This window comes from Streptomyces sp. NPDC006997 (assembly GCF_040635175.1).
Lineage (GTDB): Bacteria > Actinomycetota > Actinomycetes > Streptomycetales > Streptomycetaceae > Streptomyces.
Genome location: NZ_JBEYHH010000002.1, coordinates 250,806 through 339,473 on the forward strand (window position 1 = coordinate 250,806; position 88,668 = coordinate 339,473).

The following is an 88,668-nucleotide window of genomic DNA, read 5'->3' on the forward strand; positions in this document are numbered from 1 at the left end:
CGTGGTGCCGGGGCGGATGTGCTCGTCGGCGGCGGAGACGAAGATGTGCAGCAGCTCGGTGGCGCCGATGCCGTTGATGATCCGCAGCCCGGTGCGTTCGTGCCAGGCGTGCCAGGTGGCGGCGGGCAGGTTCTCGCCCGCCGAGACGCAGCGGCGCAGGGACGTCACGTCCTGGCCGTCGAGCGTGCCGAGCATCGCCCGGTACGCGGTCGGCGCGGTGAACAGCACGGAGACCCGGTGCGCCGCGATCGCGGGCAACAGCCGGTCGGGACCGGCCTGTTCGAGCAGCAGCGCGCTGGCCCCGGCGCGCAGCGGGAAGACGACGAGCCCGCCGAGCCCGAAGGTGAACCCGAGCGGCGGGCTGCCCGCGAACACGTCGTCGGCGCGGGGCCCGAGGACGTGCCGGGAGAAGGTGTCGGCGATCGCGAGGACGTCCCGGTGGAAGTGCACGCACCCCTTGGGTCGGCCGGTGGTGCCGGAGGTGAAGGCGATCAGCGCGACGTCGTCGGCGGCGGTGTCGACGGCCTCGTACGGCGTGGGCCGCGCCGGGCGGTTGAGCGGGTCGTCGGGCCCGTCACCGCCGTAGGTGGCGATCCGCAGGTCCGGCACCTCCGCCGTGACGAGGTCGTCGGCGGAGCGGATGTCGCACAGCGCGTACCGCACCCGGGCGATCTCGCACATCGTGCGCAGCTCGGCGGGGCGCTGCCGGGCCAGCACGGTCACCGCGACCGCGCCCGCCTTCAGCACGGCCAGCCAGCACGCCGCCAGCCACGGGGTGGTCGGGCCGCGCAGCAGCACCCGGTTCCCGGGTACGACGCCCAGCTCGGCGGTGAGCAGATGGGCGAGCCGGTCGACGCGGTCGCGCAGGTCGCCGTAGCTCCAGGTCTCCCCGGCGGGCGTGTGGAAGGCGGGGCGGTCGGCGGGGGCGCCGTCGAGCAGCTCGGCGGCGCAGTTCAGCCGCTCCGGGTAGCGCAGTTCCGGCAGGTCGAAGTGGAGGCGGGGCCACTGGTCGGGGGGCGGGAGGTGGTCGCGCGCGAAGGTGTCGACGTGGGCGGAGCGGATGGGACCGGCCATGGCGGTGCGCCCCCTCGGGTGGGCGGCGTGGGGTCAACTGGAGCGTAGCGCGTTGGTGACGACAGTCAACGGAGCGCGATACGGTCGGGGGAGGCACCCTGAGGAGGACCGGCGATGCCCGCATTCTCGCTCGACCCCGACCGGCTCCGCTGGCGTGCCGAACTGCGCGCCCTCGCCGACCGCCGGCTGCGCCCCCTCGCCGACCAGGGCGCACCGGGCCGCGTCAACCGCCCGCTCCTCACCGAACTCGGCCGACGGGGACTGCTCGCCCGCCTCTTCACCTCCGGCGCGCTCGACCTCTGCCTGATGCGCGAGTCCCTCGCCGCCGTCTGCACCGAGGCGGAGACCGCCCTCGCCCTCCAGGGCCTGGGCGCCCACCCGGTGCACGCCCACGGCACCGACGCCCAGCGCGCCCGCTGGCTCCCCCCGGTCTCCGACGGCACGGCGGTGGCGGCCTTCGCCCTCACCGAGCCGGACGCGGGCTCGGACGCGGCGGCACTCGCCCTGCGGGCGGTACCGGACGGCGCCTCCGGCTGGCGGCTCACCGGGGACAAGTGCTGGATCTCCAACGCCCCCGAGGCCGACGTCTACACCGTCTTCGCCCGGACGGGACCCGACGCCGGGTCACGCGGGGTGACGGCGTTCCTCGTCCCCGCCGACCGCCCCGGACTCACCGGCTCCGCCGTCGACATGCTCTCCCCGCACCCGATCGGCACCCTGCGCTTCGACGCCGTACCGGTCACCACGGCGGACGTCCTCGGCGAACCCGGCCGCGGCTTCCGGGTGGCGATGGGCACCCTCAACCTCTTCCGCCCCAGCGTCGGCGCCTTCGCCGTGGGTATGGCGCAGGCCGCCCTCGACGCCACCGTCGCCCACACCGCCCACCGCGGGGCGTTCGGCGGCACGCTCAGCGACCTCCAGACGGTGGCCCACCAGGTCGCCGAGATGGCGCTGCGCACCGAGGCGGCCCGCCTGATGGTCTACGCGGCGGCGACGGCGTACGACGAGGGCGCCGCGGACGTCCCGCGCCGCGCCGCCATGGCGAAACTCCTCGCCACCGAGACGGCCCAGTACGTCGTCGACACCGCCGTCCAACTCCACGGCGCCCGCGCCCTGCGCCGCGGCCACCTCCTCGAACACCTCTACCGCGAGGTCCGCGCCCCACGGATCTACGAGGGCGCGAGCGAGGTCCAACGGGACATCATCGCCCGCCACCTGTACACCACCGCGGCGGAGGACACGTGACCACGGAACGCGTCAACCCCCCCACCCTCTCCCCACCCACCGGCTTCTCCCACGCCGTCGTCGCCACCGGCACCCGCGTCGCCTTCCTGGCGGGCCAGACGGCACTCGACGAGGACGGCCACGTGGTGGGCACGACCCTCCCGGAGCAGTTCCGCCGCGCCCTCACCAACCTCCTCACCGCCCTGCACGCCACCGGCGGCACGGCCGCCGACCTGGCCCGCGTCACCGTCTACACCACCGACCTCGCCGCCTACCGCGCCCACGCCGCCGACCTCGGCCGCGTCTGGCGGGAGCTGGCGGGCCGGGACTACCCGGCGATGGCGGTCGTGGAGGTCGTACGCCTGTGGGACACGGCGGCGCTTGTCGAACTGGACGGCTTCGCGGTGCTGCCGTAGCCCGGGACGACCCGGGACTCGCCACCGAAGGGGTGACGGTCACGGCCCCCGGCACGGGCGGGGGGTACCAGTGGAAGCCCCTCTCCCACTCCCCAGGAGGACCCCCGATGCCCGTACGCGCTGCCCGCGCCGTACCCGCCGTGCTCGGCACGGCCGCCGCCGCGCTCCTGCTCGCGGCCCCCGTCTCCGCCGACCCGCTCGAAACGGTCACCGTCGACCCGGCCGCCCGCGTCACCGCCGACGGCACCGTCACCCTCACCGGCACCTACCGCTGCACCGCCGGCACCGGCCCCGTCTTCGTCAGCTCCTCCGTCAGCCAGGGCACCGACGAGGTCCGCTACGGCATCAACGGCAGCCACGCCGTCTGCGACGGCACCCTGCGCCGCTGGACCAGCACCGGCAAGCCCTCGAACAAGACCTTCCAGCCGGGCACCGCCCAGGTCGAGGCCACCGTGCTGGAACTGACCACGGACACGGGCCTGCCCCTGCCCCGCATCCACGCCCGCCAGCAGCAGGACGTGACGCTGTCCCCGAACTGATCCACCGGAAAAACGCCGTACCCCGGTGCCGGGAAGTGCCGAACTCCCTACGCTGTCTGCACAGTTCGGGGCGTACCGGCCACGGGGGGCGGAATGGATCGCAGGGCGCTGAAGCGGGTCGCGCGGCGGGTGGCCCGCACACGACGTACCGGGGACACCGGTCCCGTCCTGGAGCCGGAGGCGTTGGCGGAGGCCCGTAAGGTCTGGGACTCCCTGGACGAGGAGGGGCCCCAAGGGTGGGACGAGAAGGCCCTCCGGGCGCTGCACACGCTCGGCTGGCTGCACTGGTACCGGTACGGGGCGCTGCCCGAGGGTGCGGACCAGGAGGACTTGGCGGCGGTCGCGCGGGCGTTCGTGCCCTGCTACGCGCACGGGGTCGACGATCTGCCGGACGTCCTGGTGCCGCACCTCGCCGCGGCGGCGGCGTCCGACGCGGTGGAGTCGCTGAACACCGCCGTGAACAGCGCCGAGGGCGTGAGCCCGGCCCTGGTGTCCTGGTGGCGTCGCGTCGTCACCGATCTCGGGTCCGACCACGAGGACCGGCCCCTCCATCTGTTCCACCTCGGTCTCGCGCTGCGAGAACGCGCCGCGCGGTCCCCGGACCCGGAGATCCTGCGCCAGGCCGTGGAGACCCTGGAGGAAGCCGTCGCCGCGGTGCCCGGAGCACACCCGGCCCGGCCGGGGGCGCTGGTCAACCTGGGGCTGTGCCTGTGGCTGCGCCACGACCGCACCCGGACCCGGGCGGACCTGGACCGTGCCGTCGACGTGCTGGGCGAGGCCGTCGAGCGGGTGCCGGACGACGACCCGGAACGGCCGACCTACCTCCGCTTGCGGGGCACCGCCCTCAACAGCCGTTATGCCGAGGACGGCCGGGCCCAGGACCTCGACGGCGCGGTGGACGCGCTGGAGGAGGCCGTACGGGGCGCCGCCTCCGAGGACCCTCAACTGCCGCTGCTGCTGGACGAACTGGGCACGCTGCTGCGGAGCCGCCTCGACGACCGTGGTGACCTGGGCAGCGGACGCAGGGCCGTCGAGGTCCTCGACCGCGCGGTGCGCCTCACCCCGGCCGACGACCCCGGCCGTGTCGGACGGCTCTCCGACTACGCCGTGGCGGTGCGCATGGTGGCCACGACCACCGGTGATCCGGTCGACGTGCACCGCACCGTGGAGGCCATCACCGCGGCGGTGCGGGCCACTCCGGCCGACGACCCCGAACGCGCCTGGCGCCTGTCCGGCCTGGCCGCCGCGCTCTGCGACCGCGCCGAGACCACCGGCTCCAGGGAGGACATGGGGGCCGCTGTCCGGGTGGCCCGGGAGGCGGAGCGGCTCGCCGGTGACGGGCACCCCGACCGTCTCCACGTCCTCGGCAACCTGAGCGCCGTCCTCCAGGCGGCGGCCACCCGCACCGACCAGACGCCGGAGCTGGACGAAGCCCTCGACGCGATACGCCGGGCCGCGTCGAGCGTGGACCCCGACGACCCCCTCGGCGTCCTGGTCCACCACAACCTCTCCGGCGCGCTGACCCACCGGTACCTGGCGCTCGGTGATCCGGCGCTGCTGGAGGAAGCCGTCACGCTCGCCCGCCGGGTGCTCCAGATGGCCCCCGGCGAGCCGCCGGACCGGGCGAGCCGGCTCTCCGGCCTCGGTACGGCACTGCTCGCCCTCCACAACGTCACCGACCGGCGCTCGCTCCTCGACGAGGCCGTCGACCGTCTGCGGGACGTCGTCGCCGCCACCCCGGAGGGGCACTTCCTACGCCCCCAGCGGCTGTCCAACCTGGCCACGGCGCTGTTCACCCGCTACTCCCGGGGTGGCCGTCCCCGCGACGGGGACGACGCGGTGGACAACGGGCGTGAGGCGGTGCGCACCGCGCCGCCCGGTCATGTGCTCCTGGGGCAGTTCCTGTCCAACCTCGGGGCGGCGCTCCAGGCGCGGTACACCAGGACCGGATCCCGCCACGACCTCAACGAGGCCGTCGGCACCCTGCGCGACGCGGTGACGAAGACCCCGGCTGGCCACCTGTACCGGGGACGGCATCTGTCCAACCTCAGTGCCGCGCTGCTGAACCGGTACGGTGCCACCGGCTCCGGCAGCGACCTCGACGACGCGGTGGCCGCGCTGCGCGAGGCCGCGAGGGTCATGCCGGACGGCCACCTCGAACGTGCCCTCTGCCTCTCCAACCTGACCTACGGCCTGCAGGAGTTGTCGGAGAGGTCGGACTCCCCCGACGACCTGGACGAGGCGATCACGGCCGCACGCACGGCGCTGCGCATCCTCCCGGACGGCCACCCCAGCCGGGTGACCTGCCTGTCCGGACTCGGTACGGCGCTGGGGCGGCGGTTCGACCGGGCCGCAGCCAGGGAGGACAGCGAAGAGGCCGTCGCCGTACTCAGTGAGGCCGTCCGTATCGCCCCCGAGGACCACCAGCACCGTGCCAAGGGCCTCAGCAACCTGGGAGAGGCGCTACACACCCGCTTCGGCGCGTTCGGTGACCCGGAGGACCTGAGCGAGTCCCTCATCCGGTACGGCGAAGCTCTGGCGGCCTGCCCGGAAAACGATCCCGGACGCGCCGTGCTGTACTCCAACCTGGCCCTCGCGCTCGGCGACCACGCGGCCCGCACTGACGATCCCGCCGACCGGGACGCCGTGACCCACGCCTGGCTCAGCGCCTGGAACGCGCCCATGGCGGCGGCGTCGGTCCGGCTGCGGGCCGCCCGCTCACTGATCGCACACCTCTCGGACAGCGACCCCGAACAGGCTGCGGACATCGCCGAGGCAGCCGTACTGCTGTTGCCCGAGGTCGCCCCCCGACAGCTGGGACGCGGCGACCGGCAGCGCGCCGTCGGCGAGTTCGAGGGCCTGACCGGCGCCGCCGCCACCCTCGTCCTCGCCAGTGGCCGGGGCACCGACGAGGAGCGGTCGCTCCGCGCCCTCAGGCTGCTGGAGACGGGACGTTCGGTTCTCCTGAGCCAGGGGCTGGACGCCCGCAGCGATCTCAGCGAACTGCGGTCCGAACACCCTCGGCTGGCCGAGCGGTACGTCGAACTGCGCGAGCTGCTCGACCACCCGGCGCCAGCCCACCCACCGGTCATGATGACCGGACTGGGGACCGGGTCCGACGGCCTCGCCGTACCCGACCGCACCCCACTCGCGGAAGAGTTCACGGCGCTCACCGCCCGCATCCGGGCCCAACGGGGTTTCCAGCGGTTCGGCCTGCCGCCCAGCCCTGAGGAGCTGCTTGACACCGCACGGACCGACCCGGTGGTAGTCATCAACCTCAGCTTCCAGCGCTGCGACGCCCTTGTCCTCACCCGCGACGGCATCACCCGCGTCGACCTGCCCGAACTCGTCGGGGAGACCCTGGTCGACCAGGTCATCACGTTCCGTGACGCGCTGGCCGACGGCTGGTACGACCCGGTCCCGGCCCGGCGACGGCAGGCCCAGCGGGCCATGAACGGGGTCCTGGAATGGCTCTGGGACGCCGTGACCGGACCGGTACTCGAAGCCCTCGGACACGACCGCGAACCCGGACCGGACGCACCCTGGCCGCGCGTGTGGTGGGCCCCCGGCGGCTTCCTCAGCCTCCTGCCGCTGCACGCGGCCGGGCACCACACCGACGCGGGCCCCGCCCGACGCACTGTGATGGACCGCGTCGTCTCCTCATACACACCCACGGTGCGCGCCCTGCGCCACGCACGGGAACAGGAGGAACGGGCGGCCAGCCGGCCGCCCCGATCCCACCGTGGTCTCGTCGTCGCCATGCCCACCACCCCCGGACTGCCCGACAGCCGGCTGGACCACGCCGACCAGGAGGCCGAGACGGCCCGCGCCCTGCTGCCGGGCGTGACCCTGCTGCGGGAGGAACCCGAGGTGGGCACCGAAGCCCTGGCGCTGCCCACCAAGGCCAACGTCCTCGCCCGGCTCACCGACTGCGCGTTCGCCCACTTCGTCTGCCACGGACACACCCACCCCAAGGACCCGTCCCGGAGCATGTTGCTCCTCCACGACCACGAAGCCGACCCCTTCACCGTCGGAGGTCTCGCCTCCGTCGCCCTCGACGGCGCCCAACTCGCCTACCTGTCCGCGTGCGGCACGGCCGGGGCCGACGTCACCGACGCCATCGACGAGGCCATCCACCTGACGTCCGCGTTCCAACTCGCCGGATTCCCGCATGTCATCGGCACCTTGTGGGAGATCGACGACCAGATAGCCGTCACCGTCGCCCGTACCTTCTACGAGGGCCTGCGCACGGACGACGGCGCGCTCGACCCCGCCCGAGCCGCAACGGCCCTCCACCACGCGGTGCGCGCCGTGCGCGACGGAACCGACATGCCCGGGGACTACGACCGCACCCGCGCCCCGTTCCTGTGGGCGGCCTACCTGCACGCCGGAGCCTGAACCGGAGCGCACCGGAGTGAACCGGAGGGAAACATGACCACCGAGCCAGAGACCGACCCCGCGACCGACGACGAACGGGTGGCCGTGGGGACGGCCGCCGTCTGTGCCGACCCGGACGCCATCCGCGAGGCCCTGCTCGACACGTTCGCCGACGCCGGACCACTCGACGACGCGCTCCGGGCGATCGGCGCGCGGGACGCCACGGCAGCGGCCGCACTCGACGTGCTGCACGCGGCCCTCCAGGCCACCGGAGACCCGCGCGGCCTGTTCGGCAGGCTCCGCGCGGGCAGGCCGGACGCCGTCGGCCCGCTGGGCATACCGTCGACCGGATCGGCGGGCGCGGCGTACTACTGCCCCGACGACCGCTGCGCCCGCACCTGGCTGCCAGGCCTCGGCGACATACCGCGCTGCACCCTCACCGGCGCGCTCCTGCGCCGCAAGCCCCACTAACCGGCATGATCTCCGGTTTCCTCTCCGAACTCGGCAAGAAGTTCGCCGAGCGCTGGTTCACCCTGCTGGTGCTGCCGGGCGCGCTGTACCTGGCGGTCGCGACGGCGGCCCGCACACTCGGACACTGCCACGCCCTGGACGTGCCGTACCTGGCACGGCGTATCACTGACTGGGCGGCCAGTCCGGACGCCGACACGGTAGGTGGCCAGGTGGTGCTGCTGGCCGGTGTGCTGGGCGGCTCCGCCACGGCCGGGATCCTCGCGCAGGCCCTGGGCGCCACGGTGGAGCGGACGGCCCTGGCGGCGGGCTGGCGCGACCTGCGCTGCACCTGGCTGCGCGAACGCGTGGCGGGGCGGGTCGATGCCCGACGCGCTCGCTGGACGACGGCGGCCCGCGCATGGCACCGCCAGCAAGCCGCCCTGATCACCGCCCGATCACTGCGGCGCCCTGTCGACAACACCGCTGTCCTGGCCGCGCGCCGCACGATGGACGCCATCGCCCTGGAGTCCCCGGACCGGCCCACCTGGTGCGGGGACAGGCTCAACGCCGTCGCGGTACGTTTGCGCCGCGACCTCGGCTTCGACCTGGCCGTCTGCTGGCCCGGCCTGTGGCTGACCCTCCCGGACACCGACCGCGACGCGTTGACCGAGGCCCGCCGTGCCGTGGAGCGCGCCACGGCGCTCGCGGCCTGGGCGGTGCTCTACACCCCTCTCGTGGTGTGGTGGTGGCCCGCCCTCCCCCTGGGTCTCACCCTCGCCCTCCTCTCCCGCCGCCGCACCCGCGCCGCGACCGACGCCTACGCCCAACTCACCGAAGCCGTCAGCCGCCTCCACCTGCGCGCCCTGGGTGACCACCTCGGCCTGGACCCCACCGTCCCCGCCCACGAACTCGGCCCTCTGATCACCGCCCGCCTGGAACCCTCCGGGCCACCCCGCCCGTGACCCTTTTCCGCCCTTGCGGCTGCGCGCGTTCACCTCGGCCACCCGCGCCTGAAGCAGTTCGGCCGCCGTGAGCGCCTCGACGCGGCGGCATCAGGGGGGCGGAGCTGGACCAGCAGGTCACGGCGCGAATGGGACGGCGGGAAGTGCTGGAGGGGGAGGACGCGCCGCCGTTCCGGACGATCCTGTCCGGCCGGACGCGGCGGGCGGGGTCAGGGCGGGTGGTCAGGGTCGCCTCGCCGTAGACGACCGTGGCCGAGCCGGACGGCTGGCCCGTTGCCGTCGGGTCCGAATGGACGGCCCGGACGTCTCTGCCCCCGGCCGTGGTGAGCGTGCTCAGCGCCGCCACCGCCGCCGGGTCGCGGTCCACCCCGGTGTACGCGGCCGGGGAGCGGGCCAGCGTCAGGCGGGCCGTGGCGCCCTGGCCAGCGGCGAGTTCCAGGACGCGGTCGCCTGGGCCGAGGGCCAGCGCGTCCAGCAGCCAGCGGGTCAGCTCCACGCCGCCGGGCCGCAGGACGTGCTTGCCGAGGCGGGCCAGCAGCCAGTGGCCGGGCATGAGCGCGGTGTCCGGATCGTCGGCCGGAAGGATCAGGGAGCCGGTCACAGCAGGCCACTCCAGTAGTCCCAGAAACGGGTGCCGACCAGGACCACGATCACGCCGTACCAGCCGGACAGGATCAGCCAGTGGTTCTCCCGTACCGTCCTGCCGACACGGCCCCTGAAGTTGTGCAGGGTCACGTACCAGAACAGGGCGATCGTGACCACCCACACCACCGCGCAGTACGGGCACAGGCGGTTGAGGGAGTACAGCGACTGCCAGATCAGCCAGTGCACGAAGACCACCGCCGCCAGCGCCCCGGCGTTCAGCGCCAGCCACAGCGCCCGGTGCAGCCGGGATCCCGTCACCACCGCCACGCCCAGCGCGACGACCACGGCGAACGCCGCCAGGCCCAGCAGCATGTTGGGGAAGCCGAGCAGGTTGCCCTGCGGGCTCTCCATCGCCGTACCGCAGCCGATCACCGGGTTGATGTCGCAGGACGGGCGGTAGGCGGGGTCCCGCAGGACGCGCCAGTCGTCGATCGTGAGGCGGAGGGACGCCAGCCAGCCGACCAGGCCCGTCACCGTCATCAGCCAGCCGGTGCGCCGCCCCGGCCCGGCGGCGGCGCCCAGCGTCCTCATGCGGCGCGGCCGTGCTGCCGTGCTCGGTCCCTCGTGGTGCTGGGGGTGCTCGCCCGGCGCCGGTAGACGACGTACGGGCGGGCCAGGTAGCCGACCGGCGCGCTCCACACGTGCACGAGCCGGGTGAACGGCCAGGCCGCGAAGAGCAGGCACGCGGTCAGCGCGTGCAGCTGGAACAGCAGCGGCGCGCCCGCCATGGCCTCCGGCTCCGGCTGGAGCGTGAACAGGCCCCGGAACCAGACGGAGACGGTGGAGCGGTAGTCGTAGCCGCCGCCGAACACGTTGTGCGCGGCGGTCGCGGTGATGCCGAGCAGTACCGTCGCCGAGAGGAGGGGGAAGAGGAGCTTGTCGCTGCGGTCGGTGCCGAGGCGGATGCGGGGGGTCAGCAGGCGGCGGGCGCAGAGCATCCCGAGCCCGGCCACCATCGCGACCCCGGCGACCGAGCCCGCCCACACCGCCGTGGTGTGGTAGGCGTGCTCGGTGATGCCGACCGCCTCGGTCCAGGACGCCGGGACGGCGAGGCCCACCACGTGACCGGCGATCACCATGAACGCGCCGACGTGGAACAGCGGGCTGCCGTAGCGCAGCCAGCGGTGTTCGAGGAGCTGGGTGGTGCGGGAGGTCCAGCCGAACTGGTCCTGGCGGTAGCGCCACACGTGCCCGACCGCGAACACGGCGAGGCAGATGTAGGGCACCGCGACCCACAGCAGCAGGTCGGCGCCGCTCGCGGCGGAGAGGGTGGCGGTTTCTGCGGCGCTCATCGAGGGCCTTCCAGAGATGACGGGGGCGACGGGAGGGTCAGAGGCGGCATCAGCGTCGGCGGGGCCTGGTCCGGCGGCACGAACGCGTCCGGCGGCGCGAACTCGCCCGACCCGTACGGGTCCATGCCGACGTCCTCGTTCGGCGGACCCTGCGCGGCCAGCTCGGCGACCGCCGCCAGGTCGGCCTCGGTGGGCGGGGGCAGCAGGGTGATCAGCGCGCCGATGACGTGCCGGTACGGGGAGTCCGTGTCCGTCAGCGCCCGGTGGATCAGTTCGATGCCGCGCCGGTGCTGGCGCAGCGGCGCCTCACCGGCGCGCGGTCCGGCCAGCGCGGCGTACTCCAGCACCACCGGCAGGTGGTCGGGGAGTTCGCCGCCGTCGGTGTCCCAGCCGGTGGCGCGGTAGCGCTGGGCCAGGGTGAGCAGGGCCATGCCGCGGCGGCGGGTGTCGCCGTGCAGGTAGTACGTCAGGTAGAGGCTGCTCTTGCGGCGCAGGTCGAACATCTCGACGTAGTGCCGCTCCAGCGCGTCCGGCTCCTCCTCGGCGAACCAGCGCAGGAACTGTGCGAGTTCCGTCGCGGCCTGAGACGGCGGCAGCGCCTCGACCGTCGCCGTCAGCACCGGGCGGGCCGCGGCCAGCGCGTCGTCGGGGTACTGGAGCAGCAGCGACATCAGCCGCAGCTGGAGGGCGCGGGTCTCCTCCTGCTCGGGGGTGAGCGGTTTGGCGTCCCGGTGCGGGCGGCGCAGGGCCGCCTTCACGCGGGTGCGGACGATGCCGGGCACGGTGGTCGGCAGCGGGCTCATGAGGTCTCTCCGGTGGAGGCGCGGCGCAGGGTCGGGATGCCGAGCATCACGCGGCGGCCGTCGGTGGGCTGCGGGTCGCCGGAGGTCTCCACGGGGCAGCGGTCCTCCATCGCGGACAGCGCCGCCGCGTCCTCCTTGTGCGCGGCCGGGACGACGTACCGGTCCTCGTACTTGGCGACGGCGAGCAGCCGGTGCAGGTCCTCCGCCTCCCGGGCGGTCATCCCGACCGCCTTGACGACGGTCTCGTCGCCGGGCTCACCGAGGGTGCGTTCGCGCATGTACGAGCGGAGCGCGGTCAGCTTCATCAGCACGCCGCCCACGACGTCCGTGTCCCCGGCGGTGAACAGCTCCGCCAGGTACTCCAGCGGGATGCGCAGCCGGGTGACGGCGGCGAAGACGTGGTCCGGGTCGTCCTGGTTGCCGCCCGCGCTGGTCACCGCGTCCAGGACGGGGGAGAGCGGCGGCACGTACCAGACCATCGGCAGGGTGCGGTACTCCGGGTGCAGCGGCAGCGCCACCTTGTACTGGGACACCAGGGCGTAGACGGGGGAGCGGCGGGCGGCGTCCAGCCAGTCCTCCGGGATGCCGGACTCGCGGGCCGCGGCGATCACGGCGGGGTCGTGCGGGTCGAGGAAGACGTCGCGCTGGGCGTCCAGCAGGTCCTTCTCGTCCGGCGTCGCCGCCGCCTCGCCCACCCGGTCGGCGTCGTAGAGGAGCAGTCCGAGGTAGCGCAGCCGTCCCACGCAGGTCTCCGAGCAGACCGTGGGCTGTCCGGCCTCGATGCGCGGGAAGCAGAACGTGCACTTCTCCGCCTTGCCGGTGGCGTGGTTGACGTACACCTTCTTGTACGGGCACGCCGTCACGCACATCCGCCAGCCGCGGCACTTGTCCTGGTCGACCAGGACGATGCCGTCCTCGACCCGCTTGTACATCGCGCCGGACGGGCAGGCGGAGACGCAGGCCGGGTTGAGGCAGTGCTCGCAGAGCCGGGGGAGGTGGAACAGGAAGGTCTGCTCGAACTCGAACTTGACCTTCTGGGCCCACTCACCGCTCAGGTTGGGGTCGCCGCCCGCGTTCTCGGGCGCGCCGCCCAGGCCGTCCTCCCAGTTGGCGCCCCAGGTGATGGCGGTGGGCTTGCCGGTGAGGACGGAGCGGGGGCGGGCGACGGGGACGTCCTTGCCCGCGGGGGCGCTGACGAGGTTGTCGTAGTCGTAGGTGACCGGCTCGTAGTAGTCCTCCAGGGAGGGCAGGTCCGGGTTGGAGAACAGCGACAGCAGGCGCCGTACCCGGCCGCCGGAGCGCAGGACCAGGCGGCCCTTCCTGTCCAGCGTCCAGCCGCCCTTCCACTGCTCCTGGTCCTCGTAGCGGCGCGGGTAGCCCACGCCGGGCTTGGTCTCGACGTTGTTGAACCAGGCGTACTCGACGCCGGTGCGGTTGGTCCACGTCTGCTTGCAGGTGACCGAGCAGGTGTGGCAGCCGATGCACTTGTCGAGGTTCATGACCATCGCGATTTGCGCCATCACGCGCATGTCAGTACTCCACGTCCTGCGAGCGGCGGCGGATGACCGTGACCTCGTCTCGCTGGTTTCCGGTCGGGCCGTAGTAGTTGAAGGCGTAGGTGAACTGGGCGTAGCCGCCCGCCAGGTGCGTGGGTTTGAGCAGCAGCCTGGTCAGCGAGTTGTGGATGCCGCCGCGCCTGCCGGTGACCTCGGTCTTCGGCACGTTCACGTTGCGGTCCTGGGCGTGGTACATGTACACCGTGCCCTCGGGCATCCGGTGCGTGACCACCGCCCGCGCCGCGACGACGCCGTTGCGGTTGTACGCCTCGATCCACTCGTTGTCCCTGACGCCCACCTTCTCGGCGTCGGCGACGGACATCCAGATGGTGGGGCCGCCCCGGGACAGGTCGAGCATGTACTTGTTGTCCTGGTAGTTCGAGTGGATGGACCACTTCGAGTGCGGGGTCAGGTAGCGGACGGTGACCTCCGCCCGGTCCCGGTCGTGGAACTGCTCGTCGCCGTAGTGGCGGGGCGTGTTGAGCGGCGGCCGGTAGACGGGGAGCTGCTCGCCCAGCTCGTTGATCCAGTCGTGCTGCACGTAGAAGTGCTGGCGGCCGGTGAGCGTGTGCCAGGGCTTGAGGTGCTCGACGTTGATGACGAACGGCGAGTAGCGGCGGCCCCCGGTCTCCGAGCCCGACCACTCGTACGACGTCATGACGGCCCGGGGCTGGGTGCGGGTGTCGGCGAAGGTGATCCGCTCGGCCTCCCGCTCGGAGGCGAGTTCCACCAGGCCCTCGCTGCCGGTCTGCCGCTCCAGCTCCCGGAAGCCCTCGGTGGCCAGTCGGCCGTTGGTGGTGCCGGAGAGGGCGAGGATCGCCTCGCACATGTGGGTGGCGGTCGCCAGCGACGGGCGTCCGGCGGCGATGCCGTCGCGGACCGTGCCGTTGCGGTGGCGCAGCTCCTCGATCTCCTGGTCCGGGTGGACCGTGACGCCCTTGGTGGTCGTGCCGAGCTTGTCGAGCAGCGGGCCGACCGCGCGGATCTTCTGGGCCACGGCGGCGAAGTCCCGCTCGATGACGACGAGCTTCGGCATGGTCTTGCCCGGGACGGGCTCGCACTCGCCGGTCTTCCAGTCCCGTACGACGCCGCCCGGCTGGGCGAGTTCGTCCGGGGTGTCGTGCAGCAGCGGCACGGCGAGGACGTCGGTGCGGGTGCCGAGGTGGTCGGCGGCCAGCTCGCTGAACCGGTCGGCGATGGTGAGGAAGGTGTCGTAGTCGGTGCGGGCCTGCCAGGGCGGCGCGATGGCCGGGGTGAAGGCGTGCACGAAGGGGTGCATGTCCGTGGACGACAGGTCGTCCTTCTCGTACCAGGTGGCCGCCGGGAGGACCACGTCGGACATCAGGCTGGTCGACGTCATCCGGAAGTCCATGGTGACCAGCAGGTCGAGCTTGCCGTCGGGCGCCTCGTCCCGCCACACCACGTCCTGCGGACGCCCCTCGGGCGGGGTCTCCGCGGAGCGGACGGCGGCGTCGGTGCCGAGCAGGTGGCGCAGGAAGTACTCGTTGCCCTTGCCGGAGGAGCCGAGCAGGTTGGCCCGCCACACGGTGAGCACGCGCGGGAAGTTGGCCGGGTCGTCGGGGTCCTCGGCCGCGAACCTCAGGTTGCCCGACTTCAGCTCGTCGACGATGTGCTCGGGGACGCTCTTGCCCCGCTCGGCCGCCTCGTCGGTGAGGTCGAGCGGGTTGCGGTTGAAGCCCGGGTGGCCCGGGGTCCAGCCGAGGCGGACCGCCTGCGCCAGCACGTCGGCGGTGGCCTTGCCGGCGAACCGGCCCTCGCCCAGCGGCGACGCCAGCTCGTCCGGCCCGAACGCCTCGTACCGCCACTGGTCGGTGTTGAGGTACCAGTACGAGGTGCCCGCCATGTGCCGGGTCGGGCGCTGCCAGTCGAAGGCGAACGCCAGGTGCTGGAGGCCGGTGATCGGGCGGATCTTCTCCTGCCCGACGTAGTGCGCCCAGCCGCCGCCGTTGACGCCCTGGCAGCCGGTCATCGTCACCAGCGCGAGGAACGCGCGGTAGATGGTGTCCGAGTGGAACCAGTGGTTGGTGCCCGCGCCGAGCGCGATCATCGACCGGCCGTTGGTCCGCTCCGCGTTGCGCGCGAACTCCCGCCCGATCCGCGCCGCCTGCTCGGCGGGCACGGAGGTGACGGTCTCCTGCCAGGCCGGGGTGTACGGCTGCGAGGCGTCGTCGTACGACGTCGGCCACACGCCGGGCAACCCCGGCCGGGCGACGCCGTACTGCGCCAGCATCAGGTCGAAGACGGTGGTGACGAGGCGCCCGCCGATCCGGCGGACGGGCACCCCGCGCACCATCGTGGAGCCGCCCTCGGTCGCGCCCTCGTCGAAGCGCGGCAGGGTGACCTCGACGGTCTCCTCGGCGCGCTCCAGCAGGCTCAGCTCCGGGACGGTGTCGCCGAGTCCAAGGTTCCAGCGGCCCTGCTCGGCCTCTCCCCACCGGAAGCCGAGGGAGCCGTTGGGCACCACGGGGTCGCCCGTAACCGCGTCCACCAGGACGGTCTTGAACTCGGCGTGCTCCTCTTCACGGCCCAGGTCGGCCGCGGTCAGGAACCCGTCGGGGACGTGGCTCTCGCCGCGCTCCTTCAGGGCGACCAGGAACGGCGCGTCGGTGAACTTGCGCAGGTAGTCCTGGAAGTACGGCACCTCGCGGTCGACCAGGAACTCCCTGAGGATCACATGGCCCATCGCCATCGCCAGCGCGCCGTCGGTGCCCGGGTGCGGGGCCATCCACTCGTCGGCGTGCTTGACGTTGTCGGCGTAGTCGGGGCTGACCGCGACGATCTTGGTGCCGTTGTAGCGGGTCTCGGTGAGGAAGTGCGCGTCCGGCGTACGGGTCACGGGGATGTTCGAGCCCCACATGATCAGGTAACCGGCGTTCCACCAGTCCGCCGCCTCCGGCACGTCCGTCTGGTCGCCGAAGACCTGCGGCGAGGCGATCGGCAGGTCCGCGTACCAGTCGTAGAACGACAGCAGGGTGCCGCCGATCAGCGACATGAACCGGGCGCCCGAGGCGAACGACGCCATCGACATCGCGGGGATCGGGGAGAACCCGGCGACCCGGTCGGGGCCGTACTCCTTCACCGTGTGCACATGGGCCGCGGCGACCAGCTCGGACACCTCGTCCCAGTCGGCGCGCACCAGGCCGCCCTTGCCGCGGGCCCGCTTGTACGCCCGCGCCTTCGCCGGGTCACCGGTGATCTCGGCCCACGCCGCCACCGGGTCGCCCAGCCTGCGGCGGGCCTCCCGCCACAGCTTCAGCAGGGCGCCGCGCACATACGGGTAGCGGACCCGGCTGGGGGAGTACGTGTACCAGGAGAACGACGCCCCGCGGGGGCAGCCGCGCGGCTCGTACTCGGGACAGTCCGAGCCGATCGACGGGTAGTCGGTGGCCTGGTGCTCCCAGGTGATGATCCCGTCCTTGACGTACACCATCCACGAGCAGGAGCCGGTGCAGTTCACGCCGTGCGTGGAGCGCACCACCTTGTCGTGGGCCCATCGGTCGCGGTAGAAACCCTCCCACTTCCCGTCGTTCTCACCGAAGACCGCGCGTCCGTCGGCCGAGGTCTCGCGGCGCGTCAGCAGCCGCCGGGCCGCCAGCGGCCAGTCCTGGGTGGCGCCCGACTGCCTGGGTCGTGCGTTCTGGTCGTTCTCCATGAGGGAAGACGGTAGGTTCCGGGGGCGTTCCCGAACTGGGGCCGAAGGTCCCTGGTCGGGCGACCTACCGGCCCGATCACGGGCCCGGAGAAGGGGCCCTCCGGGCCTTTGCGGGTGAGGGTGCTCACACGGGTCACGCGAACAGGTCGGTGCTGAGGTAGCGCTCGCCCGTGTCCGGCAGGACGACGACGACCAGGGCCCCCGCGTGCCGGGGGTCGCGGGCGACGGCCGCGGCGGCGTGCAGGGCGGCGCCGCCGGAGACCCCGGCGAGGATGCCCTCGCGGCGGGCCAGTTGACGGGCCGCCGTCTGGGCCTCCGTCAGGGACACCCGTCTGACCGCGTCGTACACGGAGGTGTCCAGGACGTCCGGGACGAAACCGGCGCCGAGGCCCTGGACGCGGTGCGGGCCCGGGTCGCCGCCGGACAGCACGGCCGACTCCGCCGGTTCCACGGCCACGACGGTGACCTCCGGCTTCTTCTCCTTCAGGACCTGTCCGACGCCGGTGACCGTGCCGCCGGTGCCGACCCCGGCCACCAGGACGTCGACCGCGCCCTCGGTGTCCTGCCAGATCTCCTGCGCGGTGGTGCGGCGGTGGGCGTCCGGGTTGGCCGGGTTGCGGAACTGCTGCGGCATGAACCAGCCGTTGGCCTCGGCCATCTCGGCGGCCCGCTCGACGGCGCCCCGCATCCCGGCCGAGGCCGGGGTGAGGACCAGGTCCGCCCCGTACGCCCGCAGCAGCGCCCGGCGCTCCACGCTCATGCTCTCCGGCATCGTGAACATCACCGGGTGGCCCAGGGCGGCGGCCACCATGGCGAGCCCGATGCCGGTGTTGCCGCTGGTCGGCTCGACGATCCGCTGACCGGGGCGGAGGGCGCCGCTGTCCCGGGCGTCCTCGATCATCGCCAGGGCGATGCGGTCCTTGACGCTGCCGCCGGGGTTCGCCGACTCCAGCTTGGCCACCAGCCGCGCCGGGAGTCCCTCACCGAAGCGGCGCAGCTCCACCAGGGGGGTACGGCCGATCAACGCGGTCACGGAGGGGTGTATCGAGGTCATGGTCTGTCCTTCTGCGGAGGGGGTGCGGGGGTTGCTTCGGTTGGTGGGTGGCCAGCGGGGAGCGGACCGTGGAGTGCGCCGGGACGTCCCGCAGGACCAGGGAGTGGGCGCCGACGAGCGTGTCGTGGCCGATGTGCACGGGGCCGAGGACCGTGGCGCCGACGCCGAGCACCACCCGGTCGCCGACGCTGGGGTGGCGGCGCGCGGTGGGCGTGTCCGTCCACCAGCCGGTGCCGCCGAGGGTGACCCGGTGGTACAGCATCACGTCGTCGCCGACGACGGCCGTCTCGCCGATCACCACGCCCATGCCGTGGTCGATGAAGCACCGGCGGCCGATCACCGCCCCCGGGTGGATCTCGACGCCGGTCAGCGACCGGACCGACTGCGACAGCAGCCGGGGCAGGAACGGCAGGCCGAGCCGGTGCAGCCGGTGCGCGACCCGGTGCGACCAGATGGCCCACAGCCCCGGGTACAGCAGCACCTCGACACGCCGGGCGCCCCGCAGCGCCGGGTCCTTGGCACAGGCGGTACGGAGATCTTCGAGGAACATACGCGTCCTTCTGCGGGCACAGCTGCGGGCAGTCGTACCGCCGGCGCGGCACGGGCGGGCGCGGGGCGCACCAGGCAGCACCGGGGCACGCGACCCACCGTCAGGAAGAAGAAGAGGGCGTCACACACGCCGCCCTGGGGCGTGTGGCGAACACGCCCTAGCGGACGCGACATCGCGGCAGCGCCCACCCGCCGCCGCGGCGGAGCGGTCGCCGCGCGCGCGGACCGGGAAGAAGGGGCAGGCCGCCGTAGTCCATGGGTCGCGACGCTAGGCAGCGGCCCCACCCGCCCGCTTGGGCCGACCAGCCCCACCCGCCGCGCCGTTGGACCCTGTCCGGGCCCGGACGCGGGGGACCGGTGGGCGTGGACGCGGGGACCGTCCGGCCCACGTCCCCGCCACCGCCGTACGACAAGACTGTTCCCGACCGGCCGGGAGCTGACGCCACGACCGCCGCACGGCCGCCGGGCCCCGTCTTCTCTGCCCGGGGTCGCGGCCCGCGGGGCGCGCCCCCGGCACGGTCACCGTCCGGCCCCCCGACTGACACGGCCGGACACCCGTCCGCCACGCCCCACCCCGGCGCCTGGCCCGCCCCGGCCACAGCCGCCGGTTCCCTCCGGGGCGTGGCGGACAAGATCCCACGCGCGGCATCCCCCGTGCCGGACCCCGCGCACGGCCTCCCCCCGCACCCACCCCTTCACCCCGGCCGGTCCGCACCGGCCGTGACCCACTGGAGACGACCTCGATGAGCGCACTGACCCTCGCGTCGGCCCCCGAGGACGCCACGGCCCTGGAGGCCGCCGAGGCGCACCACGCGCGCCTGGCCGGGGAACTGGCCGGACGCGTCGCGCTGCTGCTCACCGCCATGGGCCGGGACCACGCCGCCGCCGAGCGGCTGCACGCCGGGCTCGTCGCCTTCTGCGACCGTGAGCTGCTGCCGCACGCGGCGGCCAAGGAGGCCGTGCTCTACCCGGTCGCCCGGCGCCTGCCCGACACCCGGCTGCTCATCGAGGGCCTGGTCGGCGAGGACCGCTGTCTGAGCGCGCTCGTCGAGGCGCTCCGGAACACCGGCGACCTCGCCCTCGCCGCCGCCGAGGCCCGCGCGCTCCAGGTCCTCTTCGAGGAACACCTGGCCAAGGAGAACGGCCTGGTCCTGCCGCTGCTCGCGGCGGCCCCGGACGTCCCGCTGCCCGCCCTGCTCGCGGACGTCCACGCACGTACCGCTCCACCCGGCGCCCCCACGGACGCCACCCCCCGCACGAAAGCCGAGGACATGACCGACGACCCCACCAACCAGGACGGCTGCGGCTGCGGAGGCTGCGGCTGCGGCGCGCGGGAGACCGGCGACCCCGAACTCGACGTACGGACCGTTCCGCACGCCGTCCGCCACGCCACCGTCTTCAGCACGCTGGACGCCCTCCCCGTGGACGCCGCCCTGGTGCTGGTCGCCTCCCACGACCCGCTGCCGCTGCTCGCGCAGCTGGAGGAGCGCCGCCCCGGCGTGTTCCTGACCGAGTACCTGGAGCGCGGCCCCGAGTCCTGGCGGCTGCGCTTCACCCACCGGGCCGCCCTCGGCGTCGTCGAGGTGACGTCGTGAGCGCCACCCGGAGCCGGAACGGCGCGCTGGCCACCCTGGTCGGCGCGGGACTGCTCGCGGCGGGGCCGGTGATGCTCTGGCGCGCCGCCGGCGGACGCCGGGAGATCCGCGGCGAACTCGCCGCCCAGAAGATCGCGTTCCCGACCCGCGGACTGCCCGCCCACCTGACCCGGCACGCGGGCGCGGCCGTGCGGACCGGCCCGCAGGCACACGCCTACGCCGAGCTGATCAAGGACCATGTCGCCAAGGCGACCGGCGGACGCACCTACGCCGAGGTGACCGAGGAACTCCACGCCACCGGCGGCGACGACGAGAAGCTGACCCAGCTGCGGCAGACCGCGTTCATGGGCGAGACGCTGCGCGCCTCCCTGCTCTCCGCCTACCAGGCGTGGGAGATCACCACCCTGGTCGCGGGCCTGGGCGCCGCGTTCACCGGGGTCGGCGCGGTGACCCTGGCCACCGCGCGGGCCCTGCGCGGGCCCCGCGCCTGACCCGCCCCCCACGAGGCGGCCGACGAGGGACCTTCGGCCCCTCGCCAAGGGCTCATCGGCCGCCGCGCCGGGCCCCTCCGATGCCGGAGGCTGATCCACGACCGACCCGGAGGAGCCTTTCCGTGTACGACCGCAACCCGCGCCCCAGCGGCTGTCTGCCCCGGCACTCCCCGCGACGGGCGCCGTACCGGCTCCGGGCCGGTCACCGTCCGGCCGCCCACCTCGTCTGCCCGGCCTCCCGGGCGGCCGGACGCACCCACCACACCCACGTCACGCGGTGGCACCGGTGAACGCCGTCCGGGCCATCCGCCGCCAGCACCAGGACGTCGCCGAGAAGCCGTTCATCGTCATCTGGGAGTCCACCCGGGCCTGCCCGCTGGCCTGTCTGCACTGCCGCGCCGAGGCCGTCCCCGACCGGGACCCGCGCGAGCTGGACACCGCCGCCGCGAAGGACCTGCTCCACCAGGTCGCCGCGTTCGGACACCCCGCCCCCCTCTTCGTCATCACCGGCGGCGACCCCTTCCAACGCCCCGACCTCCTCGAACTCATCGCGTACGGCGGTCAGGCGGGCGTCCGCGTCGCCGTCTCGCCGTCCGGCACGCCCACCCTCACCGCCGAGCGCCTGCGCGAGGTGCACGAGGCGGGCGCCGTCGGCCTCTCCCTCAGCCTCGACGGCTCCACCGCCGAACTCCACGACGGCTTCCGCGGCGTGCCCGGCGTCTACCGCTGGACCCTCGACGCCTGGGACGCCGCCCGCGCCCTCGGCATGAAGGTGCAGATCAACACCACCGTCAACCGGCGCAACCTGCACGACCTGCCCGACGTGGTCCGCCTGGTCCACGAGCACGGCGCGATGCTGTGGAGCGCCTTCTTCCTGGTGCCCACCGGCCGCGGCCGACAACTCGGGGTGCTCACCGCGGAAGAGGCCGAGGACGTCCTCAACTTCGTCTACGACGTCGGCCTGACCGTCCCCGCCAAGACCACCGAGGGACACCACTTCCGCCGCGTCGCCCTCCAGCGCAAGATCCTCGCCGACCTCGGCGAGGACCACGTGAGCGCGCTCGAACTCGGGCCGTTGTACCGGGAGTTGCGGTGGCGCGCCGCCGACCTCGGCCTCGACAGCGGCGGCCGACGCGCCCGCAGGCCCCCGCTGGACGTCAACGCCGGACGCGGCTTCGTCTTCGTCTCGCACACCGGCACCGTCCACCCCAGCGGCTTCCTCCCGCTCGGCGCGGGCAACGTGCGCCGCACCCCGCTGCCGGAGATCTACCGCACCTCCGAGCTGTTCACCGGGCTGCGCGACGCCGACCGGCTGGGCGGCAAGTGCGGGGCCTGCGAGTTCCGCCGGGTCTGCGGCGGCTCCCGGTCCCGCGCCTACGGCGTCACGGGCGACCCGTACGCCGAGGAGCCCTGGTGCGGCTACCGCCCCGGGAGCTTCCCCCACCAGCGGGAGCTGGCGGCCCTCCTGGCCGCGGGCCCACCGCCGCCCCAAGGAGCCACGTGACCGGCAAGCCCCTCGACCTCGCGCCACCGCCCGCCCGCCCCGGCGGGTTCCGGCCGGCCGGCGTGAAGACCCGTCACCTGCGCGCCCACGTCCTCGTCGTGGGCTGGCTGGCGCTGGCCCTGGTGGCCGCCCTCGCCCAGCCGCGGCTGCCCCTCGCCCGCTGGCTGGCGATCCACCTGTTCCTGCTCGGCGCCGCCACCACCGCCATCGTCATCTGGAGCGAGCACTTCGCCACCGCGCTGCTGCACGCCGCGTACCCCGACGCACGCTGGAGCACCGCCCGGCTGGCCGCCGTCAACACCGCCGTCGCCGGACTGCTCACCGGCGTCTGGGCCGACCTGCCGGTGCTCACCGGCGCCGCCTGCGCCCTGCTCGTCGCCGCCGTCACCGCCCACCTGGTGGTGCTGGCCCGGATGGGCCGCGGCGCGCTCGGCGGACGGCTCGCCCCCGTCGTCGGCTTCTACCGCGCCGCCACCGCGGCCCTGCTCGGCGGGGCGGTACTGGGCTGGCTGCTGGCCTCCGGGCACGCCGGAACCGGCGCGTACGCCGGGCTGCGGCTCGCCCACGTCCACCTCACCCTGCTCGGCTGGATCGGCCTGCCCGTGCTGGGCACCCTGTTCATGCTCTGGCCGACCGCGCTGGGCGTCCGGATGGCCGACCGCACCCCGAGGGTCGTCCGGCGCGTGCTGGTCCTCACCGGCACCGGTCTCCTCGTCGCCGTCGTCGCGCTGGCGGGCGGCTGGCGCTGGGCGGCGGTGGCCGGGATCGCCGGGTACGCCGCCGGACTGGCCGTCGCCGTCGACCTGCTCGCCCGTACGGTACGCGGCCGCGAGCCCGTCTCCGTGGCGGCGGTCTGGACGCTGGCCGCGTCCGTCGGCTGGCTCTGCGTGGGCGTCGCCGTGGACGCGGCCGTCCTGGCCGCGCGGCCGCTCGCCGAGGCGCAGGACGGCGTGGCGGACCTGGTGCCGGTGCTGCTCGTCGGCTTCGTCGCCCAGGTGCTCATCGGGGCGCTGACGCATCTGCTGCCCGTCGTGCTCGGCGCGGGACCGCAGGACCGCGGCGCGCTGCGGGCGGTCCTGGAACGGGGCTGGCCGCTGCGGCTGACGGCGCTCAACGCGGGCGTCGCCCTGCTGGCGCTGCCCGGCCCGTCCGGCTCGACGGGCCTGGTCCTGGCGGCGCTCGCGGGCGGCGCGTTCGCCGTCCTCACCGCCACGGTCCTGGTCCGCGCGGTACGCGGCGCGGGCACCGCGGTGTCCACGCGGCTGCCGGTACTGCTGGGCACGGCGGCCGGGGCGGTGCTGACCGTCCTCGCGGTCGTGGTCGCCAACAGCGGCGGCGCCGGCGGCCCCTCGTCCGTCGCCGCGGGCGCGCACGGCGGCACCACCGCCACCCGCACCGTCGATGTCACCCTGGCCGACATGCGCGTACGGCCCAGTCGTATCGAGGTCACCGAAGGCACCGCCCTGCGCCTGAAGGTCACCAACGACGACGCCCAGCGCCACGACCTCAAGGTCGAGGACGGCCCCGCCACCCCGCTGCTCTCCCGCGGCCAGTCCCGCACCCTCGACCTCGGCCCCGTCACCGCCGACCGCCAGGCCTGGTGCACGGTGCCGGGCCACCGCGCGGCCGGGATGACCCTGGACATCGTGGTGAAGGACGCCGGCACCGCGGCGCACACCGACGGCCACGCCGACGGGCACGCCGCCCTGGCCGACAGCGGCACCGGCCTCGACCTCGGCGCCGACTTCACCGGCGGCTGGCGGGCCCGCGACGCGGCACTCGCCCCCGCGCCCGGCGGCACCGTCCACCAGGTCACCCTGCGCGCCGCGCACACTGACGTCGAGGTGGCACCCGGCGTCACCCAGCAGATGTGGACCTTCGGCGGCACCGCACCCGGCCCCACCCTGCGCGGCAGGGTCGGCGACGTCTTCGAGGTGACGCTCGTCAACGCCGACCAGGGCATGGGCCACGGCATCGACTTCCACGCCGGGTCCCTCGCCCCCGACGCGCCCATGCGCACCCTCCAGCCCGGCGAGAGCCTCGTCTACCGGTTCCGCGCCGAACGGGCGGGCGCCTGGCTCTACCACTGCTCCACCGCGCCGATGCTCCAGCACATCGGCAACGGCATGTACGGCGCCGTGATCATCGACCCGCCCGGCCTGGCCGAGGTCGACCACGAGTACGTCCTCGTCTCCTCCGAGCTGTACCTGGGCACCCCCGGCTCCCCCGCCCAGGTGGAGAAGATGCGCGAGGGCACGCCGGACGCGTGGGCGTTCAACGGCGTCGCCGCGCAGTACGCCAAGCAGCCGCTGAAGGTGGGGGCGGGGGAGCGGGCCCGCTTCTGGGTGGTGTCCGCCGGACCCTCCGACGGCATCGCCTTCCACGTCGTCGGCACCGTCTTCGACACCGTCTACAAGGAGGGCGCCTACCTCCTCAAGCCCGACCAGCCCGGCGGCTCGCAGGTCCTCGACCTGGCCCCGGCGCAGGGCGGCTTCGTGGAGACGACGTTCCCCGAGGCGGGCCACTACTCCTTCGTCGACCACGACATGCGCCACGCCGGGTCCGGCGCGCACGGCGTCGTGGAGGTGAGCCGGTGATGGACACCGTCACCTGGTGGTCGGTGGTGCGCTTCCTGCACGTCGCCGGGGCCGCCCTGTGGGTCGGCGGGCAGCTCGCGCTGTCCCTGGTGGTCCTGCCGCTGGCCCGCAGGATCCTCGCCCCCGACGCGAAGGACCGCTTCACCGCCGAGGCGGGCCGCCGGTTCGGCCTGCTGACCGGCGCGCTGTTCCTGCCCGTACAGCTCGGCACCGGCTGGGCCATGGCCGTCCACAAGGGCGTCACCTGGTCCTCCCTCGCCGACCCCGGCTACGGCCGCGCCCTCGCCACCAAACTCGCCCTGTTCGTCCTGGTCATGCTCGCCGCGGCCGGACACGGCCTCGCCCACGCCAAGGGCCGCCCCGCCCTGGCCAAGTCGCTGGCCGTGGCGTCCCTGGTGGGCTCCCTGGGCGTCGTACTCCTGGCCACGGCGCTGCCCGCGACGTGAGGCGAGCCCTTGGGACCCCGGGCCGGGGCCGGACGGCCCTCGCACCGGACGGTGCCCGCGGCGGACGCTTGACGTCGAAGGACACAGCTAGGGAGTCACCATGCAGCAGACCCGGGAGATAGACGCCACCGTGCTGGAGACGCTGCTCGCCGCGGCCGTGGCGGCGCCGTCGATCCACAACACCCAGCCGTGGCGGTTCGGCATGGAACCGGACACCAGGACCGTCACGGTGCGCGTCGACCGACGGCGGGCGCTGCCGCTGATCGACCCCGACCGGCGTGCCCAGTACCTGTCCGTGGGCGCCGCGGTCTTCAACCTCCGGGTCGCCGTGGCCCACCTCGGCTGGGAGCCGGTGGTCCGGCTGCTGCCCGACCACCGCGACCCCGACCTGCTGGCGACCGTGCAGCTCGCCACCGCCGTGGAGGGCCCGCCGGACTACACGGCGCTGTACCCGGCCATCGCCCGGCGGCACACCAGCAGGCTGCCGTTCACCGGCCGCCCGGTGCCCGAGCCCGTCGTGATGGACATGGCCGCCGCCGCCCGGGCCGAGGGCGCCCGGCTCTACTTCCCCGACATCAGCGGCACCCGCAGGCTGCTGCGGCTCACCGCGGCGGCGGAGGCCCGCAACCGCACCCTCCCCGAGCGCGCCGCCGAGGCCCGCACCTGGATCACGCCCCCCGACCCCGACCAGCACTACGGCATCCCGGTCACCGCCCTCGGCCCCCAGGACCGGGCGGGACGGATGCCGATGCGGGACTTCACCGGCCCGCTGCGCACACTGCGGCTACCCGCGCTGCCCTTCGAGCGGCACGTCCAGCTGGGCCTGCTGTGGACCCCGAGGGACCGGGCCGAGGACTGGCTGCGGGCCGGGCAGGGGCTGGAGCGGGTCCTGCTGACGGCGACCGCGCACGGCGTGCGCACCTCGATGCTGCACCAGGCGATGGAGTGGTCCGACCTGCGGGCCGGAGCCCGCCTCCCGCAGCGCCGCTGCGCCCCCCACGGCATCATCCGCTTCGGCTACGGCCCCGAGGGCGCCCCCACCCCACGCGCCGAACCCCAGCCCGAGGTGCCGGACGCGACGCCCCCGGTGCTCCCCGGGTGAGAAACGCCGGACGGGGGGCGGCGGTACCCGCACCGCCCCCCGTCCGTCCCCCCTCGGATGTCGGCTCAGTCCCCCTCGGCCGCGGTGATCTCCCGCCCCGTGACCAGCCCCGGCTCCACGCGGAGGAAGACGCCGTTCCGGTCGGCCACCCAGGAGCGCGGCCCGGTGCGGGTCAGGCGTTCGTGTTCCGCGGGGTCCGTGACCAGGTCGGCACGGCCGGTGACGACCACGCTCCAGCCGCTCTGCGTCTCGGCGTCGAAGTCGTCGACCTCGAAGGCCACCACGACGCCGTCCACGGCCCGCACCAGGTCGGAGCCCGGCGCGGTGCGCAGCACCACGGAGCCGTCGGTGTCCAGGGAGAAGTTGACGGGGAGCACCGCGGGCAGTGCCTGCCTGGTGTAGACGATGCGACCCACCGGGGCCTTGGCCAGCAGGCGCAGACACTCCTGCTGGTCGAGGGCGCGGAAGCGGTTGTTGCCGAACATCCGTCAACCATCCCTGGTGGGACCGGCCCGGTGTTAGGGCCCAACGGCCCTGATCCGGCCGCCGAGGGTCGTGATACCGCGCCCACGGCTCGACGTTTCGGCGATGGCCCGCCGGGTGACGCGGAGCCCGGGAGGAAGCCGACCCGGGCACGGTCCCGGGAAACCCGGGACCGCCGGGCCCGCCGATGAGGACCGTTAGGCCCACCCGGGCAGACCACCGCGGCGCCGATATTTGCGGAAGGCCGCCGGTGAGCACACCGCCGCCGGGCGGCCCGCGGCCCCGGCACCCGTACTCGGGGACGTCCACTGCGAACAGGAAGGAACGGACGGATGCTCCAGCCGTCTGTAAAGCAGAGCGAGGCACCGGCAGGAGCCGTGTCCCGGCAGGCCTGGCTGATGCTGACACTGGCCACGGTCGGTTTCGCCATCAACTTCTGGGCGTGGGCGCTGCTCAGCCCGCTCGGCCCGCGCTTCAAGGAGTCCCTCGACCTCTCCTCGTTCGAGCAGTCCCTCCTGGTGGCGGTGCCCGTGATCGTCGGCTCGCTCGGCCGGATCCCGGTCGGCGCGCTGACCGACCGGTTCGGCGGCCGGGTGATGTTCCCGATCGTCTCCGCGGTCACCATCGTCCCCGTCCTCTTCATCGGCCTCGCCGGTCACGAGTCGCTGGCCGCGCTGCTGGTCGGCGGCTTCTTCCTCGGCATCAGCGGCACCTCCTTCGCCGTGGGCGTGCCCGTGGTCAGCGCCTGGTTCCCGCCCGAGCGGCGCGGTCTGGCGATCGGCGTCTTCGGCGTCGGCATGGGCGGCACCGCCATCAGCGCCCTGACCACGGTGAAGCTGGTCGACGCGCACGGGATGCGCACCCCCTTCCTGATCACGGCCGCCGTCCTCGCGGTCTTCGCGGTGGTCTCCGCGCTGCTGCTGCGGGACGCGCCCGACCGCACCGTGCCCACCGAGCCGCTGGCCCACCGCCTCGCCGCCACCCTGCGCCTCGGCGTGACCTGGCAGGCGTCCGCGCTGTACGCGGTCGCGTTCGGCGGCTACGTCGCCTTCTCCGTCTACCTGCCCACCTACCTCAAGACCGGCTACGGCCTGGAGCAGGCGGACGCCGCCAACCGCATGGCCGGGTTCGTGCTGCTGGCGGTCGCCATGCGGCCGGTCGGCGGCTGGCTGTCGGACCGCATGGGCGCGGTCCGGGTGCTCGGCGGCTCGCTGGCCGTGGTGGTCGCCGGGGCCCTCGTCCAGTCCCTGACCCCGTCCCTCGCCCCGGTCGGCACGATCGCCTTCCTCGCCATGGCCGCCGCGCTCGGCGCGGCCAGCGGCGCCGTGTTCGCGCTGGTCGCCCTGCTCGCCCCGGCGAACAAGGTCGGCTCGGTCACCGGTGTCGTCGGCGCCGCGGGCGGCCTGGGCGGCTTCGTGCCGCCGCTGGTGATGGGCGCCCTGTACGGCGCGCTCAGCAGCTACGCGATCGGTCTGCTGCTGCTCGCCGCGGTCGCGGCGGCGGCGCTCGCCTTCACCGGCACCGGGGTGCGGCAGGCCGTCGCCCGGCGCCAGGTGCCCGTTCCGTCCCACTGAGACCCGGGGGAGAGCACACCATGTGCGAGTACTGCGGCTGCCAGTCCCTGACCACGATCGACGAACTCACCCAGGAGCACGACACGGTCGTCCGGCTCATCGCCCAGGTGCGTGACGCCCACCGGGACGGTCACGTCACGCGCATGGCGGAGCTGGCCCGGCGCATCACCGCGGTACTGGTGCCGCACACCCAGGTGGAGGAGGGCGGACTGTTCCCGGCGATGGCCGGCGAGTTCCCCGAGCAGATCGCCGCCCTGGAGGCCGAGCACCGCCGGATCGAGGCGGTGCTGGCCGAGGCGGAGGGACCGTTCCTCGCCGACCCGACCTGGCCGGTACGGCTGATCGACACCCTCGACCTGCTGCGCGAGCACATCCTCAAGGAGCAGGACGGCGTCTTCCCCGCCGCCCTGGCGTTCCTGGAGCCCGAGCAGTGGGAGGAGGTGGAGGCGGTCCGCGCCCGCGTGGGCAGCGCCGTACCCCAGCCCTCCCCCTGATCCGCCCTCCGCCCTCCGCTCCCGCACCACCGTCCGCCCGGCGCGTCCTCCGCGCCGGGCGGACGCGTCTGCCGTGCGCACCCCCGGCGGACGGGGTACGGATGGGGTGACCCGGGTGTCGAGAGGTCCCGATGGGGTAGCAGCACCCGAAGTGGGCATCCGACAGGGTCGTGCAGGCCAGGGAAGGGGCGGCGTCGTGGCCACCGAGACCGGACCGGCGTCAGGCGGACGACGAGCGGGCATGGACGGCGACCTCGCGGACGCCCTGGTCCGCTCCCGCCGCTTCTTCGGCAGGGCCGAGGTCTCCGACGACCTGCGCACCCTGCGTAAGAGCGGCGGACGGCAGGCCGACGACTTCTACCGGGACCGCTGGTCGCACGACAAGGTGGTCCGCTCCACGCACGGCGTGAACTGCACCGGCTCCTGCTCCTGGAAGGTGTACGTCAAGGACGGCATCATCACCTGGGAGGCGCAGCAGACCGACTACCCCTCCGTCGGCCCGGACCGCCCCGAGTACGAGCCGCGCGGCTGCCCGCGCGGTGCGGCGTTCTCCTGGTACACGTACTCCCCGACCCGGGTCCGCTACCCGTACGTGCGCGGCGAGCTGCTGCGCATGTACCGCGAGGCGAGGCAGCGCCTCGGCGACCCGGTGGCGGCCTGGGCGGACATCGTCTCCGACCCGGAGCGCTCCCGCCGCTACAAGGCGGTGCGCGGCAAGGGCGGCCTGGTCCGGGCGAGCTGGGAGGAGGCCGTCGAACTGGTCGCCGCCGCCCATGTGCACACCATCAGGGAGTACGGCCCGGACCGGCTGGCGGGCTTCTCCCCGATCCCGGCGATGTCGATGGTGTCGCACGCCGCGGGCGCCCGCTTCTACTCCCTGCTCGGCGGCGTGATGCTGTCGTTCTACGACTGGTACGCGGACCTGCCGGTCGCCTCCCCGCAGGTGTTCGGCGACCAGACCGACGTACCGGAGTCGGGCGACTGGTGGGACGCGGGCTACCTGATCATGTGGGGTTCCAACCTGCCGGTGACCCGCACCCCCGACGCGCACTGGATGGCGGAGGCCCGCTACCGGGGCCAGAAGGTGATCGCGGTCAGCCCCGACTACGCGGACAACGTGAAGTTCGCCGACGAGTGGCTGCCCGCGCAGCCCGGCACCGACGGGGCGCTGGCGATGGCGATGGGGCACGTCATCCTCAGGGAGTTCTTCGTCGACCGGACCACCCCGTACTTCACCGGCTACGTCAAACGCTTCACCGACCTGCCCTTCCTCGTCACCCTCGACGAACGCGAGCCGGGCACCTACACGCCGGGCAAGTTCCTCACCGCCGCAGACCTGGGCGGGCAGCAGGAGCACGCCGAGTTCCGGACCGTCCTGCTGGACGCGGCCACCGGCGCGCCCGTCGTCCCCAACGGCACGCTCGGGGACCGCTTCTCCGACGCCGGCGCCGGGAAGTGGAACCTCGACCTCGGCGACACCGACCCGCTGCTGTCCGCCGAGGGCGCCGCCGAGGCGCCGGTCACCGTGGAACTGCCGCGCTTCGACGCCCCGGACGGAGCGGCGGACCGCGTCACGCGCGGGGTGCCGGTGCGCCGGGTCGGCGGACGTCTGGTGACCACCGTCTACGACCTCCTGCTCGCCCAGTACGGCGTCGCCCGCCCGGGACTCCCCGGCCGCTGGCCCGCCTCGTACGACGACGCCTCCGAGCCCTGCACCCCGGCCTGGCAGGAGACCGTCACCGGCGTCCCGGCGGCGAAGGCGGCGCGGATCGCGCGGGAGTTCGCCGCCAACGCCGAGGAGTCCCGCGGCCGTTCGATGATCATCATGGGCGCGGGCACCAACCACTGGTTCCACTCCGACACCATCTACCGCGCCTTCCTCACCCTCACCACCCTCACCGGCTGCCAGGGCGTCAACGGCGGCGGCTGGGCGCACTACGTCGGCCAGGAGAAGGTCCGCCCCCTCACCGGCTACTCCGCGATCGCGACCGCCGCCGACTGGAACCGCCCGGCCCGGCAGATGATCCAGACGGCCTACTGGTACCTGCACAGCGACCAGTTCCGCTACGACCCGTTCTCCGCCGACACCCTCGCCGCCCGGCCCGGTGCCGACGGCGGCGGCCCCTTCGCCGGGAAGACCACCGCCGACGTCATCGCCCAGTCGGCCCGCCTCGGCTGGATGCCGTCGTACCCGACCTTCGACCGCAACCCGCTCGACCTCGCCGCCGAGGCGGAGGCGGCCGGGCGCCCGGTCGGCGAGCACGTGGTGGAGGAGCTGAAGGCGAAGCGGCTCCGGTTCGCCTGCGAGGACCCCGACGCCCCGGAGAACTTCCCGCGCGTGCTCACCGTGTGGCGGGCCAACCTGCTGGGCTCCTCCGCCAAGGGCAACGAGTACTTCCTCAGGCACCTGCTCGGCACCGACTCCAACCTGCGCGCCACCGAGGCGCCCCCCGACGCCCGCCCCCGGGACGTGGTCTGGCGGGACGAGGCACCGGTCGGCAAGCTCGACCTGCTGCTCACCCTCGACTTCCGGATGACCAGTACCACCGTCTACTCCGACGTCGTCCTCCCGGCCGCCACCTGGTACGAGAAGCACGACCTGTCCTCCACCGACATGCACCCCTACGTGCACGCCTTCAACCCGGCGATCTCCCCGCCCTGGCAGACCCGCACCGACTTCGACGCCTTCCACACCCTCGCCGCCGAGTTCAGCCGCCAGGCCGCCGACCACCTCGGCATCCGCACCGACGTGGTCGCCGCCCCGCTGCTGCACGACACCCCCGACGAACTCGCCACGCCGCACGGCAGGGTCCGCGATTGGCAGGCGGGCGAGTGCGAGCCCGTGCCCGGCCGCACCCTGCCGAAGCTGGTCACCGTGGAGCGCGACTACGCCGCCGTCGCCGAGAAGATGGCCGCCCTCGGCCCCCTCCTGGACACCCTCGGCGCCACCACCAAGGGCGTCACCTTCAAGCTCGACCGCGAGCTGGAGTACCTGCGCCACAAGAACGGCACCACCCGCGGCAGGGTCAACGCCGGGCGCCCGTCGATCGCCCGGGACACCCAGGTCTGCGAGGCGATCCTCGCCCTGTCCGGCACCACCAACGGCCACCTCGCCACCCAGGGCTTCCACACCCTGGAGGCCCGCACCGGCACCGCGCTGGCCGACCTCGCCGCCGAACACGAGGGCAAGCGGATCACCTTCGCGGACACCCAGGCCGCGCCCGTCCCGGTCATCACCTCACCCGAGTGGTCCGGCTCGGAGACCGGCGGACGCCGGTACTCCCCGTTCACCGTCAACGTCGAGCGCGACAAGCCCTGGCACACCCTCACCGGCCGCCAGCACTTCTACCTCGACCACGACTGGATGGCCGCCCTCGGCGAACAGCTCCCCGTCTACCGTCCCCCGCTGCACATGGACGCCCTCTTCGGCGAACCGCGCGTCGGCGACACCGGCGAGCTGGGGGTCACCGTGCGCTACCTGACCCCGCACAACAAGTGGTCCATCCACTCCGAGTACCAGGACAACCTGTTCATGCTCTCGCTGTCCCGGGGCGGGCCCACGATCTGGATGTCCACCCAGGACGCCGCGAAGATCGGCGTCCACGACAACGACTGGATCGAGGCCGTCAACCGCAACGGCGTCGTCGCCGCCCGCGCCGTCGTCTCGCACCGGATGCCCGAGGGCACCGTCTACATGCACCACGCCCAGGACCGCCTCATCGACGTCCCCCGCACCGAGACCACCGGCAGGCGCGGCGGCATCCACAACTCCCTCACCCGGCTCCTCATCAAACCGAGCCACCTCATCGGCGGCTACGCGCAGTTGTCGTACGCCTTCAACTACCTGGGCCCGACCGGCAACCAGCGCGACGAGGTCACCGTCATCCGCCGCCGTACCAACCAGGACGTGGAGTACTGACATGCCCCGTGGCAAGGCCACTATCGGACGCGTCATGGCCCAGATGGCGATGGTGATGAACCTCGACAAGTGCATCGGCTGCCACACCTGCTCGGTCACCTGCAAGCAGGCGTGGACCAACCGCACCGGCGTCGAGTACGTCTGGTTCAACAACGTCGAGACCCGCCCCGGCCAGGGCTACCCCCGCCGCTACGAGGACCAGGACCAGTGGAAGGGCGGCTGGGAGCTGAACAAGAGCGGCCGTCTCACCCTGAAGGCGGGCGGCCGGTTCAAGAAGCTCGTCCAGATCTTCTCCAACCCCGAACTGCCGCCCCTGGACGCCTACTACGAGCCCTGGACCTACGACTACGAGACCCTCACCAACGCCCCGCTCCAGGACCACACCCCGGTCGCCCGTCCCAAGTCCCTCATCTCCGGCAAGGACCTGAAGATCTCCTGGTCGGCGAACTGGGACGACGACCTCGGCGGCTCCGCGGACCACGGCGACAAGGACGTCCTGCTCCGACACGTCTCGGAGAAGATCAAGTTCGAGTTCGAGCAGACCTTCATGTTCTACCTGCCGCGCATCTGCGAACACTGCCTCAACCCGTCCTGCGCGGCCTCCTGCCCCTCCGGCGCCATCTACAAGCGCGAGGAGGACGGCATCGTCCTCGTCGACCAGGACCGCTGCCGGGGCTGGCGGATGTGCGTCACCGGATGCCCGTACAAGAAGGTGTACTTCAACCACCGCACCGGCAAGGCCGAGAAGTGCACCTTCTGCTTCCCGCGCGTCGAGGTCGGCCTGCCCACCGTCTGCTCCGAGACCTGCGTCGGCCGCCTGCGCTACATCGGCCTCGTCCTCTACGACGCCGACCGCGTCCTGGAGGCCGCCACCACCCCCGACGACACCGACCTGTACGAGGCCCAGCGGCGCGTCTTCCTCGACCCGCACGCCCCCGACGTCATCGAGGCCGCCGAACGCTCCGGCATCCCCCGCGACTGGGTCGAGGCCGCCCAGCGCTCCCCGGTCCACGCCCTCATCAACACCTTCAAGGTGGCGCTGCCGCTGCACCCGGAGTACCGCACCCTGCCCATGGTCTGGTACATCCCGCCGCTCTCCCCGGTCGTCGACGCCGTCCGCGACACCGGGTACGACGCCGAGGACCACGGCAACCTGTTCGCCGCCGTCGACGCGCTGCGCATCCCCGTCGACTACCTCGCCCAGCTCTTCACCGCGGGCGACCCGGTCCCCGTCGACACGGTGCTGCGGCGCCTGGCCGCCATGCGCTCCTACCTGCGCGACATCAACCTCGGCCGGGAACCCGACGACACCATCCCCGAGGCCGTCGGCATGACCGGCGAACAGCTCTACGACATGTACCGGCTGCTGGCCCTGGCCAAGTACGACGAGCGGTACGTCATCCCGCCCGCCCACGCCGAACAGGCGCACAGGCTGGAGGAACTGGCCACCGAGTGCAGCCTCGACTACGAGGGCGGCCCCGGCATGGGCGGCTCCGGACCCTTCGGCGAGGCGTCCGGCGGCGCCGCGCCCATCGCGGTGGAGAACTTCCGCGCCCTGCGCGACCGGCAGACCTCCGAGACCCCCGCCGCGCCGGTCGACAAGGAGACCCGGGTCAACCTCCTCAACTGGGACGGCAAGGGCTCACCGCCGGGGCTGTTCCCGCCCGGCTCGGACGAGGGGAAGTCCTCGTGAAGTGGCGGAAGAGCCCGGGCGGACCACGGAGCTGGCACCCCCACGCCTGGCAGACGCAGTCCCTGTTGCTCGCCTACCCCGACGCCGACCACCCCGCCCGCCTCGCGCTGGCCCGCCGGGTCGCGGACACCCTGCCCGACCCGGTCGCCGAGCCGCTGCGCGCCTTCCTCACGGACGCCGGGCGCACCCCGGCCGACGACCTGGCCGCCGCCTACGTCGCCACCTTCGACCACCGCAAGCGCTGCTGCCCGTACCTGACCTACTACGGCCACGGCGACACCCGGAAACGCGGCCTCGCCCTGCTCCGGCTGAAGCAGACCTACGCCGCCGCGGGCTGGCGGCTGGCCGACGACGAACTCCCCGACCACCTGGCCGTCGTCCTGGAGTTCGCCGCCGCCGAACCGGCCACCGGGCACCGGCTCCTCACCGAGCACCGCGCGGGCCTGGAGCTGCTGCGCCTCGCGCTCGTGGAGGACGGCTCCCGCTGGGCCGCCGTCCTGACCTCGGTGGCCGCGACGCTGCCCGCCCTCAAGGGCGACGAGCGGGCGGCCGTGGCCCGGCTCGCGGCCGAGGGCCCACCGGAGGAGGAGGTGGGCCTGGCCCCGTACCCGCCCGCGGCGTCGTCGCCGTCGTCCTCCTCCTCGTCCGCCCCGCTGTTCCTGCCCGACCCCGTCTTCCCGGGAGGCCCTCGATGACCCCACCGACCCTGACGACGGCGGCCGAGACCGGGACCGGCGGTGTCCTGCTGTGGGTGGTGCTGCCGTACGTCTCCCTCGCGGTCTTCGTCCTCGGGCACGTCTGGCGCTACCGCTACGACAAGTTCGGCTGGACCACCCGCTCCTCCCAGCTGTACGAGAACCGGCTGCTGCGCGTCGGCAGCCCGCTGTTCCACTTCGGCATCCTCGTGGTGCTCGTCGGCCACGTCGTCGGCCTGGTCATCCCCAAGGGCTGGACGGAGGCGGTCGGGGTCGGCGAGGACGCGTACCACGTCGTCGCCGTCGCCCTCGGCACGGTCGCGGGCGTCTGCACGCTGGGCGGCGCCGCCATCCTCGTCTACCGGCGCCGCACCGTCGGCCCGGTGTTCTCCGCGACCACCCGCAACGACAAGGCGATGTACCTCTCGCTGGTGGTGACCATCTGCCTGGGGCTGGCCGCGACCGTCGCCGCCAACCTCGTCGGCGGCGGCTACGACTACCGCGAGACCATCTCGCTCTGGTTCCGCTCCGTCTTCGCCTTCCAGCCCGAGCCGGACCGTATGACCGGCGCGCCCGTCCTGTTCCAGCTGCATGCCGTCAGCGCCCTGCTGCTGTTCGCGTTCTGGCCGTTCACCCGGCTCGTGCACATGCTCACCGCGCCCGTCGGCTATCTGACCAGGCCGTACATCGTCTACCGCAGCCGTGACACCCAGCTCGGGGCGCGGGCTCCGCGCCGGGGCTGGGAGCGCGTGGGGTAAGCCCTCCGAAGCGGGGCCCGTGCGGGGGGCCTCCCTGACCGCTTGGATACCCCGGGGGGTACTCTGCTACCGTCGAAGGTATACCCCATGGGGTAAGTCTTCATCGGAAGGGAGCGTTCGTGTTCTTCGTCGACACGATCGAGGTGTCCGGCCTCGGCAACCGCAGCTATCTCGCCGGGGGCGCGCGCACGGCCGTCGCCGTCGACCCGCCCCGCGACATCGACCAGGTGCTGGCGGCGGCCACCCGCCGCGGGGTGCGGATCACCCACGTCGTCGAGACCCACGTCCACAACGACTACGTCACCGGCGGCCTGGACCTCGCCCGGATCACCGGCGCCGCGTACCTGGTCCCCGCGGGGGCCCGGGTCTCCTTCACCCGCACCCCCGTGCACGACGGCGACCGCGCGGACGTGGACACCGCGCTCACGCTGCGCGCCCTGGCCACCCCCGGCCACACCCCGCACCACACCTCCTACGTCCTGGAGGAGGACGGCACGGCGGTCGCCGTCTTCACCGGCGGGTCGCTGCTGATCGGCACCGTCGGCCGCCCCGACCTGGTCGAGCCCCGGCTCACCGAGGACCTCGCGCGGGCCCAGCACGCCTCCGCGCACCGGCTCGCCGCCGAGCTGCCGGAGGAGACGGCGGTCCTGCCCACGCACGGCTTCGGCAGCTTCTGCTCCGCGGGCCAGGCCGAGGGCGACGCCACCACCATCGGCAAGGAGAAGACGTCCAACGACGCCCTCACCCGCGACGTGGACACCTTCGTCGCCGACCTGCTCGCCGCCCTCGACGACATCCCCGCCTACTACGCCCACATGGGCCCCGCCAACGCCGCGGGCCCCACGCCCGTCGACCTCACCCCGCCCGCCGTCGCGGACGCCGACGAGATCGCCGCCCGGCTGGCGGCGGGGGAGTGGGTGGTCGACCTGCGCAACCGCGTCGCGTTCGCCGAGGGCCACGTCGCGGGCTCCCTCAACTTCGAGGCGGAGGGCCAGCTGGCCACCTACCTCGCCTGGCTGATCCCGTGGGGCAAGCCGGTCACGCTGCTCGCGGAGTCCCCCGGGCAGCTGGCCGCCGCGCAGCGCGAGCTGGCCCGGGTGGGCATCGACCGCCCCGCCGCCGCGGCCACCGGTGCCCCCACCGGCTGGCTGCGGGAGGGCGAGACCCCGGCCGCCTTCCGCCGCGCGACCTTCACCGACCTGGCCGCCGCGCGGGACGTGGTCGTCCTCGACGTCCGCCGCGCCTCCGAACGCGCCGCCGGTCATGTCCCGGGCTCGCTGCACATCCCCCTGCACACGCTGCGCGACCGCCTCGGCGAGATACCCGCCGGTGAGGTGTGGGTGCACTGCGCGGGCGGGATGCGGGCGGCGATCGCCGCCTCACTGCTGGACGCCGCCGGACGGGACGTCGTCGCCGTGGACGACTCCTTCGACGCGGCGGAGCGGGCGGGGCTGACGGCATGAGGTTCCCGACCCCCGACCCCGGGACCGGCCGGGTGACCGCACGCGAGGCGGCCCGGCTGGCGACGACCACCGACGCCGTACTCCTGGACGTCCGCGAACTCCCCGAGTGGCGGGCGGGCCACGCCCCCGAAGCCACCCACCTCCCCCTCTCCGCCCTGGCCGCGGGCGCGGCCCTGCCCGCCCCGGCGCAGGCCCGCCCGCTGCTGGTGATCTGCCGCACCGGCCGCCGCTCCCAGCGGGCGGCGGAGATCCTCACCGCCCGGGGCGCGCACGCCGTCGACGTGATCGGCGGCATGGTGGACTGGGCCGCCGCCGGGCTGCCGGTGGTGGACGCGCACGGAGGGAACGGCGCCGTCGCGTGAGTGTCCTGCTCCTCGCCCTGACCGCCGGCGCCGTGATCGGTCTCGCGCTCGGCGCGCTCGGGGGCGGAGGCAGTGTGCTGGCCGTCCCCGCCCTGATCTACCTGCTCGGCTTCACGCCGGTCGAGGCCACCACCGCGAGCCTGGTCATCGTCACCCTCACCTCCGTCACCGCGCTCGCCGGGCACGCCCGCGACGGCCACGTCCGCTGGCGTACGGGGCTGCTGTTCGCGGCGGCCGGGATCGTCCCGGCGATGCTGGGCGGCGCGCTGGCGGCGCGGCTCCCGGGCGCGCTGCTGACGGCGGGGTTCGCGCTGCTCGCGGGAACGGCGGCGGTCCGTATGCTGCGCACCGCCCCGGCCACCCCGGCACGGGTCCGCCCGGTCCGGGCGGCGACCGCGGGCGCGGGCCTCGGCGGCGTCACCGGCCTGCTCGGCGTCGGCGGCGGCTTCCTCGCCGTACCCGCGCTGGTCGGGGTGCTCGGCCTGCGGATGCGGGCGGCGGTGGGCACCAGCCTGCTGGTGATCACCGTCAACTCGCTCGCCGCCCTGTCCACCCGCGCGGGCACGCTGACCGGCCTGGACTGGGCGGTCGTCGCGCCCTTCACCGGCGCCGCGATCCTCGCCGCCTGGGACGGCCGACGCCTGGCGACGAAGGTCTCCGGCCCGGCGCTGCAACGCACGTTCGCGGTGACGTTGTTGGCGGTGGCGGCGTTCATGCTCCTGGAGGCGGCGCTGTGAGCGGGACCCGAGGAGGGCGCCTCACGCCAGCGACAGGAACAGCTTCTCCAGCCGGGCGCGCATCGCCTCGGTGTCCTCACCGGTCTTCCGCCCGGACTCGATGTCCGCCACGCACTGCTGGAGCCCGGTGGCGATGATCGCGAACCCGGCCCGGTCGAGGGCGCGCGAGGCGGCGGCGAGCTGTGTGACGACGTCCTCGCAGTCCCGTCCCTCCTCGATCATCCGGATCACACCGGAGATCTGCCCCTGTGCGCGGCGCAGCCGGTTCAGTACGGCCTTCAGCTCCGCACCCGCAAGCTCAAGCTCCACGATCACTCCTCCACGGATACCCCGAGGGGTACTGTACGTCCCCTTTGGGACGGAGGTCGACCATGAAAGGTACAAGCATGACCACCACCCCCGCCCACCTGCCCCCCGCCGAGGCGAGCACGCGCCTGCACGAGTTCACCGTGCTCGACGTCCGCACCCCCGCCGAGTACGCCGCGGGCCACCTTCCCGGCGCCCTGAACATCCCCCTGGACCACCTCCGCTCCGCCCTCCCGGAGATCCGGCAGGCGGCGGAGCACGGCGAGATCCTGGTCGTCTGCGCCTCCGGCACGCGCGCGCGGAACGCCTGCGAACTGCTGGCCGACGAGGGCATCCGCACCGCCACCCTCCAGGGCGGCACCGGCGCGTGGACGGCCGACGGTCACGCCCTGCACCACCCGGCGGCCTGCGACACCCGCGCCACCTGGACCATGGAACGCCAGGTCCGCTTCACGGCGGGCTCGCTGGTCCTGCTGGGCCTGGTCCTCGCCGTCCTGCTGCACCCCGCCTTCGCGCTCCTCTCGGCGGGCGTCGCGGGCGGCCTGGTCTTCTCGGCGCTCACCAACACCTGCGGCATGGCGGTCCTCCTCGGCAAGTTGCCCCACAACCGCCCCCGCGGGGCCGACCTGGACGCGGTCCGGACGGCCCTGCGCACCCGCCGCTAGGCCTGGCTAGCCCAGCTCGATGTCGACGCCGGGTGCCCGCCTGAGGGTGGTGTGCACCGTGCAGTGGGAGGCGACGGCCAGCAGCGCGTCCCGTCGTTCCGCCGGGAACCCGGGCGGCGGTACGACAACGACCCGCAGCGACTCGACCCGCGCGGGCCGGTCGCCCATCACGAACTCCGTCCGCACCTGGAGACCGTCCCGCGACAGCCCGTGCCGGTGCAGGAAGCGCCCCGCGTAGAAGGCGACACAGGCCCCGAGCGAGGCGGCGAACAGCTCGACGGGCGTGGGCGCGGTGTCCGCCCCGCCCGCGGAGCGGGGCTGGTCCACCAGCACCCGGTGGCCGCGCACGTCGACGGCGTACGCGTCGCCCTCCACGTGGACGACGTCGAGGCGGTGGAGGTCGGTGTCGTGTGGCACGGTGCGTCTCTTCCCTGGTCGTGGCTGCTGCTACCCGCCAGTCGACCGCACCCGGGACGCGGGCCGAAGAGTCCCGGGGGTCAAGGAAAGGGACCATCGGCCTCTATACCCCCCCGGGTATAGAGGCCGATGGTCGGGCGAGGCACGGTCCTCTCAGCCCTCCCCCGGGGCGAGGACCCCGCCTCAGGGGAGGAGGAACGGGCGGTTCAGATGGGCGGTGGCCAGCACGTGGCCGTCGGCGCGGGCCTCGGTGAGCAGGGCCTGCCGGGTCCGCCGGGCCGTGTCCTGGTCGTCCTCCAGCCGGTAGGCGACCTCCGGGGCGGCCAACTGGACGGCGTGCACCAGCACATCGCCGGTGATCATGACGCGCCGGTGGCCGCCGTCGACGAGCACCGACTGGTGCCCGGCGGTGTGACCGGGCGTCGGTACGGCGGTCAGCGCCCCGCACCCCGGACCGCCCCCGCGCACCACGGTCCGTCCGTCGATCTGGTGCAGCAGCCCGGCCCGGCGCAGCGGCAGCACCACATGGCGCAGGGCGGAGTCCTCGGGGCCCAGGGCGGCGGTCTCCGACCGCTGGACCACGTGGCGGGCGTTCGGGAACAGCGGCGTACCGGCGCCGTCGACCGTCCAGCCGTAGTGGTCCCCGTGCAGATGGGTCAGGACGACGGTGTCGACGTCGTCCCGGTCGATGCCCGCCAGCCGGAGCACCGTCGGCAGGCGGCCCGGCACCGGCGCCCAGTCCGACGCGGGACTGCCGACCGGGCCGATACCGGTGTCGACGAGGGTGACCCGGCCACCGGGTCCCCGGACCGCGTAGCAGCGGAAGTCCAGCTCCCAGGCGCCGGACGGGCCGAACGCCGCCGGGTCGAGCCGCTCGGCCCGCGCCCAGTCCGCGGCGGTCGCGTCCGGAAAGGCGTCCTGCCGTGAGAGGGGGAAGGTCCCGTGGGCGTCCAGCAGGGCCATGACCTCGTAACGGCCCGCGTGATGCCGGACGATGCGGGCGGCGGTGCCGGGCCCGGCCGTCGCGGGGGTGGTGCCGCCCACCGCCCAGGCCGCGACCGTGGCCACGGCGCCCCCCAGCAGTCGGCGGCGGCTGGCGAGCGGCGTCGCGGGAGCCCCGGGCGGGGCGGAGTGACGGGTCATGGTCTCCCCCGTGTGGTCGTGGTGGACGACGACCATCCTGCGGGCGCCCGGCACACCGGGGCTTGCACATCCGTGTCCGGTTCGGACCTGACCGGGCAAGGGGCCCGCGCCCTACGATCGGCGCGTGTCCGGTGACAGACGGGTGTACCTGCGGGAGGACGACGTCCACCTCGTCGACGTGCGCTGCGGCAGCACGGGACCCGGCTGGACACCGCCGCGGCCCGCCCCCGTCTTCGGCCTGGTCCTGCTCCAGGGCGGGGTGCTGCGCGGCCGGGTCGACGGCGTCGAACACGTGCTGGACTCCGCCAGCGTGTACGTGGAACGGCTCGGCGCCGAGCAGCAGTTCGCGCACCCCCTGGGACCCGACGCGTTCACCGAGATCGTCCTGTCCGCGCCCCGGGTCGCGGACCTGCTCGGCGGGGACCTCGCCGTCCCCGAGGGACTGGTCATGGTGACGCCGGAGCTGTCGCTCGCCCACCGGATGCTGCTCGCCCGCGCCCGCCAGGGCGCCGAACCCTTCGAACTCGCCGAGGCCACCGCCCGGTTGGCGGCCCTGGTCTTCGCCCGGCTGGCCCCGGACCGGGCCGACTCCGGCCGCCCCGCCTCCGCCGCCGCGCGCAGGCGGCTGGCCGACGACGCGCGTGCCGCGCTGGCCGCCGAACCGACGATCGGGCTCACGGCGCTGAGCCGGGCCGTGGGCGCGTCCCCGCACCACCTGAGCCGGGTCTTCTCGGCCGTCACCGGGACGACGCTCACCGCCCACCGTGACCGGCTCCGGCTGGCCCGGGTGCTGGACCGCCTCAGCGGCGGCGAACGCGACCTCGCCGGTCTGGCCCGCGAACTCGGCTACACCGACCAGCCCCACATGACCCGCGCCGTCCGCACCACGACGGGCCTGCCCCCCGGCCGCCTCCGCGCCCTCCTCACCTCACCGGAGACGGCCCTCTGACGCCCGACGGGTACGCCGCGGGCCCCGAGACCGCGGTCCCCCGGAGGGCGGACGGTCCCGGGACCCGGACCCCGGACGGCTACCGGAGGTAGGGACCGGCGGCGCCGATCTGGCCGGGCCCGTCGAGGACGTACACCCGGAGGTTGCCCTTGCCCGGCGCGGCCACCGGGAGCGTGCCGTCGGTGACGGTGCGGGTGTCGCCGGTGACGGCGTCGCGGTAGGTGCCGTTCGGGACGCCGGTGAAGGTGGCGCCGCCCGAGACGGTGACGAGGGCGAAGCTGTCCGTGGAGCCGCTGGTGTAGCGGCGCTTGAAGGCCATGTCGCCGCTGATGCCGTCGGTGGAGTACTGGCCCATCTGGAGGGCGGGGACGGCACGCCGGATCTGGTTCAGCCGCTGGACGTGCTTGACCAGCGGCTGCGCCAGCGTCGTGGCGACGGCGCCGCTCGCGGAGTCGACCCGGGAGAAGTCGGAGGACTTCACCTCACCGGCGAGGTGGTCGCCGTAGTAGGCGCGACCGGTGGTGGCGAGGGGGCAGGTCGGCCCGCAGTCGATCTTCATGCCCTTCTGGAACTCGATCTCCGATCCGTAGTAGAGCGTGGGGATGCCCCGGAAGGTCCACATCAGGGACATGTTCTCGGCCCAGGCGTCGGTGCCGCCGGTGTAGCGCTCGCTGCTCTTGTTGGGGCCGTAGTCGTGGCTGTCGACGTAGACGACGTTGTACGTGGCGTCGTTGTAGCTGTCGTCGGAGTCCCTGCCGTTGTGGAAGGCGTTGCTGGCGTCACCGAAGTTCATGTGCATCCGCATGTCGATGACGTTCATGCCGGAGAAGCGGCTGTGGTCGGGGGCGTGGTAGTCGTTGCCGACGAGGAAGGCGTTGGTGGAGGTGGGCTGGTTGCCGGTGCCCTGCTGCTGCTCGTACTCGTACATCTCCAGGGCGGCGCGCTCGTCGTCGGCGCTGTACTCCCTGCGCTCCTTCCAGGTGTAGAACTGCGCGGAGTGGTTGACCGAGCCGCGGTTCCACTTGTCGTTGACGAAGGCGGCGACCTCCCCGAAGACGAAGAAGTTCCGCGCGGCCTCGGCGCCGTGCTGCTGGGCGACGCGTTCCTGGATGGCGGGGAGGAAGCGGCGGTTCCAGGTGGTGCGGGGGATGTGGACGGCGGTGTCGACGCGGAAGCCGTCCACGCCCATGTCGATGTACTTGTCGTACGCGCCGATCAGGTAGTTCTGCACCTGCGCGTTCTCGGTGTTGAAGTCGGCGAGGTCCTCGTGCAGCCAGCAGGAGCGGGAGTCCTCGCCCTCCCAGTTGCCGATCCAGCAGTTGTGGTAGAGGGCCTTGGGGAACATGCCGGAGGTGGGGCTGGGCCACTGGCAGTTGTAGAGGGTGTAGCCCTCGGGGCTCTTGCCGCCGGTCGGCTGGCCCCAGTTCACGCAGGTGTTGCCGGAGGGTTCGGCGGTGGACCAGAGGTCGCCGTTGTAGTACGACTTGCCGCTCCTGGGGTCGACGGTGAGGCCGTCGTACTCGAAGCCGGGCTGCCGCTCGTCGTAGTACCAGCTCCACTGGGAGTCGCGGACGCCGTACACGGTGGGGGTGAACAGGCCCTTCGCGCCCCAGCGGGAGGAGTGGTTGTAGACGACGTCCTGGTAGATCTTCATGCCCTTGGCGTGGGCGGCGTTGATCAGGTCCTGGTACGAGGCGCCCGCGGACTCCAGGCGGGGGTCGACCTTGTAGAAGTCGTAGCCGTGGTAGCCGTGGTAGTCGTAGTCGGAGCGGTTGAGGACGACCGGGGTGACCCACACGGCGGAGAAGCCGAGGCCCTTGATGTAGTCGAGCTTGTTGACCAGGCCCTTGAAGTCGCCCCGGAACATGGGGTCGTTGTTGGCCGCGTTGCCGGACTTCTCGTGCTGGCTGCCGCCGCGGTTGTTGCTGGCGTCGCCGTCCTCGAAGCGGGCGGTGAGGACGAAGTAGATGGGGTCCTTGCGGGGGTCGGTGCCCAGCGGGCTGCCCGCGGCCGGGGTGGGCGGCCTGGTGCCGGTGGTGGCCTGGGCGGTGGCGGAGGCGGGGGAGACGTTGCCCGCGGCGTCCAGGGCGCGGACGGTGTACGTGTAGGCGGTCTCCTCCTCCAGGTCCGCGTCGGAGAGGACGGTGGAGGTGACGGTGGTGACCGTCCCGCCCTTGGTGCCGCCGGCGCGGGTGACCTGGTACGCCGTCACGCCCCTGTCGTCGGTGGACGGCTCCCAGGTCAGCACCACGGAGGTGCCGTCGGCCGTGGCGGTGACCCGGGTGGGGGCGGTGGGCGCCTGGGTGTCGGGGGTCTCCTGGGCGCACGGGTCGGCGGCGTCCCGGGTGACCGCGTTCTCGGCGACGGTGGTGACACCGGTGGGGAGGGTGTAGTCGGCGCCCTTGTTGTTGTCCCAGACACCGTTGCCGTTGTTGAAGGCGGCCCTGAGGGAGGTGGCCGCGCCGAGGTCGATGTCCGCCTTCCACCAGCCGGTGCAGGCGGCCTGCATCCCGACGCCGGGGACGGCGGTCCAGGCACCGCCCGCGGGCTGGTAGTGGATGTTGGCGGTGGTCCAGCCGAGGGTCTGGGTGGAGTAGTAGACGGTGGCCGTGTTGCCGTCGCCGGGGTCGGGATCCCCGGCCCCGGCGCAGGGGTCGGAGTGGGCGACGACGCCGTCCTTGACGGTGATGGCGCCGGTGCCGAGGGCGTAGTTCCCGCCGGCGTTGTTGTCCCAGGTGCCGGAGCCGTTGTTGAAGGTGGCCTGGAGCCCGGTGGCGTTGCCGAGGGTGACGGTCTTCTTCACCCAGTCGGTACAGGCGGCTTCCATGGCGACGCCGGGGACGGCGGTCCAGGCGCCGCCGTCGGGGGCGTAGTGCAGGTTGTAGCGGTCCCAGTTCTTGGTCTTGGTGTAGTAGAAGACGGTCGCGGTGTTGTCGCCGGTGGCGGTGGCGGTGGCGGTGGCGGTGGTGGTGGCGGAGGCGGCGGTGGGAAGCGGGGCGGGTCCGGAAACCGACCCCAGGACGGCGCCGACGGCCACGGCGACGGCGAACGAACGCCGTCCGGGCAGCCGCGTGCGGGTGCGTCTCATGCGTGTCTCCAGGGGAGTGGGGGCGCTGCGTGAAAGGTCTGACGGCAACTTGCAGAAAACCCTTACGGCAGCGCGAAGTTACTCGCGCGTGACGGCGGCGTAAAGGGGTCTCGCGGCACCTGTCTCCGGAGGAAGTGTGTACGGGCATAGGCAGTTGACGCAGGTTGGGGGCTCGCCTTAGGGTCGCGCCCGCGATGGCTCTTGCTGCAAGAGGTTGCGAAGTGCCGTGATGCGGGCTTGGCTTGAGGCGTCCAGCCCTGGTCGTCCCCACGGGGCGGCGATGCCGTGCGAAGGGATCTCGCGGGCCCGTGGGGCGGCGCGGGTGACGCTGTCGCTGAGGAAGCCGAGGAAGCGGGCGATGTTCTCCGGGCGGACGGCGGACGGCGGACGGCGGCCGGGGCGTCGGCGCCGAGGACGGCGACGCTCCGGCGTGCGGTGGCGACGAGTTGGCCGTTGGCGGGGGCGCTGGCGATGGTCGCCCGGTAGAACCGCTCGCTGTCGACGACGGAGCGGTCCCGGCGCCGCTCGTCACGCTCCCGGCGGACGAGGCCCTGGCTCCCCGGGGCGGGCGCGCCCGCGGCGGGAAGTCGCAGCGCTCGGCGGACTACTCCTTCGAGGCCCCCGTCCGGGACGTCGACCCCGTCCACGGCGCGCTGCTGAATCAGGACTTCCGCGCCGTCGCCGCGTCGCTGCGCGAGGCCCTGGCCGTCGACGGAGGGAGCTGAGGAGCCCGGCCGGACGGCGCCGGTCGTTCAGCGGCCCGTCCGGTCGGCCGAGGCCCGGTTGGGAACCTCGTCGGTCTCCCCCCGTCCCGGTTCTGTCACTCGTCCGGTGAGGGGGAGGTCAGTCCCGGCTCGGCGGTGGCTTCGTCGTCGACGCGGGTGGGGATCTGGGAGTGCACCTGGAGGGCGATCTCACCCGCCCGCTCGAAGCGCAGGGTGATCCACACGTAGTCCCCGCCCCGGATCTGCTGCTTCAGGCCCTTGAGTAGCAGGTGCGTGCGCCCCTTCTCCAGCTCCACCAGCTCGCCGGGCGGCAGTGGGACCGGGTCTTCGGCCGCGCCGTCCGAGCTGACGATGGCGACGGACTCGGCGACGGTCGTCTCGGCGCCGAGCAGCCGGTCGGCGCGTTGTCCCTGGTTGAACAGCCAGAGGTAGAAGGGGACGTCGGCCCCTCGCTGCCACGGGTCGTCAGGGGGTTCGGCGAGGTGCGCGTAGCGGATCAGAACCGGGCCGATACGGGCGTTCGCGCCCGGTGGGTTGTGCGTGAGCTTGTCGTCACCGGCGCATCCCGCCGTACCCAGGGCGGCGAGACACACCACCGTCAGGAAGGCGATGGCCCTCCGTCGTACCCCCGTCGTCCTCGCGAACATCTCCGTACCGCCTTTCCTGTGGACTCGGCGGTGCAAGAACCGCCGCTGTCAGCCATGCCACGCGCACCGCGGCCGGCGTCACCGTGGGAGCCAGATGGCGGACTCGCCAGGAGGCGCGCGGGACGGGGAACGCGATGGCGTTACCCGGTACGTCGACACACGTCCGCCCCTTCCGACGCGGTCACGTCAGGGCCGTCCGCCATGGCGAGCGCCGCCGCTGGCCCGCGCCCGGCGACGAGTGCCCGCGCAGGGCCTCGGCTACCCGGTCACCGGCGCGGGCCCGGCCGCACTCGGAGGCGTACGCCGCCCAGAAGGGGAACCCGGCGGAGCGGGGGCACCCGAACCGTCGCGAGTGCGAGGTGGTGTCATGGAGCACCGAAGGGACGAGAAGGCGATCCTCGCTTCCATCGAGGAACGCCTGGCCTGGGAGGATCCCGCCCTGGCCGCCCGGCTGGACCTCCTCAGCAGGCAGGTCGCGGCCGCGGCGGAGCCGTACGGGCCCCCCGCGCACGCTCCGGCCGACGGCGCCGTGGAGCGGGAGGGGAGCACCGATCCCGGCCCCGAAGAGGCCGTCGACTTCCGGTGGTCTCTGAAAGTGGCCGTCGTGCTGACGCTGGTGGCCGTGGCCGGACTGCTCCTCGCGTCCGTCATCCTGACCCCCGACAGCGGTGAACGCCAGCCACCCCGGTCCCTGGCGTCGGTGTCACGCTCCTCGGTCGGTGCGGGAGAGAAGGCCACGGGCGACGGGGCCGTCCCCGAGCGGATGGCCGCCCCTGTGATCCGCCTCCCGGGGGCCTCGTAAGCCGGGAACGTCGTGAGCCGGGGACCTCGTGCGCCTGGGGCCTGCCCGCCCCACGGCGACCCTGAACCGGCCCCAGTATCCGGCTTCGGCGGTCCGCCATTCGGCCGCGTGACCGCGTCGCACGACCCGGTTGGCTCGGGCCAGAAGGGATAGTCGGGACCCATGACCGGTCTGGCGTGTCGCCGTCTTCGGTGTGGCCGACGAGGAGGCGACGGTGCACGTGGTGGACGCCCGGACGGGTGGCACCATCGAACGCCAGCAGACCTGACATCGCCTGTGCCCGGGCGGGGCGCCGGACGCGCCCCGCCCGTCGGAGAGCGCCGGAGCAGCCCGGTTCGCCCCCGCGGGCTCGGAAGCCCGCCCGTCCCCCGGGTGCCCCCCGCCCGGTCGCGCCCCGCGCGGCGGCCCGTGAGGCTGGGGAAGGACACCGTCACCGACAGCCGGGAGCCAGGTCGCCGTGGGCAAGTCGTCGTGTGGGCCCTGGCCCTGTTACCGGCCGCTGGACTGGCCCCCGCCACCGCGGGCGCCCCTGTCGCCCTCGCCGTGCCGGGCGACATCACCGCCTCCGAGCGTCCGCGGGGCGGGGGAATGATCACCATGACGGCGGCCGGTGAGGACGGCGCGTCCGGCAGGCGCTGCGGGGCGGCGCCCACGGCGGCGAGACGATCCTCCCGGCGACCACCTGGCGGACCGGGCGCACGGGGCGGTGGACACCGGGTCCGTCGCCCTCCCCGCCGCTCGCGGCGGGGAAACGGCGCTGGTTGCCCCGGCGGAAACGGGTACCCGCCGCGCGGTGAGCGCCAGTGACCCCACGACCCTGGCGACGACGGCCGACCAGCCGGAACTGCGAAGGAACCCCCACGTATGAGCGAGTCGAACCCCCTCAAGCGGATGACGGACAAGGTCACCGACACCTTGCGGAACGACCCCGGGCCGGAGGACGGCGTCCCCGGCAAGCCGGGCCCCGAGTCCCCCACCGTCGCGGAACCCACCGAGCCCCGTGAACCGCTGCCGCCGAAACCCGACCAGAGCGGCCCGGCCACCATGTCACCGACCGGCCGGCCGACCGGCGCCGACCAGGCGGACGTGGCCCAGGGCGGCGCCTACCTGACGACCGCGCAGGGCGCGCGGCTGTACGACACCGACCACTCGCTGAAGGCCGGTCCGCGCGGGCCCGTCCTGCTCCAGGACCACCATCTGCGCGAGAAGGTCATGCACTTCGACCACGAGCGCATCCCGGAGCGTGTGGTCCACGCCCGGGGCGCGGGCGCGCACGGCGTCTTCCAGGGCTACGGCACCGCCGCCTCGGTGACGAAGGCGGCCTTCCTCGCCAAGGACGAGGAGACGCCGGTGTTCGTCCGGTTCTCCACGGTGGTGGGCTCCCGCGGTTCCTCGGACACGGTGCGCGACACCCGCGGTTTCGCGACGAAGTTCTACACCACCGAGGGCGTCTTCGACCTGGTCGGCAACAACATCCCGGTCTTCTTCATCCAGGACGCCATCAAGTTCCCGGACGTCATCCACGCGGCGAAGCCGCACCCGGACCGGGAGATCCCGCAGGCGCAGAGCGCCCACGACACCTTCTGGGACTTCGTCTCCCTGCACACCGAGGCCACCCACCACACCATCTTCTTCATGGGCGACCGGGGCATCCCGCGCTCGTACCGGATGATGGAGGGCTTCGGCGTCCACACCTTCCGGCTGGTCAACGCCGCCGGTGAGACGACGCTGGTGAAGTTCCACTGGAAGCCCAAGCTGGGCGTGCACTCCCTGGTGTGGGACGAGGCGCTGCTCATCAACGGCGTCGACCCGGACTTCCACCGGCGGGACCTCGCCGACGCCATCGAGGCGGGCGCGTACCCGCAGTGGGAACTGGGCATCCAGACGTTCCCCGACACCCCGGACCAGACCTTCGAGGGCATCGACCTGCTGGACCCGACGAACATCGTGCCCGAGGAACTGGCGCCGGTGCAGCCGGTCGGGCTGCTGACCCTCAACCGCAACCCGTCGAACTACTTCGCCGAGACCGAGCAGGTCGCCTTCCACGTCGGCCACCTGGTGCCCGGCATCGACGTCACCGACGACCCGCTGCTCGCGGGCCGCCTCTTCTCGTACCTGGACACCCAGATCACCCGGCTGGGCGGCCCCAACTTCCCCCAGCTGCCGATCAACCGCCCGCACGCGCCCGTCAACGACATGCAGCGCGACGGGGCGCACCAGACGGCCGTCCACCGCGGCGTCGCCCCGTACCGGCCCAACTCCCTGGACGGCGGCTGTCCGTTCACCGCGGGCGCGGACACCGGGGCGTTCGTCGAGGCGCCGGTGCGGGTGCCGGAGGGCAGGAAGGTGCGCGAGGCCCCGGAGTCGTTCGCGGACCACTTCAGCCAGCCGCGCCGGTTCTGGCTCAGCATGAGCCCGGTGGAACGGGAGCACATCGTCGGCGCGTACGTCTTCGAGCTGGGCAAGTGCTACGAGCAGGCCATCAGGGAGCGCACGCTCCAGGTCCTCGCCAACATCGACCCCGACCTGTGCCAGCAGGTCGCCGACGGTCTCGGGCTCCCGGCGCCCGGGCCGACCGTGCCGCTCGCGGACGTCGCGCCCAGCCCGGCGCTGTCGCAGGTCGGCAAGGTCTGGCCCACCGAGGGCCGGATGATCGGCGTCGTCACCGGCGGGGACGACCTGGCGGGCGTCGGCGCCGTACGGGACGCCGTCCTCACCGCGGGCATGGTCCCGCTGGTCGTCGCACCGCGGGGCGGCACGCTCGGCGACGGCGCGCTCACCGCGCAGCGCACCTTCGTCACCGCGCGCTCCGTGGAGTTCGACGCCGTCCTGCTGGCCGGGACGCCCGCCGTGGGCGCCGACGCGTACACCGCCCGGGACGCCAAGTCCGACCCCGTGCCCACCGGGCAGGCGGTCACCGACCCCCGGGTGGTCCTGCTGCTCCAGGAGGCGTTCCGGCACGGCAAGGCCATCGGTGTCTGGGCGGGCGGCGAAGCCGCCCTGACGGCGGCCGGAGTACCCGCCGACGCGCCCGGCGTGGTCGTCGCCGACTCCGGTACGGCCGCCCTGGAGCAGGTCACCCGACTGCTCGGCCAGCACCGCGTGTGGGAGAGGTTCGGCACCCGGGTCTGACGACGGCGTCACCCCGTCGAGCGGGACGGCCACCGGCCCCCGGGCGCCCAGCGCCCGGGGGCCGGTGAGGCGAGAGCCTCGGACCACGCACCGCCCGCCGGCCGACGCCGGGCAGGACGGCCGCCGGGGCCCGGCCGGAGCGCATCCTGTCCCCTCTCGGCCACGTCCGGTCTCGGACGACACGGTCATCACCTGGTCCGCCGCCGGGAGCGGGCGTTGACCTCGGCGAGGAGGGCGCTCAGCAACTCGTCCTGACTCAGTGCCCGGACGTTTTGCGGGTCGGCGTCCCACTCACGTCCGCCGCCCAGCGGCCGGACCTGGAGGTACGGGCCTTGGCGGCCCATGACCCGGCCGACCCGGTCGCGGACGGTGTCGCGTACGGCCGCTCCGACCGCGGGGACCTCGCTCGGGCCGCCGCCCCGGTCGTCGTCCTCCCTCACGTGCTGACCCCTCGCAGGATCACATCCGCGAGCAGGAGGGCCACGGGCGCCGAGCACACCCCGAGGTGGACGAGCGCGTACCGGGCGTCGTCCTCGCGGTCGTCCGCCCACGGGGTGCGGACGTCCATCGCCGGGAGCTGGATGCCTGCCCGGCTGAGCGCGGAGGCGAGGGCGTCACGCGCGTCGAGGGCCTCCCGGACCTTCGGAGCGGTGGGTGGCGGACAGTCCGCGACGGCTGGGTGGTCGATCGCCGTCGCGGGGCGCGGGTGTCGCGGTGTGGGGGTCATCGTCGTCCTCGTCGGTCCGGTCCTACGGTTTCCAGGACCCGGCTGCGCTGGGTGAACTACGCTGCGTAGTCCGGGCGTTACGAGAATGCGTCGGGATCCGAGCGGCCAGGCCGTGGACGGGGGCGTGCTTCCCCGTGTCCCGGAGGTCGTGCCACACCTTCCACACCGTCCACGCGAGCCTTCGGAGGGGAGCCAGCCGTATGCCGCAACGACGCGTCATCACCGGCCGCAGCCAGGAACCACGTCAGCGCTTCGCCGAGGAACTGCGCACCCTGCGGGCGGGCAGCGGGACGAGCCTGCGGCAGCTCGGGGAGCGGCTGGGCTGGGACTGGTCCCTGTTCGGCAAGATGGAGAAGGGCGAGACGCTGGGCAGCCCGGAGGTCGTCCAGGCCCTCGACACGCACTACGGCACGCCGGGCTTGTTGCTCGCGCTGTGGGAGCTGGCGGCCGGGGACCACACGCAGTTCCGCGAGCGGTACCGGCGGTACATGGCGCTGGAGGCGGAGGCGGTGAGTCTGTGGCATTTCGCGGTCAGCGTCCTGCCGGGGCTGTTGCAGACGCCGGGGTACGCGCGGGAGGTGCTGGCGGCCGGTGGGCTGAAGGGGAAGGAACTGGAACAGCAGGTCAAGGCGCGGATGGGGCGCCGGGAGCTGCTGGAGGGAGAGGACGCCCCGCCGTTCCGGACGATCCTGTCGGAGGCCGTATTGCGGACGCCGTTGCGGGACGCGGGGGAGTGGCGGAAGCAGTTGGAGTATGTGGTGGAACTGGCCGAGCGGGCGAACGTGACCATGCAAGTACTTCCGCTGACTACTGGTATGCATGGCTTGGACAGCACCGCACTGATGTTCCTACGGCTCCCGGGCGCAGCTACCGTGGCGTACACGGAGAACGCTCACCGCGGCGAACTCATCGAAGATGACGCGGCAGTTGAGCGACTACAGCGTGCGTACGATGCGATGCGCGACCTGGCGTTGTCCCCGGCCGAGTCGCAGAAGTTCGTCCTGGCCATCTTGGAGGAAGTACCGTGCGAGGCATCGACCTGAGCGCCGCCAACTGGCGCAGGAGTTCCTACAGCAACTCGGACGGTGGCGAGTGCGTCGAGATCGCCGACGACTTCGCCGGTGTCGTCCCCGTTCGGGACAGCAAGGTGTTGCACGGTCCGGCACTCGTTTTCCCGGCAGGCGGGTGGTCCTCCTTCGTCGCGGCCGTCAAGGGCGGTCGTCTGGGCGGCTGACACGGGACGTCGACGGCCCTCGCGGTGATCGTTTCCGCGAGGGCCGCACCGGCAGGGAGCCGACAGCCTCTCGGCCTCCGCTCAGGAGCCCCTGACACGTCCCACACCTGCCCGAGTAGTCCTGGTGCGCAGATGCCGGGCGTCGTCAGGCGACCAGGCTGCCGCACTGGTCAATCCGGCGCAGACGCCACCGCCACAACCGACGGCGCTCAGCCGACGAGACCGGCGGACAGATCACGGAAGCACACTGGAGTACAGCGAGCAACGGACAAGACGTCGAGGGGCGCCGCCGATACTTCGGTGGCGCCCCTCGACGCTCTTGTGTGGTTACCGCAGCAGCGTCCGGAGGTACGCGTTGTGCGCCCGTAGCAGCCGGACCGCGCGGTCTGTGCCGTCGGTCATAAACGGCAGGACCGCCAGGGCGGGGACGGTGGCGATGAGGGCCACGAGCAGGGCTGGGGCGAGCAGAGCGACTAGCGGCACGCGCCGAAGCGGGCCGATCAGCAGCGGAAGAAGTGTCATGCCTCCAGCACAGCCCAGCCGACCGCCGTCGGCGTCATGCCACGAACGAGCCCGTACCGAACCGAACTGCGCCGAACGCCGCCGAACGGCACTGCTATGCCAGGCTCTTCCCTATCCTGGTGGGCACGCGCCAGGAGGTGACGGGTGGCCGACCACGACGTCGTGCACGGCACCGCCGCTGCGCCGGAGGACGACTTCGGGCGGCGGCTGGCTGTGTTCGCCGCCGACCTGAAGGCGCTGCGGATCGAGCGCGGCAACCTGCCACTGCGGGAGATCGCCCGGCGCGCCCCCCGGCACCGGCCCCTGTCGGCCGCGGCGGTCAGCGAGACGCTGAACGGCAAGCGGCTGCCGCGCTTGGACTTCCTGATGGCACTGGTGCGGACGCTGCTCGCCCACGACCATGAGGGCCGCCCGCATCCGCTCGGCCGCGACGACCCGCGCCTGGAGGACTGGCGCACGCGCTGGCGCGACCTGGAGCTGCTGCGCACGACGCAGCCGCCTGCGGCCCGTCGCCCCGCCGCCTCGAAACCGGACCCCGATCCGCCGGTCCCGGCGCCTGCCGTTGCCGCCACCTCGCCCCCTCCTGCCGCTGTCCCAGCCCTTGCCGCCGCTCGCGCATCCGCAGCCGACGCATCCGCAGCTCGCCTCCTCTTCGGCGAACAGAGCCGCGGCGCACGCTCCTTGGCGTTCTCGCCCGACGGGAAACTCCTCGCCACCGTGAACGACGACCCGCTGGTGCGGCTATGGCACGCGGCCACCGGCAAGCCCGCAGGCGCTCCTCTCACCGGGCACAGGGACGGGGTCAGGTGCGTGGCGTTCTCCCCCGACGGCCGGCTGCTGGCGACGGCAGGCCGCGACCGGGCCGTGCGGCTGTGGGACCCGTGCACCGGTACGCCCGTCGGCGAGCCATTCGCGGAGAACGGCACACTCTGGACTCTCGCCTTCTCTCCCGACGGGAGCCTGCTGGCCACCGGGGGCCGTGACCGGACTGTACAGCTGTGGGACCCGGTGGCCCGGAAGCCGGTCGGTGCCCCGCTCGCAGGGCACACGGGCGGCGTCGAAGCCGTGGTGTTCTCGCCGGACGGACGCCTGCTCGCCTCCGGAGGCGCCGGTGCCACAGTACGGCTGTGGCGCGCGGACGGCGGCGAGCCGGAGGGCGAACCGCTGATCGGGCACAGCAGCGAGATCCGGGCACTGGCGTTCTCACCCGACAGCCGTCTCCTAGCCTCCGGAGACTGGCACGGGACGGTCCGCCTCTGGGACCCGTGCGCCGGTGAGCCCGTCGGCGATCCACTCACCGGTCACCGCAACGCGGTCCGGGGACTGTCGTTCTCGCCCGACGGACGGCTGCTGGTCTCGGTCAGCATGGACCGCACCGTCCGCTTGTGGGACCCGGTCTCCCATGGCCCACTCGGCCCACCTCTCACCCGCCACGCCTGTTCCTTCCGCACCGTCGGCTTCTCCCCCGACGGCCGCCTTCTCGCCGCCGGAGGGGACGACAAGCCGGTGGGCCTGTGGGCGACTTCGGATCTCACCAAGAACCCGGCCAGGGGCAGTTGACCACCCTGTCCCCGGTATCCGCGGAACAGCTATCGGTGCCCCGGCCGCCGTTCAGGTTGACGGCCACTCAGTAACACCAGATGGCTCGTCAGGTGCTCGCGATTCTTGCCCGCACGCAGAAAGCGCCCTCCGCCTGGACCGAGGTGGCTGAGCCGGCCGTGCGCACGGTCCGCCTCGTGGCGGTCATCCGGTGGTCAGGTCGAACGACTCCCAGAGGCCGATCGCGGTGCGGTTGGCTGTCAGAGGGGCGGCTCCGCCGTTCTCCGCGCAGACATACCGACTGTTGGCCTGGGCTCGCAGGCTGACGGTGCCGTCGGTGTTGTTCACGCGCTGGAAGGTCTCCCAGAGGCCGATCGCGGTGCGGTTGGCGATGAGTGGGTCGGCTCCGGCGTTCTCCGCGCAGACGTACTGGCCGTTCGCGTGGGACCGCAGTGCGAGTGCGCCGTTCCCGAGGTCGATCAGATCGAAGCGCTCCCCGGCGCCGATCGTCGTGCGGTTGGCGGTCAGCGCGGACGAACCGCTGGTTCCGGCGCTCACGTACTGGTTGTTGGCCCGGGCACGGAGACTGACGACCGGGACGGGACGAGGAGACAGCTGGTACGTGGTGCCCGCGGCGGCGTCGAAGGAGATCAGGGTGGGCTCCACCCGCTGCACGGACACCGCTTGGCCACCCGCCGACACATCGACCGGGACAGTGGTGCGGACCCGGACGGTGCCGGTGTGCCGGGGGCGCAGGGTGGCCTGGGCGATCACCCCGTCGGCCCAGGTGATGCCGACGGTGTGGCCTCCTCTGGCCACCAGACCGGTGACCTGGCCGCCGGGGAGTTCGGGGGGCAGCGCGGGCAGCAGCTGGACTTCGCCGGCGTGGGATTGCAGCAGCCATTCGGCGATGCCCGCGGTGGCGCCGAAGTTGCCGTCGATCTGGAAAGGGGGGTGCAGACAGAACAGGTTGGGAGCGGTGCGGTCCGGTGTCAGCTGGTCGCGCAGCAGTTTGTACGAGCGGCGGCCGTCCTCCAGCCGGGCCCAGAAGTTGATCTTCCACGCGAGGGACCAGCCGGTGCCGGCGTCGCCGCGCCGTTCCAGGGTGGTGCGGGCCGCCTGAGCCAGGGACGGGGTGCCGCGGACCGTGATCTGGTTGCTGGGGTGCAGGCCGTACAGGTGCGAGACGTGCCGGTGGGTCTGTTCGGGGGCGCCGGCGTCCCAGTCGGCCTGCCACTCCTGGATCTGCCCTTGGGCACCGACCTTGATGGGTGCCAGTCGGCCGCGCAGTGCCAGCACCCGGCTGCGGAAGTCCGCGTCGGTGCCCAGCAGCGTCGAGGCGTCGGCGACCGCCTGGAAGAGATCGCGCAGGATCTGCATGTCCATGGTGGGGCCGGCGCAGACCGAGACACCCCCGTGATGGGAGTTCTCCGGGGAGTTGGACGGGCAGGTGACCATGTAGCCGGTGCCCGGATCCTGGACGAGGGTGTCGTGGAAGAACTGCGCGGCTCCCTTGAGGACCGGGTAGCGTCGACGCAGTGCGTCCAGGTCGCCGGTGAAGCGGTAGTGCTCCCAGATGTGCAGCGCCATCCAGGCGCCACCGGTCTGCCACATGCCCCACAGCGCGCCGTCCACCGGTGCGGTGCCACGCCATCCGTCGGTGTTGTGGTGGGTGACCCAGCCACCGGCGCCGTACTGAAGCCGGGCGGTTCGCGCTCCGGCGACGGACAGGTCGTCCAGCATCCGCAGGACCGGTTCCGTCATCTCGGCGAGGTTGGTCGGGCCGGCAGGCCAGTAGTTCATCTCGGTGTTGATGTTGACGGTGTACTTCGAGCTCCACGGCGGGCGGAGCGCGTCATTCCAGATGCCTTGGAGGTTGGCCGGCTGGCTGCCGGGCCGGGAGGAGGAGATCAGCAGGTACCGGCCGAACTGGAAGAAGAGCGTGATCAGTTGCGGGTCGTTGCCCGTCCCGAAGCCGGAGACCCGCTGGTCGGTGGGCAGGTCGGCCGCCGAGGAGGTGCCCAGATCCAGACCGGTCCGGCCGAAGTACTGCTGGTGGTCGGCCACATGGCGGGACCGCAGCTGGTCGTAGGGCTGGGCGGCCGCGGCGGCCAGGGGGGTGAGCGCACGGCTGTTCTGGTCGGCGTTCAGGTCCGTGTAGGAGTTGTGGTTGGTGCCGATCGAGATCAGCAGGGTCACGGCGTCGGCGTTGCTGACGTTCAGGGTGCCGTTCGAGCTGCTGACCGAGCCGCCGGTGGCGCGCACGGTCGCCAGCGCGCGGAACCGTATCCGGCCGGTGAGCCCGCTCACGCTCTCGCCGGAGCCGTCCAGCGCGATGGTCCGCGGGTCGGGCGAGTTACGGGAACTGGACTGAGGGCTGTCGAAGGTCGCCGAGAACGAGACGCGCCCGGTGGTGTCGGCGGTCAGCCGGACCACGATCACCTGGTCGGCTCCGCTGGCGAAGACCTCCCTGGTGTGGGTGACGCCGTCGCGGGTGTAGCGGGTGAGGGCGACGGCGGTGGTCAGGTCGAGCTCGCGGTGGTAGCCGGTGGCCGTCCCGCCGGAGGGGAAGGTCAGCCGCAGACTGCCCACCGTCTGGTACGGCATCTGGCCCAGCGGCGTGCCCATGAAGGTGCTGTCGATCAGCGACTGGGCGCCGGACCAGTCGCCCGCGAACACCCGGCGTCTGATCTCCGGCAGGTTGGCCAGGCCGCTGGAGTTCGCCGGGTCGTAGGGGCCACCGCCCCAGACCGTGTCCTCGTTGAGTTGAAGCTGTTCGCTCTGCACACCGCCGAAGACCATGGCGCCGAGCCTGCCGTTGCCGATCGGCAGCGCCCGGAGCCATTCGCTCGCCGCGCTCGTGTACCACAGGCGCAGCGGGCCCGCGGCCAGGGGCCGGTCGGCCTCGGCCGAGGCGTCGGCGGGAGAGGCAGCGTGCGCGGTCGTGGCGGAGCCGGCGCCGGTGAGGGCACCAGCGGCCACGCCCGCGGCGGAGAGGGCCAGGAAATGTCTGCGATTCGTGTCAGGAGTCATGAGGTGCCCCTGGGTCGGGACGCCGCGGAACGGCGCCGGGAAGAGGGGGGTGACCGGGTCGCCCGAGTTCCGGTCGGCTGCCGTGGACGGGCCGTCGGGGAAGAGGAGTCCGCGAAGCGCCGGTCAGCCGTTGGTGAGGTCGAACGACTCGGAGGGGCCGATCGTGGTGCGGTTGGCGATGAGCGGGGCGTTGGCGGCGCTGACGTACTGGTTGTTGGCCTGTGCGCGCAGGCTGGTGGTGCCGTCGGGGTTGTTCACGCGCTGGAAGGTCTCCCAGGGTCCGATGGCGGTGCGGTTGGCGATGAGCGCGCTGGCGCCGGCGTTCTCGGCGCAGACGTAGCGGCCGTTGACGCGGGCGCGTAGTGCGACGGCGCCTGCGCCGAGGTCGAGCAGGTCGAATCGTTCCCAGTCGCCGATGGCGGTGCGGTTGGCGACGAGTGGGTCGGCTCCGGCGTTCTCCGCGCAGACATACTGGTTGTTGGCCCGGGAGCGGAGGCTGACCACAGGTGTCGGGTTGGTGGTGGCCTGGGCGGCCAGTTCGAAGCGTGCGACGCGTACGGTGCCGCCGAGGGCCTGGGTGGCGTGGTTGAAGAGGGCGAAGCGGTAGCCCATGAAGAACTGCCAGTCGTTCTTGAGGGTGAAGCCGGGGCCGAGGCGGGTGTAGTTGGCGCCGTCGGTGCTGTAGGAGAAGAGGGCCTGGCGGCCGGCACCTGGGCGGATGTCTGCGGTGGCGCGCAGCCAGACGCGGCCGCCGGAGACGGTGGTGCCGGCGACTTCGGTACCGGTGTTCGTGGTGTTCCAGTTGTTGTCCATGGTGATGTTGTTGACCATCACCACTCTGGTGGTGCCGTTGTCGCGTTTGATGCCGATCCAGGCGGAGGAGTCGCGCAGGAGGGCGAGTCCGGTGCGGTCGCCGTCCCGCATCGCGGAGTAGTCGAGTGTGACGGTGGCGGTGGAGGTGGGGCCCTGGATCCGGTGGGTGAGGGTGTTGCGGGCCGAGTAGAGGTCGCTGGTGACGGTGGCGGTCCGCAGGGTGAGTCCGTTGTCGACGGTGTACTTGGTGGTGTCCGGGTTGTGGTTCCACTCCCACTTCGGTGTGAGGGTGGTGCCGTCGAAGGTGTCGACGCCGGTGAGGGGTTCGACCTGGCGGGGTGGTGGAGGGAGGCTTGGAGCGGCGTAGGTGGTGCCCCAGGCGCCGTTGACGAGCTGCAGTTGCGGCCAGCCGTCCGAGGTCCAGGTGATGGGGGCGAGGACCGGGACGCGGCCGCCGGGGTAGGCGTCGACGAAGGCCATGTAGTACCACTGGCCGTTCTGGGTCTGTACGAGACCGCCCTGGTGGGGGACGCCGCCGCCGGCGATGGGCCCGGGGAGGTCGAGGAGGAGTTGCCGCAGCGTGTAGGGGCCGAAGGGGCCTGAGGTGGATCTGAGGATGTACTGGCCGTTGGCGGGGCGGGTGAGGAAGATGTAGTAGTTCCCGTTGATCTTGTAGAAGCGGGAGCCCTCCAGGGTTCCGATGCTGGACGGCGTGCTGAAGACCTGCTGCGCGCGGACCTGGGTGCGCGCGTCCGCGGAGAGCTGGGCGACGCTGATCTGGGTGTTGCCGTAGGCCACGTACATGGTGTTGTCGGTGTCGACGAGGAGCCCGGCGTCGTAGTAGGTGGGCAGGGTGGTGTGCCGGGTCCAGGGCCCTTCGACGGCGGAGGCGGTGTAGACGTACGTCTGGGCGAAGTCGATCTGGCCCAGCCAGTAGAAGGTGCTGTTGCCGGGGCGGTAGGCGAGGGACGACGCCCAGACGCCGCGGACGTAGCCGCGCCCGCCGTTGAGGTCGTACTTGGTGCCGAAGTCGAGGCGGGGCAGGGAGTGGCCGGCGAACTCCCAGTTGACCAGGTCGTAGGAGCGCAGGATCGGTGCTCCGGGGGAGTAGTGCATGGTGGAGGCGGAGTAGTAGTAGGTGTCGCCGACGCGGATGATGTCGATGTCCGCGAAGTCCTGCCAGACGACGGGGTTGGTGATCTGCGTCGCGGCGGGCTCGACGGACGGCGCGGCCGCGCCGGTGGACGCGGTGGCGGCGCGGGCTGCCGTGGGGTGGACCAGAGGTGTCGCGGCTGCCGCGGCGAGGCCGGCCGCGGAAGCGAGCACCCTTCTGCGGCTGTGAGGATGGTGGGGCCAGGACATGGGCGGGTGTCTCCTTCGGTTGGCTGGACGGAACACCGGCGGGCTGAGGCGGTGGCGTGGCTCGGGCGGGGCCCGCGGTCCTCACGCGAGCCCGGCTTCCGCCGTGGTGGCGTCGTGGGGAAGGCGGTCGTCGTCCGTGGCCGGTCAGCCGTTGGTGAGGTCGAACGACTCGGAGGGGCCGATCGTGGTGCGGTTGGCGATGAGCGGGGCGTTGGCGGCGCTGACGTACTGGTTGTTGGCCTGTGCGCGCAGGCTGGTGGTGCCGTCGGGGTTGTTCACGCGCTGGAAGGTCTCCCAGGGTCCGATGGCGGTGCGGTTGGCGATGAGCGCGCTGGCGCCGGCGTTCTCGGCGCAGACGTAGCGGCCGTTGACGCGCGCGCGTAGTGCGACGGCGCCTGCGCCGAGGTCGAGCAGGTCGAATCGTTCCCAGTCGCCGATGGCGGTGCGGTTGGCGACGAGTGGGTCGGCTCCGGCGTTCTCCGCGCAGACGTACTGGTTGTTGGCCCGGGAGCGGAGGCTGACGATCTGCCCGGCGGGGAGGGGGGTGAGGACCGCTTCCCAGGTGGTGGTGCTGGTGTTGGAGGTGGCGTCGGCGGGGAGGCGGTCGCGGGCGGCGGTGTCGGCGTAGAGACTCCAGCGCATCCAGTCCACGTAGGTGGCGACGGTCTGGGTGTGGTTGTAGCCGCTCCATATGTACTGGTCGTGGCCGGTGCCGCGGTGGGTGAGGAACGCCTTGGGCGCGGGCAGTTCCCCGTAGGCCTGGCGCGCGGAGGAGTACTGGCAGACGGGGTCCTGATCGCCGTGGACGAACAGGACGTTGGCCGTGACCGTGGTGCTGGGGTTGCCCATGTCGACACAGGCGAAGGGCACGGCGGCGGCTATCCGGCTGTCCGGCCAGGCGGTCAGCAGCCCGTGGGTGGTCATGCCGCCCAGCGAGTGCCCCGCGACGCCGACGCCGGTGGTGGTGTCGAGGTGCCCGGCGAGCGGGTCGCCGGCCGTGGTGTTGAGGGCGAGGGTGTTGGTGATGACCTGGGAGACGTCCATGGACTGGTTTCCGTTGTAGACGTCCTGGATGTTGCCCGAGGTGCCGCTGGAGGTGGTGGGGAAGACGGGGGCGGGGACGACGAATCCGGCCTCGGCCAGGGGCCGGACCAGCGGTGCGTAGCTCTCCGGGTTGCCGCCGAGGCCGTGGCTGAACTCGCAGATGGGGAAGACGCCGTCCGCGACGGGGGCGTTGACGACGGGATTGCCGCCCGGGGTGCCGGTGGCGGGGTAGAAGATCCGGGTGGTCAGCCGACGGCTGCCGCGGCTCCACGCGTACTCCCTCACCCCGATGGCGAAGCGCTGGGTCGGCGCGGCTGCGGGGGCGAGCGGGGATGCCGTTGCCGCGGTGGTGCCGTACGCATGGACGGCGGCCACGGCTCCGGCCGCGCCCAGTCCCAGGAAGGTACGCCTCTTCATGGCCATGTTGTGCTCCTTGTCGGATGGTGCGGGTGGACAGGGGAGTTCCGGGGCGGGGGGTCTGCCAGGAGGCGAGCGGGCCCGCGGGCCCGCGGGGTTGACGCCCCCCGTCGGCGGGAATGCGCCGGCTTCCACCAACGGAGAGCGGAGCCGCCCGGCCGATCGCGTCTGCTCTCACCAGCGGGCAGCCGTATCGGGCGACCGGTTCCCGCAGGGAGAGCGGGTGGTGGCGAGGCCGGGACGGCGGGGGAGCCGGGCGTGGTCGCCGCCGTCCGGGTTCCAGACCCTGGTGGAGGAGCTGGACACTTCAGGGGCCGACGGTCATGGTCCGGTCGGTGGAGCCGGTGTACGCCGGACTCCGTGCGCCGGCGGCGCCGACGAGGCGGAGAGCGCCATGACGCGCCCCGTTGGCCGCGTGCGCGGTCCGGGCGGCGGTGACGTCGTGTGACGGCCTGTGATGCTACCCATGGGATTCCTCTTCTGTGTTCGCGCTGGCGCTGAAGTGCGGAAGGCGGCGATCAGTGGAGGTGTACGGGCGGGCGACGCGTGCTGGTGGACCACGGTCCGGAGCCCAGCCGTGACGGGGGCGGCTCTTGACCGACGCTGTAACCGATGTGAGCAATCGTCTCTTGGGACGTCCCACCGGCCCGCCTGACGACTGTTCGAAATATCGTTCAATGTTCGCCGACCTGAACGGAGAGTAGGTTGGGGCTGACGGGGTGTCAATCGCGGGATGTGGCGCCTTACGGCCACGTTCTGCGCGGCTCTGAGGCGACGTTCGACTGGGTCGCTCCGGAGTGGAGCGTGAGGAGCTACGAAATACCAACGAAACCCGAAGCGGGAGCCGACGGTTCGGGAGGTAGCTACCGGTTTATCGGGCCTCCCGCAGGGTGCCACTTCCGAAACTCAACGAAATCGACCTTCCCGCTCGCTGTCCGAAACTGTTTCCACGCCACAGGTGGCAGGGTCGGGGCTGTTCGGCCAGTCGCGGATATGCGGGATGGCCTGATCGACGATGGCGCGTGGGGCGCCGGAGGACTCGACTGAGGTGCTGCCACCGTTCAGCGATCCGCCTTCCGTTCACCGTTCCGGCGAACGGAATTCACTGTTCCTCCCCAACCGGCTCCTACTTTGACGGGGCCACAGCAAGATCATGCTGGTTTTCGCGGGACGGGGGGTCCGGAATGGTGCGTCGTGCGCGCGGTCGCCGCAGGGCGGGCAGGACATCGGCGACGGTCGTGATCGGCGCGTTGATCGGAGTGACGGCGGCGCTGCTGCCGTCCGTCGCGCCCGCGGCCGAGACGGCGGGGCCGTCGGCGAGACGGGCGGCCACGGCGGCCCGCACGTCCGGGGAACCAGCCGTCGCGGACACCGAGGCGGAGGCGTTCGCGCGGGCCGGGCGCCTGGGCCGGAACGTCGAGGTGCTGTCCCTGCGCGGCGAGTCCAGCGAGGTGTACGCCACCCCCGAGGGCACCCTGGAGGCCCGCGAGTACCTGCGTCCGGTGCACACGCGTGTCGACGGCCGGTGGAAGACCGTCGACACCGGGCTCGCCCCGGTGGGCTCTGGCCCGGACAAGGGCATGGTCGCCCCCGGGGCCGCCGCGGTCGGGCTGGCCTTCTCCGGCGGCGGCGACGGCCCGCTGGTGCGGATGGAGCGCGCCGGACGCGCCCTCGAACTGTCGTGGTCCGGCGACGTACCGGCGCCGCTGCTGGACGGGGACACCGCCACGTATCCCGACATCCTCCCGGACGTGGACCTGCGGCTCGCGGCGCGGCCCGAGGGCTTCACCCAGCTCCTCGTCGTGAAGTCGGCGCGGGCCGCCGCGAGCGAGGAACTGGACGAACTCAGGCTGCGGTTGGGCACGGAGGGCCTGACGACCCGGGAGACGACGAGCGGCGGTCTGGAAGCCGTCGACGAGGGTGCGGGCGGCGTCGTCTTCGAGGCGCCCCGCCCCGTGATGTGGGACTCCAGCACCCGGGAGCCGGAGAAGTCCGCCACCCCCACACAGGCCCTCAGCCCGGCCCCCACCACCCAGGCGCGTAACGCCGCCCTCACCTCGGCCGATCCGCAGGCGGGCGCCGGTGCCGCGGAGTCCGGACGCCTCGCGCCCGTGGACGTCGAGGTGACGTCCGGCGGCGGCGAACTCGTCCTCACCCCGGACCAGGAACTGCTCAGCGGCACCGGAACCGTCTACCCGGTCTACATCGACCCGCAGTGGTACACGCCCCGCGCCTCCGCCTGGACCATGGCCTCCCGGTACTGGGCGAGTTCCCCGCAGTGGAAGTTCAACGGCGACCCGGACGCGGGCCTCGGCTACTGCGGCTGGAACTACTGCAACCCGTACGACGTGAAGCGGCTGTTCTACCAGTTCCCGACCACCAAGTTCGCGGGCCGCAGCATCCTGTCCGCCGAGTTCGTGGTCCGGGAGACCCACGCCGCGTCCTGCCAGGCACGTGAGGTGCAGATCTGGCGCACCAAGGGCATCTCCTCCGCCACCACCTGGAACAGCCAGAACGCCTCCGGCTTCTGGGCCGACCACCTCCAGACCCGCAGCTTCGCCTACGGCTACGACGGCTGCGCCTCGGCCGACGCGGAGTTCAACGTGAGGTCGGCCGTGGCGCAGGCCGCCGCGAACAAGTGGTCCAGCGTCACGTTCGGTCTGCGTGCCACCAGCGAGGACGATCGCTACACCTGGAAGCGGTTCTCCGACGCGGGCTATCTGCGGGTCCAGTACAACCGCCCCCCGCCGAAGATCAGTACCGCCAAGCTCACCATGGACCCCGGCGGCTCCTGCGCGCCCGGCTCCACACCCGCACGGGTGCGGTCCCGCGCGACCGTGCGCGCCAGCGATGTCACCGACCCCGACAACGACCGCATCCAGGTGCAGTTCCGAGCGCTGTGGGACAGCGGTGACGGCTGGAAGCAGCACTGGATCTCGGCCAAGAGCACGGACAAGGCTTCCGGCTCCGACTTCGCCCTGCAACTGCCCACCACCGTCCCGCAGAACAAGGTGGTCGGCTGGCAGGCCCGTGCCTGGGACGGCGGACAGTGGTCGCCGTGGAGCGTGGAGAACGCGCACAGCTGCCACTTCGTCTACGACACCTCCGTGCCCGCCGGTCCGGCGATCAGCTCCGCGCAGTACCCCCGCTCCAACGAAGCCGACCCCAACGATCCCTGGTGGGACGGTGTCGGCCGGTACGGCACGTTCACCGTCGACTCCGCCTCCACGGACGTCACCAAGTACTGGCTGGGCCTCAACGGCCCGCCCACCAGCGGTCGTACGCTGACCACCTCCGGTGGCGCCGCCATGTCGACGAAGATCATGGCGACGAGGACCGGCGTCAACTTCGTCACCGCCAAGGCGTTCGACGCCGCCGGGAACGCCTCGGAGACCCGCACGTACTACTTCCGGGTCCGCGCCGGGCAGCCGGACCGGCTGTCCTGGCAGCTCGACGAGGACCCGGGCGCCGCCCAGGCCGTTGGCGCGGGTGGCGCCTGGCCCGCGTCCGTCAGCGGCGCGAAGCCGGGCGTGGAAGGGGTCTCCGGCAACGGTGTCGCCTTCGACGGTGTCGACGACTACGCCGCCACCGACTCGCCGGTGCTCAACACCGGCAAGAGCTTCTCGGTGTCGCTGTGGGCGAAGCTGCCCAGTGAGCACCCCTCCACCCCGCAGGCCGCGCTCAGCCAGTCGGGCGCGGAGCTGAGCGGGTTCGAGATCTACTACTCCACCGCCCTGGGCGGCTGGGCCTTCCTGCGGCACTCCGAGGACACCGCCACCGGCGCCACGGTGACCCGGGCGATCCAGCCCGCCTGCCCGGCCGGTGACACCGCGTGCGTGGCGGCCCGGCACGACCGCTGGACCCACCTCGTCGGCGTCTTCGACAACCCCGGCCAGGTACTCAGGCTGTATGTGGACGGCAACCTCGTCGCCACCACGCCCTTCACCGGTCCCTGGGACGCGCGGGGCCGCACCATCCTCGGTGCCGCCTCCCACTACGGCGCCATGGACGACCACTTCACGGGCTCCCTCGACGACGTGCGGCTCTTCGACTACCAGCTCACCGGCGGACAGGTGGCCCAGCTCCACGAGCGGCAGCCGGTGGACACCGGCCGCCCCGCGAAGCTGGTGTTCCCGCTCGACGAGACCGCGGACTCCGGCACGCTGACCGGCCGCGGCCAGCGGGTCACCGCCCAGCTGAAGAACGGCACCACGGCCGGGGCCCCCGGCGTCCGGGGCCGCGCGCTCACCTTCGACGGCGTCGACGACTACGCCACCTCCGGCCGCCCGGTCCTGGACACCTACCAGAGCTTCACGGTGTCCGCCTGGGCGAAGCTGCCCGAGGACAAGGACGTCCGCGCGATGACGGTCGTCTCGCAGAGCGGCGGCATGGTGCCGGGCTTCGAGCTGTACCACTCCTCCGCGCTCGGCGGCTGGGTGTTCCTGCGCAAGCAGAGCGACTCGACCGAGGCGGGCGTGGTCCGCGCCGTCCAGACCGCCTGCCCGGAGAACATCCACTGCGCGGCGGCCCGCCTCGGTGAGTGGAACCACGTCGTCGCCGTCTACGACATCGACGTCGCCCAGATGCGGCTGTACGTCAACGGCCGGCTGGAGGGCACCGCCGCCTTCACCACACCCTGGCTGGGGAACGGCGAGGTCACTCTCGGCGCCGCCTCCTACCAGGGCAGCACGGTCAGCCCGTTCCGGGGCGCGCTGGACGATGTCCGGCTGTACGACCGCGCCGTCTCCGACGACGAGGTGCGCCAGCTCTTCAGGCGGCACCCGGTGGTCAAGAGCCGCTGGAAGTTCGAGACCGCGTCCACGACGACCCCGCCGGTCACCCCGGATGCCGGTCCCGCCGGTGCGGGCCTCAGCCTCTACAACGGCGCGGCGGTCGGCGGCGGCTGGGTGGACGGAGGTCTCACCCTCGACGGCGTGAACGACTACGCCGCCACCGCGAGCGGCACGGTGCCCGTCGACACCTCCGCCAGCTTCACCGTCAGCGCGTTCGCCCAGACCGCAGGCGTCCCGGCCGGTGAGGTCGCCCTGCTCAGCGCGCCCGGCACCAGCCGCGACGCCCTGTCGGTGCGGTACGTGCCCGCCGAGACGCCCGGCACCGGTGGCGGCAGCTGGCGGATCACGACCGGGGACGCCGACGCCGCCACAGCGGTCTCGGCGCAAGTGGAGAACGGGCGGTTCTACAGCCCCGAGGACTGGACGCACCTGGCGCTGGTCTACGACGGCTTCGCCCGCCAGCTGCGGCTCTACGTCAACGGCGAACTGGAAGAGGTCGCCTGCGCGGACGCCGACGACGACGGCGTGCCCGACGTCACGGGCTGCGCCGACCGGGTGTCGTACGCCGACAACGTCGTGACCTTCAAGGCGGTCCAGTCGCTCCAGGTCGGCCGGGACCGAGGGGGCGCGTACTTCCCCGGTGCCGTCTCGGACGTGTGGACGTTCCAGGGCGTCCTGGACGACGCGCAGATCGAGAGCCTCGCGGTCGGCCAGCCGGGCACCCACACGACCGTCCCCGGCAACGACTGACCAGCGCCATCCCATCCCACCGCACCGCCCCGACCGCCCACTCGACGAAGGACGAGGATGAACGGTAGTCCGCGGACGCGAGTCCGTGCCCTGCGCCGCCGCGTCGCCCTGGCCTCGGCCACGGTCATGATCGGCACGTTGCTCCAGGCCGTGGCCCAGCCCGCCTCGGTCGCGGCTGACCGTGGCACCGGCCGTCCTGGCCTGCCCGCGTCGGAGAAGCCGGTCGCGGTGTCACCGGTCCCGGTCACCCCGCGGACGGTCACCAAGGGCCCGCGCACCCCGGTCGAGCGCCCACGTGCAGCCTGGCCGAAGCCGGGTGCGGCGACGGTGGAGGTGCCTGAGGGCTCCTCGTCGGTCGTGCGGGCGAAGGGGCTGCCGCTGGCGGTGGGCGGCACCCGGGCGCCGGAGGCGGTCCGGGCCCGTGTCCTCGGCCGCGAGGCGGCCGAACGCGTGGGTGCGGACGGGCCGGTGTTCACGCTGGAGGCCACGGGGGAGAACCCGGCCCACGCGAAGAGCACGGTCCGCGCCCGCCTGGACTACTCCTCCTTCGCCGAGGCGTTCGGCGGCGGCTACGCCGACCGGTTGCGGCTGGTGGAGCTGCCCGCCTGCGCGCTCACGACCCCGGTGAAGGCGGCCTGCCGTGCGGCGGAGCCGGTCGAGACGGTCAACGACAGCGAGCGGCAGACGCTCACCGCCGCGAAGGTCACCCTGAAGGCCTCCGGCGCCACCGTCCTGGCCGCCGTCGCCGACGACGCGAGCATGGGCGGCGACTACAAGGCGACCCCGCTGTCGCCGTCGGCGCAGTGGAGCACCAGCCTGAACACCGGCGACTTCGCCTGGTCGTACGGCATGAGGGTGCCGGACGTGCCGGGCGGGCTGCTGCCCAGCGTCGGGCTGTCGTACTCCTCGGGGTCCGTCGACGGCCGGACCGGGAACAGCAACAACCAGGGGTCCTGGGCCGGTGACGGGTTCGACCTGTGGCCGGGGTTCATCGAGCGGCGCTACAAGTCCTGCGACGAGGACGGGGTCGAGCACGCCGACGGCGGGAAGCCGGGTGATCTGTGCTGGGCGTACGACAACGCGTTCGTCTCGTTCAACGGCAAGGGCGGCGAGCTGGTGCCGACCGGCACCGACACGTTCCGGCTGCGTGACGACGACGGCACGAAGGTGCAGCGGTTGTACGGTGCCGACACCACGGCGCGCGGCAACGGCGCTCGTGACGACGAGTACTGGAAGGTCACGACGCCTGACGGGGTCGTCTACTACTTCGGCTACCACCGGCTGCCCGGCTGGGCGAACGGCAAGGAGACCACCGACTCGGTGTGGACGGCGCCGGTCTTCGGCGACGACGCGAACGAGCCCTGCCACGCCGCCGCGTTCGCGGACTCCTGGTGCCAGCAGGGCTGGCGCTGGAACCTGGACTACGTCGTCGACCCGCGCGGCAACGCGATCGCCTACTACTACGACAAGGAGTGGAACCACTACGGCCGCGACCTGGACGAGGAGGCCAACACCCCGTATGTGCGCGGCGGTTTCCTCGACCGGATCGAGTACGGCCTGCGGTCGGGGAGCGTGTACTCGGCGCAGGCGCTGGGCAAGGTCGACTTCACCAGCGCCGAGCGGTGTCTGCCGGACGCGAGCACGACCTGCGCGGACATCGGCGCGGACGCCTTCCACTGGTACGACACTCCCTGGGACCTGAACTGCGCGGCGGACGCGGTCTGCGACCAGGGGCGGCTCTCCCCGGTGTTCTTCACCCGCAAGCGGCTCACGTCCGTCACCACCCAGGTCCTGAAGTCGGGTTCCTACACGGACGTGGACTCCTGGCAGCTCACGCACCGCTGGGGCATGGCCGACACCGACTACCAGCTGCTGCTGGACTCCGTGCGGCGCACCGGCCGCAGCGCCACACCGGCGGTCACCCTGCCGAAGACGACCTTCGGGTACGTCCAGCTCGCCAACCGCCTCGACCGCACCGGCGACGGGTTCGCCCCGTTCATCAAGGAGCGCCTGGCGACCGTCGCCGACGAGGCGGGCGGCCAGATCGACGTCGGCTACTCGGCACCCGTCTGCGACGCGAGCGCCCTGCCGACCCCGCAGACCAACACCAGCCGCTGCTTCCCGCAGTACATCGGGGGCAGCTCCACCGACGACCCGGACCTGCACTGGTTCAACAAGTACGTCACCTCCACCGTCACCCTCACCGACCGCACCGGCGGCGCCCCTGACCAGGTCACCTCCTACGCGTACCTGGACGGCGCGGCCTGGCACTACGACGACGATGACGGGCTGACCAAGGAGAAGGAGAAGACCTGGTCGCAGTGGCGTGGTTACGGCCACGTCCGGGTGAAGACCGGTGGACAGGGCGGGGCGGCGGCGATGCGGTCGCAGACCGACACCTACTACCTGCGCGGCATGGACGGCGACCGCCTCGCGCCCAGCGGCGGCACCAAGTCGGTCAGCGTCAGCCTGGGCACCGGTGAGGGCGACCCGATCACCGACCACGAGTCCGCGGCCGGGTTCGCCTACAAGACGGTCCGGTTCTCCGGTCCGGGCGGACAGGTGCTCGGCAAGACCGTCGAGCGGCCCTGGCACCACGAGACGGCGAGGAAGACCCGCTCCTGGGGCACGGTGACGGCCAACCTCACCGGCACCGCCCAGACCCGCACCTGGACCTCCCTCGACGACGGCGCGGGCACCAGGTGGCGCACGACCACGGTGTCGAACTCCTTCGACACCGTCGCCGGACGCCTCACCCAGACCGACGACCGCGGCGACGACACCACCACCGCCGACGACCGCTGCACCCGCACCGGCTACCCGGCCTCCGGCGTGATCCTCGCCCTGCCCAGCCGCGTGGAGACGGTCGCCAGGAACTGCGCCACCACCCCGGACCGCACCAAGGACGTCATCTCCGACCTGCGCACCGCCTACGACGGTCTCGCCTACGACGCCGCGCCGACCAAGGGCAACCCGACCGCGACCGCGGTCCTGGAGTCCCACGACGGCACGAAGGCCACCTACACCGAGAGCGGCGCCACCTACGACTCCTACGGTCGCAAGCTCACCTCCACCGACCTCACCGGCACCGTCACCGCGGTCTCCGGCACCCTGACCCGCACCGCGCGCACGGACGGCCGTACCACCACCACCGCCTACACCCCGGCCACCGGCTTCCCCACCTCCGCCAAGGTCACCACACCGCCCGCGACACCGGGGGACAGCACCACCGCGCAGTCCACGACCACCACCAACGACCCGGCCCGCGGCGTGCCGCTGAGCCAGACCGACACCAACGGCAAGGTCACCAACCTCGCCTACGACGCGCTCGGCCGCACCACCAAGGTGTGGCTCGCCGACCGCTACACCAGCGACACCCCGACCTACGAGTACACCTACCGGGTCGCCGAGAACAGCCCGGTCGCCGTCGGCACCAAGACCCTCGGCAACAACGGCGCCCAGCGCACCTCCTACGTCCTCTACGACGGCTTCCTGCGCCCCCGCCAGTCCCAGGAGCCCGGACCCGACGGCGGACGCCTGCTCACCGACACCTTCTACGACGAACGCGGCCTGACCGCCCAGGAGTTCCTGCCCTACTACGCCACCACCGCACCCTCCACCACCCTGGTCGAGCCGGACGACGCGCTCGGCGTCGAAACCCAGAACCGCTACACCTACGACGGCCTCGGACGGCAGACCGAGCACCGGCAGATCTCCGGCAACGGCGACGGCGGCCAAGTCCTCAACACCACCCGCACCCTCTACGGCGGCGACCGCACCACCGTCATCCCCCCGACCGGCGGCACCGCCCTGACCACCCTCACCGACGCCCGCGGCCAGACCACCGAGCTGCGCCAGCACCACCAGCGCACCGCGGACGCCGCGTACGACACCACCACCTACGGCTTCACCCCGGCCGGGGCGCTGTCCAAGGTGACCGACCCGGCGGGCAACGAGTGGGGCTACGAGTACGACCTCCTCGGCCGCATGACACTGGCCAAGGACCCCGACAAGGGCACCACCCGGTACTCCTACGACGACCGCGGCCAGCTCACCTCCACCGCCGACGCCGAGAACCACACCCTCGTCAACATCTACGACGGCCTCGGCCGCCGCACGGAACTGCGCTCCGGGACCGCCACCGGCCCCCTGCGCGCCAAGTGGACGTACGACACGGTCACCGGCGCCAAGGGCTACCTGGCCGAAGCCACCCGCTACGCCGACGACGGACTGGCGTACACCTCCAAGGTGGTCGCCTACGACCGCCTCTACCGCCCGCAACGCACCTCCGTCACCATCCCCGCCTCCACCGCCAACACCGGCCTGTCCGGCACCTACCTGTCCACCACCACCTACAAGGAGTCCGGCCAGGTCGCCGGGGTGGGCCTGCCCAAGGCGGGCGCTCTGGCCGCGTCGACCGTGGTCTACAGCTACGCCGACGACACCCTCTGGCCCGTCGCCGTGGACGGCCGCGAGGGGGTCAAGGCCGCCACGTCGTACAGCCTGACGGGGAAGCCTCTGCAGTACGAACTGTCCAACGCGGGCGGCAAGAAGACCTGGGTCACCAACGAGTACGAGCCCGGCACCCAACGCCTGGCGTACACCCGCGTCGACCGCGAAGGCGTCGCGGGCGTCGACCAGGCGTCCACCTTCCGCTACGACGAGGCGGGCAATGTCCTGTCGGTGTCGGACACCTCCCGCTCCGGCACGGACACCCAGTGCTTCGACTACGACTACCTGCGCCGTCTGAAGGAGGCGTGGACCCAGCCGACCACGGCCTGCGCCGACGCCCCGAGCGCCACGGTCCTCGGCGGCCCGGCCCCGTACTGGACGTCCTACGGCTACGACAAGACCGGCAACCGCAGCACCGAGGTCCAGCACGACGTCACCGGTGACACCGCCAAGGACGTCAGCAGCACCTACGCCTACCCGGCCCCGGGCGCGACCGCGGTCCGCCCGCACGGCCTGAAGACGGTCACCCGCACCGGACCCGGCATCACCTCCGGCGACACCTACACCTACGACGACACCGGCAACACCGACACCCGCACGCTTGGCGACGGCACCAGCCAGGACCTCGACTGGGACGCCGAAGGCCGCCTCACCAAGGTCACCGAGCCGGTGGAGGGCGGCTCACCCAAGGTCACCAGCTACCTCTACGACGCCGACGGCAACCGCCTCATCGCCCGCACCCCGACCGAGACCACCCTGTACCTCGGCGGCACGGAGATCACGGTCGCCAAGGGCACCACCACCCCGAAGGCCACCCGCTACCTCGACCTCGGCGGCGGCCACCTCGCCGTGCAGGCCGACGACGGCACGGTCTCCTTCACCACCGCCGACCACCACGGCACCGCCCTGCTCGCCATCGACGCGGCCACCCAGGAACTCAGCCAGCGCCGCACCCTGCCCTTCGGCGGCGTCCGCGGCGAGGAACCCGTCAACTGGCCCGGCACCAAGGGCTTCGTCGGCGGCACCCAGGACGCGGCCACGGGCCTGACCCACCTCGGAGCCCGCGAGTACGACCCCACCACGGGCCGCTTCCTCTCGGTCGACCCGATCATGGACCTGACCGACCCGCAGCAGATCAACGGCTACACCTACGGCAACAACAATCCCCTCACCTTCTCCGACCCCTCGGGCCTGTACTGCGACGGCTGCAGCATCAACAACCCGGACTCCGCCTGGGCGCCCGACAAGCACAACGGACCCGGCTGCACGACGTACGCCTGCTACGACAACCAGGGCGACGTCTCCTACTACACCAACGGCTCCGGCAACTCCGGCTCGGCCAAGAAGTCCACGCAGTCCCCCTCGAAGACGATCAACGTCACCGAGAAGAAGGACGGCGTCTACATCGAGAACGTCCGCGTCCTGACCGCGAAGGAACTGGCGGCGCAGTTCCCCCAGTACGACGAGGCGGAGCGGGTGGAGGCGTGGGCGAAGCGCAAGTGCTTCGACCGCGAGGGCGTCGAGGCGTTCTGCGGCGCCGCCGAGGCGCTGGGCCTGCTCCAGTACGACCAGACCCTCTTCGACAAGATCGTCGTGGCGCTGGTCGCCCCCGACTTCGACGCCTGGAAGAGCTGCCTGAGCGGCGACAGCGTCAAGGCGTGCGGCTCGGCCGCGCTCGACCTGCCATGGGCGCGGGTGTTCAAGGGCGCGAAGGTCCTCAAAGCCTGCAACAGCTTCGTTCCCGGCACAGAAGTCCTGATGGCGGACGGCACGACCAAACCCATCGAGGACGTCGACGTCGGCGACGAGATCCTGGCGACGGACCCGGAGACGGGCCGGACCGAGGTCAAGACGGTCACCGCGGAGATCACCGGCGAGGGCCTCAAACACCTGGTGACCCTCACGCTCACCATCGACGGCGAGCGGGTCATCCTCACCGCGACCGACGGCCACCCGCTCTGGGTGCCCGACCTCGGCGCCTGGGTCGACGCGGGCCTGCTCACCCCGGGCCAGCGACTGCGCACCGCGTCCGGCAAGTCGGCCCGCATCACCACCGTCCACCACACCATCCGCCCGGCCCGCGTCCACAACCTGACCGTCGCGGACCTGCACACGTACTATGTGCTCGCGGGACAGACACCGGTCCTGGTTCACAACAGCAACTGTGATCTTCCTGAGGGCTACACCTCCTCTCCCGCATTGAAGGGTGACCCCTATCATCCTGATTCGGTAGCCGCGCGCAGTGCGCAGAACCGAGAACTTTACGCCGGTACGCTAAGGGATCGCGCGGGAGCTCTGGGGTACAACAGGAGAATTGCGCCCCAAAAGGCGCCGTTCAACTCGCACGGACAAGACGTATTCTTCAACGGCAAGAACTACATCACTCCCGATGTCGATGGGCACAACGTGTCTGGGGGCTGGAAGGTATTCAGCCGTCGAGGCGACAGGATTGGCACCTATGATGCAGATCTCAACTACATCAAGAACTGACGCGTTCTCTATCGAGGTTGCATCGGATCGGCCTCCGGCCGCCTTGCTCCAAGAGGCCGGAGCGACCGGCAGGATCACTGTTGGTGACTTCGCGGAGTCGTTCTACATGGATCTGTCCTACTGGAGCATCGAGGAGTACCAGCGTAGTTGGCGCGATTCGCTTCAGGTGATTTTCGAAGGGAAAGAAAGGGACTCCTGTCTCGTTGCTTCGATCACCAATCCGGAAGCCAGCAATTTCATCTTCTGTTGGCCGCTTTATAGGCGAGGGGAAGATGTGATTATCCAGAACTCGATCATCTTCCTGGATGAGCTGGAGAGGGATTTCGACCCTCTTGAGCCGTGGTCCTCAGTAAGGTCACGACTCACTGTCGATGAAGACGGAAATTCCATCTCCGAATGGCGGACCAGCGTCTCGGCGGTACGTGAGTTCCTGGGTGGGTGCCAAGGTTCGTAGTCGTTCAACTCGCAAATCTGAAGCCCCATCAGACGGCGTCTGGTGGGGCTTCAGAGGGTCTTGACGGCAGTAGTTGACGGCAACGTCAGCGGACGGACGCGGCGCAGGGCGGTGGTTCGTCGCCGTCGGCGTTGACTGTCTCGGTGTTTGTCAGGCCGTCGAGTGCGGTGCCGAGAGCATCGATGGCTTGGCGCTGGAGCCGGAGCCTCACGTGGGCGTAGACGGTGGCTGTGACACCGATGTGGGCGTGGCCGAGGAGTTCCTTGATCACGACGAGTTCGACTCCCTGCTCCAGGAGCAGCGTCGCGGTCGAGTGCCTGAGGTCGTGAAATCGGATGCGGCGGAGGTCGGCCTTGCGGAGGAGCGTGGTGAAGGTGCGGGTGAGGTTGGTCGGGTCGATCGGCCTGCCCTGCGGCGTGGCGAACACGTACCCGCTGTGCCGCCACGCGGTGCCCGCGGTTTCCCGCTCGCGCTGCTGCTGCTCTCGGTGGTGCTTCAGCGACTGGAGGCAGCGGGCGGGGAGGGCGATGCGGCGCTCGGAGGCCCGGGTCTTGGTGGGCAGCGTGGTGAGCCCGCCTGCGCTGGTGCGTTGCAAGGTGCGGCGGACGGCGGCCGTGCCCCGGTCGAGGTCGAGGTCTTCCCAGCGCAGGCCGAGGAGTTCGCCTTTGCGGAGTCCGGTGTGGAGCGCGAGTTCGAACAGGGCATGGAGTCGGTGTCCGCGCGCGGCTGTGAGGAATTGGCGGGCTTCGTCGGTGGTGAGGGGTTCGAAGCGTCGGGGGCGAGGTGTGCCGGTGCGGACGTTGCGGGCGACGTTGCGCGGGATCTCCTCCTCGCGCACGGCGTGCTCCAGGGCGGACTTGAGTACGGAGTGGATGTAGGTCAGCGTCAGTGGAGAGAGCCGCTTGGAGCAGCACGATCCGACGGCGCAGCAAAGGGGCTCATCACGCCCTGCATCGATGTCGCGCACGCAGCACTGGCAGGTGGTGCGGAGCTGGTTGAGCCAGGTGCGAACGTCCTTGGCAGAGAGCTTGGCGAGCTTCTTCTTGCCCAGGCCGGGGACGAGGTAGCGGTGGACGCAGGTGGTGTAGCGGGTGTGGGTGTTCTCGCGTAGCTGGTGGACGGCGACGGCCTCCAGCCAGTAGGTCAGGTATGCGGCCACGCTGCCTTGCGCGGAGGGGACGGGAAGGCCGCGGTTGCTGGTGGCGATCTTCTCGGTGAGCTTGGCCAGGGCTTCCTTCCGGGTGGTGCCGTAGACGCGGACGCGACGACGGGTGTTGCCGGGGGCGAGGACGTATCCGGCGGCTTCCCAGCGGCTGTCCTTGCGTTGGTAGACGGTTCCGTCGCCGTTGGCGCGCACGCGGCGGGAGGCGGGGGTGTCTCGGGGTGTGGTCATCAGGCGGCGGCTTCCTGTTCGAGTCGGGTGCGGATGAAGTCGGTGAGGGCGTGGGTGGGGATGCGGCGGGCGCGGCCGAGGGTGATGGAGGCGAGTTGCCGGGTGCGGATGAGGTCGTAGACGGCGGTGCGGCTGAGCTGGAGGCGGGCCATGACCTGGGGGACGGTGAGGAGTTCGGTGCTGGCGGTCACGCGGCGGCCCCCGGCCGGTCAGCGCTGGTCAGCCGATCAGTGGAGTGACCGGCGGAGTGACCCGCGCGGTCACCGGAGCGTTCCGAGCGGCGGGTTCGGGTCGGTTGTTCGGGCCGGGTCTGCCGTTTCGCGGCCAGGAGGTCAGCGAGATGTTCGAGTTCGGGGAGAAGGCCGGTTCCGGCGTACTGCCAGTGGGAGATGACCAAGGTCGTGTCCGGGCCCACGTGCTGACCGACGATGTTGCGGTGACCGGCTGCCAGGTCGGTGGAGTGTCCGGCGCGGTCACCGACCGGACTGCCGCCCGTCTGGTCAGACTGCGTCTCAGCCGATGCCGGGGCTGGTGTCTGGGGGTCGGGTTGACCGGCTCGCCAGGCGGTGCGTTCGGCTCGGAGGTGGGCGAGGGTGGTGGAGTAGTGGCGGGTGCGGGTGGAGAAGTGGCCTCGGAAGCCGAGCATGTGGGCCCATTGGCGCAGGCGGAGGTGGGCGTGTCGGCGGTTGGTGGCGAGGTGCCAGGCGGTGTGGATCATGCGGCGGGCGTGGTCGGTGATGTCGTGGGTGGCGAGTTCGGCGAGGAGTCGGAGTCGGCGGTCGAGGGTGCCGGTGGTGGTCTCGGCGCCTTTGGTGGCGTACTTGGCGATGTAGGCGGCGACGTGCCGGTCGGTGACGGGGCCGTCGCCGGTGAAGTCGGTGCTGCGGATCGCCCGGACGTCGATCTGCCGCCCGAACCGGAACACCGACCGCCTTGCCCGGTCTGAGTCTTGGGGCGGGGACTCGGGGACGTCCCCGGCGGGCTGCGGTTGCTTCGGCGGTTCGCCCTCGTGGTGGACGCGGGTGCGTGCGGCGGCGGCGCGAACGGCGTGGTCCAGGAGTTGGGTGGTGGCCCAGGCGGGTGGTGGGCTGGTGGGGCCGTTGGGTCCGTCGAGGCGGATGACGGCGTGGAAGTGGACCTGGCCCCGTTTCTGGTACTCGGCGACCTTGGCGTACGAGAGTGTGGCGTGGTCCCGCAGGGTCCGTTGCGTGAGCCCGGCGGCCTTGGCGATCTCGCGGCGCAGGTGGGTGGTGAAGCGGGCCCACAGGGCTGGGGAGTGCGCGTTCCACAGCACCGCGCCCGCGTAGTCGTAGCGGTCGGGGTCGAGCGGGGTGCCGAGGAGCGGGTCGTCGTCGGGGTGGACCTGACCGCAGAGGCAGCGGCCGGCGCCGGGCTGGTTGTGGACGGGCCCGAAGCCGGGTGCGGTGAGGGTGGCGAACACGCGCGGGTGCGCGGCCACGCTTGCCGGGACGGTCTTGCCGCCGCGCAGGCCTGCGGCGATGAGTTGGTAGGTGTCGTAGCGGTAGACGGTGGAGCAGGCGGGGCAGCGGGTGGCGCGGCGGTTGCCGCAGCGGACCAGCAGTTCGCCTGCCGGGAGCCGGCCGGAGTCGAAGTGGTCGAGGACCTCACCCGTCGCGGTGTCCAGGCGGGTGCGGTGCCCGGTGAGGCGGATCGGGTGCGCGCATCCGCCGAGTCCGGCTATCTGCCGTGCGAGGGGTGGGAGTTGGCCGGTGGCGGCGAGCTTGGCCAGCTTGGCGGTGAGCCTGGCGCGACGCTCCAGCGCCCGCCCTGCAGCGGCAGAGGCGGTGACTTCCGCCGGACAGGTCGGTGCCGTGAACGGCGACGACGGACGCGAGGCGGCTGGAACGGTCGTGGAGTACGGGAGTTGGAGCTGTGCGGACATGCGAGAAGAGGCCTTTCGGCGAGTGCGCGGAAGCGGTACGGCGCGGGGCACGTGGGCAGGCCGAAGTGATCGGCTCACAGGGGAACGGGGCGCCTCGGAGTTGGGCGCGGGGGCCGGACCAGAGGGGGCTGGTCGGCGGGGCGCGGGGGTGATCACCTGCGGGTGCGTGACGTTAACATCGCCTGACAGGCGCATTCAAGTGCATCCCTCCTCATTCCTTTCTGTGGGCGGTGGGGCGCGGGTAGTGTGGGGCCGGTTTCCCGGTTTGGTCGGGCCGGATTGTGCTGGTAGAGGGCGTGGAAAGCGGGGGGTGACCGGGCGTGGTGGCGGCGAGGCGCGGGCGCAGGCAGGCGGGCAGCGGGGTGCCGCTGACGTTCGAGGTCATCGCCGAGACCCTGCGCGAGCGCATCCGCTCCGGTGGGCTGCGGCCCGGTGACGCGCTGCCGACGCAGGCCGCGTTGATGCGGGAGTTCGGGGCGGCGAGCCTGACCGTGCAGAAGGCCATGGCCCTGCTGAAGCAGGACGGGTGGGCGGTCTCCCGTCCCGGCAAGGGCGCCTTCGTCGCCCACCGCGACTACCCCGACGGCGCCGATGGCCCCGACGGTCCGGAGGCAACCGCACCCGCCGGCGGGACGACGGCCCGCGTCGAGGCGCTGGAACGAGCGCTGGCCGACGCCGTCGAGCAGATCGCCGACCTCCGCGCTCGCGTCGAGGTACTGGAGTCGGGCGGCGGCGGACGGGGCCGCTGACCCGCCGTGCCGGGTGACCTTGGGTGTGCGTTCAGATTTTCTCTTCGAGGTTCAAGGCGGGCCCCGCCCGCATTGGCTAACCGCCGTCGCCGACAAGCCCCACCGTCTACTCCCGCGATCACGCGCTACCGGAGGGCCGAGCCGAAGCGGCAGCCGGGCTACGAAAGCGGCAACCAGCCAGATCGCCGGGATGACCGGAGCCGGGCTCTTGGCGGAGCAAGCTATCGCCTACGACCGTCCTACGGCCGGATCGCAGGCAAGGGCCGACCAGGGGGCCGACCCTTCACGTGCGTCGCGCAGGCTCACCGAGGGCGGTAGCCGTCACCACGCCAGCGGGGGTGAACCTCTGCCGATCCAGCCGCCCGGGGCCGCGGGGCCGTCCTACACTGCTGGAGTGACCGCTGCATACGACTACGAGGACATGCACCACCTGGTGGACCGGCTCACCCCGACCCAGGTGCGACGCCTGCGCCTGCTCGTCACCCAGGATGAGGAACTTTCCCAGGTCGCCCAGTCGCTGCCGGCGGTCGACTCGAACGAGGACGAGGAGTCGGTTCCGGCCGGGCTGCTGGCCCTGATCGGCAGCGTGAACGGCCCAGAGGATCTGGCCGAACGGCACGACGACTACATCCGCGAGCGGATGCGCGAGCGCTTCGGCGACTCGGCGTGATCGCCACGGTCCTGGACACCGGACCCCTGGCTGCGGCGTTCAACGCGGCCGGCCGACGCCACCCCGAGTGCGCCTCCCTGCTGACATCGCTGACCGGCCGCCGTCTGCTGCCCAGCCCGGTCATGACCGAGGTCTGCTGGCTGCTGGAGCGCTGGCCCCAGGTCGAAGCGGCGTTCCTCGCCGAGGTCGCACGGGGAACATTCGAACTGGTCCACCTCACTCCCACCGACCTGACGCGCATGGGTGAGCTGGTCCTCCAGTACGCCGACTTCCCGCTCGGCGGGGTCGACGCCTCGGTCATCGCGGTGGCCGAGCGCTTCGGCGTGGACCGGGTAGCCACCCTCGACCGGCGGCATTTCAGCGTCGTCAAGCCCGCCCACGTCCCCGCGCTGACACTCCTGCCGTAGCCCGACCAGTGGTCTATGCCCCTGACGGCAGTACTGACGGCAACAACCACGGACGCCAGGGCACAGCCACGGACACCAGCGGAGCACGAAATCATCAGTAACCTGCGAAAACGCAGGCGGGGAGGGGGCGCGTAGCACACGTACTATGTGCTGGCGGGGGCCACGCCGGTACTCGTTCACAATAGCAACTGTGACCTTCCGGAGGGGTATACCTCTTCCCCTGCGCTCAAGGGTGACCCCTACCATCCGGACTCGGTGGCTGAGCGCAGTCGGCAGAACCGAAAGCTGTACGCCGGGACCGTGGCTGATCGGGCAGGTGCACTTGGGTACAGGACAAGAATTCCCGCGCAGAAGGCGCCGTTCAATTCGCATGGCCAGGTCGTCTTTTCCAACGGAAAGAACTACATTACGCCTGATGTTGATGGCCATAACGTGACGGACGGCTGGAAGATGTTCAACCGCAGAGGGCAACGGATCGGAACCTATGACCCAGATCTCAACTACCTCAAGGAATGATGGATTCTCAATCGAGGTGATCAACGATCCGGTTTCGGAGGGTGCGACCCCCTCATCCTCCGATGCTGTCGCCAGGATCAGAGTTGGCAGCTTCGCGGAGACGTTCCGGATGGATCTGAGCTTCTGGTCGGTAGATGAATACCGCCGAAGCTGGGAGAGTGCCCTGAGGGAAATTGAGTGCTCCGAGAAGGTGACCTCTTGTCTCATTGCTTCGATCACTGATCCGGAAGCAAGTAACTTCATCTCATGCTGGCCTATGTATCGAGACGGGGATGTGGTCCACGTCCAGAATTCGCTCATCTTCCTGGATGAGCTCGACGAACCGTTCGACCCGCAAGAGCCGTGGCGGTACGTAGAGCCTCACCGTGAAGTCGACGAGGACGGGAATCGCATCTCCGAGTGGGTGACGAGCGCGTCCGAAGTGCGGCAGTTCCGCGAGTCTGCCTGGGGCTTGTGAGAGCACGCAACCGCAAATATGAAGCCCCGCCAGATCGTTTCTGGCGGGGCTTCTGCACGTCGTGACGGCAGTAGTTGCCGTTGAGGTTGAAAGGGTGGGGTGACAGCGTTACGGAGGCTCCAGTGTCAGTCCGGTCCCGACGATGAAGCCGTCGAGTACTTCGGGTCGGCGTTGAATGCCGCGTAGGCGGTTCTTCACGAGCGGGGTGAGGTCTTCGATCGCGCGAGGTGCGAGGTTGGCCAGGGACTTCTTTACATGGGCCCAGACGCCTTCGACCGGGTTGAGGTCGGGCGCGTAGGGCGGGAGCTTGACGATGGTCAGCCAGTCGCTGTTGCGGTCGCAGAACTCCCGCAAGGGCTTGGCATGATGGGTGCTGGCGTTGTCCCACACCACGATCAGCGGGGCATCGCCGAGCTGCCGACGAGCAGAGGTCAACAGGTCCGCGAACTCGCGGGCCCGGAACCCCTTCTTCTCGCCGGTACGGCCCCGGTACGTCTGGGTCCGGTAGATCAGACGGGTCTCGTGGCCTGGCCGCACGCAGATCATCCCGGCCATCAGGACCCGGCCCGAACCCTTGCCCACTACTTTGACCAGCGGCGATCTGCCCCGCCTTGACCAGGTGCGGCCCTTGCCGGGCTTCAGGTCCTGCCCTGCTTCGTCCTCGAAGACGATCCACGCGCCCAGGAGCTGGGCCGTCCTCTTACCCGTGACCACTGCTCCGTCCGCCACCTGGCCACAGCCTGCTCATCCCGCTCGACGGCCCTGTGCGCCGGGACCTGCGGTGACCAGCCCAGCCGGTGCAGCAGGTACGACACTCCACGCGGGGTGTACCGGTAGCCGAACAGGCTATGGATCAGCTCCGCGACCCTCGCCAGGGTCCACCGCTGGTCCTCCGTCCAGCCGTGCGCCGCCGGCCCCGCCTCCAGCTCGGCCTGCAGTCGTTCCGCCTGGGCATCGCTGAGCTGACACGGGAAGCCGCCAGGCCCCTTGGAGGCCAGAGCTGCACTGCCGCCCTCGCGCCAGGCGGCGTGCCAGGCGTACGCCGACTTCCGCGACACCCGTAACCTGCGGGCCACCTCCGGCGGCCGCACCTCTCGCTCGAACATCTCCGCGGCCTCGAAGCGCACTGCCTCACGCTTCGCCCGCCCCACAGCGGTCAGACCGCCGCCATCCGCGTACCTCATAACGAGGACGTAGCACCACCAACGCCCGCTGTCACCCCACCCTTTCAACCTCAACGGGTCTGTGTAGCGAACGGTGGAACTCGGTCGGTTTGGTTCAGCGTCGTCCGGCGGTGAGCCGGCCGTCGAAGGTGATGTCGAAGGCTTGGAGTGCGGCCTTCCAGCGCATGGTCCAGCGTTTGCGTCCGGTGCCGGTCGGGTCCAGGCTCATGACGGCCAGGTAGACGCATTTGAGGGCGGCCTGGTCGGTGGGGAAGTGTCCCCGGGCCCGGACGGCCTTGCGGATCCGTGCGTTGATGCTCTCGATCGCGTTGGTGGTGCACACGATCTTGCGGATCTCCACGTCGAACTGGAGGAAGGGCACGAACTCCGCCCAGGCCGCCTCCCAGAGCCGGACGATCGCCGGATACTTCCCGCCCCAGGCGTCGGTGAACTCCACGAACCGCTCCAGGGCGGCCTCCTCGGTCGGCGCAGTGTAGACGGGCCTGAGCGCCTTCGCGATCTTCTCCCAGTCCTGCGCTGTCCAGCGGGCGGTTCTGCCATTCCGTCATGCCGGCCATCACGCTGTCGGTGATCGTGGAGATCGTGGACTTGGAGATCTCCGCGCCGTACACCTCGGCGAGATGCGCGGAGATCTCCCCGTGCGTCAGCCCCTTTGCCGACAGGGACAGGACCATCTCGTCCACACCGCCCAGACGCCGCTGACGCTTCTTGACCAGCTGGGGCTCGAACGACCCTGCCCTGTCCCGCGGTACCGCGATCTCGACCGGCCCCGACTCGGTGATCACCGTCTTGGAGCGTTGCCCGTTGCGGTAGTTGTCCCGGCCGCCCTCGGCCCGCTCACCGGGCTCGTGCCCCAGGTGATCGGTGAGCTCGCCCTCCAGCACGGACTCCAGCACCCGCTTCGTCAGCTGCTGCAGGAGGCCGCCCTCCCCGGTGAGTTTCACGCCACCGGCCTGAGCCCGGGCAACCAACTCGGCAACCAGCCCCTCATCCACGGCGTTCGTCCCACTCACAGGGACCTGCCCGGCTTCGGTGTTACTCGTCACGCCAGTCATCAACTGCCGCTTCCAGCTCGGGAGTTACACCGCTCACCGTACAGACCCTCCCGCTTGCGCGGGCCGCCGCGCGCCGGCGGCCGGTGACCGCCGCCCGCTCCTGTCTGCCGCCCCGCTGGCGACGCCCACCGGCCACTCGGCACGCAGCAGGCAAGCGAGCCGACCCCGATCCCGGAAGTAACCGCATCGGCCTGTAGCGGCGCCGCAGGCCGACTCCGCCGAACGCCGCACGGCACCTCGTCAGGCCGCGGCAGCCGAAAGCCGCGCGTCGTCGGCGTGCGGTCACAGGCGAGGGCACAGATCGAGCAGCCCAGCCCGCTGCCGAGCGGCCAGGCCGGAGCGGGGTGGATGCTGTGACGGAAGGAAGAGGCGTGGTTGAGGCCGGTGCGGGGTTGCTGGAGACACACGTGGCGGGTGATCTGTCGGCGCACCCGCCGTCGTGGCTGACCTTCTGTGGCTGCGCTTGAAGGTGCCACGGGGATCATGTGAACAGCGACGATGGTGCGATCGTCCGTGCTCGGTCGTACAGGTCGAGCGCCGTTGCGTTCTTCAGATGAGGGCGCAAGAGACCGAACATCGCCTTCACGCGTTCGTCGGCGCGGCCGGACTGCACCTTGGGGTAGTCGTCGAGGGCTTGGTGCCAGGTGGCACACGCCGCTTCCAGGTGGCCGAGTTCCAACTGCCGCTCTGCCAACAGTCCGCGACGGTGTACTCGTGTGCGCTGGTACGCGCTGGGGCGGAGCCGGTCCGCTTGTTGCATGGCTTCGACGGCTCCGGCTTTGTCGCCGAGTTCGTAACGCACCTGGCTGACGTGGTAGTTGAGCGAAGAAGGGTCATACGAGCCGAACGCCTTGCCGCGTGACTCGGCACGGTCCATGGCCGCCTCGGCCTCCCGGATGTAGCGCAGCGCGCTCGCACGGTCGCCGGTCTGCGCGGCGGCATGCGCCTGCTGGCCGACGAGGAAGGCCAGCATCCGAGGGCCGGCTTTCGGGGAAGCCGCGGCAGCAGCGTCGGCCAGCTCCATAGCCTTCGCCCCGTGGCGGAGGTCGACCGCCTGGACGCTCATGCCCCGCAGGGTGGTGCAGTACGTCAGGTGGTCCTCGGCAGCGCCCGCCAGCTCCAGAGCCTTAACGTAGTAGCGCTGCGCGAGACCGTGCAGACCTTCGTCCACGGCCATGTAGCCGGTCAGGTAGAGCAGGTCCGAGGCGGCGGACAGCATCGCCTTGCGTACGTCCTCAGGTGCGTCGGCACGCAGGTAGGAGGCCACGGTGTTGACCATGAACGAGGCCGCCATGGGGCGTGCGTGACGACCGCCGAACTCGTCGTCCAGTTCCGAGACACGCTCGGTCATGGCGACGACCATGTCCACTTCGTTCATGCCGATGCGTGCTGTGCGGCCGGACTGGACGGCATCGGCACGCCCGACTACATCAGGCCAGCCGGGAATGGTGACGGCCACGGAGAACAGGCCGGCACCCAGGACGCTGCGGCGGGACGGGTCCATATCCAGCCTCCCCAGGTCGATCACCCCTTCCACGGTATCCGCAGCCGCGGAGGAGCGATCGCGTGGAACGGGCAGCCCGGCCTCGGCATGGGTGACGGGGCGGCCGAGGCGGCGGGAGAGAGCTTCGAGGATGCATCCGCGCACCGCACCGCGAGGGACGGTGCCGCCCAGCCAGTGGCTCACCGCCGACTCGTCATAACGCAGAGGGATTCCGGTCTCGGTGCCGACGCGGTTCACCGCTCGCGCGAACTGGCGGTGAGTCCAACGGCTCTCGGCGAGCAGGCGCCCAAGCGCCACGTTCGGTTCACGCTTGGCCATGCCCTCAACTCCCCGTGACCTTGCGGACTTTCAAGGCTTTCAAGTCCTGGTGCTGCGGCAACGGTACCGCTGAGCGTGGTCGTGCGGTTGCGTAGAGACAGCAGGCAGCGGCGAGTCCTCGCCGCAGCCGTCGTCTGAAGGGCTGAGGGATGAGAAGCGAAGCACGGGCCCGTCTGGCCCGGATGACCGAGGAACGGGGCATGGACGGGGTGTTGAGGATCAACACCTACGAGGGCGCAGACCTGCCGCCGGGTTCGAACCGGTTCTCGCCGTGTCTCTGCCCGCAGCACCGCAGTGCCACGCCCGAGTACGGCGCGGAGAAGCTGAGCGTCGCAGTACGCGAAGCCAACCAGCGCAGCCGCGGAGAGCGGCTGTGAACCGGTTAGCCGCAGCCGTCGACCGCTACGCCGGACCAGTCCTGATCATCACCATCTCGGGATCGGTCGGCTTCGTCCTGGGTGTCGCCGCCGCATCCACACCCACCTGACTCCTCCCCGTCACGCATCCAGGCTCCCCACCTGTGACGAGGGAGGGCCCGCCGCCGGAAGCGGTGGGCACCCCGTCCGGCTGCCTTCTTCGCAAGGGTCCGGCAGCCGGACGGGTCCAACTCCGCAGCATCCGCCGTGGAGTCCACTGAAAACCGTAAGGGAGAAAACGATGAACGTGGACGAGCTGTTCACCGGCGACCTGATCACCGGCGTTCCGGCCGTCGAAGCCGCGCTGCTCGACAAGATGCCGGGCGGCGGCGACAACAACGGCGACCACTGCAGCAAGTGATCCAGGGCTGACGCCAGGCGGGGCGGGGCCGTGCGCGGCCCCGCCCCGCCGCACGACATCGGAAGGGGACTACATGTTGTCGATGCGTCTGCGCCTGGCCGATCTCCAGGAGCCCAAGTGGAGGTCAGAGGGCGGCCGTTGGACCAACGGCGAGAGCTGGATCGAGCCCGCGAACGTGTCCACGTTGGTCATGGAGGTCAACGACGACCAAGCGCCGCGCGTACGGGTCCGCGTGAAGGAGTGCAAGCGGGACGAGGCCGACTTCGTCGCACTCACCATGGAGCCGGGACAAGCCCGCCTGGCGGCGGGCGTCTTCGGCACAGCCCCGCTCTACCTGGCAGAGAAGGCTGGCGAGCTCCACGCCTCTTGGGACCTGACGCTGCTGCGACCGCGTCTGCGGGCCGACCGCCTGGTGCCGCGCGTTGTCGCCCGCACGCTGACGAGGCAGCACCGTTACACGTCCGAGACGGTCTTCCAAGGCGTCTACCGCCTCACCGAACGGGCAGCGGCCACGTTCACCCCTTCGGGACTCAGCATCCACTACCCCGACCCCGCCGAACACGTACTTGAACCACGTACGCTGCGGCCCGGCGTTGATCCACTCATGGCTCTGGACGAATTGCTGACCGACGTAATCCGCCAGGCGCCGACAGCAACCGGATGCGTGGGCGTCGAACTGTCCGGCGGCGCGGACTCCGGGAACGTCGCCCTGGCCATCAAGGCGGCCCGCTTCCCCGAGATGTACAGCTTCGGCCTGCTGGTGGGAGGAAGCACCGGCAGGCAACAGAGCGAGCGGCGTCGGGCCCTTGTGGAGCACTGCGGCTTCAGAGACACGGCCACCCCCGCCATGCAGCACCCACCCTTCTGCGCTGGAGGCGTGCGCGCTGTGCGCAAGCCGCACGATCCGGCCGGAGCCTTCTACCAGGAGGCGTTCGACGTCGTACGAGAGCAGGCAGCCGCCCGGCGATGCGAGGTCATGTTCACCGGCAGCGGCGGGGACGAGATCAACGCACACCACTCCAGGACGCAGGTCGAACTGCCGACGCCGGAACCCGTGCCGTGGCTCGGCAAGAAGGCGGTCCGAGCGCTTTCCGAGGTGAATGAGTACCTGGCCCCCATCCCGGTGCTGCCCGTACCGACCCTGATGGCGTTCGGGATGCACAACCCCGGATTCCTCCGGGCCGGAATCTGGCCGGTGAGCCCGCTCGTGCACCCACGGATCGTGCGGTTCATGGAGCAGCTACCGCACGAGTACAAGCGCGGCAAGGCGCTGTTCCGCGAACGGATCAGACGGGCCGGGCTGCCCGAGTGGGTGGCCGCGCCGGCCGAACCGGAAAACTTCCTGGCCGTCCTGGAGAAGGGTTTACGTTCCTACGGCTTGCCGGTCTTGGACGACATGCTGAAGGAGTCCATCCTGGTGGACCTTGGCTACGTTGACGGCAAGGCTCTTGCCGAGGCGGGGAGAAACGCCGACTCCGCGCCGGTCGTCCCCGATCTGCTGTGCGATGTGCTCGCCCTGGAGGTCGGACTGCGAAGCCTCATGTGACCAGCCCCGACACGGAAGCCGAGCACGTGGAAGCCACCAACCTCCTGTACCGCGATCCGGCGCTCTACGACGTGGTCCAGTCCGACAGCACGAGCGCCGGAATGTGCCAAACCCTGATCGATCTGCACCGGCCGGACGCCCGGACCCTGGTCGACTTCGGATGCGGTACCGGCCGCGACCTGGAGATCCTGGCCAAGCGCTTCGAGTGCATCGGCGTGGACGTCCAGCCCGGCATGGTCGACTACGCCCACCAGGCCCGGCCCGGGCTGGACATCCGCACCGGCGACATGCGCACCACACGACTCGGCAGACGCATGGACGTGGTGACCTGCATGGGCAACAGCCTCGCCTACGTGCACGACAACGAGGCGATCAGCCAGGTCTTCGCCACCTTCGCCGCCCACGCCCGGCCAGGAGCGCTGCTCGTGCTGTGTTCCCCCGTCGCCCCGATCACCCGGACCGAGCCGACCACCGCCACGGTCGACACCCCGACGGGACCCGCGACCGTCACCATCCGCCACACGTGGGACCTGCGGACCCAGATCAACACCATGCACCGGCACTGGATGCTCCCCTCGGGCGACGAGGCCCGAGACGAGATCCGCAGGCGCGTCCTGTTCCCCCAGGAGCTCGAACGCTACGCGGAGGGCGCCGACTTCGAGGTCCTGGACATGCTCGACGGCACAGGGACAGGGCTCACCGGCCCCACCGCGTACACAGTGGCGCGATACATCCGGCGATGACCGGCGGGGCGAGAAATGGCACCAGCACCGCCGCCCGACTCCTGACGGCAGTAGCGACGGCAACAGCCACGGATTTCCCCGCACAACCACGGACGCCAGCGGAACGCAAATCACGTGCTGACCTGCGAAGAAGCAGGTAGAAAGGTGCCGCGTAGCACACGTACTATGTGCTGGCGGGACAGACTCCGGTGCTCGTTCACAACAGCAACTGTGATCCTCGCTTCTCGGTCGACTCCAAGGGGAACGCCACCGATCTCACCAATCCGGGCGGCAGGGTCGGCGTTCCGAAACTTGAAGGTGGCACCCTGCAAGAAGTGGGCGGGCGTGTCTGGGGTTCTGGAGATCCCTCTCACCTCATAGGAACACGCTCTCCGGCTGAATTGAGAGGGTTGGCGAGCAGGGGTGACGCCGAGAAATTGCAGGACTTCTACCAGAGTGCAGCGCTTGCAGGGAAGGGTGGAAAGACTGCACCGGCGCGCGTGGTGCTGACTCAGGAGATCATCGATGCTTGGAGTTAGTCAGGTGGGCAAGGAAGAGCAGGTCGTAGACCTGAAATTTGCGGCGGCGCAAGGGGAAAGCGTCGAGGTGTGCTTCGAGCCGGTAGGAACCACCTTCTCCCTGAGCGACGGTGAGGCGGTCTTTCTCCGGACCGCAATCTCAAACGTGGCCTCGCTTGAGATTGTCTCGTGGCCTAATGGGATTGGGGTTTGGGTTCCCTATCCCGGCGACTACGCGATCATTGACTCAAAGGGGAACGAAATCGATACGCTCTGACCTTCTCTCGTAAGAGAGGGGGGCGCTCCGGATGCGTTGCGCCGCCTCGGTGATGATGCCCAATCAGCGGCACCGGGAGTGAATCCACCGGTGCACATCTGAAGCCCCGCCAGGTGACACCTGGCGGGGCTTCAGCGGTGGGTGACGGCAGTAGTTGACGGGGGCCGACCCTCACGCGCGCTGCCGGACTCGCCGAGGGCGGGGGTCGGCGTTGCCTCCGGCGGGGGGCGAAGCTCCCGGCCGCCCGTCGGGGGCTGACTCCTCCCGCCCCGGCCCCGCGCCGCCAGGCTGGGCGACGCACCAGCCCGGCCGTACGCTGCCTTTCCCGATCGGGCCTGATCCTGGCGAAAGGAGCCTGCACCGCTCGGCAGGTTTCCGCTGGTTTGCGGGCGGCACCGTGGCATCAGGGCGAAGAGGGGAACACGGGGGTGTGCGGCGCCGGAGTGGCTGCGATCGAGGCGCGGCACACGACCTGAGCTCCGAAGTCGCGCTCTCGCACCCCGCGCCGCGTCGTATCAGATGTCCCGGAAGAGACCAGCCGGGCCGGGGAGTGTCCAGTAGACGGCTGATCCAGTTTCTGTAGTGGTCAGTTGGCGGCCGGGGTGAGCCGGCCTTCGAAGGCGATCTGGAAGGCGTTCAGG

General features: G+C 72.0%; 66 protein-coding genes and 3 pseudogenes (1 of these 69 cut by a window edge). 43 read left to right on the top strand and 26 right to left on the bottom strand.

Features of this window, described 5'->3' with window-relative positions; translation table 11 throughout:
* Nucleotides 1–1,074: the 5' portion of an AMP-binding protein gene (locus tag ABZ659_RS02785; protein WP_360212675.1), read on the bottom strand. Its footprint begins 528 nt before the window's first position; only the first 1,074 of its 1,602 coding nucleotides appear in the window; it begins with the start codon at nt 1,072–1,074; its stop codon lies off the left edge, out of view.
* A 114-nt stretch (nt 1,075–1,188) separates the two neighbouring features.
* Here ABZ659_RS02785 and ABZ659_RS02790 point away from each other — a divergent pair, with 114 nt between their 5' ends.
* The 7 genes and pseudogenes from ABZ659_RS02790 to ABZ659_RS02820 form a co-directional block, all read left to right on the top strand.
* On the top strand, nt 1,189–2,319 hold the full coding sequence (locus ABZ659_RS02790) for an acyl-CoA dehydrogenase family protein (RefSeq protein ID WP_360212677.1): 1,131 nt from the start codon (nt 1,189–1,191) through the stop codon (nt 2,317–2,319).
* On the top strand, nt 2,316–2,714 hold the full coding sequence (locus ABZ659_RS02795; RefSeq protein WP_360212679.1) for a RidA family protein: 399 nt from the start codon (nt 2,316–2,318) through the stop codon (nt 2,712–2,714). The genes ABZ659_RS02790 and ABZ659_RS02795 overlap by 4 nt, the downstream gene beginning before the upstream one ends.
* Nucleotides 2,715–2,821: 107 nt before the next feature.
* On the top strand, nt 2,822–3,253 hold the full coding sequence (locus ABZ659_RS02800; protein WP_360212681.1) for a DUF6299 family protein: 432 nt from the start codon (nt 2,822–2,824) through the stop codon (nt 3,251–3,253).
* A 93-nt stretch (nt 3,254–3,346) separates the two neighbouring features.
* Entirely contained in the window at nt 3,347–7,651 is a 4,305-nt protein-coding gene (locus tag ABZ659_RS02805) for a CHAT domain-containing protein (RefSeq protein WP_360212683.1), read from the top strand.
* Between the two features lie 33 nt (nt 7,652–7,684).
* A complete protein-coding gene (locus ABZ659_RS02810) occupies nt 7,685–8,101 on the top strand; it encodes a hypothetical protein (RefSeq protein ID WP_360212685.1) in 417 nt (138 codons plus the stop codon).
* Between the two features lie 5 nt (nt 8,102–8,106).
* Nucleotides 8,107–9,042 (top strand): hypothetical protein, encoded by a 936-nt coding sequence (locus tag ABZ659_RS02815; protein ID WP_360212687.1) that lies wholly within the window; start codon nt 8,107–8,109, stop codon nt 9,040–9,042.
* An 83-nt stretch (nt 9,043–9,125) separates the two neighbouring features.
* Nucleotides 9,126–9,230 (top strand): annotated as a pseudogene (locus ABZ659_RS02820) (XRE family transcriptional regulator); the annotation flags it as partial.
* Nucleotides 9,231–9,639: 409 nt separating this feature from the next.
* On the opposite strand, the gene ABZ659_RS02825 reads toward ABZ659_RS02820, so the two are convergent.
* From ABZ659_RS02825 to epsC, 7 genes are all read right to left on the bottom strand, one after another.
* A complete protein-coding gene (locus tag ABZ659_RS02825; protein WP_360212689.1) occupies nt 9,640–10,218 on the bottom strand; it encodes a vitamin K epoxide reductase family protein in 579 nt (192 codons plus the stop codon).
* On the bottom strand, nt 10,215–10,979 hold the full coding sequence (gene narI / locus ABZ659_RS02830; RefSeq protein ID WP_360212691.1) for a respiratory nitrate reductase subunit gamma: 765 nt from the start codon (nt 10,977–10,979) through the stop codon (nt 10,215–10,217). The genes ABZ659_RS02825 and narI (ABZ659_RS02830) overlap by 4 nt, the downstream gene beginning before the upstream one ends.
* Complete coding sequence (narJ, locus tag ABZ659_RS02835; protein WP_360212693.1) at nt 10,976–11,782, bottom strand: nitrate reductase molybdenum cofactor assembly chaperone; 807 nt, start codon at nt 11,780–11,782, stop codon at nt 10,976–10,978. The genes narI (ABZ659_RS02830) and narJ (ABZ659_RS02835) overlap by 4 nt, the downstream gene beginning before the upstream one ends.
* A complete protein-coding gene (gene narH, locus ABZ659_RS02840) occupies nt 11,779–13,311 on the bottom strand; it encodes a nitrate reductase subunit beta (protein ID WP_360212695.1) in 1,533 nt (510 codons plus the stop codon). Before narH (ABZ659_RS02840) ends, narJ (ABZ659_RS02835) begins: the two co-directional genes overlap by 4 nt.
* 1 nt (nt 13,312) lies before the next feature.
* Nucleotides 13,313–17,011, bottom strand: a complete 3,699-nt coding sequence (locus tag ABZ659_RS02845; RefSeq protein WP_360212697.1) for a nitrate reductase subunit alpha — start codon at nt 17,009–17,011, stop codon at nt 13,313–13,315.
* 133 nt (nt 17,012–17,144) lie between these two features.
* Entirely contained in the window at nt 17,145–18,065 is a 921-nt protein-coding gene (gene cysK / locus ABZ659_RS02850; RefSeq protein WP_360212699.1) for a cysteine synthase A, read from the bottom strand.
* On the bottom strand, nt 17,992–18,615 hold the full coding sequence (gene epsC / locus ABZ659_RS02855) for a serine O-acetyltransferase EpsC (protein WP_360212701.1): 624 nt from the start codon (nt 18,613–18,615) through the stop codon (nt 17,992–17,994). Before epsC ends, cysK begins: the two co-directional genes overlap by 74 nt.
* A gap of 742 nt (nt 18,616–19,357) precedes the next feature.
* On the opposite strand from epsC, the gene ABZ659_RS02860 reads away from it, so the two are divergent.
* From ABZ659_RS02860 to ABZ659_RS02890, 7 genes are all read left to right on the top strand, one after another.
* Complete coding sequence (locus tag ABZ659_RS02860; protein ID WP_360212703.1) at nt 19,358–20,209, top strand: DUF2249 domain-containing protein; 852 nt, start codon at nt 19,358–19,360, stop codon at nt 20,207–20,209.
* The gene (locus ABZ659_RS02865) at nt 20,206–20,700 is read left to right on the top strand and encodes a hypothetical protein (protein ID WP_360212705.1); all 495 of its coding nucleotides are present in this window, start codon (nt 20,206–20,208) and stop codon (nt 20,698–20,700) included. The genes ABZ659_RS02860 and ABZ659_RS02865 overlap by 4 nt, the downstream gene beginning before the upstream one ends.
* A 122-nt stretch (nt 20,701–20,822) precedes the next feature.
* Nucleotides 20,823–20,990: a hypothetical protein gene (locus ABZ659_RS02870; RefSeq protein WP_360212707.1), complete on the top strand. Its 168-nt coding sequence runs from the start codon at nt 20,823–20,825 to the stop codon at nt 20,988–20,990.
* The gene (locus ABZ659_RS02875; RefSeq protein WP_360212709.1) at nt 20,987–22,204 is read left to right on the top strand and encodes a TIGR04053 family radical SAM/SPASM domain-containing protein; all 1,218 of its coding nucleotides are present in this window, start codon (nt 20,987–20,989) and stop codon (nt 22,202–22,204) included. The genes ABZ659_RS02870 and ABZ659_RS02875 overlap by 4 nt, the downstream gene beginning before the upstream one ends.
* Complete coding sequence (locus tag ABZ659_RS02880) at nt 22,201–24,801, top strand: multicopper oxidase domain-containing protein (protein WP_360212711.1); 2,601 nt, start codon at nt 22,201–22,203, stop codon at nt 24,799–24,801. The genes ABZ659_RS02875 and ABZ659_RS02880 overlap by 4 nt, the downstream gene beginning before the upstream one ends.
* Nucleotides 24,801–25,247 carry a hypothetical protein gene (locus tag ABZ659_RS02885; RefSeq protein ID WP_360212713.1) on the top strand — a complete coding sequence of 149 codons (447 nt, stop codon included), beginning with the start codon at nt 24,801–24,803 and terminating at the stop codon, nt 25,245–25,247. Before ABZ659_RS02880 ends, ABZ659_RS02885 begins: the two co-directional genes overlap by 1 nt.
* 100 nt (nt 25,248–25,347) lie before the next feature.
* Complete coding sequence (locus ABZ659_RS02890; protein ID WP_360212715.1) at nt 25,348–26,349, top strand: nitroreductase family protein; 1,002 nt, start codon at nt 25,348–25,350, stop codon at nt 26,347–26,349.
* A gap of 65 nt (nt 26,350–26,414) precedes the next feature.
* Here the strand turns inward: ABZ659_RS02890 and ABZ659_RS02895 are convergent, their stop codons facing one another.
* Nucleotides 26,415–26,834, bottom strand: a complete 420-nt coding sequence (locus tag ABZ659_RS02895) for a pyridoxamine 5'-phosphate oxidase family protein (RefSeq protein WP_360212717.1) — start codon at nt 26,832–26,834, stop codon at nt 26,415–26,417.
* A 330-nt stretch (nt 26,835–27,164) separates the two neighbouring features.
* Here ABZ659_RS02895 and ABZ659_RS02900 point away from each other — a divergent pair, with 330 nt between their 5' ends.
* The 9 genes from ABZ659_RS02900 (at nt 27,165) to ABZ659_RS02940 (ending at nt 38,527) form a co-directional block, all read left to right on the top strand.
* On the top strand, nt 27,165–28,406 hold the full coding sequence (locus ABZ659_RS02900; RefSeq protein ID WP_360212719.1) for a NarK/NasA family nitrate transporter: 1,242 nt from the start codon (nt 27,165–27,167) through the stop codon (nt 28,404–28,406).
* Between the two features lie 20 nt (nt 28,407–28,426).
* Nucleotides 28,427–28,900: a hemerythrin domain-containing protein gene (locus ABZ659_RS02905; RefSeq protein WP_360212721.1), complete on the top strand. Its 474-nt coding sequence runs from the start codon at nt 28,427–28,429 to the stop codon at nt 28,898–28,900.
* Nucleotides 28,901–29,141: 241 nt separating this feature from the next.
* Nucleotides 29,142–32,819 carry a nitrate reductase subunit alpha gene (locus tag ABZ659_RS02910; RefSeq protein WP_360212830.1) on the top strand — a complete coding sequence of 1,226 codons (3,678 nt, stop codon included), beginning with the start codon at nt 29,142–29,144 and terminating at the stop codon, nt 32,817–32,819.
* Nucleotide 32,820: 1 nt separating this feature from the next.
* A complete protein-coding gene (gene narH / locus ABZ659_RS02915) occupies nt 32,821–34,512 on the top strand; it encodes a nitrate reductase subunit beta (RefSeq protein WP_360212723.1) in 1,692 nt (563 codons plus the stop codon).
* Nucleotides 34,509–35,207: a nitrate reductase molybdenum cofactor assembly chaperone gene (gene narJ / locus ABZ659_RS02920; RefSeq protein WP_360212725.1), complete on the top strand. Its 699-nt coding sequence runs from the start codon at nt 34,509–34,511 to the stop codon at nt 35,205–35,207. The genes narH (ABZ659_RS02915) and narJ (ABZ659_RS02920) overlap by 4 nt, the downstream gene beginning before the upstream one ends.
* Nucleotides 35,204–35,965 carry a respiratory nitrate reductase subunit gamma gene (gene narI, locus ABZ659_RS02925; protein ID WP_360212727.1) on the top strand — a complete coding sequence of 254 codons (762 nt, stop codon included), beginning with the start codon at nt 35,204–35,206 and terminating at the stop codon, nt 35,963–35,965. Before narJ (ABZ659_RS02920) ends, narI (ABZ659_RS02925) begins: the two co-directional genes overlap by 4 nt.
* A gap of 119 nt (nt 35,966–36,084) precedes the next feature.
* On the top strand, nt 36,085–37,428 hold the full coding sequence (locus tag ABZ659_RS02930) for an MBL fold metallo-hydrolase (protein WP_360212729.1): 1,344 nt from the start codon (nt 36,085–36,087) through the stop codon (nt 37,426–37,428).
* A complete protein-coding gene (locus tag ABZ659_RS02935; RefSeq protein ID WP_360212731.1) occupies nt 37,425–37,790 on the top strand; it encodes a rhodanese-like domain-containing protein in 366 nt (121 codons plus the stop codon). Before ABZ659_RS02930 ends, ABZ659_RS02935 begins: the two co-directional genes overlap by 4 nt.
* Nucleotides 37,787–38,527, top strand: a complete 741-nt coding sequence (locus ABZ659_RS02940; RefSeq protein ID WP_360212733.1) for a sulfite exporter TauE/SafE family protein — start codon at nt 37,787–37,789, stop codon at nt 38,525–38,527. The genes ABZ659_RS02935 and ABZ659_RS02940 overlap by 4 nt, the downstream gene beginning before the upstream one ends.
* Before the next feature lie 21 nt (nt 38,528–38,548).
* Here the strand turns inward: ABZ659_RS02940 and ABZ659_RS02945 are convergent, their stop codons facing one another.
* Nucleotides 38,549–38,836 (bottom strand): metal-sensitive transcriptional regulator, encoded by a 288-nt coding sequence (locus ABZ659_RS02945; RefSeq protein ID WP_360212735.1) that lies wholly within the window; start codon nt 38,834–38,836, stop codon nt 38,549–38,551.
* A gap of 77 nt (nt 38,837–38,913) precedes the next feature.
* Between ABZ659_RS02945 and ABZ659_RS02950 the strand changes: the two genes are divergently transcribed.
* Complete coding sequence (locus ABZ659_RS02950) at nt 38,914–39,498, top strand: rhodanese-like domain-containing protein (protein WP_360212737.1); 585 nt, start codon at nt 38,914–38,916, stop codon at nt 39,496–39,498.
* A 6-nt stretch (nt 39,499–39,504) separates the two neighbouring features.
* Here ABZ659_RS02950 and ABZ659_RS02955 read toward each other — a convergent pair whose 3' ends face one another.
* Together ABZ659_RS02955 and ABZ659_RS02960 are read right to left on the bottom strand one after the other, a co-directional pair.
* Entirely contained in the window at nt 39,505–39,915 is a 411-nt protein-coding gene (locus tag ABZ659_RS02955) for an OsmC family protein (RefSeq protein ID WP_360212739.1), read from the bottom strand.
* A 183-nt stretch (nt 39,916–40,098) separates the two neighbouring features.
* Nucleotides 40,099–41,058 (bottom strand): MBL fold metallo-hydrolase, encoded by a 960-nt coding sequence (locus ABZ659_RS02960; RefSeq protein WP_360212741.1) that lies wholly within the window; start codon nt 41,056–41,058, stop codon nt 40,099–40,101.
* A gap of 124 nt (nt 41,059–41,182) precedes the next feature.
* Between ABZ659_RS02960 and ABZ659_RS02965 the strand changes: the two genes are divergently transcribed.
* Nucleotides 41,183–42,007 (top strand): AraC family transcriptional regulator, encoded by an 825-nt coding sequence (locus ABZ659_RS02965; protein WP_360212743.1) that lies wholly within the window; start codon nt 41,183–41,185, stop codon nt 42,005–42,007.
* 79 nt (nt 42,008–42,086) lie between these two features.
* On the opposite strand, the gene ABZ659_RS02970 is transcribed toward ABZ659_RS02965, so the two are convergent.
* Nucleotides 42,087–45,095, bottom strand: a complete 3,009-nt coding sequence (locus ABZ659_RS02970) for a carbohydrate binding domain-containing protein (protein ID WP_360212745.1) — start codon at nt 45,093–45,095, stop codon at nt 42,087–42,089.
* A gap of 446 nt (nt 45,096–45,541) precedes the next feature.
* On the opposite strand from ABZ659_RS02970, the gene ABZ659_RS02975 reads away from it, so the two are divergent.
* Complete coding sequence (locus tag ABZ659_RS02975) at nt 45,542–45,820, top strand: hypothetical protein (RefSeq protein ID WP_360212747.1); 279 nt, start codon at nt 45,542–45,544, stop codon at nt 45,818–45,820.
* Nucleotides 45,821–45,915: 95 nt separating this feature from the next.
* Here the strand turns inward: ABZ659_RS02975 and ABZ659_RS02980 are convergent, their stop codons facing one another.
* Nucleotides 45,916–46,467, bottom strand: coding sequence for a copper chaperone PCu(A)C (locus tag ABZ659_RS02980; RefSeq protein WP_360212749.1), 552 nt, complete (start codon nt 46,465–46,467; stop codon nt 45,916–45,918).
* Between the two features lie 367 nt (nt 46,468–46,834).
* On the opposite strand from ABZ659_RS02980, the gene ABZ659_RS02985 reads away from it, so the two are divergent.
* Together ABZ659_RS02985 and ABZ659_RS02990 are read left to right on the top strand one after the other, a co-directional pair.
* Nucleotides 46,835–47,269 (top strand): hypothetical protein, encoded by a 435-nt coding sequence (locus tag ABZ659_RS02985; RefSeq protein ID WP_360212751.1) that lies wholly within the window; start codon nt 46,835–46,837, stop codon nt 47,267–47,269.
* 864 nt (nt 47,270–48,133) lie between these two features.
* On the top strand, nt 48,134–50,401 hold the full coding sequence (locus ABZ659_RS02990; protein WP_360212753.1) for a catalase: 2,268 nt from the start codon (nt 48,134–48,136) through the stop codon (nt 50,399–50,401).
* Between the two features lie 188 nt (nt 50,402–50,589).
* Here ABZ659_RS02990 and ABZ659_RS02995 read toward each other — a convergent pair whose 3' ends face one another.
* Both ABZ659_RS02995 and ABZ659_RS03000 read right to left on the bottom strand, forming a co-directional pair.
* On the bottom strand, nt 50,590–50,841 hold the full coding sequence (locus ABZ659_RS02995; protein WP_360212755.1) for a hypothetical protein: 252 nt from the start codon (nt 50,839–50,841) through the stop codon (nt 50,590–50,592).
* Nucleotides 50,838–51,128 (bottom strand): hypothetical protein, encoded by a 291-nt coding sequence (locus ABZ659_RS03000; protein WP_360212757.1) that lies wholly within the window; start codon nt 51,126–51,128, stop codon nt 50,838–50,840. Before ABZ659_RS03000 ends, ABZ659_RS02995 begins: the two co-directional genes overlap by 4 nt.
* Before the next feature lie 200 nt (nt 51,129–51,328).
* Here ABZ659_RS03000 and ABZ659_RS03005 point away from each other — a divergent pair, with 200 nt between their 5' ends.
* The 3 genes from ABZ659_RS03005 to ABZ659_RS03015 all read left to right on the top strand — a co-directional run bounded on the left by ABZ659_RS03005 (nt 51,329) and on the right by ABZ659_RS03015 (nt 54,444).
* Nucleotides 51,329–52,171, top strand: coding sequence for a helix-turn-helix transcriptional regulator (locus ABZ659_RS03005; protein WP_360212759.1), 843 nt, complete (start codon nt 51,329–51,331; stop codon nt 52,169–52,171).
* Nucleotides 52,153–52,362, top strand: a complete 210-nt coding sequence (locus ABZ659_RS03010) for a DUF397 domain-containing protein (protein WP_360212761.1) — start codon at nt 52,153–52,155, stop codon at nt 52,360–52,362. Before ABZ659_RS03005 ends, ABZ659_RS03010 begins: the two co-directional genes overlap by 19 nt.
* A gap of 666 nt (nt 52,363–53,028) precedes the next feature.
* Nucleotides 53,029–54,444, top strand: a complete 1,416-nt coding sequence (locus ABZ659_RS03015; RefSeq protein ID WP_360212763.1) for a WD40 repeat domain-containing protein — start codon at nt 53,029–53,031, stop codon at nt 54,442–54,444.
* 183 nt (nt 54,445–54,627) lie between these two features.
* Here the strand turns inward: ABZ659_RS03015 and ABZ659_RS03020 are convergent, their stop codons facing one another.
* The 3 genes and pseudogenes from ABZ659_RS03020 to ABZ659_RS03030 all read right to left on the bottom strand — a co-directional run bounded on the left by ABZ659_RS03020 (nt 54,628) and on the right by ABZ659_RS03030 (nt 61,098).
* Complete coding sequence (locus tag ABZ659_RS03020) at nt 54,628–57,456, bottom strand: glycoside hydrolase N-terminal domain-containing protein (protein WP_360212765.1); 2,829 nt, start codon at nt 57,454–57,456, stop codon at nt 54,628–54,630.
* A gap of 531 nt (nt 57,457–57,987) precedes the next feature.
* A pseudogene (locus ABZ659_RS03025) lies at nt 57,988–59,631 on the bottom strand (glycoside hydrolase 43 family protein); the annotation flags it as partial.
* Between the two features lie 144 nt (nt 59,632–59,775).
* The gene (locus tag ABZ659_RS03030; RefSeq protein ID WP_360212767.1) at nt 59,776–61,098 is read right to left on the bottom strand and encodes an alpha/beta hydrolase; all 1,323 of its coding nucleotides are present in this window, start codon (nt 61,096–61,098) and stop codon (nt 59,776–59,778) included.
* A gap of 1,232 nt (nt 61,099–62,330) precedes the next feature.
* On the opposite strand from ABZ659_RS03030, the gene ABZ659_RS03035 reads away from it, so the two are divergent.
* From ABZ659_RS03035 to ABZ659_RS03045, 3 genes are read left to right on the top strand one after another with little or no spacing between them, the layout of a single operon-like run.
* Nucleotides 62,331–66,635: a LamG-like jellyroll fold domain-containing protein gene (locus ABZ659_RS03035; RefSeq protein ID WP_360212769.1), complete on the top strand. Its 4,305-nt coding sequence runs from the start codon at nt 62,331–62,333 to the stop codon at nt 66,633–66,635.
* A 57-nt stretch (nt 66,636–66,692) separates the two neighbouring features.
* A complete protein-coding gene (locus ABZ659_RS03040) occupies nt 66,693–73,577 on the top strand; it encodes a polymorphic toxin-type HINT domain-containing protein (protein WP_360212771.1) in 6,885 nt (2,294 codons plus the stop codon).
* A complete protein-coding gene (locus tag ABZ659_RS03045; protein ID WP_360212773.1) occupies nt 73,546–74,031 on the top strand; it encodes a hypothetical protein in 486 nt (161 codons plus the stop codon). Before ABZ659_RS03040 ends, ABZ659_RS03045 begins: the two co-directional genes overlap by 32 nt.
* Nucleotides 74,032–74,116: 85 nt before the next feature.
* Here the strand turns inward: ABZ659_RS03045 and ABZ659_RS03050 are convergent, their stop codons facing one another.
* Genes ABZ659_RS03050 through ABZ659_RS03060 form a run of 3 tightly spaced genes read right to left on the bottom strand, consistent with a single transcriptional unit; the run spans nt 74,117 to nt 77,327 of the window.
* The gene (locus tag ABZ659_RS03050; RefSeq protein WP_360212775.1) at nt 74,117–75,424 is read right to left on the bottom strand and encodes a site-specific integrase; all 1,308 of its coding nucleotides are present in this window, start codon (nt 75,422–75,424) and stop codon (nt 74,117–74,119) included.
* On the bottom strand, nt 75,424–75,615 hold the full coding sequence (locus ABZ659_RS03055; protein ID WP_189782320.1) for a helix-turn-helix domain-containing protein: 192 nt from the start codon (nt 75,613–75,615) through the stop codon (nt 75,424–75,426). Before ABZ659_RS03055 ends, ABZ659_RS03050 begins: the two co-directional genes overlap by 1 nt.
* The gene (locus tag ABZ659_RS03060; RefSeq protein ID WP_360212777.1) at nt 75,612–77,327 is read right to left on the bottom strand and encodes a replication initiator; all 1,716 of its coding nucleotides are present in this window, start codon (nt 77,325–77,327) and stop codon (nt 75,612–75,614) included. Before ABZ659_RS03060 ends, ABZ659_RS03055 begins: the two co-directional genes overlap by 4 nt.
* 320 nt (nt 77,328–77,647) lie before the next feature.
* Between ABZ659_RS03060 and ABZ659_RS03065 the strand changes: the two genes are divergently transcribed.
* The 5 genes from ABZ659_RS03065 to ABZ659_RS03085 all read left to right on the top strand — a co-directional run bounded on the left by ABZ659_RS03065 (nt 77,648) and on the right by ABZ659_RS03085 (nt 80,126).
* Nucleotides 77,648–78,076: a GntR family transcriptional regulator gene (locus ABZ659_RS03065; protein WP_360212779.1), complete on the top strand. Its 429-nt coding sequence runs from the start codon at nt 77,648–77,650 to the stop codon at nt 78,074–78,076.
* A 394-nt stretch (nt 78,077–78,470) separates the two neighbouring features.
* Entirely contained in the window at nt 78,471–78,746 is a 276-nt protein-coding gene (locus tag ABZ659_RS03070) for a hypothetical protein (protein WP_360212781.1), read from the top strand.
* Nucleotides 78,743–79,153 (top strand): PIN domain-containing protein, encoded by a 411-nt coding sequence (locus ABZ659_RS03075; RefSeq protein ID WP_360212783.1) that lies wholly within the window; start codon nt 78,743–78,745, stop codon nt 79,151–79,153. The genes ABZ659_RS03070 and ABZ659_RS03075 overlap by 4 nt, the downstream gene beginning before the upstream one ends.
* Before the next feature lie 255 nt (nt 79,154–79,408).
* Complete coding sequence (locus ABZ659_RS03080; RefSeq protein WP_360212785.1) at nt 79,409–79,669, top strand: toxin C-terminal domain-containing protein; 261 nt, start codon at nt 79,409–79,411, stop codon at nt 79,667–79,669.
* Entirely contained in the window at nt 79,638–80,126 is a 489-nt protein-coding gene (locus ABZ659_RS03085) for a hypothetical protein (RefSeq protein ID WP_360212787.1), read from the top strand. Before ABZ659_RS03080 ends, ABZ659_RS03085 begins: the two co-directional genes overlap by 32 nt.
* 108 nt (nt 80,127–80,234) lie before the next feature.
* Here ABZ659_RS03085 and ABZ659_RS03090 read toward each other — a convergent pair whose 3' ends face one another.
* The 4 genes and pseudogenes from ABZ659_RS03090 to ABZ659_RS03105 all read right to left on the bottom strand — a co-directional run bounded on the left by ABZ659_RS03090 (nt 80,235) and on the right by ABZ659_RS03105 (nt 84,187).
* Nucleotides 80,235–80,855 (bottom strand): transposase, encoded by a 621-nt coding sequence (locus tag ABZ659_RS03090; RefSeq protein WP_360212789.1) that lies wholly within the window; start codon nt 80,853–80,855, stop codon nt 80,235–80,237.
* Nucleotides 80,765–81,310, bottom strand: a complete 546-nt coding sequence (locus ABZ659_RS03095; RefSeq protein WP_360212791.1) for a winged helix-turn-helix domain-containing protein — start codon at nt 81,308–81,310, stop codon at nt 80,765–80,767. Before ABZ659_RS03095 ends, ABZ659_RS03090 begins: the two co-directional genes overlap by 91 nt.
* Before the next feature lie 94 nt (nt 81,311–81,404).
* A pseudogene (locus ABZ659_RS03100) lies at nt 81,405–82,365 on the bottom strand (transposase).
* Between the two features lie 481 nt (nt 82,366–82,846).
* The gene (locus tag ABZ659_RS03105; protein WP_360212793.1) at nt 82,847–84,187 is read right to left on the bottom strand and encodes a tetratricopeptide repeat protein; all 1,341 of its coding nucleotides are present in this window, start codon (nt 84,185–84,187) and stop codon (nt 82,847–82,849) included.
* Between the two features lie 149 nt (nt 84,188–84,336).
* Here ABZ659_RS03105 and ABZ659_RS03110 point away from each other — a divergent pair, with 149 nt between their 5' ends.
* The 4 genes from ABZ659_RS03110 to ABZ659_RS03125 all read left to right on the top strand — a co-directional run bounded on the left by ABZ659_RS03110 (nt 84,337) and on the right by ABZ659_RS03125 (nt 88,027).
* Nucleotides 84,337–84,564 (top strand): hypothetical protein, encoded by a 228-nt coding sequence (locus tag ABZ659_RS03110; RefSeq protein WP_234367392.1) that lies wholly within the window; start codon nt 84,337–84,339, stop codon nt 84,562–84,564.
* A 482-nt stretch (nt 84,565–85,046) separates the two neighbouring features.
* A complete protein-coding gene (locus ABZ659_RS03115) occupies nt 85,047–86,510 on the top strand; it encodes an asparagine synthase-related protein (protein WP_360212795.1) in 1,464 nt (487 codons plus the stop codon).
* Nucleotides 86,507–87,253 (top strand): class I SAM-dependent methyltransferase, encoded by a 747-nt coding sequence (locus ABZ659_RS03120; protein ID WP_360212797.1) that lies wholly within the window; start codon nt 86,507–86,509, stop codon nt 87,251–87,253. Before ABZ659_RS03115 ends, ABZ659_RS03120 begins: the two co-directional genes overlap by 4 nt.
* A 522-nt stretch (nt 87,254–87,775) precedes the next feature.
* On the top strand, nt 87,776–88,027 hold the full coding sequence (locus ABZ659_RS03125; RefSeq protein ID WP_229865889.1) for a hypothetical protein: 252 nt from the start codon (nt 87,776–87,778) through the stop codon (nt 88,025–88,027).
* Nucleotides 88,028–88,668 lie beyond the last annotated feature (641 nt).

Excerpts from the sequence above, each read along its gene's own strand:
- ABZ659_RS02790 (WP_360212677.1), top strand. The coding sequence starts at position 1,189 with ATGCCCGCATTCTCGCTCGACCCCGACCGGCTCCGCTGGCGTGCCGAA.
- ABZ659_RS02800 (WP_360212681.1), top strand. The coding sequence starts at position 2,822 with ATGCCCGTACGCGCTGCCCGCGCCGTACCCGCCGTGCTCGGCACGGCC.
- ABZ659_RS02805 (WP_360212683.1), top strand. The coding sequence starts at position 3,347 with ATGGATCGCAGGGCGCTGAAGCGGGTCGCGCGGCGGGTGGCCCGCACA.
- ABZ659_RS02810 (WP_360212685.1), top strand. The coding sequence starts at position 7,685 with ATGACCACCGAGCCAGAGACCGACCCCGCGACCGACGACGAACGGGTG.
- ABZ659_RS02815 (WP_360212687.1), top strand. The coding sequence starts at position 8,107 with ATGATCTCCGGTTTCCTCTCCGAACTCGGCAAGAAGTTCGCCGAGCGC.
- ABZ659_RS02825 (WP_360212689.1), bottom strand. The coding sequence starts at position 10,218 with ATGAGGACGCTGGGCGCCGCCGCCGGGCCGGGGCGGCGCACCGGCTGG.
- narI (WP_360212691.1), bottom strand. The coding sequence starts at position 10,979 with ATGAGCGCCGCAGAAACCGCCACCCTCTCCGCCGCGAGCGGCGCCGAC.
- narJ (WP_360212693.1), bottom strand. The coding sequence starts at position 11,782 with ATGAGCCCGCTGCCGACCACCGTGCCCGGCATCGTCCGCACCCGCGTG.
- narH (WP_360212695.1), bottom strand. The coding sequence starts at position 13,311 with ATGCGCGTGATGGCGCAAATCGCGATGGTCATGAACCTCGACAAGTGC.
- ABZ659_RS02845 (WP_360212697.1), bottom strand. The coding sequence starts at position 17,011 with ATGGAGAACGACCAGAACGCACGACCCAGGCAGTCGGGCGCCACCCAG.
- cysK (WP_360212699.1), bottom strand. The coding sequence starts at position 18,065 with ATGACCTCGATACACCCCTCCGTGACCGCGTTGATCGGCCGTACCCCC.
- epsC (WP_360212701.1), bottom strand. The coding sequence starts at position 18,615 with ATGTTCCTCGAAGATCTCCGTACCGCCTGTGCCAAGGACCCGGCGCTG.
- ABZ659_RS02860 (WP_360212703.1), top strand. The coding sequence starts at position 19,358 with ATGAGCGCACTGACCCTCGCGTCGGCCCCCGAGGACGCCACGGCCCTG.
- ABZ659_RS02885 (WP_360212713.1), top strand. The coding sequence starts at position 24,801 with ATGGACACCGTCACCTGGTGGTCGGTGGTGCGCTTCCTGCACGTCGCC.
- ABZ659_RS02890 (WP_360212715.1), top strand. The coding sequence starts at position 25,348 with ATGCAGCAGACCCGGGAGATAGACGCCACCGTGCTGGAGACGCTGCTC.
- ABZ659_RS02895 (WP_360212717.1), bottom strand. The coding sequence starts at position 26,834 with ATGTTCGGCAACAACCGCTTCCGCGCCCTCGACCAGCAGGAGTGTCTG.
- ABZ659_RS02900 (WP_360212719.1), top strand. The coding sequence starts at position 27,165 with ATGCTCCAGCCGTCTGTAAAGCAGAGCGAGGCACCGGCAGGAGCCGTG.
- ABZ659_RS02905 (WP_360212721.1), top strand. The coding sequence starts at position 28,427 with ATGTGCGAGTACTGCGGCTGCCAGTCCCTGACCACGATCGACGAACTC.
- ABZ659_RS02910 (WP_360212830.1), top strand. The coding sequence starts at position 29,142 with ATGGACGGCGACCTCGCGGACGCCCTGGTCCGCTCCCGCCGCTTCTTC.
- narH (WP_360212723.1), top strand. The coding sequence starts at position 32,821 with ATGCCCCGTGGCAAGGCCACTATCGGACGCGTCATGGCCCAGATGGCG.
- narI (WP_360212727.1), top strand. The coding sequence starts at position 35,204 with ATGACCCCACCGACCCTGACGACGGCGGCCGAGACCGGGACCGGCGGT.
- ABZ659_RS02935 (WP_360212731.1), top strand. The coding sequence starts at position 37,425 with ATGAGGTTCCCGACCCCCGACCCCGGGACCGGCCGGGTGACCGCACGC.
- ABZ659_RS02950 (WP_360212737.1), top strand. The coding sequence starts at position 38,914 with ATGACCACCACCCCCGCCCACCTGCCCCCCGCCGAGGCGAGCACGCGC.
- ABZ659_RS02960 (WP_360212741.1), bottom strand. The coding sequence starts at position 41,058 with ATGACCCGTCACTCCGCCCCGCCCGGGGCTCCCGCGACGCCGCTCGCC.
- ABZ659_RS02970 (WP_360212745.1), bottom strand. The coding sequence starts at position 45,095 with ATGAGACGCACCCGCACGCGGCTGCCCGGACGGCGTTCGTTCGCCGTC.
- ABZ659_RS02980 (WP_360212749.1), bottom strand. The coding sequence starts at position 46,467 with ATGTTCGCGAGGACGACGGGGGTACGACGGAGGGCCATCGCCTTCCTG.
- ABZ659_RS02985 (WP_360212751.1), top strand. The coding sequence starts at position 46,835 with ATGGAGCACCGAAGGGACGAGAAGGCGATCCTCGCTTCCATCGAGGAA.
- ABZ659_RS02990 (WP_360212753.1), top strand. The coding sequence starts at position 48,134 with ATGAGCGAGTCGAACCCCCTCAAGCGGATGACGGACAAGGTCACCGAC.
- ABZ659_RS03000 (WP_360212757.1), bottom strand. The coding sequence starts at position 51,128 with ATGACCCCCACACCGCGACACCCGCGCCCCGCGACGGCGATCGACCAC.
- ABZ659_RS03005 (WP_360212759.1), top strand. The coding sequence starts at position 51,329 with ATGCCGCAACGACGCGTCATCACCGGCCGCAGCCAGGAACCACGTCAG.
- ABZ659_RS03020 (WP_360212765.1), bottom strand. The coding sequence starts at position 57,456 with ATGACTCCTGACACGAATCGCAGACATTTCCTGGCCCTCTCCGCCGCG.
- ABZ659_RS03030 (WP_360212767.1), bottom strand. The coding sequence starts at position 61,098 with ATGGCCATGAAGAGGCGTACCTTCCTGGGACTGGGCGCGGCCGGAGCC.
- ABZ659_RS03040 (WP_360212771.1), top strand. The coding sequence starts at position 66,693 with ATGAACGGTAGTCCGCGGACGCGAGTCCGTGCCCTGCGCCGCCGCGTC.
- ABZ659_RS03045 (WP_360212773.1), top strand. The coding sequence starts at position 73,546 with ATGATGCAGATCTCAACTACATCAAGAACTGACGCGTTCTCTATCGAG.
- ABZ659_RS03050 (WP_360212775.1), bottom strand. The coding sequence starts at position 75,424 with ATGACCACACCCCGAGACACCCCCGCCTCCCGCCGCGTGCGCGCCAAC.
- ABZ659_RS03060 (WP_360212777.1), bottom strand. The coding sequence starts at position 77,327 with ATGTCCGCACAGCTCCAACTCCCGTACTCCACGACCGTTCCAGCCGCC.
- ABZ659_RS03085 (WP_360212787.1), top strand. The coding sequence starts at position 79,638 with ATGACCCAGATCTCAACTACCTCAAGGAATGATGGATTCTCAATCGAG.
- ABZ659_RS03095 (WP_360212791.1), bottom strand. The coding sequence starts at position 81,310 with ATGAGGTACGCGGATGGCGGCGGTCTGACCGCTGTGGGGCGGGCGAAG.
- ABZ659_RS03105 (WP_360212793.1), bottom strand. The coding sequence starts at position 84,187 with ATGGCCAAGCGTGAACCGAACGTGGCGCTTGGGCGCCTGCTCGCCGAG.
- ABZ659_RS03110 (WP_234367392.1), top strand. The coding sequence starts at position 84,337 with ATGAGAAGCGAAGCACGGGCCCGTCTGGCCCGGATGACCGAGGAACGG.
- ABZ659_RS03115 (WP_360212795.1), top strand. The coding sequence starts at position 85,047 with ATGCGTCTGCGCCTGGCCGATCTCCAGGAGCCCAAGTGGAGGTCAGAG.